Annotated in this window: 110 protein-coding genes, 1 tRNA gene and 3 pseudogenes (1 of these 114 only partly in view); 62 read left to right on the top strand and 52 right to left on the bottom strand. The window is 48.0% G+C overall.

The window, feature by feature from the left end; translation table 11 throughout:
• The first annotated feature begins 13 nt into the window (after nucleotides 1-13).
• From P3339_RS13425 to P3339_RS13410, 4 genes are all read left to right on the top strand, one after another.
• Nucleotides 14-889, top strand: coding sequence for a patatin-like phospholipase family protein (locus P3339_RS13425; RefSeq protein ID WP_282950802.1), 876 nt, complete (start codon nucleotides 14-16; stop codon nucleotides 887-889).
• Nucleotides 890-891: 2 nt separating this feature from the next.
• On the top strand, nucleotides 892-1,842 hold the full coding sequence (locus tag P3339_RS13420) for a patatin-like phospholipase family protein (protein WP_282950801.1): 951 nt from the start codon (nucleotides 892-894) through the stop codon (nucleotides 1,840-1,842).
• A 146-nt stretch (nucleotides 1,843-1,988) separates the two neighbouring features.
• Nucleotides 1,989-2,864 (top strand): patatin-like phospholipase family protein, encoded by an 876-nt coding sequence (locus P3339_RS13415; RefSeq protein ID WP_282950800.1) that lies wholly within the window; start codon nucleotides 1,989-1,991, stop codon nucleotides 2,862-2,864.
• Nucleotides 2,848-3,282, top strand: coding sequence for a nuclear transport factor 2 family protein (locus P3339_RS13410; protein WP_282950799.1), 435 nt, complete (start codon nucleotides 2,848-2,850; stop codon nucleotides 3,280-3,282). Before P3339_RS13415 ends, P3339_RS13410 begins: the two co-directional genes overlap by 17 nt.
• 78 nt (nucleotides 3,283-3,360) lie before the next feature.
• On the opposite strand, the gene P3339_RS13405 is transcribed toward P3339_RS13410, so the two are convergent.
• The 5 genes from P3339_RS13405 to P3339_RS13385 all read right to left on the bottom strand — a co-directional run bounded on the left by P3339_RS13405 (nucleotide 3,361) and on the right by P3339_RS13385 (nucleotide 8,816).
• The gene (locus tag P3339_RS13405) at nucleotides 3,361-4,371 is read right to left on the bottom strand and encodes an endo alpha-1,4 polygalactosaminidase (protein ID WP_282950798.1); all 1,011 of its coding nucleotides are present in this window, start codon (nucleotides 4,369-4,371) and stop codon (nucleotides 3,361-3,363) included.
• 213 nt (nucleotides 4,372-4,584) lie between these two features.
• The gene (locus tag P3339_RS13400) at nucleotides 4,585-5,796 is read right to left on the bottom strand and encodes an ATP-dependent helicase C-terminal domain-containing protein (RefSeq protein ID WP_353056930.1); all 1,212 of its coding nucleotides are present in this window, start codon (nucleotides 5,794-5,796) and stop codon (nucleotides 4,585-4,587) included.
• Between the two features lie 44 nt (nucleotides 5,797-5,840).
• Nucleotides 5,841-6,851: a helicase-related protein gene (locus P3339_RS13395; protein WP_282950797.1), complete on the bottom strand. Its 1,011-nt coding sequence runs from the start codon at nucleotides 6,849-6,851 to the stop codon at nucleotides 5,841-5,843.
• Nucleotides 6,800-7,144 carry a DEAD/DEAH box helicase gene (locus tag P3339_RS13390; RefSeq protein WP_282950796.1) on the bottom strand — a complete coding sequence of 115 codons (345 nt, stop codon included), beginning with the start codon at nucleotides 7,142-7,144 and terminating at the stop codon, nucleotides 6,800-6,802. Before P3339_RS13390 ends, P3339_RS13395 begins: the two co-directional genes overlap by 52 nt.
• 424 nt (nucleotides 7,145-7,568) lie before the next feature.
• A complete protein-coding gene (locus tag P3339_RS13385) occupies nucleotides 7,569-8,816 on the bottom strand; it encodes an MFS transporter (protein WP_282950795.1) in 1,248 nt (415 codons plus the stop codon).
• Nucleotides 8,817-9,174: 358 nt separating this feature from the next.
• Between P3339_RS13385 and P3339_RS13380 the strand changes: the two genes are divergently transcribed.
• Complete coding sequence (locus P3339_RS13380; RefSeq protein WP_282950794.1) at nucleotides 9,175-9,636, top strand: cupin domain-containing protein; 462 nt, start codon at nucleotides 9,175-9,177, stop codon at nucleotides 9,634-9,636.
• Between the two features lie 140 nt (nucleotides 9,637-9,776).
• Here P3339_RS13380 and pcp read toward each other — a convergent pair whose 3' ends face one another.
• The 6 genes from pcp to P3339_RS13350 form a co-directional block, all read right to left on the bottom strand.
• On the bottom strand, nucleotides 9,777-10,445 hold the full coding sequence (gene pcp / locus P3339_RS13375; RefSeq protein ID WP_282950793.1) for a pyroglutamyl-peptidase I: 669 nt from the start codon (nucleotides 10,443-10,445) through the stop codon (nucleotides 9,777-9,779).
• 106 nt (nucleotides 10,446-10,551) lie between these two features.
• A complete protein-coding gene (locus tag P3339_RS13370) occupies nucleotides 10,552-10,971 on the bottom strand; it encodes an ester cyclase (protein WP_020415144.1) in 420 nt (139 codons plus the stop codon).
• Nucleotides 10,972-12,367: 1,396 nt separating this feature from the next.
• A complete protein-coding gene (locus P3339_RS13365; protein ID WP_020415145.1) occupies nucleotides 12,368-12,832 on the bottom strand; it encodes a hypothetical protein in 465 nt (154 codons plus the stop codon).
• A gap of 1,462 nt (nucleotides 12,833-14,294) precedes the next feature.
• Nucleotides 14,295-14,903, bottom strand: coding sequence for an OsmC family protein (locus tag P3339_RS13360; protein ID WP_020415147.1), 609 nt, complete (start codon nucleotides 14,901-14,903; stop codon nucleotides 14,295-14,297).
• Between the two features lie 226 nt (nucleotides 14,904-15,129).
• On the bottom strand, nucleotides 15,130-15,585 hold the full coding sequence (locus P3339_RS13355; protein ID WP_282950792.1) for a hypothetical protein: 456 nt from the start codon (nucleotides 15,583-15,585) through the stop codon (nucleotides 15,130-15,132).
• 228 nt (nucleotides 15,586-15,813) lie between these two features.
• Nucleotides 15,814-16,887, bottom strand: coding sequence for a 3-deoxy-7-phosphoheptulonate synthase (locus P3339_RS13350; protein ID WP_020415149.1), 1,074 nt, complete (start codon nucleotides 16,885-16,887; stop codon nucleotides 15,814-15,816).
• Between the two features lie 973 nt (nucleotides 16,888-17,860).
• On the opposite strand from P3339_RS13350, the gene P3339_RS13345 reads away from it, so the two are divergent.
• A complete protein-coding gene (locus P3339_RS13345; RefSeq protein ID WP_020415150.1) occupies nucleotides 17,861-18,244 on the top strand; it encodes a hypothetical protein in 384 nt (127 codons plus the stop codon).
• A 212-nt stretch (nucleotides 18,245-18,456) separates the two neighbouring features.
• On the opposite strand, the gene P3339_RS13340 is transcribed toward P3339_RS13345, so the two are convergent.
• The 3 genes from P3339_RS13340 to P3339_RS13330 are packed head-to-tail and all read right to left on the bottom strand — an operon-like array spanning nucleotide 18,457 to nucleotide 20,619.
• Nucleotides 18,457-19,161, bottom strand: coding sequence for a hypothetical protein (locus tag P3339_RS13340; RefSeq protein ID WP_282950791.1), 705 nt, complete (start codon nucleotides 19,159-19,161; stop codon nucleotides 18,457-18,459).
• Nucleotides 19,162-19,178: 17 nt separating this feature from the next.
• Entirely contained in the window at nucleotides 19,179-19,709 is a 531-nt protein-coding gene (locus P3339_RS13335; RefSeq protein ID WP_282950790.1) for a divalent metal cation transporter, read from the bottom strand.
• 4 nt (nucleotides 19,710-19,713) lie between these two features.
• Entirely contained in the window at nucleotides 19,714-20,619 is a 906-nt protein-coding gene (locus P3339_RS13330) for a LysR family transcriptional regulator (RefSeq protein ID WP_282950789.1), read from the bottom strand.
• A gap of 185 nt (nucleotides 20,620-20,804) precedes the next feature.
• On the opposite strand from P3339_RS13330, the gene P3339_RS13325 reads away from it, so the two are divergent.
• The 6 genes from P3339_RS13325 to pyrF all read left to right on the top strand — a co-directional run bounded on the left by P3339_RS13325 (nucleotide 20,805) and on the right by pyrF (nucleotide 28,770).
• Nucleotides 20,805-22,472, top strand: coding sequence for an amidohydrolase family protein (locus P3339_RS13325; RefSeq protein ID WP_020415153.1), 1,668 nt, complete (start codon nucleotides 20,805-20,807; stop codon nucleotides 22,470-22,472).
• 18 nt (nucleotides 22,473-22,490) lie between these two features.
• Nucleotides 22,491-23,627 carry a dipeptidase gene (locus P3339_RS13320; protein WP_282950788.1) on the top strand — a complete coding sequence of 379 codons (1,137 nt, stop codon included), beginning with the start codon at nucleotides 22,491-22,493 and terminating at the stop codon, nucleotides 23,625-23,627.
• Between the two features lie 16 nt (nucleotides 23,628-23,643).
• A complete protein-coding gene (locus P3339_RS13315) occupies nucleotides 23,644-24,228 on the top strand; it encodes a hypothetical protein (RefSeq protein WP_020415155.1) in 585 nt (194 codons plus the stop codon).
• Nucleotides 24,229-25,695: 1,467 nt separating this feature from the next.
• Complete coding sequence (locus P3339_RS13310; protein ID WP_282950787.1) at nucleotides 25,696-26,862, top strand: iron-containing alcohol dehydrogenase; 1,167 nt, start codon at nucleotides 25,696-25,698, stop codon at nucleotides 26,860-26,862.
• The gene (locus tag P3339_RS13305) at nucleotides 26,859-27,296 is read left to right on the top strand and encodes an acyl-CoA thioesterase (RefSeq protein ID WP_020415158.1); all 438 of its coding nucleotides are present in this window, start codon (nucleotides 26,859-26,861) and stop codon (nucleotides 27,294-27,296) included. Before P3339_RS13310 ends, P3339_RS13305 begins: the two co-directional genes overlap by 4 nt.
• A 781-nt stretch (nucleotides 27,297-28,077) precedes the next feature.
• Nucleotides 28,078-28,770, top strand: coding sequence for an orotidine-5'-phosphate decarboxylase (pyrF, locus tag P3339_RS13300; RefSeq protein ID WP_282953594.1), 693 nt, complete (start codon nucleotides 28,078-28,080; stop codon nucleotides 28,768-28,770).
• 259 nt (nucleotides 28,771-29,029) lie between these two features.
• On the opposite strand, the gene P3339_RS13295 is transcribed toward pyrF, so the two are convergent.
• Together P3339_RS13295 and P3339_RS13290 are read right to left on the bottom strand one after the other, a co-directional pair.
• Complete coding sequence (locus P3339_RS13295; protein ID WP_282950786.1) at nucleotides 29,030-29,521, bottom strand: SGNH/GDSL hydrolase family protein; 492 nt, start codon at nucleotides 29,519-29,521, stop codon at nucleotides 29,030-29,032.
• A gap of 110 nt (nucleotides 29,522-29,631) precedes the next feature.
• Nucleotides 29,632-29,883 (bottom strand): hypothetical protein, encoded by a 252-nt coding sequence (locus P3339_RS13290; RefSeq protein ID WP_282950785.1) that lies wholly within the window; start codon nucleotides 29,881-29,883, stop codon nucleotides 29,632-29,634.
• 540 nt (nucleotides 29,884-30,423) lie between these two features.
• On the opposite strand from P3339_RS13290, the gene P3339_RS13285 reads away from it, so the two are divergent.
• Nucleotides 30,424-30,678 (top strand): hypothetical protein, encoded by a 255-nt coding sequence (locus P3339_RS13285; RefSeq protein ID WP_282950784.1) that lies wholly within the window; start codon nucleotides 30,424-30,426, stop codon nucleotides 30,676-30,678.
• Between the two features lie 175 nt (nucleotides 30,679-30,853).
• Nucleotides 30,854-31,216 (top strand): hypothetical protein, encoded by a 363-nt coding sequence (locus P3339_RS13280; RefSeq protein WP_282950783.1) that lies wholly within the window; start codon nucleotides 30,854-30,856, stop codon nucleotides 31,214-31,216.
• A gap of 832 nt (nucleotides 31,217-32,048) precedes the next feature.
• Here P3339_RS13280 and P3339_RS13275 read toward each other — a convergent pair.
• Nucleotides 32,049-33,101 (bottom strand): DMT family transporter, encoded by a 1,053-nt coding sequence (locus P3339_RS13275; RefSeq protein WP_282950782.1) that lies wholly within the window; start codon nucleotides 33,099-33,101, stop codon nucleotides 32,049-32,051.
• Nucleotides 33,102-34,883: 1,782 nt separating this feature from the next.
• On the bottom strand, nucleotides 34,884-35,972 hold the full coding sequence (gene trmA, locus P3339_RS13270) for a tRNA (uridine(54)-C5)-methyltransferase TrmA (RefSeq protein ID WP_282950781.1): 1,089 nt from the start codon (nucleotides 35,970-35,972) through the stop codon (nucleotides 34,884-34,886).
• 54 nt (nucleotides 35,973-36,026) lie between these two features.
• Between trmA and P3339_RS13265 the strand changes: the two genes are divergently transcribed.
• Entirely contained in the window at nucleotides 36,027-36,431 is a 405-nt protein-coding gene (locus P3339_RS13265; RefSeq protein WP_282950780.1) for a secondary thiamine-phosphate synthase enzyme YjbQ, read from the top strand.
• A gap of 74 nt (nucleotides 36,432-36,505) precedes the next feature.
• On the opposite strand, the gene P3339_RS13260 is transcribed toward P3339_RS13265, so the two are convergent.
• The 11 genes and pseudogenes from P3339_RS13260 to P3339_RS13210 form a co-directional block, all read right to left on the bottom strand.
• Nucleotides 36,506-37,546 (bottom strand): Gfo/Idh/MocA family protein, encoded by a 1,041-nt coding sequence (locus P3339_RS13260; RefSeq protein WP_282950779.1) that lies wholly within the window; start codon nucleotides 37,544-37,546, stop codon nucleotides 36,506-36,508.
• A 184-nt stretch (nucleotides 37,547-37,730) separates the two neighbouring features.
• A complete protein-coding gene (locus tag P3339_RS13255; protein ID WP_020415167.1) occupies nucleotides 37,731-38,066 on the bottom strand; it encodes a TusE/DsrC/DsvC family sulfur relay protein in 336 nt (111 codons plus the stop codon).
• 8 nt (nucleotides 38,067-38,074) lie between these two features.
• Entirely contained in the window at nucleotides 38,075-38,368 is a 294-nt protein-coding gene (gene tusB, locus P3339_RS13250) for a sulfurtransferase complex subunit TusB (RefSeq protein ID WP_020415168.1), read from the bottom strand.
• Between the two features lie 84 nt (nucleotides 38,369-38,452).
• Entirely contained in the window at nucleotides 38,453-38,731 is a 279-nt protein-coding gene (tusC, locus tag P3339_RS13245) for a sulfurtransferase complex subunit TusC (RefSeq protein WP_282950778.1), read from the bottom strand.
• 2 nt (nucleotides 38,732-38,733) lie between these two features.
• Nucleotides 38,734-38,913 (bottom strand): annotated as a pseudogene (locus P3339_RS13240) (DsrE family protein); the annotation flags it as partial.
• A 32-nt stretch (nucleotides 38,914-38,945) separates the two neighbouring features.
• On the bottom strand, nucleotides 38,946-39,125 hold the full coding sequence (locus P3339_RS13235) for a DsrE family protein (protein ID WP_282953593.1): 180 nt from the start codon (nucleotides 39,123-39,125) through the stop codon (nucleotides 38,946-38,948).
• 65 nt (nucleotides 39,126-39,190) lie between these two features.
• Entirely contained in the window at nucleotides 39,191-39,874 is a 684-nt protein-coding gene (locus P3339_RS13230) for a Bax inhibitor-1/YccA family protein (RefSeq protein ID WP_020415171.1), read from the bottom strand.
• A gap of 193 nt (nucleotides 39,875-40,067) precedes the next feature.
• Nucleotides 40,068-41,767 (bottom strand): annotated as a pseudogene (locus P3339_RS23510) (endonuclease/exonuclease/phosphatase family protein).
• Between the two features lie 732 nt (nucleotides 41,768-42,499).
• On the bottom strand, nucleotides 42,500-43,774 hold the full coding sequence (locus tag P3339_RS13220; RefSeq protein ID WP_020415173.1) for a glycosyltransferase: 1,275 nt from the start codon (nucleotides 43,772-43,774) through the stop codon (nucleotides 42,500-42,502).
• On the bottom strand, nucleotides 43,771-46,014 hold the full coding sequence (locus tag P3339_RS13215) for a hypothetical protein (protein ID WP_282950776.1): 2,244 nt from the start codon (nucleotides 46,012-46,014) through the stop codon (nucleotides 43,771-43,773). Before P3339_RS13215 ends, P3339_RS13220 begins: the two co-directional genes overlap by 4 nt.
• Entirely contained in the window at nucleotides 46,014-46,586 is a 573-nt protein-coding gene (locus tag P3339_RS13210; RefSeq protein ID WP_282950775.1) for a TVP38/TMEM64 family protein, read from the bottom strand. Before P3339_RS13210 ends, P3339_RS13215 begins: the two co-directional genes overlap by 1 nt.
• A 502-nt stretch (nucleotides 46,587-47,088) precedes the next feature.
• Between P3339_RS13210 and P3339_RS13205 the strand changes: the two genes are divergently transcribed.
• The 8 genes and pseudogenes from P3339_RS13205 (at nucleotide 47,089) to P3339_RS13170 (ending at nucleotide 55,211) form a co-directional block, all read left to right on the top strand.
• Entirely contained in the window at nucleotides 47,089-48,411 is a 1,323-nt protein-coding gene (locus P3339_RS13205) for a TolC family protein (RefSeq protein ID WP_020415176.1), read from the top strand.
• A 77-nt stretch (nucleotides 48,412-48,488) separates the two neighbouring features.
• Nucleotides 48,489-49,517, top strand: coding sequence for an efflux RND transporter periplasmic adaptor subunit (locus P3339_RS13200; protein ID WP_157533703.1), 1,029 nt, complete (start codon nucleotides 48,489-48,491; stop codon nucleotides 49,515-49,517).
• Nucleotides 49,518-49,533: 16 nt separating this feature from the next.
• The gene (locus P3339_RS13195; protein ID WP_282950774.1) at nucleotides 49,534-50,421 is read left to right on the top strand and encodes an efflux RND transporter permease subunit; all 888 of its coding nucleotides are present in this window, start codon (nucleotides 49,534-49,536) and stop codon (nucleotides 50,419-50,421) included.
• A 32-nt stretch (nucleotides 50,422-50,453) separates the two neighbouring features.
• Nucleotides 50,454-50,921, top strand: a complete 468-nt coding sequence (locus tag P3339_RS13190; RefSeq protein WP_282953592.1) for an efflux RND transporter permease subunit — start codon at nucleotides 50,454-50,456, stop codon at nucleotides 50,919-50,921.
• Nucleotides 50,915-53,227: an efflux RND transporter permease subunit gene (locus P3339_RS13185; protein ID WP_282950773.1), complete on the top strand. Its 2,313-nt coding sequence runs from the start codon at nucleotides 50,915-50,917 to the stop codon at nucleotides 53,225-53,227. Before P3339_RS13190 ends, P3339_RS13185 begins: the two co-directional genes overlap by 7 nt.
• Before the next feature lie 132 nt (nucleotides 53,228-53,359).
• Complete coding sequence (locus P3339_RS13180; RefSeq protein WP_020415179.1) at nucleotides 53,360-53,626, top strand: hypothetical protein; 267 nt, start codon at nucleotides 53,360-53,362, stop codon at nucleotides 53,624-53,626.
• 317 nt (nucleotides 53,627-53,943) lie between these two features.
• Nucleotides 53,944-54,432 (top strand): hypothetical protein, encoded by a 489-nt coding sequence (locus P3339_RS13175; RefSeq protein WP_282950772.1) that lies wholly within the window; start codon nucleotides 53,944-53,946, stop codon nucleotides 54,430-54,432.
• Between the two features lie 140 nt (nucleotides 54,433-54,572).
• Nucleotides 54,573-55,211: pseudogene (locus P3339_RS13170) on the top strand (NAD-dependent epimerase/dehydratase family protein).
• A gap of 366 nt (nucleotides 55,212-55,577) precedes the next feature.
• Here P3339_RS13170 and P3339_RS13165 read toward each other — a convergent pair.
• Both P3339_RS13165 and P3339_RS13160 read right to left on the bottom strand, forming a co-directional pair.
• A complete protein-coding gene (locus P3339_RS13165) occupies nucleotides 55,578-56,132 on the bottom strand; it encodes a hypothetical protein (RefSeq protein WP_282950771.1) in 555 nt (184 codons plus the stop codon).
• A gap of 469 nt (nucleotides 56,133-56,601) precedes the next feature.
• On the bottom strand, nucleotides 56,602-56,970 hold the full coding sequence (locus P3339_RS13160) for a putative quinol monooxygenase (protein ID WP_282950770.1): 369 nt from the start codon (nucleotides 56,968-56,970) through the stop codon (nucleotides 56,602-56,604).
• A gap of 386 nt (nucleotides 56,971-57,356) precedes the next feature.
• On the opposite strand from P3339_RS13160, the gene P3339_RS13155 reads away from it, so the two are divergent.
• Complete coding sequence (locus P3339_RS13155) at nucleotides 57,357-58,271, top strand: FAD-dependent oxidoreductase (protein WP_282950769.1); 915 nt, start codon at nucleotides 57,357-57,359, stop codon at nucleotides 58,269-58,271.
• Between the two features lie 275 nt (nucleotides 58,272-58,546).
• On the opposite strand, the gene P3339_RS13150 is transcribed toward P3339_RS13155, so the two are convergent.
• Entirely contained in the window at nucleotides 58,547-59,347 is an 801-nt protein-coding gene (locus P3339_RS13150) for a potassium channel family protein (protein WP_282950768.1), read from the bottom strand.
• A 165-nt stretch (nucleotides 59,348-59,512) separates the two neighbouring features.
• Here P3339_RS13150 and P3339_RS13145 point away from each other — a divergent pair, with 165 nt between their 5' ends.
• The 5 genes from P3339_RS13145 to P3339_RS13125 all read left to right on the top strand — a co-directional run bounded on the left by P3339_RS13145 (nucleotide 59,513) and on the right by P3339_RS13125 (nucleotide 63,665).
• Nucleotides 59,513-59,815 carry a hypothetical protein gene (locus P3339_RS13145; RefSeq protein WP_282950767.1) on the top strand — a complete coding sequence of 101 codons (303 nt, stop codon included), beginning with the start codon at nucleotides 59,513-59,515 and terminating at the stop codon, nucleotides 59,813-59,815.
• A 960-nt stretch (nucleotides 59,816-60,775) separates the two neighbouring features.
• A complete protein-coding gene (locus tag P3339_RS13140) occupies nucleotides 60,776-61,303 on the top strand; it encodes an SMI1/KNR4 family protein (protein WP_282950766.1) in 528 nt (175 codons plus the stop codon).
• 387 nt (nucleotides 61,304-61,690) lie between these two features.
• Nucleotides 61,691-62,428: a hypothetical protein gene (locus tag P3339_RS13135; RefSeq protein WP_282950765.1), complete on the top strand. Its 738-nt coding sequence runs from the start codon at nucleotides 61,691-61,693 to the stop codon at nucleotides 62,426-62,428.
• A 259-nt stretch (nucleotides 62,429-62,687) separates the two neighbouring features.
• Entirely contained in the window at nucleotides 62,688-63,371 is a 684-nt protein-coding gene (locus P3339_RS13130) for a hypothetical protein (RefSeq protein ID WP_282950764.1), read from the top strand.
• 30 nt (nucleotides 63,372-63,401) lie between these two features.
• The gene (locus P3339_RS13125; protein WP_282950763.1) at nucleotides 63,402-63,665 is read left to right on the top strand and encodes a hypothetical protein; all 264 of its coding nucleotides are present in this window, start codon (nucleotides 63,402-63,404) and stop codon (nucleotides 63,663-63,665) included.
• Between the two features lie 145 nt (nucleotides 63,666-63,810).
• On the opposite strand, the gene P3339_RS13120 is transcribed toward P3339_RS13125, so the two are convergent.
• The 10 genes from P3339_RS13120 to P3339_RS13075 form a co-directional block, all read right to left on the bottom strand.
• On the bottom strand, nucleotides 63,811-64,464 hold the full coding sequence (locus P3339_RS13120; RefSeq protein WP_282950762.1) for a hypothetical protein: 654 nt from the start codon (nucleotides 64,462-64,464) through the stop codon (nucleotides 63,811-63,813).
• Between the two features lie 47 nt (nucleotides 64,465-64,511).
• Nucleotides 64,512-64,961: a hypothetical protein gene (locus P3339_RS13115; RefSeq protein WP_282950761.1), complete on the bottom strand. Its 450-nt coding sequence runs from the start codon at nucleotides 64,959-64,961 to the stop codon at nucleotides 64,512-64,514.
• Between the two features lie 102 nt (nucleotides 64,962-65,063).
• Nucleotides 65,064-65,552, bottom strand: coding sequence for a hypothetical protein (locus P3339_RS13110; protein ID WP_282950760.1), 489 nt, complete (start codon nucleotides 65,550-65,552; stop codon nucleotides 65,064-65,066).
• Complete coding sequence (locus P3339_RS13105) at nucleotides 65,507-65,914, bottom strand: DUF2971 domain-containing protein (RefSeq protein WP_282950759.1); 408 nt, start codon at nucleotides 65,912-65,914, stop codon at nucleotides 65,507-65,509. The genes P3339_RS13110 and P3339_RS13105 overlap by 46 nt, the downstream gene beginning before the upstream one ends.
• Nucleotide 65,915: 1 nt before the next feature.
• Nucleotides 65,916-66,389, bottom strand: coding sequence for a hypothetical protein (locus tag P3339_RS13100; protein ID WP_282950758.1), 474 nt, complete (start codon nucleotides 66,387-66,389; stop codon nucleotides 65,916-65,918).
• Between the two features lie 458 nt (nucleotides 66,390-66,847).
• Nucleotides 66,848-67,063, bottom strand: coding sequence for a hypothetical protein (locus tag P3339_RS13095; RefSeq protein WP_282950757.1), 216 nt, complete (start codon nucleotides 67,061-67,063; stop codon nucleotides 66,848-66,850).
• Nucleotides 67,063-67,581: a hypothetical protein gene (locus tag P3339_RS13090; RefSeq protein WP_282950756.1), complete on the bottom strand. Its 519-nt coding sequence runs from the start codon at nucleotides 67,579-67,581 to the stop codon at nucleotides 67,063-67,065. The genes P3339_RS13095 and P3339_RS13090 overlap by 1 nt, the downstream gene beginning before the upstream one ends.
• A 209-nt stretch (nucleotides 67,582-67,790) precedes the next feature.
• Nucleotides 67,791-67,878, bottom strand: a tRNA-Ser gene (locus P3339_RS13085).
• A 165-nt stretch (nucleotides 67,879-68,043) separates the two neighbouring features.
• The gene (gene rne, locus P3339_RS13080; RefSeq protein WP_282950755.1) at nucleotides 68,044-71,061 is read right to left on the bottom strand and encodes a ribonuclease E; all 3,018 of its coding nucleotides are present in this window, start codon (nucleotides 71,059-71,061) and stop codon (nucleotides 68,044-68,046) included.
• A gap of 625 nt (nucleotides 71,062-71,686) precedes the next feature.
• Complete coding sequence (locus tag P3339_RS13075) at nucleotides 71,687-71,866, bottom strand: hypothetical protein (RefSeq protein WP_157533707.1); 180 nt, start codon at nucleotides 71,864-71,866, stop codon at nucleotides 71,687-71,689.
• Here P3339_RS13075 and rluC point away from each other — a divergent pair.
• Together rluC and P3339_RS13065 are read left to right on the top strand one after the other, a co-directional pair.
• Nucleotides 71,865-72,860 carry a 23S rRNA pseudouridine(955/2504/2580) synthase RluC gene (gene rluC, locus P3339_RS13070; protein ID WP_282950754.1) on the top strand — a complete coding sequence of 332 codons (996 nt, stop codon included), beginning with the start codon at nucleotides 71,865-71,867 and terminating at the stop codon, nucleotides 72,858-72,860. The two genes, P3339_RS13075 and rluC, sit on opposite strands and share 2 nt — an antisense overlap.
• Before the next feature lie 13 nt (nucleotides 72,861-72,873).
• Nucleotides 72,874-73,518 (top strand): HAD-IA family hydrolase, encoded by a 645-nt coding sequence (locus P3339_RS13065; protein WP_282950753.1) that lies wholly within the window; start codon nucleotides 72,874-72,876, stop codon nucleotides 73,516-73,518.
• Here P3339_RS13065 and P3339_RS13060 read toward each other — a convergent pair.
• Nucleotides 73,493-74,107 carry a Maf family protein gene (locus P3339_RS13060; protein ID WP_020415199.1) on the bottom strand — a complete coding sequence of 205 codons (615 nt, stop codon included), beginning with the start codon at nucleotides 74,105-74,107 and terminating at the stop codon, nucleotides 73,493-73,495. The genes P3339_RS13065 and P3339_RS13060 overlap by 26 nt on opposite strands.
• A gap of 108 nt (nucleotides 74,108-74,215) precedes the next feature.
• On the opposite strand from P3339_RS13060, the gene P3339_RS13055 reads away from it, so the two are divergent.
• The 22 genes from P3339_RS13055 to P3339_RS12950 all read left to right on the top strand — a co-directional run bounded on the left by P3339_RS13055 (nucleotide 74,216) and on the right by P3339_RS12950 (nucleotide 92,095).
• Entirely contained in the window at nucleotides 74,216-74,758 is a 543-nt protein-coding gene (locus tag P3339_RS13055; RefSeq protein ID WP_282950752.1) for a YceD family protein, read from the top strand.
• 74 nt (nucleotides 74,759-74,832) lie between these two features.
• Nucleotides 74,833-75,027, top strand: coding sequence for a 50S ribosomal protein L32 (rpmF, locus tag P3339_RS13050; protein ID WP_020415201.1), 195 nt, complete (start codon nucleotides 74,833-74,835; stop codon nucleotides 75,025-75,027).
• Between the two features lie 3 nt (nucleotides 75,028-75,030).
• Nucleotides 75,031-76,077, top strand: coding sequence for a phosphate acyltransferase PlsX (plsX, locus tag P3339_RS13045; protein WP_282950751.1), 1,047 nt, complete (start codon nucleotides 75,031-75,033; stop codon nucleotides 76,075-76,077).
• A 53-nt stretch (nucleotides 76,078-76,130) separates the two neighbouring features.
• Nucleotides 76,131-77,075 carry an ACP S-malonyltransferase gene (gene fabD / locus P3339_RS13040; protein WP_282950750.1) on the top strand — a complete coding sequence of 315 codons (945 nt, stop codon included), beginning with the start codon at nucleotides 76,131-76,133 and terminating at the stop codon, nucleotides 77,073-77,075.
• Between the two features lie 46 nt (nucleotides 77,076-77,121).
• Nucleotides 77,122-77,877 carry a 3-oxoacyl-ACP reductase FabG gene (gene fabG / locus P3339_RS13035; protein WP_282950749.1) on the top strand — a complete coding sequence of 252 codons (756 nt, stop codon included), beginning with the start codon at nucleotides 77,122-77,124 and terminating at the stop codon, nucleotides 77,875-77,877.
• A 223-nt stretch (nucleotides 77,878-78,100) separates the two neighbouring features.
• Complete coding sequence (gene acpP / locus P3339_RS13030; protein ID WP_020415205.1) at nucleotides 78,101-78,337, top strand: acyl carrier protein; 237 nt, start codon at nucleotides 78,101-78,103, stop codon at nucleotides 78,335-78,337.
• A gap of 190 nt (nucleotides 78,338-78,527) precedes the next feature.
• On the top strand, nucleotides 78,528-79,769 hold the full coding sequence (fabF, locus tag P3339_RS13025; protein ID WP_282950748.1) for a beta-ketoacyl-ACP synthase II: 1,242 nt from the start codon (nucleotides 78,528-78,530) through the stop codon (nucleotides 79,767-79,769).
• A 47-nt stretch (nucleotides 79,770-79,816) separates the two neighbouring features.
• Nucleotides 79,817-80,587: an aminotransferase class IV gene (locus P3339_RS13020; protein ID WP_282950747.1), complete on the top strand. Its 771-nt coding sequence runs from the start codon at nucleotides 79,817-79,819 to the stop codon at nucleotides 80,585-80,587.
• Complete coding sequence (gene mltG, locus P3339_RS13015) at nucleotides 80,584-81,645, top strand: endolytic transglycosylase MltG (protein WP_282950746.1); 1,062 nt, start codon at nucleotides 80,584-80,586, stop codon at nucleotides 81,643-81,645. The genes P3339_RS13020 and mltG overlap by 4 nt, the downstream gene beginning before the upstream one ends.
• 5 nt (nucleotides 81,646-81,650) lie before the next feature.
• Entirely contained in the window at nucleotides 81,651-82,274 is a 624-nt protein-coding gene (gene tmk / locus P3339_RS13010) for a dTMP kinase (protein WP_020415209.1), read from the top strand.
• Between the two features lie 77 nt (nucleotides 82,275-82,351).
• Complete coding sequence (locus tag P3339_RS13005) at nucleotides 82,352-83,374, top strand: DNA polymerase III subunit delta' (protein WP_282950745.1); 1,023 nt, start codon at nucleotides 82,352-82,354, stop codon at nucleotides 83,372-83,374.
• 126 nt (nucleotides 83,375-83,500) lie between these two features.
• Complete coding sequence (locus tag P3339_RS13000) at nucleotides 83,501-83,854, top strand: PilZ domain-containing protein (RefSeq protein WP_020415211.1); 354 nt, start codon at nucleotides 83,501-83,503, stop codon at nucleotides 83,852-83,854.
• Between the two features lie 7 nt (nucleotides 83,855-83,861).
• Nucleotides 83,862-84,638, top strand: a complete 777-nt coding sequence (locus P3339_RS12995; RefSeq protein WP_282950744.1) for a TatD family hydrolase — start codon at nucleotides 83,862-83,864, stop codon at nucleotides 84,636-84,638.
• Nucleotides 84,639-84,666: 28 nt separating this feature from the next.
• Nucleotides 84,667-85,293 carry a dUTP diphosphatase gene (locus tag P3339_RS12990; RefSeq protein WP_020415213.1) on the top strand — a complete coding sequence of 209 codons (627 nt, stop codon included), beginning with the start codon at nucleotides 84,667-84,669 and terminating at the stop codon, nucleotides 85,291-85,293.
• 131 nt (nucleotides 85,294-85,424) lie between these two features.
• A complete protein-coding gene (locus P3339_RS12985; RefSeq protein ID WP_282950743.1) occupies nucleotides 85,425-86,405 on the top strand; it encodes a malate dehydrogenase in 981 nt (326 codons plus the stop codon).
• 173 nt (nucleotides 86,406-86,578) lie between these two features.
• The gene (locus P3339_RS12980) at nucleotides 86,579-87,100 is read left to right on the top strand and encodes a DUF2244 domain-containing protein (RefSeq protein WP_040629442.1); all 522 of its coding nucleotides are present in this window, start codon (nucleotides 86,579-86,581) and stop codon (nucleotides 87,098-87,100) included.
• An 85-nt stretch (nucleotides 87,101-87,185) separates the two neighbouring features.
• The gene (gene bcp / locus P3339_RS12975; RefSeq protein WP_020415216.1) at nucleotides 87,186-87,662 is read left to right on the top strand and encodes a thioredoxin-dependent thiol peroxidase; all 477 of its coding nucleotides are present in this window, start codon (nucleotides 87,186-87,188) and stop codon (nucleotides 87,660-87,662) included.
• Nucleotides 87,663-88,075: 413 nt separating this feature from the next.
• Nucleotides 88,076-88,522 carry a helix-turn-helix domain-containing protein gene (locus P3339_RS12970; RefSeq protein ID WP_020415217.1) on the top strand — a complete coding sequence of 149 codons (447 nt, stop codon included), beginning with the start codon at nucleotides 88,076-88,078 and terminating at the stop codon, nucleotides 88,520-88,522.
• A gap of 134 nt (nucleotides 88,523-88,656) precedes the next feature.
• Nucleotides 88,657-88,965: a preprotein translocase subunit YajC gene (yajC, locus tag P3339_RS12965; RefSeq protein ID WP_282953591.1), complete on the top strand. Its 309-nt coding sequence runs from the start codon at nucleotides 88,657-88,659 to the stop codon at nucleotides 88,963-88,965.
• Between the two features lie 338 nt (nucleotides 88,966-89,303).
• Nucleotides 89,304-90,329: a D-cysteine desulfhydrase family protein gene (locus P3339_RS12960; protein ID WP_020415220.1), complete on the top strand. Its 1,026-nt coding sequence runs from the start codon at nucleotides 89,304-89,306 to the stop codon at nucleotides 90,327-90,329.
• A 108-nt stretch (nucleotides 90,330-90,437) separates the two neighbouring features.
• Nucleotides 90,438-91,805: an alanine/glycine:cation symporter family protein gene (locus tag P3339_RS12955; protein ID WP_282950742.1), complete on the top strand. Its 1,368-nt coding sequence runs from the start codon at nucleotides 90,438-90,440 to the stop codon at nucleotides 91,803-91,805.
• On the top strand, nucleotides 91,748-92,095 hold the full coding sequence (locus tag P3339_RS12950; RefSeq protein WP_282950741.1) for an alanine:cation symporter family protein: 348 nt from the start codon (nucleotides 91,748-91,750) through the stop codon (nucleotides 92,093-92,095). Before P3339_RS12955 ends, P3339_RS12950 begins: the two co-directional genes overlap by 58 nt.
• Nucleotides 92,096-92,208: 113 nt before the next feature.
• Here P3339_RS12950 and P3339_RS12945 read toward each other — a convergent pair whose 3' ends face one another.
• Nucleotides 92,209-94,338 (bottom strand): M4 family metallopeptidase, encoded by a 2,130-nt coding sequence (locus tag P3339_RS12945; RefSeq protein ID WP_282950740.1) that lies wholly within the window; start codon nucleotides 94,336-94,338, stop codon nucleotides 92,209-92,211.
• Nucleotides 94,339-94,762: 424 nt separating this feature from the next.
• Entirely contained in the window at nucleotides 94,763-96,097 is a 1,335-nt protein-coding gene (locus P3339_RS12940) for a glutamine synthetase family protein (RefSeq protein ID WP_020415223.1), read from the bottom strand.
• A gap of 228 nt (nucleotides 96,098-96,325) precedes the next feature.
• Between P3339_RS12940 and P3339_RS12935 the strand changes: the two genes are divergently transcribed.
• The 3 genes from P3339_RS12935 to cysB all read left to right on the top strand — a co-directional run bounded on the left by P3339_RS12935 (nucleotide 96,326) and on the right by cysB (nucleotide 100,225).
• On the top strand, nucleotides 96,326-97,615 hold the full coding sequence (locus tag P3339_RS12935; RefSeq protein WP_020415224.1) for an NAD(P)/FAD-dependent oxidoreductase: 1,290 nt from the start codon (nucleotides 96,326-96,328) through the stop codon (nucleotides 97,613-97,615).
• A gap of 527 nt (nucleotides 97,616-98,142) precedes the next feature.
• Nucleotides 98,143-99,045 carry a 5'-nucleotidase gene (locus tag P3339_RS12930; RefSeq protein ID WP_282950739.1) on the top strand — a complete coding sequence of 301 codons (903 nt, stop codon included), beginning with the start codon at nucleotides 98,143-98,145 and terminating at the stop codon, nucleotides 99,043-99,045.
• 208 nt (nucleotides 99,046-99,253) lie between these two features.
• Nucleotides 99,254-100,225, top strand: coding sequence for an HTH-type transcriptional regulator CysB (gene cysB / locus P3339_RS12925; RefSeq protein ID WP_020415227.1), 972 nt, complete (start codon nucleotides 99,254-99,256; stop codon nucleotides 100,223-100,225).
• A gap of 37 nt (nucleotides 100,226-100,262) precedes the next feature.
• Here the strand turns inward: cysB and P3339_RS12920 are convergent, their stop codons facing one another.
• The 3 genes from P3339_RS12920 to ppsR form a co-directional block, all read right to left on the bottom strand.
• On the bottom strand, nucleotides 100,263-100,556 hold the full coding sequence (locus P3339_RS12920; RefSeq protein WP_020415228.1) for a hypothetical protein: 294 nt from the start codon (nucleotides 100,554-100,556) through the stop codon (nucleotides 100,263-100,265).
• Between the two features lie 172 nt (nucleotides 100,557-100,728).
• The gene (gene pabB, locus P3339_RS12915; protein WP_020415229.1) at nucleotides 100,729-102,057 is read right to left on the bottom strand and encodes an aminodeoxychorismate synthase component I; all 1,329 of its coding nucleotides are present in this window, start codon (nucleotides 102,055-102,057) and stop codon (nucleotides 100,729-100,731) included.
• Between the two features lie 73 nt (nucleotides 102,058-102,130).
• On the bottom strand, nucleotides 102,131-102,958 hold the full coding sequence (gene ppsR / locus P3339_RS12910) for a posphoenolpyruvate synthetase regulatory kinase/phosphorylase PpsR (protein WP_020415230.1): 828 nt from the start codon (nucleotides 102,956-102,958) through the stop codon (nucleotides 102,131-102,133).
• A gap of 204 nt (nucleotides 102,959-103,162) precedes the next feature.
• Here ppsR and ppsA point away from each other — a divergent pair, with 204 nt between their 5' ends.
• From ppsA to rraA, 3 genes are all read left to right on the top strand, one after another.
• On the top strand, nucleotides 103,163-105,526 hold the full coding sequence (gene ppsA, locus P3339_RS12905; protein WP_282950738.1) for a phosphoenolpyruvate synthase: 2,364 nt from the start codon (nucleotides 103,163-103,165) through the stop codon (nucleotides 105,524-105,526).
• 430 nt (nucleotides 105,527-105,956) lie between these two features.
• Entirely contained in the window at nucleotides 105,957-106,526 is a 570-nt protein-coding gene (locus P3339_RS12900; RefSeq protein WP_245556727.1) for a L,D-transpeptidase family protein, read from the top strand.
• Nucleotides 106,527-106,658: 132 nt separating this feature from the next.
• The gene (gene rraA / locus P3339_RS12895; RefSeq protein WP_282950737.1) at nucleotides 106,659-107,138 is read left to right on the top strand and encodes a ribonuclease E activity regulator RraA; all 480 of its coding nucleotides are present in this window, start codon (nucleotides 106,659-106,661) and stop codon (nucleotides 107,136-107,138) included.
• 24 nt (nucleotides 107,139-107,162) lie between these two features.
• Here rraA and P3339_RS12890 read toward each other — a convergent pair whose 3' ends face one another.
• Nucleotides 107,163-107,336 carry a hypothetical protein gene (locus P3339_RS12890; RefSeq protein WP_282950736.1) on the bottom strand — a complete coding sequence of 58 codons (174 nt, stop codon included), beginning with the start codon at nucleotides 107,334-107,336 and terminating at the stop codon, nucleotides 107,163-107,165.
• Nucleotides 107,337-107,618: 282 nt separating this feature from the next.
• Between P3339_RS12890 and P3339_RS12885 the strand changes: the two genes are divergently transcribed.
• The 3 genes from P3339_RS12885 to P3339_RS12875 are packed head-to-tail and all read left to right on the top strand — an operon-like array spanning nucleotide 107,619 to nucleotide 112,141.
• Nucleotides 107,619-109,910 (top strand): acyl-CoA dehydrogenase, encoded by a 2,292-nt coding sequence (locus P3339_RS12885; RefSeq protein WP_353056929.1) that lies wholly within the window; start codon nucleotides 107,619-107,621, stop codon nucleotides 109,908-109,910.
• Between the two features lie 6 nt (nucleotides 109,911-109,916).
• Nucleotides 109,917-110,438 (top strand): hypothetical protein, encoded by a 522-nt coding sequence (locus P3339_RS12880; protein ID WP_282950735.1) that lies wholly within the window; start codon nucleotides 109,917-109,919, stop codon nucleotides 110,436-110,438.
• On the top strand, nucleotides 110,435-112,141 hold the full coding sequence (locus P3339_RS12875) for an acetyl-CoA hydrolase/transferase C-terminal domain-containing protein (RefSeq protein ID WP_282950734.1): 1,707 nt from the start codon (nucleotides 110,435-110,437) through the stop codon (nucleotides 112,139-112,141). The genes P3339_RS12880 and P3339_RS12875 overlap by 4 nt, the downstream gene beginning before the upstream one ends.
• Nucleotides 112,142-112,165: 24 nt before the next feature.
• Here P3339_RS12875 and pta read toward each other — a convergent pair whose 3' ends face one another.
• The 3 genes in view from pta to P3339_RS12860 are tightly spaced (at most 25 nt apart) and all read right to left on the bottom strand, a layout consistent with a single transcriptional unit that may run on beyond the window.
• A complete protein-coding gene (gene pta, locus P3339_RS12870) occupies nucleotides 112,166-113,056 on the bottom strand; it encodes a phosphate acetyltransferase (protein ID WP_282950733.1) in 891 nt (296 codons plus the stop codon).
• Between the two features lie 25 nt (nucleotides 113,057-113,081).
• A complete protein-coding gene (locus P3339_RS12865; protein WP_282950732.1) occupies nucleotides 113,082-114,329 on the bottom strand; it encodes an AAA family ATPase in 1,248 nt (415 codons plus the stop codon).
• Between the two features lie 2 nt (nucleotides 114,330-114,331).
• On the bottom strand, nucleotides 114,332-115,343 hold the 3' portion of the coding sequence (locus tag P3339_RS12860; protein WP_282950731.1) for an acetate kinase. The gene runs 197 nt beyond the window's last position; 1,012 of the gene's 1,209 nt are visible here — the last part of the coding sequence; the start codon falls outside the window, past its right edge; its stop codon occupies nucleotides 114,332-114,334.

Here is a 115,343-nt window from a genome sequence, read left to right as displayed (position 1 = left end):
AAGGACGTACTCCATGTTTGATCAAGTGGTTTTTGCCGGTGGCGGTGGTCGTTGCATCTGGCAGATTGGCTTTTGGGAGTCGATCGTTGATGAAGTCCAGTTATCACCGAGAGTAGTGAGTGCAGTATCAGCAGGGGGACTTGTTGCCGGGCTGCTACTGATCAACCGTGGGCAGGATGCGGTGCAATACGTTCGCTCTGTATTCAGTGACAATCGTAAAAACGCTTACTGGAAAAATTTATTTCGTGATGAAGCGGTATTTCCCCAATACGCTATCTGTCGCAATGGGATTCGAGAGCTGTTTGATAATGGCCTGGAAGACTTGAGAACGGTAGCGGAATTGCGTCTCGCAGTTACCCGTCCACCGGCGTGGATGGTTGGTCCATTGGCACTGACCCTTGGCGCCGTAATTTATTACACAGATAAAGGTTTCCCGCGCAGCCTGCATTCCACTTCCGCCACGCGCCTGGGATTTAGGCAGACGTTTTATCGCGCCCAGGATTGCTCTGATATGGATGAGTTTGAGCACTTGATTCTCAGCTCATCCTGTACCCCTCCGTTTACGCCGCGTCTGCAGTTGAATGGGGCTGAAATACTGGATGGTGGCGTAGTGGACAATGTGCCAGTTGCCGGATTGGATGCTGGGCAGGGCAGGGTTCTGATACTCCTGACAAATAGATTTCCAGGTTATCCAGACAGCTTTACCCAACGCCAGGGTGTGCAGCTGTGGACCTATGTGCAACCTTCCAGGGTTTTACCGATCAAGGTCTGGGACTTCACCAACCCTGAGGCCGTTACCGCGACTCTGAATATTGGACGCGCCGATGGTAGGGCGTTGCTGACTCAGCTCAAATCGATTGCCCCTGAAACGAGAGTGCAGGCTTTGTAAGCGTGTTCAACCAGGTAGTCTTTGGTGGGGGTGGCGGACGCTGCTGTTGGCAGGTTGGTTTTTGGCAGGCTATCGAGGATGAGATTAACCTGGCACCACAAGTAGTCAGTGCAGTATCTGCCGGCGCACTTATGGCTAGCTTGGTATTAATGGGGCGTGGTCAGGAAGCGGAAGATTACTTCCTATCTGTAACCCAACAGAATCAGAGGAATGTGTACTGGAGTAACCTGCTGCGTAAGCCACCAGTTTTTCCCCATTATGAGATATACCGGCGTGGTGTCCGCGAGCTATTTGACGGAGGTTTCGACAAGTTATGCGCTGCTACCGACTTAAGGGTGGCAGTGACGTTACGGCCTCGCTGGATGCCCCCAGTCTGTGCCCTGGCGGCGGGCGGCACCCTCTACTACATCAACAAATACCTGCTGCGCAGCTTGCACCCCAAGCTGCCATCCAGGCTTGGCTTTCGACAGGTGTTCTACCGGGTGAGGGACTGTGCGAATGAGGCAGAACTTGAACACCTCATTCTCAGTTCCTCGTGTACTCCGCCGATTACCCCAAGGCTACGGATGGATGGTGCGCAAGTGCTGGACGGGGGCGTGGTGGACAATGCTCCAATTGATGGCTTGGAAGCTTATAAAGGGTTGGTGCTGATACTACCGACCCGCCGCTACCCACGTTTGCCCCACTGGTTCAGCCGGCGTGTCCAAGGGCAAACATGGGTTTATGTGCAGCCCTCTCGCCGGCTTCCCATTAAGTCCTGGGATTTCACCAACCCTGAGGCATTGACAGAAATATTTGAGATTGGCCGGGTCGATGGCAGGGCATTTCTTGCCGAAATAGTGGCCAAGGGGGGCGATTTGGATTTGGCAATTAATGGACTTGCCACAGGAATACCATTGTCATTTATGCCCAGCATGATTGAGCGTATTGGGCAGGCCCATTGGTTGCGCTAAGCTGCTGATTCTATTAGCTTATGCAATTAGTTGCATATGGGTATGTGTGGCGGTTGCCTGCTGTAGTTACTCGATTATTGCAGGCAGGCTAAAAGGAATATGGGCTTGGAGTTGATCAAAAGCCCAGTGCAGAAGGTAAAGGATTTATGTTTGATCAGGTGGTTTTTGCTGGCGGTGGCGGGCGCTGTACATGGCAGATTGGTTTCTGGGAGTCAGTTGCCGGTGAAATAGGTCTTGTCCCGAAGACTGTGACTGCGGTGTCCGCCGGAGGCCTTATGGCGAGCCTAATCTTGATGGGGCGCACAGAAGAAGCCCGGGAGCACTTCTGGTCGGCATTTGCTGCCAATGATAAGAATGCTTATTGGGGCAACTTATTTAAAAAGGAATCAGTATTTCCCCAGTATGGAATCTATCGCAATGCCATGTGGGAGCTATTCCGCGAGGGCATGAGCACACTTAAAACTACAGCGGAGCTACGTATTGCAGTAACCCATCCGCCACGGTTGCTCTCAGGGGGAATGGCATTGGGTGTTGGAGCCCTGGCTTACTATGCCGACAAGCACTTGTTGCGGAGCTTGCACCCTAAGGTTGCTCTGGGGCTTGGGTTTAAGCAGGGATTTTATAAGGCGCAGGACTGCACAAGTGTGGAAGAGCTGGCGGAGTTGATCCTTTGTTCCTCTTGTACACCGCCTTTTACTCCACAAATGCGATTGCGCGGTGCGACGGTGCTTGATGGCGGAGTGGTAGACAATATACCGGTAGCGGGACTGGATCAGGAAGAGGGTCGAGTATTGATTCTGCTGAGTCGCCGTTATTCCCGTTACCCGGACAGATTTACCCGGCGACAGGGAGATCAACTGTGGACCTACGTGCAGCCCTCACAACCACCTTTTATCAGAGTTTGGGATTACACGAATCCCGAGCTGGCGCAAAAGACTTACGAGCTCGGCTTTGCCGATGGCCGGGATTTTTTACACAAGCACAAGCTTGAACGGGAGATAGTTGATGAACAATTCCAATAATTCGATAACGGAGTCAATCGCCTTGTGGCATGAGATGGTAGAAGCGCGAGACTTCACCAGGCTCCCTACTATTGTTGCAGATGATGCGATTTTTCGCTCTCCGGCTTTCTTCAAGCCCTACCACAGCTCAGCGGCGGTTTGCCTTATTCTCAATACTGTGATGCAAGTGTTTGAGAGCTTTGAATACGACCGCAGCTTTACCACTGAGTCCGGCCGTGACCTGGCCCTGGAATTCAAGGCTTCTATTGGTGAAAAAAGCCTCAAAGGCTTGGATATCATTCGCTTTGATGAGAGCGGTAAGATTGTAGAGTTTGAGGTGATGATTCGCCCACTCAACGCCCTGCAAAAGCTGGCGGAGGAGATGTCAGGGCGCCTTTCCCAATATGTGACACAGTACAAAGATAGCCAGCTGGCTTAATACTCGTCCTTATGGCACAAGCACCTGGCAATCAATCTGGGCTCTGTGCCCAGTTGCCTGCCAGGAGTGAGCGATGATTTAATTTCCTTCCTCGGTATCTAGGGAGTCGAAATAATCATATACGTCGATACCATCCATATAGGCGCCGTCGAAACCTGCATCCACAATTTTGTAAATATAGGAGTCATTGTTACCGTAAATGATATTCTGCCAGCCCTCCTTCCAGTACTCTACATAGTAGTTTCCTGATTCCCCTGGTACTTCTTCCAGTAGCCAGCTGGGTGGGTTGGTGGGCCATGAGGGGTCCCAGTAATAACGGCTATCCTGGGCTTCACCAATATTTATATAGGCAATTAGCAGCCTGCGCCCCCCATTATTTTTAACCTTGAGCTGCTCAATTTGCTCTTCAGTGTATTCTTCGCCATTAAAGAAAAAGTCGATAACTAGCAGGTCGTAATCGGTTTCGGATAACTTGTCGACGAATTCCTGGCGTGTGGAAGAGATCCGTGGATTGGTGATATTAAGGAAATTTTTGACATTCTCCAGCTCATCAATGTTGTTACTGTTTACATTGAAGGGCTCTTCAGGGTAGGGCGGAATATCGTCCAGGTCCGTATCGTCAGCGACGAAGGAGACGTAGCCGGCTTCTTCATTCTCTTGATTGGATTCGTCAATATTGCGCTCGGTATAGGCGAAATCGGTCACAAGGATTTCGCGGCCTTTATCCTTGGCTAAGTTGAGATAGTCCTGCAAGCGAGCGCTTTCGGCGCTGCTGGTGGGTTGGTCTACATCACCATTTTGCCCAAAGAAGACCGCTTCCTGGGCGATGCCATCGGTAGAGTTTACATAGGCGTTATCTACTGGGCCATTGGTCTTGGTATTGGTGGTGATCAGTTCAATACCATTTTGCGGGACAATAATAAAGTCGTCCCGGTTAATACCCTTGGCATAGTCACTAATATCTTCTACCAGATATCGCATCTCTTGATCGTAATCCACGTAGACAGGGATTACGAAGTCGGGAAGGTCGTCAAAGCTACAACCGAGAAGAAGAAATGGGCTAAGAAGGAAGGGAAGCGTCCGGTGCAAAATTCATCTCCGAAGACGTTTATTAGTGAGGTAAGGTTGTCTTGCTAATTTTTACCTATTGGCAGGGAAATGAAGACTAAGTTCCATTGAGTTTAACATTTTCCACTGACCAATCACATGCAGGCACAGATTGACAATGGGCGACTCTGCTGCTGTGTGGAAGTGCTGGATCTAAAATCCTAGCTGATCAAGCCTGAATATTGGCTTAATGGCTCACTGCGCATCCATTCTTTTCTTGGTTTTGCTAGTTGCTATTGCTGTGAGGGGATCGTCTGGCCAATAGTGCTTTTGGTACTTGATACGTAACTCTTTCTTTACCTCTTGATAGGTGTTGGCCCAGAAGTTGGCGAGATCGCGGGTTATTTGGACCGGACGTTTTGCCGGTGACAGCAGGTGGATCATCAAGGGGAATCGGCCGTCCAAAATAGTAGGCGTTTGTGCCATGCCAAATAATTCCTGCAAGCGCACAGCCAATACCGGGGGTGATCCTTCATAGTTGATTTGAATGCGCGACCCGCTGGGCACCGTGAAATGGCTGGGTGCCAATTCTTCCAGCCGCTTTTGGTGTGGCCAGGTTAGTTGACCGAGTAAAATGGTAAACAGGTTCAGTTGTTTGAGTTGCTCTAACTTATTAAAGCCCTGGAGATGGGGTAGTAACCAGTCTTCAAGGTGAGCTAAAAGCGCTGCATCGCTCCAGTCGGGTAGGGGAGTGTCGCTCAGAAGATCTGGCCCCAGCTCACACTGGCGTAGAAACTCCACCCGACTGCGTAATTGAGAAGCATCTTTGCCCCAAGGAAGTAGTGCCAAGCCTTTCTTTCTAATGGCACCCAGAAGAGCGCAACTCAGCAAGCCTTCGGGAACATCCCTGGCCGTTTGTTGCTTTAGTACCAAGCTTCCTAAAGTGATACGAGTCACTGCCTCCGCACGTCCGGAAGACTCATTCCAGTCAACACTTGTCTGCTGTTTTATCAGATCGTCAAAGCAACCTCTAAGAGAGGTTTCCGAAATAGGTGCGGCCAACTGGATTCGGGCATCACGTCCTTTCCCATCGAGTTCCGCAATTACAAGATAATCGCAAAGGGCCAGTGCATCATCAGTGAAATGTGCCCCCCTGCCATTGGCGAGCAGGAAGCGCCTACTGCCATCTCGGCGGCTTATGGCGATTCTATCTGGATAGGAGAGCCCCAAGAGGACGCCAGCGTGGTCGACACTATCAATTGATAGTGTGCTCACCGGTTGGTTGGACGTGAGTTTATCCAGCTGAGTGCGCCAGGCCCGTGACTGCTGCCGAATTCTCTGGATAGCCCCTTGATCCACTTCTCGACCTTTGGACCGTTCCTGTAGGACCTCAATGCGCTTGCTTATATCCCTGTCCCAGCGGGCCTCACCGCGGAAGATATCCCGTTCGGATAGAAGAGCTGCCATCAGGCAGGCCTGCTGTCGCAATCCCCATTTAAAACTGTGGATCATCATATGGGCAAGACGGGGATGGCAGCCGAGGGATAGCAGGGTGCTGCCGTGGCGAGTAATGCGCAGTTTACTGTCGAGTGCTCCCAACTGCTGGAGTAACTCTTGAGCCTGTGCCATAGGTCCAGGAGGAGGGGGTCCAGCCATAGGAGCTCTTCAGCATCAGTAACTCCCCACTGGGCCAGCTCCAAAGCAACTGGAGCCAAATCACTGCGAAGTATCTCTGGAGTATTCTTCGTACTCAGGGCGTTCTGACGCTCTTTGCTCCATAAGCGCAGGCAGTGACCTGCACTGAGGCGGCCGGCACGACCACTACGTTGAATAGCCGATGCCTGAGATATACGGCTGGTGATCAAGCGATTCATCCCGGTGTTGGGGTCAAAGCGCGATTCACGCATTAATCCCGAATCCACCACGCTATGAACCCCCTCGATTGTCAGGCTTGTCTCGGCAACATTAGTGGCCAATACAATTTTACGCATGCCGGGTTTTGCTGGTGCAATGGCTTGATCTTGTTGTTCCCTGGTCAGGTCACCATATAGCGGAACTATTATGATATCGCTGAACTTGTGGGGTTCCTCAGCGAAGCGCTCTCCCAGCGTTGCTTCGATCTGTCGTATTTCCCCCACACCGGGCAGGAACGCTAGCAGGCTGCCAGTATCATTACTGATGCATTCCAGAATTTTGCGGGTCATCAGCTGGGGAAGTTGACGTTCATCTTCCAGTTCTTCACGCCTATCGAGGTATTCAACACTGACGGGGTAGCTTCTTCCCTCACTGGCCACCACTGGTGCCTGACCCAGAATTTCAGCGACAGCATCGGTCTCTAGGGTTGCGGACATTACGAGCAACTTAAGGTCTTCCCGCAGATACTCCTGGGATTGTAGGCACAGTGCCAGTGACAGATCCGCTTGTAAGCTTCGCTCGTGAAACTCATCAAAGATCACCAAGGCAGTTTTGCTTAGCTCAGGATCAGATTGCAGAAGACGGGTAAGAATGCCTTCGGTAACCACCAGAATACGGGTTCGCCCGCTGGTTCTGCGCTCCCCCGTACCTGGTATCCCACTGTTTCACCGGCCTTTTCACCAAGCTGGGAAGCCATTCGGGCAGCTGCTGTGCGTGCAGCAAGTCTGCGGGGCTCCAACATGATGATGTTCTTACCCCTCAGCCAGACACTATCCAGTAGAGCCAAAGGGACAACGGTAGTTTTACCTGCACCTGGTGGCGCTTGCAGCACCACATTGCTGTGTGTTTCCAGTGCTTCAAGTAACTCTGGTAGGACGGAATGTATAGGTAACTCTGGCATAGCAGAGAATTATAGTGGATTCAGGATTAAGAAGGTATGGGGTTTCTTCGCTTGTGCAAAGGGCTAGTTTTCTACGATAGAGTGTTAATTGCTGCTGAAGGCTACAAATAGGGTTCATCTTTATACAGAAATTGGGTTGTATTTTTAAAAAGTAAGCTTGCAAGGATTCCGATAAAGGATAGGCAAAGAAAAGCAATCATTACCGCGTGAAACCCGGAATGAAAAGATGTTTGACCCCATTCCAACACTTGAGAGTGTACCGAAGGATCAGGAAAGAGCTTTGTTATTTTTTTCAGAGGTTGTGCACCCGTTATAAAAGGAAGTATTTCCAGAGTGCTTACTTTGTGCTCGTTGGAGAGAGCTTCTTTTGAGATTTTCGAGAAAGTTCTAACACTTGCAGCGCTTAGTATTGCTCCTGTAAATGCTATTCCTGCAGCATACCAAAGGTATGTATTAGAGATGAACAATCCGTAGGCCGCACCCTTCTCTTTTTTGGTGCGCATTGAACCGCTGCAAGGTTAGTTGAAGAATACATTATTCCGGTAGTAATTCCCATAAAAACCATTCCGAGTATTAAGTAATACCAGGATAGTTTGTCGGGCATCAAAGTTAGTGATAGGACACCAGTTAAGCAGGTAAATTGTGCGATAACAATAGGGGGGATAGGGTTGAATCTATTGTTAAATATCCCTGTTAAGATTGAAGAGAAGCATAAGAAAATTGTCATTGTCAAAATAATAAGCCCTACTTTGGCGGCGTCGTACCCAAGTATGTTTTCCAGGTATAAAGGTAAAATAAACAAGAAAGATCCAAATATCATTTGGAAGCATGCTCGAGTTATAAGTAACCCCAGGAATAGCTTGTTGTGTAGCAGTTCTAAGTTGATCAATGGTTGAGGAATAGTTCGCTGCCAAAGAAGTACAGAAGTTAGAATTCCTATAGATGTTACGATGGGTAGAATAAATTGAAGACTTCTGATTCCTGTGTGAGGCACGATATTGAGTGAAAATAATATCAAAAGATACGCAATCAGAATTAGAAACCCCGACTGATAGTGGACATTGACCTCCTTATTTTGAGTGTCTCTTATTGCAAATAAATGAATGATGATAAGGCACAATAAGCAAACAGGAATGTTTATTAAGAAAGCCCATCGCCAACCCAGATGGGTAACAATAAATCCACCTAAAATAGGGCCTATTGATTGAGCGGCAGCGGTGAATATTACCAGTAGTCCTACGACTAAACCCCGTTCAGATTTGGGGAAATGGCTTTCAGCTAGAACAAAGATCATGCCGAAGGAGGCCGCCATGCCTGATCCCTGTATGAATCTTCCTATTATTATGGTTCCTAGGTTTGGGGCTGAACTTGCAATCAATGATCCGACGAGGAAAATGGTTATGCCAAGCATGAGCGTAATTTTATGCCCAAATCGATCTCCAAATTTTCCGGTGGTGATAATTAATCCCCCCATGGCTATTAGATAGATATTATTGATCCATTGCAGTTGATATATTTTTGCAGAGAAATTACGCCCTATTGTAGGGATGGCGAGGTTGATCACGGTGACATCGATATTAACGATCATTAGAGCCAGACCGAGGCCTCCGAGCACCCACCATCGATGTGGATATGGAGCGTTTTTTGAGGGATGTTCCTTTTCGTTGCTCATGTTGTCCGATCAACCATATTTATTGAAAGTTTTTTTGGGAAGGTCTTCGCTGAATAGAAGAAGTAAGATAAGTAGTTCAATAAAGGTCTAGATACTATTATGCCTTCTATATAAGTTAGTGATTTAATCTATTGTCTAAAGGTGGAGATACACAAGATTTAGGTATAGAGAGTCAAAATATAGCATTGCTGTAGTGCAAAGTTATCAGCTAGTGCTTAAGTTATCTATAGTGATACGTGACAGTTATCAATGGTATATACGCTAGTCTATTTTTCCTCTTGCCAACTTGAGAGTGTGGCATATAGGGGAAAATAGCCCCTATCATTAAGTTGGGTCAGGACTCTTAATGGAAAAGGATATGGGGCTAAATATACGACGCGTAGTGACAGGACACGATAGTGCCGGCAAGCCTGTCGTGGTTCTGGATGATAGGGGTGAACATACTGCCAGTTGGCGTCCTCATATGGAGCAGCAACAGTTCTGGACAACAGCCGATCTGCCCGTTGAGATTGACTCGACAAATAGCGATAAAGGGGCTCGTAGGGCTGGTACTACTATTGCGGGTGGCTCCATCTTCAAAGTGGTTGAATTTGGCCCAGGTGTAACGCCTCGTATTCATCGTACAGATAGTATTGACTATGCCGTAGTCCTCTCTGGGGAGATTGACATGGCTCTGGGAGAGGATAGAGAAGTTCATCTGGTTGCTGGAGATATACTGATACAGCGCGCGACCATCCATAATTGGATTAATCGAGGGACTGAGCCTTGCCGTATTGCGTTTGTGTTAATCAGTGCTAATGGGAACTCGGCAATTGGTTAATATGAATTATTTGGTTGGTCTGTAAATCTCGAATTTCATAAAATGTTTACAGGCCGATATTGTACGTCTGTAAATGTACTGGAAGGTAAAGAGCCTAATTTACCGGCGTAACCAGTGATAAATAGTCGATATAATGGACTCTATATCTGGAACCTGGATGGAATAGGCTCATTGATATCATTAGGGTGAATGAGCGCTGCTTCTATCCCCGCATGTACGCCGAGTGCGGCTGTCTCCCTGGACATACTTGGAGTGCCAAGATTTTCAGGTAATGCCGCCACGTGAGGTAATTGTGGGAGGTGAATCCAACCGGCACGTATATCTAACTGATTTATGGCAATATAATGTAGTACACCGTACATTAAATGGTTACAACAAAAGGTGGCTGCAGTATCTGAGATATCTGCGGGGACGCCCACGCCACGCATAGCCTTAACCATGGCCCTTAAAGGTAGGGTGCTGCGGTAGGCTACGGGACCGTCGGGTATGGTTGGCTCACCCTGCATTTCTACACCGCGGTTATCCTTTAGGTTATATCGGGTAGAATCATTAAAATTTTGTGCGATTCGTTCCACTGTTATTTCTGCACGACCGCCATACTCACCCAGCATCACCACTAACTGAGGTTGTAACTCTTTTATTGCAACAGTAACAATCTCAATACTTTCAAAAAAATTATTGGGCACTAAGATTCCAGAAATTTCAGCTTCCCCTACATAGGTTCCATCTAAAACACGCATGACTGATTCTGCTGGATTTATGGGGGTGTGCCCAAAAGCTTCGAAGCCGGAAACAATAATTTTTTTCATATTTGGTAGTTCCGCCGAAATTTGCTTTCGGGCAATTGGTTGCTGACAAAGATAAAATTTATAGGCTTAAATTTACATTGGGAATTGTTTGCCCAGACCACGAAATTTAGTCTGTGAGGCCCAGTTGTTCCAGGAAGGAATACTTATCCCAGTCAACCCAACTTTCCACCATTTTGTCTTTTTCGTATAGATCAGTGTGAATACCAGTCCAGGTGGTAGTTTTTCCTGTCGGTTCGTACTGCATAAATTTACCAGTATGCTTTGCTGTCATTCGCCAACGTGTGCAAACATAGTCGCCCTCGGCCACTTGAAGTAGGATTTCCATCTTTACATCTGAAAATCCTTTATGGAATTCGGTGACAAGTTCCTGCCATTCTTTAAGTGACTTGCATGAGGTTGCACTTCCTGCATCAGGCATCTGGTGGTTCTTGTAGTTGGGCGAGAGATAGCTAGTGGCTTTATGAGGTGTGTTATCTCCCCACTGCTGGAGAAGACTCTTTGACGTTTCTTTATGATTGGCAGTCATATAATCCTCGGATGATTTGTTAGTCGGTACTGTGCCATGGCAGAAATCCAAGCATAGTGTAGGGCGTGAAATTTTATAGAAAGTAGTAGCGCACTATGCCTTTTATTAAGAGACTTTTGTGACAAGTCAGGATGAGGCGTTCAACTGTTACTTAAGGTCTCTAATTTTGTTCAACAATTTTTGATATTTGGTGGAAGGCATAGTAATTCTTGTGCCATTAGATATGAAATTTGATTAATACCATGGATTTAAGTTGTGCCAATCATTGATATGTTTGTCAAAGACTGGAATGATTAAATTGGATCTTTAAGCTCCTAAGTGGATATATTTTTTAATTCTTGTAAAAGCTATCGAAATCATGATGTGTGGTTGATTTCTCCATAACCCTCTATATAAAGACTACATAAAGCCTGGGTGAGAGACGAATTTATTGGGGTTGTTATTTGAATCAATCCCTGGGAAAAATTCCTTGTAAAAATTTCCATAGTACGCCCAGCTTGCGTGAAGTAGCCTTCCTTTTGCTGATATACACCAAATAATGGCCGGCTCGCTTGTATCCATTGTGGCAGGATTTCAACTAGAAGACATCGATGTGATGTCATTGTTTTCCAGGTAATCGCATAAGCTAGCGATGCCTGATTCGGCCAGGGTAGCTTGGTATAGGGGGAAATAGTTATTGGCTATGTAATAGTGGGCATATTGATTGTTATTTCCTGATTATTGCTCGATAAATTCCAATGAGCAGGGCTTTTATCAAAGCTAAAGGCAAGCAAAACCGTTTAGTTCTTTCGGACTCCGGGATATACCCGATTGATGTATATTTTCTAGTGATGCAACTAAGCGCCGGTGATGCTTACCCAACTTTTGTGCATATAGAGAAGAGTTAACGGATGTTGCTTTGATGCGTATTGCCAGGTTAAAGCCTTCTCCAATGATATCTCTTAACTGGTTATCGAGAAACAGCTCCAATCGATTAAGGGGGTGAGCTATAAGTTTTGGAAACTGTGGAGCGTGCCAAAATTGTCCGAGTGTTGTAGGTGCGCTTAAGGGAATAAGCCCAGCTGGTCCACTGTCACGATTGGCGATACGATCTTCAATTTCTTGGAAATCAGTCAATAGTTGACTAAGGCTAGATTCGAAAATTTACCGGATTTGGAGATAGTACTGGTAGAGGTACGGGAGACAGCACGGGCTTCTTACTATAACTGGGTAGCTCTAGAGGCTGAATACTGATAGTCGTTGGCACTAGTGATAAAACATGAAATCTATTAACGACACTGCCATAGTCCATCGATTATTAATCCTGCAGGAACAAAGATACCCTAGTTAGAAAGTAAAATAAGAAAGGGGCCCGAGGGCCCCTTAAGGGTTTGTTCTTTGTGCATATAGCACTTTGCTAATAGCGCAGATTGCTAATGCACTGGTTATATTCGCGGATATACACTTTACCACCGATACGAGGATTGGCATTTGCTTTGTCCGCTGCCGCGTTCATACAACCTTCTACTTGATCGCGAGTCAGGCCATAGTAACGAGGCGTAGAGTCGCGCCAATAGTAGCTAGGCTGAGAACCACGCCAGTAGTAGCGAGGCTGAGAACCACGCCAGTAGTAGCGAGGCTGGGAACCGCGCCAATACATATTTCTAGGTTGCTCATATTGACGGATACGAGTCGGAGGTTGTACTGGGTAAAAATAACGACCCTGTTCATTAAAGGCATAGAAAGTATTGCCGCTTTGATAGTAAGTTTTACCAAGTATTTGCACCGGTGATGCGCCTGCTGGCAGCTGTGCCAGACGCTCTTGCGCATAACTGAAACCGGCAAGAGAGAGTAGTAATATCATTGAAAGTACATAACGCATAACGTTTTCTCCTTCTCCCAACTTGGCAACAAGTCTACTCGAACATGTGTGCAGTCCCAACGTGCTGTTTGAGAAGTTTCATTTTTTTGTAGATTTTTTTTGTTATTTCAGGCAAAGCTTTTTTGAGTTCCCTTGTGCTGTTTATTTCGATAACTGGCAGCAGCCTCAAATAATATTCCAGACCATGAATCGACTATAGAACTTGAGTCTCGATTTATGTCAGTTTGTACGGTTGACCATGACTTTATACGTAATGCTTTTGCTTTAAAATGGGGCTAAATTGAATGATATTTGCGATGACTGGTTCGTCATATTATTTATAAATATTTTGGAGCCATTCCGGATACCTTGATAGAGAGTAAGTGCCAAAAATGCGTAAAGCTAGGGGATTAAGAGGCCTTTTAATTCGAGTAGATGTGGTTGGGGCTGCAGTTCCAAGCTTTGGGTTGCATTGGCTAGGATGGATCCTTCACTGAATGAGCCTAGTAGAAGGCTCTTTTGTTGCAGGCTCATCAGGTGATTTTTTTAATTGATATGAAATTATCTCGATGCGTTATTTTTTCAAAAATAATAAGCGTCTAGCGTGACAGCGTGCAAAATGATTTTTTTCTCGAAAAGCTGTGTTCATGATTGCAAGACCAGATAGCACATTTTTTTTAGATCTAAGAAGTTTTCAGTGAACTATAAATATGTATAGAAAAAGGAAGTAAAACTATTTTCAATAGTATTGATGTTTGTGACTCCTTGGGTTTCTCAATCGATACGGCTCTATTTCTGCTGATTTGTACAGGGTGATAGTAATCTAGTCGAGTTGGAATTGATTTTTTGTATTGGTGCCCCTTATAAGTTCTTTTTATTGTGTTTTGTATAAACGCTGGAATCCAATTGAGTTATAGGTTACCCGTCAGTTTCCAAGTTCTTTGGTCTGACATTGATTGTCATAAAGTTTGGTACATATTATCTATGTTGGTGGGGGTAACTTTGTTATTAATTGTTGTCTTATTTGGCAGGCTAGGCGTGCAGCTGATGGCTTTTGCTGTTCACAAAAAATGGCTTAATTCTTACGTAGGATTGGAGTTTATACGGTAATATTATTGGGGCTTTCTGTCCTGTCTATGGTGGAAATTCTTCTCAGCTCTGATCTTTTTTTCTTTGGGGTGGCTGATTTCTGATTTTGTTTGGCTGTGTTGATGGGGCCTGTCTGATTGACAATTTTAACTGTAGTGATGTCATTATTCTTGATGGCTTCCACTATCAGATTACATGAATCGGTAGGTCACTTACCAATGCTGGTAGCTGGTTTTTTAGTGATTTTTTTTGTAAGAGGAAAATCAAAGTTAATTGAATTTATGAAGTTATTTGCTTCGAGCCTGTTAACTTAAGGATTACCTTGGATACCTCGTTAGTTATCAATCAATATAATATATCCCGCTGAGATCAATTAGGGCTTTGTAGAATAGGCCTACTCGAAGGAGCGTTCACTATTATTTAGATATAGTTTGGTCGAAACCGGCGTTGCGCAAGCTACAGTTTGAAGTGACATGCAAGCTTGTCGACAGCAGTGGGCGAATTCCAGCAGTTTTTCTTCTGATTCGTCACTCTCGATGATCAAATGCATTTCCACTCGATCACCTGTGCCAAAAACTTCCTCAGGTTTGATCCCCCCAAAATTCATTGTTGTAGAAAACTCAGTTTTTTGCTCGAGCCTCACACTGTTCAGTTTAATATCTGCTAGTTTTGCTAGCATCTCTACGTGGGACATCATGCAAAGTGCCAGTCCTGCAGAGAAATACATAATTGGTGATGGGGCACTGCCTCGACCGCCAACCGCGGTACCTTCATCACAAATCAGTTCCCAGGTGCCACCATTGGGAACATTGGAAAATATCGTAGCTTTTTTAAGATGATGCCCCTGAGGCAATTGTTCTACGTTGATATGTGCATGGAACTTCAGTAGCTCCCCTTGTTTCACCTTGTCCAGGTGAGGTGCGGCAAACGTTAATTGTTCAGCTTCTTCCGAAAGTTTGCGAACAATTGTTGAAGAAGACATGTCCCACTTGATGGAGTCCATATTTGCCTCTCCTCAATAAATTTAAGTCCAGACCTGTGGGTCACAATGAAGGCAAGTTATTGACCTTAGAACTCGGGGCTAGGAATCATACAGATAGGGCGGAATATTAGGGTGCCTTTGATCTACTTCACAGAGTCTATAGAGAAAAGCAGTTATAGGTATAGAGAATAACTTAGGATTATCTTCCTGAGTCAGCTTAAAGCATCCTATAAAACTCAAAGATTTTTCAGTCCAGGACTGGTAATGCGGTTAGCTCTGAAAGCTTATCAGCAAATTCCAGGGCATCCTCTTTTCTGGTGAAAACCCTGGCCAATACGCCCTCGTTGGCGCTGGCATGTCGAAATACCAGATTGATATGCCAGCTGGTGTAGCTTTTTTTACTGCTTGCCGAGTAGCTTGAATAGGGAATTACTTTTATTCCTTGAAAGATGCTAAGGGGGTGCTTCTCTGTCCAGCTATGCCAAAGGATTCGGTTTTCAGAAATAAACAACTTCTTTGTGCCGTCGACATAACGTGTTTTTTCGAATGAGAAGGTGATGCAAGCAAGTAGTGCAAGCAGGGTAGTGGCAATCCAGGGGAACATCGCATTGCCTTCCAGAGCGAAGCTAAGGCTCACTAGCAGCCAAACTAGGATAAATCCGCCGAATATATAGGTTAAGACTTTGTTGGACTGCAGTTCCATTATTGTGGCCCGATTTAAACCGACTAATTACATGCCTCGTTGACAGAATTAAATAGATAAAATGTAGACTTTGGCGTCACAAAATGGTAACTCCTGCTGCAGCATACTCCTGTAAATGAAGAATGTCAGCGATTGTTAGGTGGAGGACTAGGGAAGGGAGGTAGTGGGAGTTGATAGAGCGAAGGTATCAGGACCTCTAGAAGGCCCTGATACCATCAAAGGGTTTGATCAAGCGTTACGCCGCTTTAGCGGGTCATGCAGTTGCTCTGCCATTCCCAGCAGTAACGACTCGGTAGTTTCCCAATCGATGCATTTGTCGGTAACGGAAACGCCGTATTCCATATCATCCAGCTTCGGCAGGATTTTCTGGTTGCCGGCTTTCAGGTTGCTTTCCACCATGATACCGATGATTGACTGGTTGCCGTCGAGGATTTGATGGGTCACATTGTCCACAACAAGGGGCTGTAATTCGTGGTTCTTGTTGGAGTTCGCATGGCTGCAATCCACCATAATATTTGGCACGATATTAGACTTGCGTAACTCCTGCTCACACATTGCAACACTTACCGAGTCATAATTTGGCTTGTCATTACCACCGCGCAGTACCACATGGCCGTATGGGTTGCCGGACGTGTGAATGATCGCAACTTGACCGCGCTTGTTGATACCGAGGAATCGGTGGGGATTAGCGACAGACTGCAAGGCGTTAATCGCCACTTCCAAGCCGCCGTCGGTACCGTTCTTAAAGCCCACAGCGGAGGATAGGCCGCTGGCCATTTCTCGGTGAGTTTGGGATTCGGTAGTACGCGCGCCAATAGCTGACCAGGAAATAAGGTCTTGCAGGTACTGGGGTGAGATTGGGTCCAGCGCTTCTGTAGCGGTGGGTAACCCCAGCTCGGCGACATCCAGGAGCAGTTTGCGGCCGATGTGCAGACCTTCCTCAATCTTAAAAGAATCATTAAGATGAGGGTCGTTGATCAGCCCCTTCCAGCCAACTGTGGTACGCGGTTTCTCAAAATAGACACGCATCACTATCAGCAGAGTATCTGAAACCTTATCAGCTACCGCCTTAAGGCGCTTGGCATACTCCATCGCAGCGCCCACATCGTGAACGGAGCAGGGTCCGATTACCACCATTAGGCGGTGGTCTTTGCGATCCAGGATGTCACGCACGGCGGAACGCCCTTTGGCGACAGTTGCTTCGGCGGCATCACTGATGGGGAGTTCTGATTTCAGCATCTCCGGGCTGATCAGAACTTCCTGGGAGACGACATTCAAGTCGTCGAACTGCTGTGTGGTCATAGCGTCTTCTGATTACTCTGTTCCATAGTACCGCGCTGCACTTGCAGGCGGATGACTTATCCTACTGTGCCACAAAGAATAGGGCGAGGGTTTCATTTGCAACCAAATATTTGGCCCGATTTTGGGATATTCATTTACCTTTATCCTGTGACAGTTTGGCACTTTGACAGAATTTAGGGAGCTCAGTTGAGTCCGTTGTGGCGAATAGGGCCTGCGAACTGAGAAGATAATCACGTGCAGCTTGGGAATGCTGCCACTGAGGAAAGGAGACCTTGAGGGAGTGAACTACTCGTTCACCGGTAGGGTTGGTTGGAAGGGCTGCAGTAGAAGGGCCTCTGGCTTGGTAGATTAAAAGTCACAAATTTGAACCCCTTTGAGCAATCAGGAATGAAATTGAAGTCGATGGTGTGGATGCTCTCATATGAATCTTTGCAGTTGCTTTAGGTATTAGGCTTGAATCAGCACTCAGAATCGTAGTTGGGCTCTACCTTTCCGAACATGCGCCATTCTGACTGTTTTCAAGAATGTGCTCTACTTTCGTGGCTGGATTGAGGGGAGGATACTCTGCACATGAAACGATGTTTGCGAATAATCGCTTGCCTAAAGATTGCGGAATTCTGAAGTTTCTGCCCATGGGCTTGGTGACCCATTCGGAAAGGTTAAGATGCTAATGGTCAATTGGTCAGTTTATGAAAAATAGCTTCAGGGATGATGTGGAATCAGAAATCAAACGGAATCAAGAGCCAAACGGACTGCTGAAGATCTAAGAAGGCTCGTGAGGCGTGACCTTCGCGGGAATATTTGTACTGCTTTTAACCCGCCCTTAATAAGACATTAAGTTAGTCTTGTTCTATAATTTTACTGATCTATGCTAACGCATCAATTTGCTTGCATATCTTGCTAAATTCAAATGTGGCAATCCTAGTGAATCACTGCTACCCCTTTGCTTGAATAAAACTTTGAGTAAAAAACTATGAGGCTACCGATACTTTTAATGCTAGTTATTTACTCCAGTGGCCTTATTGCCGAAACATTCAAGGAAAAAGCAGTTAGTAAAATATCCGCATATTACTGCAGTGGAAATCAAAATTTTCTTTACTGTATCAAGCCTGAGATACTATCAGACTTACAAGATTGCGTTACATATTTTGTAAAAAATACAACTGAATGTTCTTCGAAATACCTGGATTTAGGTATGAGTCTATCTGATGAAGAGCAGATGAATATTACGATGGAGTTTGGGCAGTGCTCATTGAGAGAGTTAATGAAGGCAGAAGATATAAAGGAATCGGATTTTGATGAGTGTTTTAGTAGAAACTATGATGAATCTAAACGAAGTCCAGTCCTTGATAGATAGCAAAAAGGGTGTATTAGCTAGCATGAGTGCATTTAAATTTTTCATGTAAAATATGCTTAGGGAAAAGTTAATATGTGGGTGTTATAAGAATAATTATTTTTCTTAGAAGTCTTAATGAGACTTCTAAGAAAAAAGTAGAGACATTAATGGTGTGTGGTATGGCGATGTTATCCATTAGTGAGGAATACTGATGGAGATTCCATGATTAGTAATCAGTCACTCAGAAAGCGCCAATAAACAAAATATAAACTAAAGCAGATCAGCAAGCCCAAGCAGGCAAAAGTATAAGCCAAATACCAGCCTTTTAAGTGATACTCTCTTGGTACCCATTTACCATTCATGACCAAAATATTGAGTAGTGCAAAGATTGGTGCGCAAACGAAAGATAAAGTGGTGACAAAGTCGATAAGGCTTTTTAGCTGATTGGCAAATAGGGAAATAATAAACCAGCTTATAAGGCTTAGCGTAACTAGGCTTATTATGTAGACCCTATGCTCAGAAATCTGGTTGCCACCTGAGCCTTTTAGGGCGCTTCGCCAAACTTGAGGGAATCCATCAGAGACCGCAAATGTTGTTGAAAAAAGTGCGAAAAAACAAATAATACTGATTATTAAGTGGCTCCAATCACCTAGAGATTCGGTATAAATATTGATTAGTTGTCCGGCAAAAATGCCAGCAGACTGGGATAGTTCTATACCTTTCCCAAACATTATTAATGCGCCTAACCACACAAATACTATTGCTAATAGCAAGCTGGTGAAATAACCAACTTTAAAGTCAAATACTAAAGACTTCTTAGCATACTCTCTTTCCGGAAGTTCTTTTATTTTTCGTTCTGACCAAATAGAGTGCCAAACAGAAACTTCAATAGATGTGGGCATCCAGCCGACTAAGGCAACGACAAATGCGATACTCATAGCTGGGCCTAAATCAGTCAATAAATATGTTTTAGGGGGAGAAGGCCGTACTGACTTATTGCAGCAATGAGCGTGATTAAGCTGGCGATAGCTAGTATAAGTACCATCCATTTTAAGGATTCATTTAGCCACTTAAATTGGCCAGCAATCAGTATTCCGCATGTGATGATCAGAATGACGGCGGACCACTCCGAAACATTTAAGACATCACCAAATAGATTCAGAGCCAAGGCTGCAGTGACAATCGTAACCGCCGCCTGTACAAAGAACATTGTTAAAAATGTGAGTACCAGATAACTATAAAAGCCCAATCGACTGTGTTTTTTGTAGCCTTCTAATAGACTCTCGCCAGTTACAGCAGCATATTCTGGACCGATTTTGAAAAAAGGATACTTGATTAAATGAGCCAGAAAGATAAATCCAATTAAAGCAAAAGCGTAATCCGCTCCTGCCCGGGTAGACTGTACGATATGAGATACGCCAATACTGCTTGCAGCCCAAATGATTCCAGGGCCCAGATTTGAGAAAGTGCGTTTAAATACATCCATTAAATTAGAACTGCTCAGAATGGTGTTTTGCAAAATAACTTTTTGCCATGTCGATAAAAGTTTTAACTTTCAAAGATAGTTCACAACGATGAGGGTAGAGCGCAAAGACTGTTAGTGGTTTTATTGTGAATTCAGGCAAAATTTCAATTAGTTGCCCAGATTCGACATAAGATTTGACTGAATAAAATGGGGCTTGAATAATCCCTTGTCCTTCTGCGGCGGCTTCATTTAATAGTCTTCCATTATTGGATTGCCATGCCCAGGGAAGTTTTATTTTCTTGACTTCTTCTTTATCTAGAAATAGCCAATGGTCGCCGCGGATACTGTGGTTAAAGAACAGTAATTGGTGCTTCTTTAGTGATTCCAAGCTTTCAGGCAGTCCATTTTCTTCAACGTACGAGTCACTCGCCCAGAGTGCTAACTTGGTCTTTGCGACAGATTGGACGATATAGCTAGAATCGGGTAACTCTGGTGCGATCCTAAAAACAAGATCGATTTTATTGTCAAGTAAATCGAGAGGATCATTGCTAAGGTGAAAATCCAGAAACACTTGAGGATAAAGCTCGCGATAATTTGCGATCAATCCGGAGAAGTATTGACTGCCCAGTTCTACGCTAGTGGATATCGAAAGTCTACCCTTGGGCTCTTGATTATATTCTGACATCGCCTGATTGACGGTATGGAGTTTTTTTAGTATTGGTGAAATCTGTTTATAGTAGTTCTCGCCTGCTTCGGTTATCGATACTTTGCGCGTATTGCGCATCACCAATAGGCAGCCCAGCTCTTCCTCTAATTGCTTTATGTACCTGCCAACCATCGCTGCGGAGATTCCGAGCTCACGAGCAGCAGCTGCGAAGCTCTGCTTTTCGCAGGCCAAGCAGTAGGCTTCAAGTGCGTGTAATTTATTCATTGACTTTCCTCGCGGCCAGTCAGCTTCATCTCTTATCGTCGTGGACCGGAATTGAGTATACCGATACACCAAATAAACTTATAGTTTATACACTATAAAATAATATGGCATTTCAAATATGACTTTAGTGGCGCAAAATAGCGCGATTAGATTAAAATCCTGCAAGCTTCCCTTTAGATAACTCCATGAATATAAAGAAAATATTGACTCTGGTAGTTCTATTTATCACCACCAATAGCTACGCCTTAGCTTCCGAAGATACTCTAGAGCCAGTTTTGCTCATTAACGCCAATATAGTGGATGTTAAATCACTTAAAATCGCCAAAGATCAATCGATCCTCATCGAAGGCGACAAGATTAAGAGAATCGCTTCTACGAAGAAGCTGTCCAAAGTGAAGGGGGCGAGCGTTGTTGATTTAAAAGGTAAGTTCGTTATACCAGGTCTAATAGACGCTCATGTTCATCACGCTACAGATCCGGATGACTGGGATAAGCTTTCGATTACTACTGAGCGACTTAGATATCTGCTTCGCGGCGGCGTCACGTCTGTGAGAGATATGGGAGGCGATGCGAGAGCACTGGCGTACTTAAAACGTCAAGCTGAGGTGGATTCGATCGCGTCGCCGGATATCTACTTTTCAGTCATAATTGGTGGAGAATCCTTTTTCTCAGATCCTAGAACCATTGCGTCAGCCAAAGGGCGCGAACCTGGGCACACCGTCTGGATGAGAGCGGTAGGCGAGCATTCCGATATGGATTCAATAATGCTCCAGGCTAAAGGTGCTGGTGCAACAGGCATCAAGATATATGCAGACGTTGAAGCTGAGACGGTTCCATTACTCGCTAGCGCGGCCAAAAAACACGGCTTAAAAGTCTGGTCGCATGCTTATATTGGCCCTTCCAAACCCCTACAAACCGTTAATGCTGGCGTTGAGACTATTTCACATGCCTCTGATATATCCGCACAGTTAGTTGACAACTTCAAGGAATGGCGAAGAAAAACTGCTGAACTGGATGGCTCAAAGTGGGAAGAAATCCTACAAAAAGATAGCTATTTAGATCTTTTTGACGCAATGAATGAGAATGGAACAATTCTAGATGCAACACTCACCGTTTTTGAACAAAGGAATGAATTAAACGAAAAATATAGGCTGCTTGATCAGCTTAGTACAAAAATGACACAATTTGCCTATCAAAGCGGCATTACTATTGCCGCGGGCACAGATGCATTTAGTGACCTGGAAAATGACACAACACCGATGATTCACCATGAGTTGAAGCTACTCGTAGGTGAGATAGGTATGAAGCCTCTCGAAGCAATTCAAGCAGCTACTTTAAATGCCGCAAAGGTGATAGGAATCGAAGACTCTGTCGGTAGTGTTGAAGAAGGTAAGAAAGCAAATTTGGTGGTGCTTTCAGAAAGTCCCGAGAAGAATATTGAAAATAGTAAATCGATAGTTCATGTTGTAAAGAATGGTCGTTTTATCTTTATCGGCGACGACCCACAGTTGCCGTTCTCTTCTTCACGTGAAATGAATGGAACTATTTGGCTATCCGGACAGATCGGCAATCATCCTTCAACTTTAACCTTGGCAGGTGAAAGCCTAGAAGTTCAGATGCATCAAACAATGAAGAATATTGGCCAAGTTCTTGAGAGCAAAAATCTGGGTTTTGATGATGTGGTTAAATGTACTTTGATGCTTGCTGATATTGATGACTGGCCAGAGGCGAATAAAGTTTATATTCAGTACTTCAATGGAAAAAAGCCTGCAAGGAGTGCTTTTGCAGCAAGCGGACTTGCACTTGATGCAAAAGCGGAAGTTGAGTGTATTGCTTCACGAAGTACTGATTAATTCTGGCGAGGGGGTTTTATGAGCGATATAAATAGAAGAGCATTAATTAAATCTCTGATGTCAGGTAGTCTTGGTTCTTATCTGGCTATTAATTCGGGCATATTAAATGCTTTTTCAGGGGTTGATGCAGGAAAATCAGTGTGGAATCAATACGATTCATCGATTGTAATTGATGGGCTCAGTGTAGCATTCTCGCTCAAGGAGCCTGTTTCCCAGAAGTCGCTGGGGATATTCAAAAGCTCAGGGATTAGTGCCTTGAATATGACTGTTCCCTACCCAGGTGATGACTATGGAGAGACTTTAAAAAAGGTCGAAAAAACTAAAGCTATCATTGAGCATAATTCGAACTACTTAAGCTTGATTCTATCCGCATCAGATATTCTAAAAGCTAAAGAGGAAAAAAAGCTTGGTATCATAATGGGATTTCAGTCAACTGAAATGCTTGATGAAACACTTTCAGGTATTTCAGAGTTTGCCAAGATGGGTGTTAAGATCATGCAGGTCTCTTACAATGGCCCTTCAATTCTTGGTAGCGGTGGTCTTGTCAAGGAGGATTCAGGAATTACCTCGCTCGGCAAGAAAGCCATAGAGATAATGGAATCAGAGAGGGTGCTGGTCGATCTATCACACTCAGGAAAGAGAACTGTTGCCAGTGCCATCAGGCAGTCAAAAAGACCGATTGTGATCTCCCATACTGGCTGTAATACGATTTATAAGCATCCTCGAAATAATGACGATACAGAGTTGAAAGCAGCAGCAGACACCGGCGGCTTGGTTGGTATCTATTTAATGCCATTTTTGGAAGGCGGTGAGCATGAAATTAAGGCTGATATGGTAATTAAACATCTATTGCATGCCTATAATATATGCGGTGAAGATCATGTTGCTATCGGTAGTGATCAAGGCGTAGTGCCAGTCAACGACGGCCCTGAGTATCGGGAGAGTATTCGCAAAGAAGTTGAGCGTCGTATTGCGGCAGGAATTTCAGCGCCAGGAGAAACCCCACATCGTCCTCCATTTATTCCCGAACTGAATTCTGAGAGACGAATGGAGCTTATTGCTTATAAGCTAAGTCAAAAAGGGATCTCTGATCGAGTAGTAGAAAAAATAGTTGGTAAAAACTGGTTGCGTGTTTTTTCTAATGTATGGAATTAAAGGAAGATAAGCTTAAATGGATAAATATCTAAAATTTGATAATATTTTAACTCGGCTGGTTGCTTGTGTTACGCTTCTCTTTTCACCTTTGCTCTCTGCTGAAGAGCTTAGCACTTACTCTGAATTCCCAAAAGGTTCAAAGACTGAAGTAATTCCTTTCCCGATCGAATTTGCTTCAGATATCACCTTGAATGGTATTGAAGAGCTTGTGTTTTTACCTGGCATGTATAAACAAGAAAAAGAAGATTTTTTTAGTTATGCTTTTTCATGGACCCATAAGCCTGAGAAGAATCAAGTTATTGGAAAGACCAAAATTGAGAATTTTATAGCCTCCTACTATAGGGGGTTGTACAAAGCCGTCACTGAAGGCAAAGAATATGAGCCTGCTATTACAATTGAGCAGGTTGATGGCAAATATACTGGTCAGATAAGCTGGATTGAGCCATTTGTAACCAAAAAGGAACAGACCCTCCACTTTAAAGGGGACCAAATCCATTGTGAAAAAATTAATGAGCTTCGCTGGTTTTTCCTTGTCTCTCCACAAGATTCTTCTCATCCCGTTTGGAAAGAACTTCAGTCGATAAAACCCTCTGATTGTTAGTGGTAGAACCCTAGATTTAATCACCTCTTTGACAAATACGTCACTAAAGAGGTGATAGCGGATAGAGAGTTTGGTTTTTATAGTGAGATGCTAGTTCGTTTGTTACTGGGTCCCACAGGTAGGTAGGCCCTTGGCGCTCCCACACCTTGAGTCAGACCAGGTTATCTGCATGAGGGACTAGGACGGCTAAGCCAAAAACTCGACCCAAAAAATAGTGGACTTGGCTGTTGGTAAACTCATTTCTGTGTAAATTAGTACTTAATTTTACCGGTAATCTACCTTATTTCTATCCTTTTAAGCTCGGATAATGGCCAGCTGGGTTGCTATGTGAGGTATGCTTGTCTTGTCTTGTCTTGTCTTGTCTTGTCTTGTCTTGTCTTGTCTTACTCTGTATTTTGTATATCCCAATTGTGTGTATTTAGCACAATTCAGTTACAGTCCTCTATAGGAAAGCTAAAGTAACTGTCAATGGCAGTCCGGTATGGAAAAAAGTACATTCGATTCCATAGGGCCAAAGAAAGTAATGAGAGCTATCGCTATGGGTACCGGAGCCCTAGACAGTTACTGCGGGGGGTACTTATTGCGGGCTGGGCACAAAGTGCTTTTTGTCGCCCGTGGAAGCAACTGCGTACTTCTAGGAAGCGTGGTTTAATGGTGCTGCTTTTTAAGGCGGGAGCCCTTTACAATTCAGATTGATGCTTCGGAGAAGGTTACTTTATTTGGGGTAGGAGATCTGATCCTATTTTGCAATAAGGTCTACGATACTGGAAGTGTCGTGAAACTTCCCCTCGACGCTGTAGATGAAAGTGCAAAGGTCCTTACTCCCGAATGGGCGCACCTCAAGGGTTAATAGAGTAGTTTAAGAGCCAGGCTTAGTAGGGCAGGGCCTCTCGTCTTTATCAATGTAAATGCAGCAGATTTTTCAATCGAGGTCACATTTTCCCTATCTGGAATAGTTGATCGTTGGTAATACCGTCGAGCTTCCACTCCAGCATATGAAGGCTGGGTTGCCTGCTGGAGTGCTTCATAAGATACTCGGCTCTATGTACATCAATATATCGTTTTAAAGGCGTCTTTACCCCGCGTGCCTCAATGGTGGAGTAGCGCGAAGGGGAAGAAAACTAGGTATTAACCTCGGTTAACAGTCCAGTCTATACGGCATTGAAACCTTGGGTCTATCGCTGGCCCGTACCCAATCTCGTGGGGCAAGTGAAGAAGCCTTATCTCCAGATACGCTGGACGCGGGCTCACGTTGGGAAAGAAGGCTGGAGAGGGAGGTTTAGCTGCCAGATAATCTAGATACGTCAGCGTATCTACACTGGTGACTTGGTGATTAATTTATCGTAGTCTTTACTGATAACTGATTAGTACCAAATTTACTCTGAACTAATCAGAAGTTCCCTAGGGTTTGAAATGGAACTATTGCCAAACGAATCAGCACATAATAATTAAGGCGGTGACAATCCTATGTTAAGTTTTCAATTTAATACTACAAAATCGATTATAAATGGCCCTGGTAGGTTAAATAGAATTAGTGAGATATGTGACCAACTAAATATAACTAAGTTGTTAGTGGTCACTGATCAAGGTATTGTAAATTGTGGCTTGGTTGAGAAACTGAAGGAGCAATTACATAGTAAATTTGCGACCATTGTCTTTGATGAAGTTAGTGCTGATCCTAGAGAGCAGATAGTATTGTCGGCAGTAGCCTTAGCAAAGCAGCATAATGTTGATGGTGTAATTGGATTTGGTGGTGGCAGTTCAATGGATACCGCCAAAGTTGTTGCTGTTATGATGGATTCTCAGCAATCTCTAGAACAGCTATATGGGCTTGAACGAGTTCAAGGAGGTCGCGTACCCTTGGTTTTAATACCTACCACTGCTGGCACCGGTTCAGAAGTAACACCCATCGCGGTTTTAACAACGGGAGAAACCACCAAAGATGGCATCGTCTCCAAACAATTATTGCCAGATGTTGCCTTATTAGATGCACAATTAACTCTAGGGTTGCCAGCTCATGTTACTGCTGCAACGGGCATTGATGCTATGGTGCATGCCATAGAGGCATATACGTCTAAGCACAAGAAAAATGCCTACTCAGATATGCTAGCCAAGCAGGCGTTGCTATTGCTTTCAAAAAATATAGAACAGGCCACACATCATGGAGAGGACATAGAAGCAAGACAAAATATGTTATTGGGTGCCTGCCTTGCAGGTCAGGCTTTTGCCAATGCACCAGTTGCCGCTGTACATGCGCTAGCATACCCATTAGGGGGGCATTTTCATGTACCTCATGGATTAGGCAACTCGTTAGTATTGCCACATGTGATGCGCTTTAATCAGAGTGATACAGCCAAGCTCTATAGTGAATTGGCGCCATATATTTGTGAACACATAAATACGTCTCAATCAGATCAAAAAGTGTGTTCTGATCTCATTATCTTTATTGAGCGGCTAATTGAACGATTAAAATTACCCCGGACCTTAAAACAGTTAGATATTGGCGAGCATCATTTAGAGATGCTCGCCACCGATGCAATGCTACAAACTCGCTTACTAATCAATAATCCGAAACCGCTGTCTCATGATGATGCACTCCTGATTTATCAGGCTGCTTATGAGGAGGCTTTGTGAGTAAGCAGGCTGTGTTACGTACAGATTATTTTTGTTTTGAAGAGTTAACTACCAGATGGATGGATAATGATGTGTATGGGCATGTAAACAATGTCGTTTACTACTCATATTTTGACACTATTGTGAATAGCTTTTTGATTAATAAAGCTGGATTGGATATTAAATCCAGTGAGAACATTGGTTATATAGTAAAATCTGAATGTAATTATTTGGCTGGTATTTCATATCCTGAAAAAATACTTGGTGCTTTTAGGGTTAATCGAATAGGCAATTCTTCAGTAGAATATGGTGTCGCAATTTTTAAAGAAAAACAAGAAAATGCATGTGCGCATGGCTCTATGACGCATGTCTTTGTTAATCGGAGTACCGAACAGCCGAGTAAAATTTCTGGTCAATTGCTAAAGGCATTACAAAGTGCATGTATTAAGAATTGAAAATTAAATATATGTATTAAGCTGGGCCATATACAATACAGAACAAACGGTTTTGATAAAAGACTGCTGATTGCCTGGGGCTTTTATATGACATTTGTCTTGCCCATGTGAAAGTTTATCAGCCTATCGCCAACTAGTTTCTGGCGTTCTTTCAAGGTACGTCGGTAACTACATAAAATGTTGAAATGAGCTTTAAGAGGCCACCAGGAGAGGGCAATTAGGATTGAAGCGAAGTATCCGTGGTTGGTACATTTCTTGAGTAAATTTGGGCTGTAAACGGTACCCTTTGTATGGACTGATCCATGTTGCATGCTGGTTTTATCTTGAGAATATGCTAAGAGCCACTTACTGTGCATTTAGCCAGGCTAATTCTAGCTGCAATTTGATATACATTATCTCTCAAACCTTGATATGTTAATGGTGATAATTACAGCTTGGATGACCAAGTCATATTTATCGCTAGCGATTGGGCGAAGTTAATTGGGCTATCTGACTATGGATGATTTCAGCAAACCCTGGAGCAAATCCTTAAATACCTTGTGCATGAAGGTTTGCCTGGCGGAGTGGAAAATATTACGCTTAATCAGGTGATGAATATGCTTTCCATATTTAGAGTAAGTGGCGATCATCTTGAGCTCATTTGGGGTAATAGCTCAAAACTTGAGGTGATAATATTGCTCAAGTTTTTTTACAATTTAGTGAGGCTATTTCCGCTAGGAAGTACGTTCTATGTTTTTATTAAATTTCATAGAGTTACAAAGAGGAATTGAAGTTGTTAATAGTGGCCCTGGATGTATTTACTCTGAATGAAATGAAGGATATCGTTGAATCAATAAAATCAGAAGTTAATATTTATAAAATTGGCCTACAGCTGCTTACTTCAGAAGGCCCTGAAGCTATCCGATACCTCAAGAGTCATGGAAAAACAGTATTTTTAGATCTTAAGTTGCATGAAATATCTAGCTCTGTTTCATCCGCAATCAAATCTGCAGGCAGACATGGAGTAGATATGATTACCGTCCATGCTTCTGGTGGTCAAAAAATGATGGAGTCAGCAGTAGAGGCCGCATCAGAGTTTCCCTGTATGAAAGTGCTAGCTTTAACCGTTGTAACGGGGCTAAATGATCAGGATCTGATCGATATTGGTTTTAGCCGTAAAAGCCAGGATCAAGTTATAAGGCTAGCTCAGATTGCGCAGCGTAGCGGCTGTCATGGAGTTGTCGCTTCCCCACAAGAAACGGAAGCCCTTCGAGCGCTGCTGGGTAAGGATATGATTATGGTTACCCCAGGAATTCGCCCAGAAGGCGGCGATATACAGGACCAATATAGAATTGGTACACCTGCCCATGCAATCAATAGTGGAGCTTCATATATTATTGTTGGGCGGCCTATAGTTCAGGCAGACAATCCTGAAAAAGCGGCTAAGGAAATTAACCGGCAAATATATCTGGTGGTAACAGATATATACAAATAAATGAGCATCTTGATCCGCTTGCTGAAAGGCTGTAGTGTTCTCATGTAACTCACCGGAGTTCTTGGTGGAGGTTATGACATATTAAATATTACAACCGACCCGATTAAGCACTGTCAACTTCGGTAAAACTCATGACAAACCGCTGAATGTAAAATCATGTTGAGGTAGTGAAAGAAGAATCGTCTTATCATTACTATCAAGAAGGTACTATAAAGGCAGTCACTTGGCTGCCTTTATATTCCGCATTAATATCAAGGAGCTATTCAGAAACTCCTGAATTGTGAAAGAGAATATAGTTGGCGATTCGGCGGGCTGCTTTCTGTGTAGTTTTGTCTGTTGGGTGCAGTCCATCAGGTAAAGGGTGAAAGCCCTCCCATATATTCAATACCTCCGCCCCAGGGAGCTCACTGCTTAAACGGTTATAATGAAGATCCCGCAATTCGTTATACTGCTGTTCATTCATAATCCAATGCAAACCGAATAATGCTGCGGTTGTTGACAGGTCAATATCCTCCCAAGCTGGCATTATGTCATAGATAGGCGTGATACCTTTATTGAGGGCAGTCTGCCCAACAGCTATTAATCTATCGATATAGGCATTCAGTTGACTTGTATCACATGGTTGAGCCTGGTCTTGAGGAATACCAAAGGCATCCGAGTGTAGGCAGTCATTTGCTATGGTGATAACAACATAACTCGCATTGTATTTTACGCCAGATGGTTGGGAGGGGTCAGGTACAGCGACTCTCATTAGCGCTCGGTTAAGTTGGTTTTCATAACCAAACCAAAAACCTGGACCACAATCCGGTCCAGGGTTACAGCCTAGGCGGTTGAAGGTTGTCGCCCCGGCCTGGGCTTCATTTATGACATAGCCGGATAGACTTTTCTGCCGAATAAGTGCTTGATGTAATGATAGATATTTACCGGCACTAATCGCGATTCCACCAAGGGGGAATTGAAATCATCATTAATTGGTATTCTGCCATCGGTGAAAGATGCTCCAATAGTTAGGATAACGGTATCATCTCTCATCTCCGCCAAGAGACTTTCACTTAGAATGATACTGCCAATGAAAGCAAGAAATAAAAATTCTTTATTCAATTTTAATTTCATAATAAATCCTTTTTCGTAAAAGTCGGTAGTGAAGCGTCTGGACAACTTAAGCTCGATAGAGTGTGATATTTCATTTGTCTAGCTTATCTTTAAAAGTATATTAAGTCATTATTTTAAATGTAAATAGCACATAAATTGACGGCTAACTCACCAATATGAGTATTCTATTAAATTGAATGTGCTTCTATTTCGAAGTTTTTTGTTTGTCAGTAACGAGTAATCCTATCTGAAGGTTGATGAGCTAAACAGCTTTGTCCGTCTGACATTGTGTTATGTATGTTCTACCAACAGCTTGCTTGAAGAAAACCAATAATTTCATTGATTCTTAATGGCTTCTCGATAAGGTATGTGGCAATGAAAGTACGGAATTATAATATCCTTCTTTCTTAATATGTGTAATAGTTAAAGGTAGCTATTGAACTTCGGTACCTTTTTGGATGGTTAGGCTGAAGAGCTTTGGAATTAAAGAAAAGGATGATATATTGATACTGCTTTGAATTAGCTATTATGTTTCAATTAATATCAGTTAGTTGTTAGAAAATGAGTAGTATAAAAAAGAGCCTTGATGAAATAAAGGCAAATAATGAGGAGTGGCGAAAGATAGCGTTTGCATTCTATTCAGTTGCTCATAATGATCTAAGAGAATGGCAAGAGCTACCTGATGATTTAAAGGCAAGTGAAGTCGGTGATATCTGTCAAAAATACATCGAATCTAAAGACATTAAGTATCTTGAGGAAGCAGGTCAAATGATTGCTGGTAAAGACTGGTTTATAGCGCTCGGTAGATCATTTTGATACTTTAGACTATTTTACAAACATAAACATAAACATAAGAAGTCGCAGCAACGGACCGACAAAAGGCGTCACTCAAATTCCTACGCAATTACGAACCCCTTTTTTGGCGGCTGTATGTGACATTATGCAATTTAATTTTTAATTCTGATTTTGCTAGATATACACGAGAAGAACTATGGCCAAATACCCGGAAGCTCTTGACCACATGCTGGCAGCATGGAACGAACCTGACTCTTCTAAAGTACGCCTCCACCTTGAAAATGCCCTGAGCAGCGATGTTCGGTTTGTTGATCCGTCTATTGATGTCTCTGGCATTGATGGATTTGAGAAAAATGTCCATGAAGTAAAGTCTAAGCTCCCAGGAGCTATTTACTCTCGAACTAGTGGTGTAGACTCCCAACATGGGTTTCATCGGTACCATTGGGCAATTCATCAAAACGATAAGTTGCTCCTAGCCGGGTTTGATGTAACAGAAATAGATGAGAACGGTAAAGTTTGCTGTGTAATTGGTTTTTTCGGCGAAATTCCCGAAATCTAAGGGCGATGGCGTTAGCTGTGACAACGATTTGGTGCATAAAAAACGCTGTTGTCAAAAAGCTTTATGCTGCGCTCCTAATTTGTCACAGCGTTTGACGTTAGTGCGATAATCGGAGCTTGATGTTTCTTACTGTCTAATAAGGTTTGAGTTCTATAACTGAGGTCCGGGTGGAGTCTCCTTATTAATCGTACCGCACTCTCTGGCCCTGCTAAACTTTTAAAGCAGCCTCCGAAGTCTCATTGGAGGTGAAGCCAGTATTTTGATGATATCTTCCAGCTGCTTGAGGATAGAGGAGAGTTTAAGTAACAGCATACAGCCTTTTAGGGGCTAGATAGCGACCACAAAAATTTATTATCTATTCATATGAACAGGTAAACTTTTAGCATATTCGGGCGCTCATCTTGCACAAGAGGCAGTGGACTTCTGGTCTGCTCACCTATGATTGCTGTATGAATACGTTTTTGAATAGAAGGGTAATCAGAATTATTAGGAGTCTCGGCATACAGGCACGGTTAGGATTGAAATCTCAATTGGCCAAGTAGTTCCAAGGACCTTTTCATTCAGTAAAAATAGCCGTCCTAGAAGCGGCTGGCACAGGCGCCTTCAATAAAGACCCGGCGAGTGATTGATTTATTTAAACAGCGCATGAATCGGCTAGTATCAATCAAGCGTTCTAGTCATAAATAGTCTGAAAGCAATAGCTTTACGTTTAAATTATGCACATTGTTTCTTACCCTGCTTTGCCACTGTTTACTGATCAGCTGCACTGTTCTGCTTAACGAGGCTTCCTAAGATACTAAGTTACCTAATAAGGCGCTGCTGCTTGAAAGCGCTATACCCCCTTAAATGAGCACGGTTTTTCATACTTAATTTCGACGACTTTTTGTTCTCGATATTGGCCGAGTAGTGAGATTCCTATTCCTGCCATGATGATGATTCCTCCAACGATTTGAGCAAAGTTGGGAATCTCTTGAAGAATCAGAAAGGCGAAGAAAGTGCCTGCTACGGGAGTGATGGCTGTAGCGATAGAGATATCGGCAGAGCTGGCCCCTCCTTGGAGTCCTTTAAACCAGGTGATCTGCCCAAAGACTATAATGATCGCGCCGTATACCAGCATCCACACCCAGAGGAATGGAGAAAAGAGGTCGTCAAAGTGATGGGGGCCAAATACAGAGAGGACAATGATCGAAAAGAGTATCACTCCTGCAAGCATGCGGAAAACTGAAAAGACGCCAATAGGGATGCGATCAAGCAGCTTCCGACTTACCTGAACGGCAATGACTCCTAAGAGTGTTGCTACAGCGGTTAAAATTTCTCCTGCTTTGGGAAGGGTTTCTAGGAATTGGTTCATTGCTGGATTTCCAAGGTTCAGCATTTTCATGCTCATTGGATCTTCCATCGGAGGTTGATGTAGCACAAAAATTGCAATAACACCAACTGTTACCACAAGAGCACCCACTATTGAGAACCCGGTGGGCTTTTCCCTGAACATTAAAAAAGCTAACAAGAGTCCTAAGGGAGCATCTAGAGTTGCAATTAAAACGACATTAGTCACCTCTGTGATCATTAGAGCAATAAAGAAGAAAGCAGGGGCAAGAACACCAGACATCAAGATAAGCACAAACATGTAAAACCAGTCTTTGAAAGGGTACTGTTTTAAGATGCTGAGGCGCCAATCTTTCCTATAGATTATTAAAAGGGTGATACCCGCCAAGAGATTTCCTGCAAACAAGAGGTTGCAAAATGATATGGGATTATTTCCATTAATGGGGTGATAGGCACCGAGCTCCCCGATTTTCGCAACAACAGAGTTGGAGGCAGCAAATATAAGAATCGAAATCCATAGCCAAAATCGGGTACTTTTTACGGTGTGTTGATTTTCCATCTGGTATCCCCTGAGTGCTACAGTAAGCTTTAGCGGATGTACCTTGCCCCTGGCTAAGTACGCCTTATCTGATAGTGGAAGTAGGTCATTCTGATCTGGATTAGTTTAGACTAAATCTCATAATCGGCTGCCTACAAGCAGTTAAAATATATCTATGTATCAACGTCGGAGTGGTTATTCTTGTCAATGTTCGAGGCAATGTTACGCGTATTCCCTCGACGTCCAGTAAAATATTCGAATTTAGTTCGGAAAATTTGATTGGGGTATCTGACTGAGCGATGGGTTCATGGACGTAATTTCATCTCTTATGCTGCTGAACGTGGAACTTATGTTGATGGTATACCATCTGTACAGTTAGGAGTTGATATCCAAGGATTTGCTGCAAGGGAGCGGGATTGCCAACCAAAGAACTATTTCTTAGTCAACTGAAAGGACTTCCAATTAAGCCAAACTGATAAAAAACAAAGGCAGCCAATGTCAAAATCTGAGCTTTGCCTGGATTTTTAGGCAAGTATTTTAGGAATTGCACAGGTAAAGAATGAGCTTTGAAGATAGACCTTACTTGAGGCAAATACAGTTCAAGAGGAATGATATTGGAAGCTTCGGCCCATATCCTTTTTGTATTCCAACCATAAATGAACTTGTTTTTTGGGTTTTCATCCAGATGTAACCATTGATACACAAGGCGCAAAGTGGAAAAAATAGTAACTGCTTTTTATTGATCTGGTGGTATAAAGAATAATTGTGAAGTGCTATTCAAGTTTGCTGCTTGCTGCTTGCTGAGCCTGATTTGTTATCCTGGATAAATTATCCATGCAATCACGTAGGGACGAAGCTAGCCTGGTTATATTCAAAAGAATCCAAAGTTAAAGTGGCCGTTTTCAGCTTGATATAAGGCATTAAAGTTAAGGAAGTGATTGATACTCTCGATAATCATTCCTTCATGCTGTCACGATGTTGAAAAAGAGTGTCAGGAAGTGAAGATTTTGGTAGATGAACGCAGGGATTTCACTAAGGCATTCGCTAGAGTAAAAAATGAACTTTCTGAAGTGCAGCGTTTAGGGATAGAGAATCCTAAGTTGAAACAGGAGGTTGATATACTAGGAAAGTGGCAATGGTTTTTGCGGAGGAACATTAGCAAGATATCGATTTGTCCAGTGGTTCGATTCATAACTAGATATCAAACTATCTTACTGGTGACTCGGAGTAACACACAGTGGCCATTATGATTGGCTGAAGAGTTCGCGATCAGACCGAGAATACCAAGGTGATGATCTTAAGGTTCAAATCTCCCATTTTATTTATTTTTATATCGTTACTTTGCTCTGCCTAGTTTATTGGCTGCTTAAGAGGATTGTGCCTAAGAAAGCTAGATAACACCTAAGAAAGTAAATTGCTTTTTTCACGGTCACCTGGTGTCTTAAGTTATTCTGTGTTTAAACCGGCGTAAAAATTAATTTTTATCTGTAGCTAATGAGTTTATTTTTCTTTTTCAATCAATTTTTAGAGGTTATGAGTGTGACTTATGAATGGTTTTTCCAAGTTTTGGAGCAGGTGGTTTCGTAAAATGTTATTAACGTAGGATAGGGTTAATCAAGATAGTCTATGTGATACGAGTATATGTGACGCCGAGGGGGAGTCACATTTTGTCGGGTTTATTGATTAGGAAAGTAAGTGTTAAATTATGAGAAATAGTGAGTAAAATTTTAAAAGCGAGCTGTGGCTAGCCCGCTAAAAGGTAAGCTTACTTATTGAGACGAATAATTTTGGGGTATTCGCTTTTTACTTGCGTACAAGTAGTAATCCAGTTTCAGTGTGGTCCGTATAGGGAAATTGATCGAATAGAGCAAAGCGTTCAATGTGATGTGTTTGACTTAACAACTTGAGGTTTTCCAGCTGTGTCTCTGGATTACAGGAGATGTATAGTATTCGTGGGAAACGAGCAACCATTTTGCAGGTTTCCTGGTCCAGGCCTGCACGAGGTGGGTCAACCAGTACGGTATCGAAATTGTAGTTGTCCAGGTCTATGTCGGCGAGCCGGCGGAAAGGGCGGACCTTATCGATAGCCTGTGTGAACTCTTCGCTGGACAGCCGCACAATATCCAGATTATTAATACGATTTGCGCGGATGTTTTCCTGCGCGGAGTTAACAGAGACTTTGGATATTTCTGTGGCTAGTACTTTCTGGAAATTCTCACTGAGCGGAATGGTAAAGTTGCCGTTCCCACAGTATAGCTCTAGCAGATCATTGGCGCTTTCTCCGCAAGCACTTTTGGCCCAATGGATCATAGAGCGGCAGATCTCACCATTGGGTTGGGTAAAGCTACCTTCCACCTGCTTGTATTGGTATTGCTTGCCACCTATCTCCAACTGTTCGGTGACATAGTCCCGCTCCAAAACCACCTTTTGCTTTCGAGAGCGGCCGAGGATTGGGAAGCCGAGTTTATCTTGCAGTGCACGGGCTTCCTGCTCCCATATTTCATCCAGCTTTTTATGGTAGATCAGGGTAATCAGGGCATCACCACTTAGAGTGGTGAGAAATTCAGCGGAGAACAGGCGCTTGCGTAGAGTCTCACTGCTGTTTACGGCCGCCAGGACCCTTGGCATCAGTTTATTCATGAGTTCTGAGCCGACAGTAAACTCGTCAATAATAAATGGCTTCTTGTACTCGCCCTGACGATACATGGCGTAGTTGGCTACACCGCCTTCATGCCAGACTTTGAATTCTGCACGCTGCCTGTAGTGGATGGGTGGTGAGGGAAATAGCTCTGGCTCCAGATTAGTGAATTCCCGGTAAGCTTCACTCAGGCGCAGGGCCTTCTTGTTCAGCTGCTCTTGATAGTCGTTGGTGTTAACGCGGTACAGTGCCATATAGAATACGGTAGTCTCAATAATGGAGCGGGCGCGAATTATATAGGAATCTGTATGGCAATAGGTGAGATAGCAATCAGGGTACAAGGGCAGGGGTTGCATGAGTTTACTGATCAGGTGACTGACTGGGTCTCTTGTCAAGGGGCAAGGGAAGGACTCTGTACGTTGTTTATTCAGCATACTTCCGCGAGTCTGTTGATTCAGGAGAATGCTGATCCAAGTGCGTGTAGGGACTTGGAACAATGGCTGAATCGCTTGGTACCTGAGGATGATCGCCTTTACACCCATACCATGGAGGGGCCGGATGATATGCCGGCCCATATCAAGTGCGCTTTGACTGCAACCAGCCTCTCAATCCCGGTGCAGGGTGATCGCCTGATGTTGGGAACCTGGCAGGGTATCTATCTGTGGGAGCATCGCCACCATCACGGAGATCGGCGAGTAATCTTGCATATTTGATTGGAGACTAAGAGCAGTCCTGCTTGGCTAGTGGCTTAATGGTCATAGTTTCACAGTCTGCATTCCCTTTTCCTTTAAAAGTTGGATGTTTCGAGAGTCACTCCAACCGAGCTGCAGTAGTGGTCGAGCAGTTCCTGGGTGTGAATTGCGCGTGCAGCAGCGGCGTTGCGAAGCTCAATATCTTCAGTTGTAGCCATATGACAAAAATGTTCAATCATGTAAACGACTTGGGATTTTTGGGTGTCAACAGCAAAGTGTTCAAATTCTCTGGGAGTTGCCATTCCTTGTCGTAGCGTAAAGTCTGCTGAGTAGTTGGGGTTGCCAAATACAAAGCTATCCTTCCAGTCCAAGACAAAGTCATTGAGCTGAATCAGACCGTTGTCTCCCAGGATATTGAGGTCCATATCGCAAACACCAGCGTCGTAGCCAAAGTCGAAAGTTGAGGTTTGAGCACTGGAAAATTCGATCATGCCGGTGCCACTAATAACGGCACCAGTTTTTTGGTCGCGTTTTACCGCTCCGGCAATAGATTGGATTGTTCCTGCCGGGCGCAAGAACTCTACGATAGCTCGCATGTTGTACCAGCCGATATCTGCAATTGCGCCAGTTGGTTCCAACTTTGGATTAAAGCGTATGTTGTCGCGTTCTACGACGGGGAAGAGGAAAGCGGAGTATATGCGCTGAACATCCCCGATAGACTTCTGTTGCTGCTTGATGATCTGTTTTGTCCTCGGGTGGTGGGTGAAGTGAGTGGCATCCATAAAGGCAAGCCCTCTCGACTGGGCCTGATTGGCAATTCTGCGTGTTGAAAGTCCATTGAGGAATGGTTTTTCGCTAATCAGGTGATTGCCATTTTTGAGGGCTGCCAGACAAATCTCTTCCCTGCAGATAGTTGGGGTTGCTACATAGACAGCATCGATATCCCTTGCCTCTACAAGCTGTTGCCAGCTTTTAAACACTTTGGCAATTTTGTGTTCACTGGCGAATTTTTTGGCCCTGTCAAAGTGTTTACTTGAGACCGCGACAGCTCTGGCTCCGGTGGCTTGGTCTATCGCCTTGGCTGTTACACCGGCGATCATACCACTGCCGACGATTCCGAATCGGATATCTGGCATAACATAGATTCCTGGGTGTCTTGCTAAAAATTGCGGAGTAATTTCAGGATGTGGCTGTGAAGCGCAGTGTAGAACAAGGTTGTGCGAGGTGTTGTATGAGAGGGCTATGATCAGCCTGGCTAGATAGCCAGGCCGTTGGAGATAGTTGGCCTGGTCTGAATTCTTAGAAGTTGAATAGTAGGAGTTACAGGCAGTTGGTGGGTTTGGGTAGGCCAGCGATTTTACTGGCTACCTTGGCTGGGCTTGGTGGAAAAAGCTGCATCAGGTAGATGCTACGACCTTTGTCTGCACCCAGGTGCTGGCCGATAAATTTCACCAGGGGACGCATGGCGGGAGACAGGTCGAACTGGCGATAGAAGTCCTGTAACAGCTCGATAACTTCCCAATGGGCATCTGTCAGCTTTATGCCTTCGGCTGCCGCCAGCTGTTCTGCTACATCGGGGCTCCAATCTTTGAGGTCCCGCAGATAGCCCTCTTTATCTAGGGGAATTTCTTTACCATTAGCTGATAAGTGATTCATTTCAACTTCTACCGGAACCAGCTGACGATGGGGTTATGCTGAGTACAGAGTTTTACCCAGCCAGCATCGTCAATCATTTTGATACCTGACACAATTGCCGCCAGCTCCCGCTGGCCGCGTGCTGCGGCATCGGCCTCCAGACAGTAAACGGCTGAATTCTGTAGTGTTTGCAAAGCATCATGGCGCAGGGCATAAACGCCATCCTCGATTAGAAGTAACGCATCTCCTTCGGCAAAGCTTTGCAAGCAGTCCCGCAAGGCGCTGGAGCTGAATGGAGATTTACTGACTAAATGTAATGTCATATCAAAAGCTCAATACACATTGGTAAGAGGCAATTAAAGCGCCCGGCTGCTCAATTGTCTTGATCTCTACTCCAGGAATTTCTATCAGTTTGGGCTTAACCCCCTTTCTGCGAGACTGCTTGCGCAAACATAGAATTGTTCCAGTCCAAACATAGGGAGTGCCAGCAGGTTTCGGCGTTGACTCTTTTGTTGGATTTTTTCCGGCGATTGGTTGCCCAGCAACTGGAATATCCCGTCACCGATAAATAGCAGGTCTACTTCCTGCTCCATAGCGGCTGATGCAAGCACTGCTTCGAGACCTTCGCGAGCCAAAGCACTCCCGTAGGGAGCCGTGCGGCATAGGGCGAGAGTTTTGTTACCCATGATTAGCCTCCAAAAGTTACAAGCCGCTCAGAACTGGCTACAGCGTCAGTTAGTTGGCCTAGGCCTGCCAACTCGAATCCTTCTGCGAGGTTTCCTGATAGCTTCTCCTGTCGCTCCGCTTCCCGTTGGCTTAACACGCCGCGCCTCTGCGCTGCTGCGATGCAAATAACAAGGTCAAGATTGTATTGCCGCTGTAAATCTTGCCACTCGCCGGTTAAGTCGGCTTCATCCTGGGGGGCGCGGCGATGCTATTGCCATTTTGTATTCCATCGCAATAGAAAAAAATCCGGTAGATTTCGTGCCCTTCAGAAAGCAGGGTTTTGGCAAAGCGCAATGCGCTTGCGGCGGACTGGGTTGAGTGGGGCGCAGAGTAGACTGCCAAGGAAAACTTCATAGCGGGCCAAATAGTAAAATGCCCCGCACTGCGGGGCATAGTATTGACTCAACAGCAGCTGCTGATTAGTCGTCGGAAGAAGCGAATCCGATGATGTGCAGCAAAGCAGTGAACAGATTCAGGATGTCCAGGTACAGGGAAGTAGTGGCCATCAAGTAGTTGGTTTCACCACCGTTGATGATACGACTGGTGTCATACAGAATGAAGCCGGACATCAGCAGGGCAATAACCCCACTCAGAGCAACACTGGCCAGCGGCATGTAGATGCCAAAGAAGCTGGCAATCACCATGCCCAGGCCACAAACTACGGCGGCAATCAGCCCTACAAACAGGAAGCCACCCATAAAACTGAAATCTTTGCGGGTTGTCAGCACATAGGCGGAAAGGGCAAAGAAGATCAGTGCGGTGGTGCCAAGGGCTTGCATAACAATCTGGCTACCCCCGGCTAGGCCCAGGTAGTGGTTCAACATTGGGCCAATGGAAGCGCCTAACAGGCCGGTGAAAGCGAAAACAACGCCGATACCGGCGCTGGAATTTGCGGTGCGCGGCAGTACAAACCAGATCAGGGCCAGGGCTCCTAGAGAGCAGATCAAGCCCATGCCACGGCCCATGCCAACGGCCATGGCGATTCCTGCAGTGACGGCACTGAAAAGTACAGTCATTGCCAAAAGGGCGTAGGTATTGCGCAACACCTTCGCCGATTCCGAGCGGTCCAGTGCGCGGGTATTTGTATAAGCTTGTGGTTGCATTTAGCGACTCCTGCTATTTAATCGATACCGGAATCATATAGCTCGCGGTGGGGACCATCAAGTCGGGAAATCCCTTTTAAGCGCTGGCTATAATTCTTGTTAAATTCGAAAAACCTCAATTTTTACAGGGTTTTAGTCGAATCTTCTCCTGCAATTAATAGGGGCATAGCGGGCCTTTTCAAGGGGATTTACGTTACGAGGGTCGAAAAGGCAGCTCAATATCCACGATTAACGGTAGATGATCAGAGGCCTGACGGGTGAGGGCAGTACGGGGAACACGCACCCTTTTTACTGCAAAGCCGGCGCTCAGGAAAATATGATCAATTCGCACTTTTAAGAAGGTACCTTTAGGTGTATGCCGGGGGGCCTGCTCTTGAGCATCACGCAGGTAACCTCCGAGGCGCTTACACTCCGCCGAGGCCGGTAGGGCGTTAAAGTCACCCAGTAAGATGCGTTCGCCTTTGCAGCGTGGGTTGCTAAGCCATTCAGGCCCCAGCAGTGCATCCACCTGACGCAATCGCTCGGCTCTGGAGAGGCCAAGGTGAGTGTTAATGATCTGGATCTTGCTGCCGTTGTGCTCAATCTCCACCCAGACTGCGCCGCGGGGTTCATCAGCAGCTGGATTAAACAAGCGCCCCTTACCTTTAGGGGGCCTGGCAGTATCCCTTTCTTGACCAGTTTCACCGGGAGGTGGGTGAGGATGGCATCGCCGTAGCGCTCTTCGTTGAGGTTGATTGCCGGCTGGAAGTGCACATCCATCGCCAGCAGTCGCGCCAACCGTTCCGCCTGGTCCAGGCCGCCACTGCGCTTACGCTTTACATCCAGTTCCTGCAATGCCACCACGTCTGGGCGGTAGCGGGCGATTACCCTGGCTATACGTTGCGGGGAGAGGGTGCCATCCACACCCCGGCAACTGTGTACGTTATAGGTCATGATTCTTAGGGTACTTTCTGGCGATCTGTGTTCGTCCAGCTTCATCGGACGTGCGCCACGCAGATAGGCCCGGGCGGCAGAGCGTAGATCCTGCGGGCGCCAGTAGCCCAGCCCCGGATCTGGTGGCTGGATATCCTCTGGCATCAGCGCGAAAGCATGGGTTTCGTTGGGGCCAGCGGCGCCATGGCTGCCATTTTCCATAGCGAATGTCAGCGGCTGTTTTTCACTGGAACACCAGCCATACATCATGAAATCGCCGGAATCCGGATGACTGCAAAGGCTGATCATGTCGTCGATAGCCTGTTCGGGGTAGGGGTGCTCGTCCCCCATCAGCTCGCGGCCATCCTTTGGCAGACTCACCGGGCCATGTTTCCACCAGCCGTGGACAGGGGATGAGGGAGAACTTGGGTCCACCCGGTAGAGCACCAATGGCACGTGGGCCTTCTCTACAATCATGCGTGCCACATCTGCGCGGCTGTTACCATCCAGGTCCAGGTTGTAGAGCATTGCCAGGGGCCCCAAGGCGGTCAGTGCCAGCGGGGTTTTACTGGCATCTTGTTCCGGAGCCCGCTCAAGTTCAACCTTATCCATCCATTCGCTGCCAAACAGTCGCGCCCGCTCCAGCTGGACTCCACGTCTACTCTGGCCTGGCTCGATTCGTGGTGGTTTTGGCAGTCCGGAAAGGATTTCTGAAAGGGCATCGCCAAGGCTGCGGCCATACAGCTCCTCATAGGGTTGGGTTTGTTCCTGGCCATGGTCGGAGAAGATCCATACATCGTAGTGGCGGCGGTCTGAGGCATGGGCAGCGCGCCAGATACGCGCTATGGCATCGTCTATACCCTTCAGTACCCAATGGGCGAAAGCCGAGCGAGGACCGCGGCGGTGCGATTGCTCATCGTAACCCAGTAGATTGACATAAATAATGGGCAGGCCGCGGGTAATATCGACTTTGGCGCCCATAGTACAAAACTCTCGTGTGAGGATTGTGATGCCGACCCGCGTTGGGATAAACATCAATTCCTTTATGAAGTTTTGCCCCTGCATTAAACCGCGTACGCAATCTATGAGGGAAAGAACCAGTTCCACCACGATCAAAGCGCCGGTGCGAATCAGGCTCCATAGATTACTGAGCACCAGTATGCAGATAGTTAGTGGGCTGGCACTGCGCAGTGCGGGTCCCCAGCCCTGGTCGGCGGGGCAAAAATGGGCTTCACCGGTTTTGGTTCCGGCACGGAACAGACTGAGATAACAGCTGCCACCGCTTAAAAGTGGGTCGCGCTGCTGGGTATTGATCCTTTTTTCGACTAATGCAGCCACTTCCGGATCGTACATGCGGCCAAGCTTTTGGGTCTCGTGTACCAGAAAGCCGAAGGCGGGCACCGCCTGGCGCACTCCATAGAAGAGTTCCGCTTGAACAGCGGGCGTGGTGGAGGGAACTCCAGGGTACATATGTTCTAGACGGTAATGTTCCTTCCGGATCAACCGTTTTAGGAAGGGCATGCGGCCTCTGGCCAGAGCTTTGAGTAACTCGGGGTAAGCCAGTCCATCAATCTGGATCAGGATCAGCCCCGGTGCATGGGGTTGGCGTCCGCTGGTGGAGAGACCCAGTAGAGAGGCAATCCACTCACTGCGACTGAAGCGACGGCGCCAACGCCTGACGGAGAGTCCAATACGGCTTAACATTGCTCGGGATTACTGCTCCGGTGCCTGCCTCAGTGCTGCCCCAGCGGCTCCGGTTAGGCCTTCGATAATTTCCCACTGTGCCCCCATTAACTTGCATATCCTTCCCCATTGATTTGGGTGGATCCGACTTGGCTGGGTATTGTTTTTTACCAGGGGTTGGTAAAGGTCAAGCGCGCGCTGGGCGCAGCTTCTCATGGAGAAATCCCTGGCGGTGTTTACCGCCTGGTAAATTAACTCTCTGCGGCCTCCCGGAGGTAGGTCATGTAGCCAGTGAATGGCAGAGACAAAATGTTCAAGGTCGGTGTTGTTGAGTAGCCGTCCATTGATTCTGTCTTTGACCATTTCCCGGGTTCCATTGGCCTCCAGAGCTATGACTGGAACCCCGCTGGCCATTGCTTCAGACAGGACAAGGCCCTGAGTCTCTGTTGTTGAGGAAAAGACAAAGGTGTCCATGGCGGCGTACATATCTCGCCGTGATGTACCGAGAACCTTGCCTGGCATGTGTACACGTTGTAACAGGCCTTGCTGGGTGAAAAAGTCACGCAGGTCATCTTCCAGTGGCCCACTTCCCGCCAATAGGAAGTGGGTATTTTCCCGGTCGTGCATAAAGCGGGCTACTGCTTCACAGAGGAAAGGCAGATTCTTCTCCTGGCCAAATCTGCCGAGGTGTCCCACTACAAATGCTGAGTCGGGAATATGCAATTGGTTTCGGATACCCCTACCATCACCGCCGCAATATTCTTCCACGTGAACTCCAGTAGGCACCTCTGCAATAGGCGTCCGTACGCCGCGTTCATGCAGTAGCCGCACAACACTGAGACTTGGAGCGAGTACCAGGTTGGCAAGGTTAGCGTAGCGTGTAGCGATTTCTATGGCGAAACGCTTAACAACCGGGGAGCTGGCCATCACATTATGGGTGTAGTGTTCATATAGTGTGTGGTGAGTGAAAACCAGCGGTAATTCTCGTTCGCGGGCAATTCGCAGTGCCGTCAGGCCCAATAGGAAGGGGTGGTGGGAGTGGATAATATCCGGTTTGAAGTCATCGAGCCTTTCATTTAGGGCGAGAGAAAAAGGTAGAGCGATAGAGAAGTCGCTACCGTTAAAGTTTTGTATCGCATGGATCCGTAATACATGTTCCTCGCGGGCTACCTGCTCGGCGAATTCCGGGGCAATAACCAGCACTTTGTGACCGCGCTTGCGGTATTCTTCGCTGAATGCTGCGACCGAGTGCGCCACGCCACCGACGTGGGGCAGGTAGGTATTGGTTAACATCACGATGTTCATGGACTTTTCAACTCTACGGAATTCAGGCCCTCGCCAACCAGGGTGGGTGAAAAGCCGAGGGGTTTGATGGCGATAGCCGGTGCCTTTCCGTACCATTCTCCTTTCCAGGATACTTTCGGGATGACGCCAGGAGTAATTTCCAGGGAGATGACGCCAAACCGGGTTGGTGCTGGGCCGAACAGAATAGGCTTCCTGGCAGAAGTATCCTTGAGCCATTCAGGCGGTAGCCCGGATATCAGGATTAGGGCATCCTGCTCCTCGCGAACAAAACAGTTCCGTTGCATTGCTATCCATTCAGCTGCGGCCCAGGCGTGTTGACCATCCCCCATGCAGCCTCCTAGGGAATGGGGGTGGATGGCTTCCGGCCATTGGCCTGTGGGGGAGGCCAGCTGTGCCACACTACGCATTAGGTCCAGGCAGCGCCGGTCGCCGGCACGCAGCAAGACCTGGGCGATATGCAGGGTCAGGTAGGCGTTGATCCCCGAGTGGATCATGTCCTGGAAGAAACCTCCGCTGACAAAGCAGTTATTGATTAGGAAGTCCGCTAGATCAGTGAGTCTGGCATCATCCGCTGGATAGAGTTGCAGGGGGTAACCGGCAACAACAGAGCCAATGGCACCGGCATCCAGGCGGCGATTGGGAGAGGCGGGCATTGCTGCGCGGCCAATTCTCTTCTGCGCCTCGGCAAGGCTGCGGTCAATGGTGTTTTGAAAGTCACCGGCTGCGGTATTAAAACGGTGGGCGTTATCGTCGATGCCCTCCCTGGTGCAGATTGAAGCTGCGGCATGCAGACCAGCCACTCCCCAGAAGTCATCCCAGTAATAGCAGTCGTTGGGGCCCAAGTGCTCTGCGCTGAATCCGGCGGGAAGCAGACCGGCGCAGAGACTTCCGTCCTTGGGTAGGCGCTTATTGATAATCCAGCGCGCCCCCTTGAGTATTGGTTCACACCAGGCCTGTTTTAGTGGCCTGTTACTCAGCTGGCAATAGAGATCGAAAATCCATAGAGCTTCGCCATTGGAGTCCCATTCGCCATCCTGGGAGTGGAAAAAACCATCGCGTTTTTGTCTCTGGGGAAATTGATCCAGGGCTCGCTCGGCTCTACTGGTGAGCCCAGCGAACAATAGGGATTGAATCATAAAGGCCGCATCACGGAACCAGAAACGCTTGTAGGTATAGGGCCCTGGGTAGACATCACAGGGAGAGTGCAGGATCAATGTGCGGATTGCCGAATCATATAAGAACTGGAAGTCCCTATCCGGGACCTGCAGGGTACAATGCCCTTTTAGGCTTTTTTTCCAAGTTTTCGACGGCTGGCCTGTATGAGATTCCTCTCCTAGGGGAATGGATACATCCAGTTTGAGTGGCTTATGTCGTTCAATCCGGAACATGGCCGCTGCCGTGGCCATTCCAACGTCGCACTCACCAGACATACATCCATGTTCATCCTTCAGGTGCAAATAGATATCGCCTCCGCGATAGTTGGATGCCAAGTGTTTGTCCACTGCTTGCCCGAATTCAACAGCGGGCTGGTCCTCAATTAGCCAGCGCCTTCCGCTCTCTTCCAAGCTTACCTTGTGCACGAAGCTGACTCCTTCGGGATTGCAAGGCCGCAGTGCCACCAATAACCATCCGCTATCACGGCAGCTGGCAGTGAGATCCATCACGCAGTGGGGTTTTCCATGTCGGGTCTCAACCCGGATACAGTTGCGCAATTTCAGGCTTTTTAGGGCTGATTCTGTCACCACCGAAATATCGTCACCTAGCTCCTGGTGTTGCTCGCAGTAGGTGAGGCTGGCGGGAGTCAGCACATCGCCTGTATCACTGATTACCCAAGCATCGATGGACCAGCCATCGTAATGGGGAGTGAGTAGGCCGCGAGGATCGATAACCGGCAACTCATCGCAGTCTGGTAGTCCTACTGCCGTCCAGTTGCGGTGGCTGAGGTTGCAGTGAGTAATGGAAAAAGCGCGGGGGATGAATGACTTGTCCCTTGGATCGAATTGGCGCTGGATCCAGTATGGCCAGACCCAATCCAGGTTGTGTTGGATAACCTTACTGTTGATTAGGGCGCGGGCATGAAAGACTGCCCCAGCACGCAACAGCTCAATTGGTTCGCTGACCTCAGAGGGCTCGGCAAAGCGCTGCAGGTGTGCCATTAATGTAAGCGGGTCAAGGAAACCGTGGGCAGTTGCGAATCTGCGAACGAAGAAACGCCACGGTAACCATTTCATCCAGGGCATCACAGGTCCTCTTCTTTTACGATTCGTTTTAATGCGCGCCGCGCCATGCGAGTCAGGCCGATCAGGGCGATCACTGCGAGAACAAACCCCATGATGTAGAGCGTCCACTGGACTGCGGTGCGTTCCTCCACTTTGCCAAGTGAGGCTAGATCGGCGGCGATAGAGCCCACATAGACGTTGTGTAGGGTGAGGGGAATCACTCCAAGAGTGTTGCCTAGGATAAAATCCCTCAGCCGCACCGGAGTCAGGCCGAAAAAGTAATTGGACAGCTTGAATGGAAACAGCGGCACCAGGCGAGTCAGCATAATCATCTGCCAGCCCTCCCGCCGGATGACCTCGCCAATGGTGGCGGGCTTGATGTGCGACATCACCCAGCGTGATGGCCTTTCACCAAACAGGTAGCGGGCAATAAGGAAAGCAATAGTGGCGCCGAGAACTGTGCCGGCCACCACCAGGATAGTGCCTTTAATAACCCCAAAACAAATCCAGCCCCCATGGTGAAGATCACGCCGGGTAGCAGTAAAACGATTGCTGCGGCCACGATGAGGATATAGAGAAGGCTGGTTTGCCAACCCCGTTCATTGAGCCATTGCAGTAGTTCTATCAGCCGTTCATCCAAATCAAAATAAAAAATCAGGCTCAGTGCCCCAGCCACGGCGATCAGGCAGATGAAAAAAACGACTATTGGAAGAAACTTCGCCGCCATAGAACTGCTCGGGGAACCAACAACGGGCGGTTTTGATTGCCGCCAGTTATTAGCCTAGCCAATGGATAACGGCAGGTGAAACTTCCTTGTGGCGTGACAGTGATGGAATTGACCTCTTAGCGATTACCCATCTATTTTTTGGCCTATTCCCGTTAGAAAAGAACTGGCGTCGCCATGAGATATTAAATAAGCCAGCCTAATAAAAGCTAAGTCCATAATTGCGAAAAGAAATTTAAAAAGGGCGACAACAGGATGGCGTTGGGATGGACCCCACAGCTTAGCGCAAGGCGATCAGCACATATACTTATTCGATCTTAATTATTTGCGCATTGACCAGTTTTGTGCCGTTGCCGGAATAGGGGTGATCGTTGTTCAAGGGCGGGTTCGCAATATGGATATTCTTCGGCGCTGCCTGGAGCTCTGCCCCCGAGCCTGTGCTTCCTTTAAATGAAGCTGTGCAAACAGCAATTAGGACCAACTTGCGAGTGCAGGGCGCTGCGCTGGAAGTTGATGAGGCTGGAGATATGGTCGAAGCGCTCAAAACCCGTCGTTACCCACGCCTTCAACTGGATGCAGCTGTGGAGCATAACCTTACTACTCAAAACTATACATTTCCTCAGGGCAGTTTGGTTCCCGATTCAGAAATTGGGCCTATTCCACCGGTAAATGTCGAAATTACCTCTGAAGAGGGAACGACCGAGTTGGTTTCACTCGGGGTCCGCCAACCCTTAACCCGCTTGTACACCATTGCTTTGGAAATCTGTGAAGGTTACGTGAGTACCGAAATGGCGGCACAAAAAGTGCGGTGGACTCAACAGGATGTGGCCTATTTAGTGAAATTGCAGTACTTCGAGGTGGGGAAAATACTCGGAGACTTACAGGCCATAGATGAGTCCATACTTTTTCTTAGTTCCTTGAGTGATTTGGTTAAGAATTATGTCGACCAGCAAGTGGCTTTGGAATATGAATTGCTGGATGTGCGAGCCCGGCTTGCTCAGCGAGAGCTAGAGCGTCAACGGCGTGTTGATGAGATGATCACCGCCAAGGAGAGGTTAAATGCGTTACTTGGCAGAAATGTAGAAACACCGTTTAGTATTGAGCACCTTTCGGTACCCCCTCCGGCTCTCTTTGATATGGGGGAGTCACTTCAGTTGGCTTTTGAACAGCGGGCTGACTTTATTGAGTCACAGCTGGCAATTGAAAAAGCCGAATACAGTTATGACATCAAGAAATCGGAATATATACCGGATATAGATATTCAATTTCGCTATCTCAAACTTTACAACGTACGCTTGATTCCAGATGCCGAAGCTTATGTATCCCTGGATATGCGTTGGGAATTTTATGACTGGGGGAGGAAGAGGGACGAGTTGGCAAGTCGCGCGAGCAAAATTGCGGGCGCTGAGGTGCAAATGGCAGAGGTACGTAATCGTATTGAGATAGAGGTGCGGGAGAGTCTCCGTAAACTGCGTACTGCGCAGGAATCTGTAAAAGTTGCACGTGATCTTCAAGCGGCTTACCGGGAAAAAGTCCGGGTAATGATTAATCGCTATCGGGAGCAAACCGCATTGTTGACCGATGTGCTGGAGGCGGAAACCCAGCTTGATCGAGCCAATAGCGATTACAACGGCGCTGTACTTTCAGTTTGGGGTGCCCTTGCAGAGTATGAAAAGGCATTGGGGGAAGTTTAAGTGCTTAAACCTTTAGCCTTATTTTTTTTACATTTTTGCTTATAAGTTGCCATGGAGAACCGCCTGCAAAGCAGCCCATGCCTGTTCAGGTAGCTGTAGCGCGCACTGAGCGCGGTGCTGAAGGGTATCCCTATTCAGCTGTAGTCAATCCTTACACTCAAGTGGATGTGGCATTTAGGACAGAGGGTTATATAGAAGATATTCCAACCCGCAAGGCACAGGGAGAAATTCGGATTTTACAGGCCGGGGACCACATAACAAAGGGGGAGATACTTGCGGAAGTTAATGATGAGCAGTACCGGGATCGGGTAATTGAAGCTGCAGCCAATGTAAGTAAGGCTGAGGCGGAGCGCCGAAAGGCGGACTTAGATTACAAACGCGCTTCAGCATTATTTGCCACAGCCAGTATAACTGCACCAGATTACGATACCGCGCGTGAAGAGTTCGAAGTAGCTCAGGCAGCGGTGGTTGGAACTAAAGCACACTTGGATAAAGCGAAGGAGGATCTGAACGATACTGTATTACGCTCACCATTAACGGGAATAATTCTACAGCGCAAGATAGAAGTGGGCAGTTTAGTACATGCACAAGCAGTGGGGTTTGTTGTTGCTGATACTTCAAGAGTGAAAGTGGTTTTTACTGTGCCAGATGTAGTGCTTAGCTATACTAAACTAGGCAGCATTCTTTCAATGCGCACACAATCCCTACCTGAGAAAATCTTTACCGGTATAGTAACTGAAGTTTCTCCAGCGGCGGAAGTCCGTACTAGGGTTTTTGCTGTCACCGTAACTGTTGCTAACTCAAATGCAGAGCTAAAAACTGGCATGGTGATGTCTCTTGCGTTGGCAAAACGAAAAAGCCCACCAAATCGGGTGGTTGTACCACTTTCCTGCTTGTTAACGAATCCAGTCAAAGGAAAAGGATTCTTTGTGTATGTTCTTGAATTAGAGAAAGAGATACTTAGGGCGCGAATTAGAAGGGTGACTCCTGGTCCCGTTCTTGGCAATAGTATCGTTATTTTAGATGGCTTGTCGATGGGGGAGCGCGTTGTTTCTAATGGGGCTGCACAGCTGCGGGATGGTGAAAAGGTAAGAGTAGTGCCTTGATAAGGAGTTGAGAAACTTGTATCAGGATAAAAAAACAAGAGAGGAAGTACTTGAAGCGGAGAGTGAGCATAGATTTAATACTGCTCGCTTCTTTGTTGATAACCCCTCTATTTCCTGGGCACTTTTAGTAGGCGTCATGCTTTGGGGGATTTTCGCTTATTTTTTTATGCCGAAGAGCAAAGATCCAGATATTCCTGTTCGTATTGCAATGGCAACAACCACGTGGCCCGGACAAAGTGCGGTCAAGGTAGAGGAACTAGTTACCAAACAAATTGAAGATGCTATTGCTCAAAGTGAATATTTGTATCAGCCTGATGCTCGCTCTTTTGGAGTTAAGTCCTTAACTTTAAATGGTATTTCCATGGTGCAAGCCCAGCTTGCTCCTCATACGGATGTCACAAAAGCTTTTAACGACCTCAACTTGAAACTAATTGATGCGCAAAATACTTTGCCTGCTGGGGTAGAGTCTACCCAGCTGAATACTGAATTTGGTGATACTGCTGCAGTTTTGTTGGCTGTTGCTAGCCCGCCAGCAGGAGCGGATGAAATAGCTTTGCGTGCTAAGACTATTCGCGAAGCCCTATCTAAAATTCGCGCTAAAAATGCCAGTAATAACAGGGATAAAGAGAAACAAAAAGTAGGTCAGCGTGTTAGTATGGTAGTCGCGTTACCACTTTCTGTTGCGGGTATTAATGCAGAGGCAGCACTTCAAGTTTTTTCTAACTGGATGGAGTTAGAGGGCTACGGGGCCGATTTCAAAATACTCCATGGCCCAGGTTTTGTAGGTGTGGATTTTTTCTCTGATAAAAGCGATAAGCAACTTGCAGAAGCCAGGAAATTATTTCTAATTCAGCGATTGAGCGCACAAACTTTTTTCCTGACGCATGGCAGCCAATTATTGTAAGGGATTTAGCTAGCACTCGCGCTCGTTTGTCTATGGTAGCTGGAGCTAAGTATAGCTATCGGCAGCTGGATGATTTTTCGGAGCTTGTTGCGGCGAATATTCGCACACTTCCTCAGGTGAAGCGTGTCTTGCGTTCAGGTGTATTACATCAACAGGTTAATTTGATTTATTCCCAGGAGCGGCTGGCTTCTTATGATTTGCGTCCAGATATGATTGCTCCAATCTTGAATGCCAGGAATAATATAATACCCGGGGGTACTCTAACTGTAGAGAATATGGACATCCCTATATTTCCCAGTGGAGACTTTAATAATTATAAGGAAATTGGCGATGTCCCTGTTGCATTAAGTGAGGATGGAACCCCGGTATATTTGAGGGGATTCTTGATGTTACGCTGGGTTATGAATCACCGCCGACTTTACTCAATTATTATATCTATAAAAATAAGCAGGGTAATTGGCACCGTCACCGCAGTATTAACTTGTCTGTGCAGATGTTAGATGGTGAGCAGATAGGTGAACTTGGCAAAGCTCTGGATAAAGTCCTTGCGCGGGTTAAAGTCGACTTGCCTCCAGATTTAATCATTGAGAGAGTGTCCGATCAGCCTCGCCAGGTTAAAGAGAGTGTGGGTCTATTTATTGAGGCATTAATTGAAGCAATTATCCTCGTGGTAATTGTTGCTTTCATCGGATTTTCAGATTGGCGCTCAGCAGTATTATTAATGATTTCAATTCCTATAACCTTGGCCATGACCTTTGGTTTTATTCAGTTTATGGGCGTGGACATCCAGCAGGTATCAATTGCCGCGCTTATTATCGCACTTGGCCTGTTGGTTGATGACCCCGTAGTGGCCGGGGATGCAATCAAACGACAAATGGCGGCAGGAAAACCTTCATTTTTAGCCGCTTGGTTGGGGCCAACATTGCTTGCAAAAGCGATATTCTTTGCAACATTGACCAATGTGGTGGCCTATTTGCCATTCCTGCTGCTCACCGGTAATCAGGGAGATTTTTTACATAGTCTGCCAGTTGTAATGGCTTGCGCTTTGATAGCGTCGAGAATTGTCTCCATGACCTTTTTGCCATTTATTGCCAACATTATATTGCGACCACCAAAAGTCAAGGAGCTGAGTCTTGATCTGAAGCGTAAGCAAGGCCTTACAGGTCACTATTATCGTTTGGCTGGTTGGGCAATAGATCATCGAAAACTAGTTCTACTGACCACCACGGTTATTCTAGTTTGTGGATTTGCATTAAAAAGCCAGCTTAAAAATGCGTTTTTTCCAGATGATGTTCAATATCTTTCCTATGTGGATATCTGGTTGCAAAATGATGCCAGCATTGATGCTACAGATAGTGTGGCAAATAAGGCGGAGCAGATTATTCGTGAGACAATTGCCCAATATCAGAAAGAGATAGGGAGAGATGACTCAATTTTGGAAGCCCTAAGTACCACTGTTGGTGGAGGGGCGCCGAGATTCTGGTATACAATTAACCCGCAGCAACAGCAGCCTAATTACGGACAAATTATCATCAGGCTGAGTAACAAAGATTTGACTCCGGTGCTGGCCCCTAAGATTCAGCAGGCGCTAACTGAAAATATTCCAGGTGCCTATTTAGATGTGCGCCAGTTGCAAACTACTCCAGTGACTTATCCATTTGCAATTAGGGTTTCCGGGCGTGTTACAACTGGTTCAGTGCAGGAAGAGCAAGATATTCTCTTGCTTCGCCAGACAGCTGAAAAAGTAAAAGAAATAGTGCAGCAGTCGCCTTATGCGAGAACAGTTCGCCAGGACTGGTCAGGTGAAAGCCTGACTTTACTTCTGAATGTAATGGAGGATCGTGCAGCAATGTCTGGTGTGACCAATGCAGATATAGCACTCGCATCCTCAACCGGAATTAATGGCACAGAAGTGGCTACCTTGCGACAGGGAGATAAAGAAATACCTATTGTCGCTCGCTTACGGTTGGATCAGAGAGGTCAGCTTGAAGATATTAATAACCTCTATGTCTTCTCTGCAGATAGCGATGTTCGGGTGCCACTAGAGCAAGTAGCACAAACAAGTATCCGATTTAGAACTGAGAGAATTCATCGCCTTGAGAAATTCCGAACAATAACGGTCTTTGCTTTTCCATATGCCGGTTTTATTTCCTCTGATATTATGGCAGATGTAAAAGATGAACTAGATGAACTGGAAAATACTTTACCGAGCGGATACCAGTTGCAAGTCTCTGGAGACGCGGCAAATGCGAAACATGGATTTCTGCAACTGCTGATGATTCTCTGTGTATCTTCCAGTGCAATATTTTTGGCTCTAGTGTTTCAGTTCAGTAATTTGCTTAAACCATTAGTTGTTTTTGCTACGGTGCCACTTGGAATGGTGGGCGCACTACTGGCTCTTTATGTAACTGGTCAGCCATTTGGTTTTATGGCCTTTTTGGGCATTGTCAGTCTTGTGGGAGTAATCGTCAGCCATATCATAGTGTTATTTGATTTTATTGAAATTCGTCATGCCGCAGGTGACCCCTTCCGCGAAGCCTTGCTGGATGCCGGCATTATGCGTTTGCGTCCAATTCTGATCACTATTTCAGCTACTACTTTTGCTCTGGTACCTCTGGCTGTCCATGGTGGTCCTCTGTGGCAGCCATTGTGCTTTGCTCAGATTGGCGGCTTGATCCTGGCCACTTGCGGTACGCTGCTGTTGGTGCCAGTTTTGTATACGATCATGGTCGTGGACTTGAAGTGGATCCGTTGGGAGGAGCGCGGTGTAAAGGAAGGAGATGGCGACATCCCTGTGACAGCTTAATCTTCTCATTTTTTCCGTAAAGTATAAATATAGGGAATTGTCGTCGATTGCAGCTTGACGCTATCGGCATTAGCTATGTTTGGACCCAGTTCTCTCTACACAAAAATGTGAGGATTCTCCATGCGCCTTCTAATGAAAATTCTGATACCGGTAAAACCAGGTAACAATTCTATAGCTGACAAATCCATGTCTGCTGTTTTCAATGAATTTGTCGCTTCAGCAGATCCGGAGTCGTCATTCTTCTTTCTAGAGGATGGTAAGCGGGCAGCAATTTTTATCTTTGAGGAAAAACGCCAAGATAAATTAATGGCCTACAATGAAAATTTTTTTGCGGTGTTGGGAGCAGAGATCTGGGTAACCCCGGTACTAACCCATAAGGAACTGAAGAAGCATATGTAGTGGAGAACCGGATAGAACTAAATTACTTTGGAAACGTTATCCCTAGACACTAGAATTTTCGCTTGAAATTCTAATATGGATAGCTCCGGAGGGTTTTCCTATTGCTGGCTCGTCCACGGCCATCGCAAACCAGCTATCAGCCCCGGATAACCAGGGGCCTAGGGCTTTTCAAATCAGCAATTGGATTGGGCACAAAGCTAGTTCTGAGTGCCCATATCGCTGTTTTTATTGTATTTCTAACCGTATTATTTACTCCTGTACTTTTTGCCAGTACTGCAAGTCTTGAGGATTGTAGAAAGGTAGAAGGGAGAGGGCCATTGATCAGTTGCCTGGAAGCTCACGCCGGCCTGTTAGACCTGGAAACTGTTGTGATAGCCCCGTCACTTCTCACTTATCATGGCCTTGATAGAAGTTGCTCCCGATATGCCTCGGCGGAATTATTGGGAGCTGTAGTAATTCGCTCCTCTGGGAATGTAGCTAAACAACGCAGCCAGAGAGCGCCGGCAATCAGGCATTTCGATGCTGTGACTGAGAAGGACTTTAAGGCACAAATGGCCCATAAGCGTTATCATCATATCTGTGATCGCAAGTCGCCAAAGGGGCTCTCTTCTTGCAATAAGGCAAAATGGCACTACCACCAAGCTATCTCCTGCTTACGCGCTCGTGAAGCCTGGGAAAAGCGCTGGGGTACTTGGGAAACAGCCGAACCCCACGAACGGGCGTTGGAAAATGTAAGGGCCCGGTTGAAGAATGCGGAAAGGAACCGACGACGTAGTTGTGACACAGACTTTTCCGATATTCACTGATCTGTGTTTTAAATGAATCTTATTCTATAGCTCCTTCTATTAATTACATTCCTCGCATGAGTTGTTATGGCAAATTCCGATTAGTCCCACACGATGACTTGTTCTCAGCCCAAAGGTAAACTAACAAACAAATACTATTTTTGGGGCGCGAGTGGTCTTTTGGAAAATATCTACTATTAACTGGGGCCAGTGGCTTTGTGGGGAGTGCTTTATTACCGACTTTAAGGAGGAAGGGCTATACCGTAACCTCGGTATATCGTCAGGCAGTAGAAGGTGGCTTCCAGATAGACAGTTTGAGTGCTGAAACTAACTGGTGTAGGGCTCTGGAGAATATTAATGTGGTGATTTACTCTGCCGCCAGGGTGCATGTGATACAGGAAGTTTCTGCGGACCCCCTTCAAGAGTTTCGAAAAGTTGATGTTGAGGTCACCTTAAAGCTGGCCAGTGATGCAGCCTCTGTTGGAGTAAGATGTTTTATCTAACTGAGTTCGATCAAGGTTAATGGGGAATCTGCTGAGGGCCGGGCTTCCTTTAATGCAGATGAAGGGCATCACCCTTTCGATCCCTATGGAATTTCCAAGAAAGAAGCAGAAGATGCCCTATTGGCGTTGGCCGAGGAGACTGGAATGGAGGTAGTGCTTATCCGACCTCCGTTAGTGTATGGGCCTGAAGTGAAAGCGAACTTTCAATCGATGATGTCCTGGCTCAAGTGGGGTTTACCTCTATCACTAGGTGCAATAGATAACCGTCATAGTTTGTGGTTTCTGTTTATAACCTGATCACTACTTGTTTTGCGCTCCAAAAGGCTGCAAACCAGGTCTTCCTGGTTTCTGATGATATGGACATGTCACTCTCCGACTTGTTAACCCGGCTTTCAAACGCTTTGGGGTACCGTTCCCGACTGGTACCAGTGACAAAGTCCCTGTTGATTATGGGGCTTTCTCTGCTTGGAAAAAGAGCTATGGCTGAGCGATTATGCGGTTCCCTACGGGTGAATATAAAGAAAAGCAAAGAGGTTGTTAGGTTGGAGGCCACCAGAAACGGTAGAGAAGGGGTTAAAGAAGACTGTGCGGGCGAGATAGCCAGGTCGTGCCCAGAGGGGGGAGAATAGGCCGCGAATAGGGTTTGCGCGGCCCCAGTTGCGCTTACCCCTGCCGATTTACAATAGCAGCGTAAAAGCCCATTAGGTAGGATGTTGGGACCTCAACTACGGAGCGGTGACCCGACTTTGCCCTGAGCTTCACCCTGAGGGACTCTCTGCGCTTGAGCGCGCTGACTATTTGCTCTTCCTCTACAGGAACCTCTAATGTCTCTTCGAGCATGCAAGTGGTAACACCTGTGCAGTTAAGGACGCTTTTCTCTAATTGGGTCACATTGACTTTTGTTCTACCACTAAAGGTTGCGGATACGTAGTTACGCCAACTTGCCCTATAAGTTATATCGATGACCAAGCGGTAACGGATGGAACCGCCAGTTTCAGGCTCAAAAGCACGGAGTTCGTAGTAGACCAAATTGAGGTCTGAACCGTCAGTGGTCGCCTGCATTGGAGGGCCACTGTAGGCGATTCCAGGGTTCCCAATAGTACTGTGTATTGTTGTCACGCCCTGCCGGACCTCGGCAGAGCTTTTCTGTGTAAGGCTTGTTGTCGCACTGCAGCCGGCTAACAAGAGAGCCGTCAGAGTGATTGCGAGCTTGGTCATATACCTTCCCTGATGCGATGGATATTTCATGGCAAGGGATTATCTCATATTTGGTGTCGCATGCAGGAATTAAGCCTCTTTTTTGGTCGTCTAGTTGTGGAACTCTAATTGCTCAAGATTTGTACTTTCAGGCTTGGGAGGGGGTGGGCTCCTAGTGGAGTTGCCATATTACTGGTTCTGAAGCATAGCCGCATAGCCCACTTTTCCGTCCTCTGTTAACGGCATCAAGTACCACAACTACTAAGTGCTCAGTGGTGATGAATGACAAATTACCGGTGATATATAGGGCAGAAAATCATGGGTCGGGAATGATAAAGCCAACAATTCTAACAAGAGCTGGAACGCCTTCAACAAAGATAGCAAAGGCTAATTTTTGTTGTAATGGTTATGTTCACCAGCTGGTTGTGCTTAATAAAGCAACCGACCAGACTGGTGAAACTTTGTCAGGTAAAATTAGGTTGTGTTGAACTCAGTGGAGTTTTCCCTCGGAACGATCAAAGCCTGCATAGGGATGATACAGGATCGATTTCAAGCCTGAGTGGCGTTCTCTTAGCTCCTTGGGCATATCTCCCAAGTGAACAAGGCGTGTTGGCTCAGCAGCCGCCATCCACCGTTCGGCGAAGGCATCCCAGGAATCTATGTGCTTATGAGCGGACTCCGAGTCCTTGAAATGTTCATAAATAAGCACTTTCCCATCATCAGTCACATAGTACTGATAGTTCAATGTCCCACCTTCTTTTTTAGTTGCATCTACCATCTCATCGACGATAGCTTTAAATTCGGCTTCACGTCCTTTCTTGATCTTCCCTTCGATAATCCAACCAACATTGTTAAACATGCCCGCTACCTCATTACCGAAAGACATTACTACTTACACATTTGCCAAGAGAGTGAGAAATAGTGCTCTTGGTATCCTAAAAACTGTGTTAACACAGCTGTATTCTAGATGGGACTTTTGGATACATGGCTCTTGTCCTTTAAAAATCTCCTTGTCGGTCTCACCCCTTTTGCGGGACAGGTGCTAGGCAATTAATCACTGCGGTCAAGAGAAGTTACAAAACTCATTGGTAATAAACAGGACACTCTCTAGAGCTGGCCAATAAGGATGACGAGTAAGTCAGGTAATATATTTTGAGCTTTTATTAGATATGAGCTATTAGTGGTTCGTAAGGTTAATTGCAGAATGTCCCCCCGCTGATCGTGCTATCTTTTTGAAGAGGTAATTTGCCGGAACTTTATGAAGGTATTAATTGTAGGTGCAGGTCTAACGGTCTTACGCTTGCGGTGGAACTAGCCCTTAGGCACATTCTCGCAAGGATCATTGATAAACGTGATAGCTCGTCAACGTTAAGCCGTGCCGTGGGTATTACCTCTCGCAGCCTTGAGCTGCTTTCTCCGTTAGGCGTTTCCAGGCAGCTTATTGAGGAGGGTATTGCTATCCAAGAAGCCCGCATTTATCAGGGAACACGCCTGGTTATGAGAATGCCTCTCCATTCCTGCTCCTCTTATTTTCCTACAATTCTGGGGTTGCCCAAGGATAGGATAGAGATGGTCCCCTCAGCAACCTTATCGGCCATGGGGGTTCAAGTCGAATATCAGCTTGAACTTTTACAGTTCAATAAAGAGGGTAATCAGGTAGTGGCGGAACTTTCCAATGGAGAGAATGAAACGTTCGACTATATTGTAGGGGCTGGTGGTATTCACAGCGCAGTCAGGGAATGTGCCAATATTGCCTATCCGGGTTTTGACTTGAAAGAGAAATGGTCAATAGCTGATGTTGAAGTTGAAAACTGGCCATACTCAAAAACATTTACCTTAACTCAGATGAAACCGGGTTTAGTCGCGGTATCTGTGCCGATCGGAGAGAACCGCTTTCGTTTTGTATCCAGTTGTGAGAATGCTTTGGAAGCATTTCCGCTGCCTCTGAAGATACACAAAGTTCGAAGCGAGGGTGTTTTTAAAGTCTCAGTTCGCCAAGCTGAGAGCTATTCAAAGGGCAGGATACATTTGGTTGGGGATGCCGCTCATTGCTGCATCCCAGTAGGTGGACGGGGGATGAACCTGGGGATTGCAGATGCAGTTGAGCTGGCTAAGCGTATGGCTGGAAATCAGATGGATGGATATTCAGAGGTTCGGTAGAGGGAAGATAAAAAAGTTATAGCGATCACTGAGTGCGGTAGAAAAATCGTCACTGCGAAAACATTGGTTGCAAGAATGGAGTTCAATACAGTATTGGCGGCAGCCAAGTACTTACCATTTGTTAAGAGAAGGCTCAGCCGGTTTGTTGTAGAGTGTTAATCATTTGAACTGAAGTTTGATTCACTAATATGGCCATTATAGGATTTTCGTTGCTGGTTGGTCTTATCTATCTGGTGGAAGATATTTAAAGTTTGTATAGCGACACTATTAATGGTCTAAAGCTCCTTTCTGACATGAGATTCTAGGGAATTGATATAGTCCATATATACATCATGATCGCGCCTGACTCCATCTGGGCTTATGCCCGCCATAATGTCGTTGATTAAATTTAATATAATTTCAGATAGTGTTTCCGTGGCGCTACTCAGTCCTTCAAGCCGTACAGATTGGCTTATATGACTGTAAAAGAAATCTAATAGCTTTGTATCGTGAAGGTTTATGCTTAAGCAAGCCAGCTCTATTTGCCTGGCATATATTTTATACTCAGTCATTATCATTAGTCGGAATCTGGAATTTCTTGGTAGTATTTGCTTGATAATATTGATATTTACTTTGTTATTTGCCTCAAGATATTCCCTAAAGCCCATCATGTCATGCGGTGCTGGAGTTTTTTCTTTGTGTGTTGCCGATTTTATTTCGGTGGTGCAGTAGTCAGCTATGTGAACCCTAAAATAGTGGTATGCATTTTTCAGTTGTCCAATTCTTTTAATTTGTCTTAGTTTTTCCTGACGAGCAGACTGATATTTGGTGAATTCATTGAGAAGTAAGCCGAAGGTTGCAATTCCAAGTAGTGTTTCCATGGAGGTCAGCAGAAAGCCAAATTTGCTGACCGGATAAATCTCTCCATATCCCAATGTCGTAATTGTTACGATGCTGAAGTAGATACTCTTTGAAAAGCCGAGTTGCTCATTGAGGCAGGAGTTGCAGCTACTATAGATGGCAGCAAAAATAAAAATGACTGAGAAGTAACCTAGAAGTATTTTCTTCCAGGTCAGGAAGGAAAGAAAACGAGTCATTTATCCATTCCATGATCTCTAGTTTAAGGCCCTTATTTCTATTCTAGACTCTCCATGTGTAAGTAAAACATGCTTTTCCCTTAGTCATGCCCATGCGGATCAGGATTGCCGCGAGCATACCTTAGAAGACCGTTGGTGGCACCCACTGGTGGAGGTTTACTTATCATGGGAAACCTGGTTTTCGGCACCTTCACTATTCAGGGGGCAGATTCTACAATATCAAAATGCAGGCCAGCAAAGCTGGTGTGCCGTGTCTTACCCAGCGGTGAAAACAGCAAGCCGGGCTATTGCATCGCACTCGCCGGCAGCAATAGCCCCTGGTACAGCATCACAATGGCACTGTCGCTCGACAGTGGGCAGAAATTTGTCGAATCCAGCAGCACTAATGTGCAAGCGGTTGTGGGCGAGCTGGTAACCACTCTGGTCAAGCACAAACCAGAAATCCCCGACACATACAACTGCGTATAGGTGTAGTTGTATGATAGAGGCCGGACCTTGGAAAACTGCATCCTCGGCGAGTTGGTAAACCACCAGAGTGGGGCGCTGATCGGCAATTAAATTGTCATCTTTGGCGAGGCGAATAAATCAGCTCAGGCATTTGGTAATTGGGCTATTTCCTGCGCGGACGTCTCGGCCCCACTATTGCAGAGCACCCAGCGGCGGCCGCTTTGTATTGATCGAAATTACATCAGTACAGAGCGATGCAACCTTAGCTAGACGCTAAGCTCTCGCGCTACCAGTTCAGGCTTGGCCAAGGAAACTACAACCAACAGCCAGTTTACTGGTGCCAGCCAAGGGTATATTTAGGGAAATTGATGTTCCTTCTATATCTAAAGAAAGTGTATTCATTTGAGAAAGAAGGATTTCCTTAAGGTTAGTGGAGGATAAACAGTTACCGAAGATCAAACAGAAGCATATGAAAAAAATTGTTTAATCACGGAAAGAGCCAAATTTCTATTAGGTATTGGTGTGACGGCAGAGCCCGACCTCGAAGTAGGTAATTCTGTTTTCCGTGCATGTGTGGGAAGTTTGCATTTGCTTGTCCATGGTGATTCAAAACTAACAGCTATAAAAAGTGCTAAAGCCTGGTTGGAGAAAATAGCAACAAAAGTTGAAGAGAATAAACAGCGAAGTTCTTGATGTATCCAATTGGCGTAGCCGCCCTAATATTTTGTTCTGCCTCAGTAGTTTTTATCATAGGCTTATAGGTATCCATTTTTTCTGCTGAGGGCGTGCCCAGTTCTGCGAATTCTCAAGGATAAATTTAAAGGGGAAACAATTTTGTTAGCCCCGTTTTCGAGTATTTTTGCTGAAAGGAGAGATCTAGTGAAAAGAGATAGTCTTATCTTAGCTTCTTATTGATTTAGGTAATGATAAAATTTGCCTTTAAGATTCTTCTTAATGCAGAATGTGACCTTGGTGTTACAATTGAAGGGTTTTAATATGGGACTTTCGGCAAAGTTATCTGAATATGCAGCAGCACTTGCAAGCTCTAGATATAGATTCGACCCAAATGAATTTGGGTCGGATTTACAAGCTATTTGTGAGGTCGAAAAAAGTATAGGGTTAAAATTTCCGGCAGCCTACGTTGATTTCCTCAGTGTTTTTGGAAGGGGCCCAAAGTGGTTAGATGAACTACGCGGGTTTCAGCTTATTGATGAGCTGGTAAAGTTTCAAGAGGAGGTTAGGGAAGAGTTAGAAGAGGAGGGTGATAGTGATAAATTACCAGGTAGTAGTTTCGTTTTTAGGTGTATAGATGGTGCTGAACTACTTTTCTTCGAGTGTGGTGGCGACGCTAATCCAATAGTACATGAAATAAGTTATGGAAGAGATGGAGCGGAAGTTAACCCCACGGGGGAAACATTGGAAGAGTACATAGAAATCGCAATTAGAGATCTAGTACGGGAAGCTAACGTAGATCCTAAGAAGTACATCCATCTATTTCCATACCTGTAGCGGTTCAAAGTTGATCTGACATTATCAATTTTTTCTATTGGTAGTAGTCAGGTCAGGTTTAATATACTATTACTCCCCTCTAGGCCTTTTTATCGTGATGAGTTCGTGCACTAGAATTTAGCGCATGATTCAACTTGCAGTTTGAATAACCATGTCAAAGACAGAATTCCGCTTTGAGGGTGAAATAAATATTTTATTCGACCCTCGTTACTATATCGTATTATTTTTGATTATATGCGAAAGTATTTAGATGTATAAATCGCTAATGTAAGCAGAAGTATGGCTTCCTTTAATTGTTGACCGACTATGTATGATACTTTAATATTTTTTAATCGAATTATATTCTGAAGGTTCCATTCCACAAGGATCTCCCCAAGGAGGGCGGAAGTGTCATTTATAAACGAATTGAAATCAATTGGCGATGAATTGGTTGGATATGGTGTTGCCCGTGAAACCGTCAAAGTCTTAATGACGGGTGTTGCTGCTAGGATATCTACCGATTGGAATTCTACCTTGAGAGATTTGCCTGGTCATTTGTACGAAATCACAAAGCTTAGGAAGCTTTACAGGACGGGTAGAGATGCATTGGAAAATGACAGCTATGGTGACCAATATTACGGGTCTGGACAAGGTGTTACTGTTACCCAGCAGAAGTGGTCCACGGCGACTTCTCAAAGAGGAGCCTTGAAAAATGTTGGTCTTGCATTGACACAACTTAGTGGTGCGAATGGTGAGTTGCCGCCTCCAGCCTCAAACAGGTTGATTGCGGATATAGTTATTGGAAATATCTCCGAGGAAAACTTTGAAGGGAAATTGAATAGTTATTTGGATACAGGTATCAAGAGTTTTGTAAAAAATGATATGCCAGAACAATATAAGAATAAAAACTGGGGAATTCGAGTTACTCACATAACTGATAGCGAGCAGGGTTTAAGTAGAAAGAAATTTTATTCATTTGATGCAGATGGCAATGTAACTCTAACAAAAAGTCAGGAAAAACAAAGAGAAGATATCAACGATGTTATTGGCATAATGATACTAGCTACTGATGAATATAATGAAAAGGGCAAGGACATACTTAAGAGGGAGGTTCAAGAGTTGGCCCAAAGTTTCCTGGTGGTTTAGACTTGACTTTGATAGGACACCTTCTGAATAACTACACACTAGTAAATTGTTAACGTGGACTGCTGTGCAGTCCCTTCTTTTACCCTCTCTCTTTTTTCCATGCTTATAAACTATTTCCAGATGATTAAGAGCTAGTGTCTGATGATCTTGGTTTAACTCCGATAGGGTTCTCGTATAAATCAGGGTTTCTTCTTCACGGGCTCTGCTTGTCCCCATTCTGCACTATGCGGGGGCCTTTGGTTTTCCTCAACCGGGCACAGTGGTTGAAATAGATTTCGCCTATGGCCGGGCGGATAAACCATTTATTCGCACGGTGTTATCGCATGGGGTAGGGCTCCCAGCGCTCGACCGTGAAGATTTAATTTGGCAGCAATGCGACTCTGTACGGCAAAAGGTGGACGCCAGCGCAGAATGGAGCCGGGAAACGCACGGTGACATACGCGAGAAATCATTACGCAGAATTACAGAGGCTGCTGAAGTTAAAGCGAGCTGCGATAGCGAACATCGACAAGTGCGGGAACATTCCGTAGAAGAGGTGGCCGGCGTAAAAATAATTGAAGCCCTTGGAGCTTTACGTTTCTTATCTGCTGGCGGTCTGAACTTATCCGCTCTCGACAATCTAAATATTACAACAGCCAGTGATATTAATATTTCAGCGGGCCGTGACATAAAGGAGCAAATCGGAAATATTCGCGAATCAGTGGCCAAAGTCCGCCAAACTATCAAAGTAAAAGATGGCGGCAAGGTTTGGTTGGGCAGTGAATCTTTAAACGTGCTGAAAGTGCTAGAGGATTTAATAGGCGTAGTGTCTGCCCTGGCCGCCACCCTTGCGACTCACTCGCACCCTGGGAATGGGCAGAAGCCAACCCAAGAGGCGGCAATTAATGGGCACAAGAGCAGTGCAGATAGTTTGAAATCCCAGCTTAGCGCGGTGCGGGCTTAAGCTGGTTATACACTTAAAAGGAGAGAAGTTATGAATAATAGAGTAAACAGGTATGCCATTTTTGCCGAACGAGTCCACCTGATGAATGGTGGAGCGAAAAGCTATAGAGACTCTGCGCCAACTCAAGAGGCGGCAAAGGAGCTGGCGGAGGAGATTGCGAAATCAAAGAAGGCGGAGTTTTATTCCTGGCTGCAAATTCTGGATATTGTGACAGGCAAGTTTACTGAGTACTCGATTGAGCGGGGCGGGGTACTGGTGGAGAGGGAATACCCATGCTTAGGTGTGGGCTTGTGAATTTATAACTAAGTAAAGCACCACAGTGATCCGTGGTGCTTATCAAAATTATCACCCCGGAATCAGGAAAAGCCCCCGCATGGGATAAACGCTGTACCAGCATCGTATGTGGGTTAGAAGTTGCGAGCTAATACTGATTTTATTTTCATTGGGTGGCTTGTTCCCATTCATCCTCATCTATGATGTTGATCTCAACACATTCGTCTAAACTGCCTTCCGCTATTTCTTCACGGGTTTCAAATGAAGGATATAAATACTTCTCTGTTTTTGGACAAGAAAAAAATCTAAGGTGGTAGTCTATTTCTTGGTTAGAGTATGTATATCCTATAGCTGGCCCATCTAGCGCTTCATACCATTCACCAAATATACATATTAAAACTCGGTCATTTGGTGTTTTTTGGCGTCTATTGATTTGCCTAAACAAAGATCCAGAACGTTCATATATTTCTGCCATAGTAGATAAAAAGCTATGCATTGTAATATCGTTGGAGGATATTTCTAGTATCCCCTGAGTTATTTCTAGCAATTTTTCAAAGCTACCGAGTGTAAAAGTATCATCCTGAATGGATTTTGATATGTGGGAGTTTTGAGGAATTCTTAAGTCGTTTAAAGCTTTAATTAAAGTGTATCTTTGGTGTGCTAGCTGGATTTCTGAAAATGCATATGTGATCGAGCATTTACTAGCTTCCTTTGCAAATGAAATTAGATGTGTTGATGCAGATATTGGCCCTCCAGAATAATCGTATAGTCGTGTGTCAAAAGTGGTTACAGTACTCCCGGAAAACCAATCTTTATACATCGTTGGCTTGTTGTGAAAGGTGATCTGAAATTTTTCTTCATAAAAATTTATAAGAGAAAAAATGTTTCTTTGTGTTGAAAAAACTGACTAAAGGCTGTCTTAGCTTGTTCGTGCTCCCAGAGTTCACGATTTCTTGATAATTCGTAATTATGTGTCTTATTGGCATTTGAGATTTGAGTGGCTGTTTGCTCACTACGAAATACAAGGGCAATAACACCAAGGACTGCAAGAAAGCCTGTACATATTTTTATTGCGGGTGAAAAATATATAAAGAAATTGTTGATGCAGTTCATAGATATGCAAGCTTCATATCTCGCACCCTCTCCGGTTGTTTGAATTCCCAGTAATATAGAAATCGTCACTATTGAAGTGAGTGTGACAATTATTCCTATATACAATGTGTATGTAAATAAGGGGTATTCCCAGAGTGAGGCGTCTTCTTTTACTTCAGATTTGGTTAGTATGCTGACCATTTTTTCGTGAAGACTTCTGTGCATATCAAGACCCTTCTTTAACATCCTTTATGTTTATCTAGAAACGGTTGCTTTAATTCTTTGTTTTCTGTGAGTGGGGGGCTTTGAGGTTCTTGTTCCCTTTTCTTATCGAAGTGGTGTGTTTGACTTTTCTATATCGAATTTCAGTTTTTTATTATGATTCTTAAATTCTTCAAGTGCCAACATGTTTAGGTCTGTATCACCCTGTGGCCCGATGTGTACTTTCTTTACGAGGGTGTCGATACCCTGAAGTTTGATGTAAGGCACTAAGCCTCCTTTCGACTTCCTGAAGTGAACTTCTGGATCTTCTTCTAGTCTTGCTCTAAATTCACTGTTCTTGCTTTCTGTTTTTGGTTTTGCGAATTTAAATATCCTTGTTTCCCTTTCATCTATGTAGTCAGGGTGTTTGTTAGTCATCTTAATTTTATTTATTTCTGCTGAATAGCGAATTCCCGGAATTATACGGTATGCTTTTTCCCAAGCAGATTCATGAATTATATATTTCTGTGGTCCGGCACCTTTTTCATAGTCTGCATTGATGCGATTTGCTAAATTTTTCCATTGGTTGATAGTCTTTTTTTGTTGTAATTGCATTTTTCAAGTTGAAAGCCAGATATATCGTTGAGTTGAGCCATGTCAAAACCTATGCAGTATCCACCTTCTTTCGGGCAGTAACCACGCCACTGACTTAAAATGTTTTCTTCAGAGAAAGATCCAACATATATTCTACCGCCCCCATCTATATGATTTTCTTGCATTAGCTCTGAAAGAATATCTATGCTGTGATCTTTGTTACATTCACTTAGTATTTCGCTACTAAATTCACTTAGTATAGCTTCTGCGTATTTTCCTTCAGTGTGATCATTGAGGAAACGATTGTCAGTCAGCCAAAATTCACCTTCACCGATAATTCCGTGAAGTCCATTGATATCAGTGTAGTGATAGATTAATCCCACTTTACATCTGTCCTTTCGTTTTTAACTGGTTTGATAATGAGGTTTCAAAGAGTGTGAAAGCTAAAAAATGATTGTTGCCTGGATCAGCTAGTTGAAGGTCAATAGTAATTGAATCCTCTTCAAGCCTTAGAGCAAGGGAGGTGAAGTGCTTGCGAGACTGCTTGAAGTGTTTACCGTTCCATTGGCAGCTGGCTTTAACTCCTCCGGGTTGATCCTCTAAGGAGTTGTACATAATTTTTGACCCTAATTTTTTATTTTGGATTTGAATATTACAGCGGTTGCTAGATGATTCACCTAGCGTAATCTGGATGCCGTCATCAGCGCTCCTGGCTTCTATGATTTTGAGTCGATCTGATTCAATTTCTACTAGGTTATCTATCGTTGGATAGATTTCAATTTTCTTCATTGCGTCTTGGCAACCCGATAAAGCGACCAAATACGCACTTACCTTTAAAAACCCCGTAAAAATACGCATTACCAGTTCCCTCTGATTATCTGTGATCAATAATTGTGCAGCAAAAAGGGGCGTCGGTCACTCCTCCCCACGCCTGCCGATTTTGGGCACTCTTTTAGTTGATGAAATGGCACAAGAGGCTAGGGCCTGAGCTGGTGCGGGGCCTGCAGCCAATGGGGATTTCACAAAATGAAAGGTTTTGAAGAGCTTTGAACAGATTTTTCACTGATCAGAACCTCAGAATACTGGTACGGGCTACAAGGGAAGAGGGCGACAGGAGCATCTTTGTAGCTAGGGCTGGCGCGCTCTGGCTTGATTCGTAATGGCAGCGTTGGACAGGCGGTTATCTTGTGCCTTTACCTTTCTTGATCTCAGCTAACGCCTTTGAGATTGCTTTCTTTGCCTTTGTGTACGAACTTTTGGGATCTGCTTCATTGGGCAGAACAGTGAACTGTTTTTCTTTGTCGGTTAGCGCCTTGTTACTCATCGTCATGGTCCTTATCGAGATCAATGATCATTTTTCCGTCTTTGTCACTTTTGCCGGATGCCAAGCCTTCAGGCTCTTTGATCTTGCCTTTCTCTGCTCTCATTTGTTGAGCCAGCTTCTTTAGCCCAGCTTTTGCTCGCTCTTCTTTGGAAAGCCCTTTGAGCTTTTCATCATGAGCAGTATTGAAGTCTTTGATTTTGTCATTCATCAAATAATTCTCCGGGTACAGCTGTCGCTTTTGGGGTCGTACTGGAACCCTTTGTTTTCATAGTAATCTCGGACATCACTATTTATGGGGTGCATGATTTTCACATGCGTAGCGCCGAGAAGAGTGGCATAGGCGTATAGGGCCAAATAGGTTAGGTCTAAATGTGGTTCCCCAGCTTCTGGTGATTTCTCGATGTAGTCCAGCCTTAGCCCTGTAGCATGATAGGTTGGGCGCCCCATAGCGAAGCCTACTAGACGGTTCCCAGCCCAAGTAGCAGATTCAAATCGTTTAGGGAACTTGAGTTTCCAGCTTATCCAGGAAGAAGGCCAGTCCCAATCAACCTTCCGGTTGGGATGATTCTCCCAATGCCGGAAAGCCGCGTAGGAGGCGCTATCGACAAGTGCAAGGCGGGTATCCGGTAGATCCAGTGCCTCATTGGCCATTTGGATCGATTGCCGTCTGAGTTCGGTATACCTGCGCTCTAGTTCCTCGCGCATGCTTAGCTTATAGGCTGCCATATAAACTCCTTTTCAAATGGCTTTCTGCTTTTTTCTTTCAGCTTGGAGATGGGTACCGGCGCCATGAAGGCATGCACTTCCCGCCTCCCTGGCAGTAAGAGATATTTTTGCGTTGAGACTTTGTTGAGACGTAAACGAAAAAGGGCGGTACCAAGGAAATTGGTACCGCCCTTCGATGCTTGTAAGTCTATGATTTACAAGACTTTATATGGCGGTGGGGCAGGGATTCGAACCCTGGGACCTGTTACAGTCAACGGTTTTCAAGACCGCCGCTTTCGACCACTCAGCCACCCCACCAAATTGTGCTGCGCATTATACATAGCTTCGTGCTACATACAAGCGCCATTGTGATTTTTTTTAATTAGTTCAATAGGTTAGGTGGTTTATTGACCAGTCCCGACAAACACGTCGGGCATAAATAGCCGCCAATCCCAGGGGGGCTGGCGGCTCTAGTGGCTTTATTTAGCCAGCTTCTGCCGAATTGCGGTCGCTACCATCCTCGGTGGTTACCCGTGTCGTCTGGCGGGCCAGGCGCGGATCATTGGCCGGGCGGGACAGTGAGCGCGGGCTGTGAGAGATCGCTGCAGGTTGGGCGGTATCCAGTGGTTGCTGGGAGCCTACCTGGCGGTGCTCAGTCACAATGGCAAGTTCAAGCAGGGGCTTGGGGTTGATGCGAGGGTCATTGCTGGCACGGCCTTGAGCGGCGGGAGTGGTAACTTTTTCAGAAGCTTCAGCTTCTGCGGCCACAACTTCTACCTGGTCCGTAACTTCGCTGGTTTCGCTGTGCTGCTCCAGTATTTCTGCTACCTCATTGGCTTCGGACAATGCGATTTCCTCGGCATCTTCCGGTTCAGCCTGGGTTGCTTCTGCTGCAGTCAGAGTTTCTGCGGTTGGTGTTGCCTCAACTGCCAGTTCTTCTCTGGCTGGAGCTGTGCTTTCTGTTTCTCCTTGAGTCGCAGCAGGTCCTTCAGCTGGAACTTTTACTGCAGGTTCTGGCTTGGCAGCGAGAGTTGTTTGTTCTTTTTCCTTTGTGGGTGCCGGAGTCGCTTCCGTAGCAGGGGTAGAAGCCCTTTCAACTTTTGCAGTAAATGCAGCGTAGGGTTCAGCTCGCTTGGGCTCGATAGGGGCTTCCGCTGCGACCTCAGTTTTCACAGGCGCAGGTGAACGCTCAGGGATCTCTACTGCTGGCTTGGGTTGCGCTTGGGTAGATTTTGGCTTTTGTTCCCGGCGCTCGCTCTTGCGCATGGGTGTTTCGCCATGGTTTTCTGCAGTAAATTCCTTGGACTTCCTGGCTTCGCTTTCCGCTTCATCAATGGCTTCATTGACTTCGCGATTCAGCTCTTCCTGGCTCTGGGCTACGGCAGCTGCAGCAGTATTTTCTGTGCGGCGGCCGCGGCGGCGGGCCTGTGGGCGACCGCGTACATTGCTTGGGCGGCGCGCAGGGCGCTGTTCGCCGCTATCACCTGTCTGCTCAAAGGATTCGCTAGTGCTCTCGTTCTCAGCCACTACACTGCGGCTTTCATCCCGGCGGCGATTGTCATTGCTGCGACGACGACGACGGCGGCGCTGACTCTCGCCACGCTCGGCGCCGGTTTCGCGATCTTCAAATTGCTTGGTCTGTTGTTTCTCTTCCCGCTGATCTTCACGTTTGGAATCATCACGGCGATCGTCTTTACGGCGCGTAGGGCGGCCATTGCGGTTACCGCGACCACTGCGTTGGTTGCGATTACGGTTGCGGTCGCGCTGGTAATCCTTGCCGCGGTTTTTAGATTTTTGGTGCTTTTTAGGCTCTGCCTCTTCGCTCTTGAAGAGAGAGGCAATTGCAGTCATCAGGCGGCTGAACAGGCCCGGCTCTGGCTTTTTCTCCGGAGTGGGGGCAGGTGCGGTGTGGGCAATCTGCTGTACGGCCGGCTGGGCTGGAGTGCGCTGCGGCTTCTCATCTTTTTTGGTGATGGTTTCTTCCACAGTACCGGAAATCTTGTAAGAGGTTTCCAGGGTGGCGGTGTCGTCATCACGCAGACGCTGCACTTCAAAGTGCGGGGTCTCGATATCCGCATTGGGTACTACAACTACACGGGTTTTATTGCGGGACTCGATTTGGGAAATAGCCTTGCGTTTTTCGTTGAGCAGGTAGGTGGCGACATTCACAGGGGTGATGGCGCGAATTTCTGCGCTACGCTCCTTTTTGGCTTCTTCTTCCACCAGGCGGAGGATAGAGAGAGCCAGGGATTTGGTGCCACGAATAGTGCCCTGGCCGCTACAGCGGGGGCAGACGCGGAAGGTCGTTTCCCCAAGGGAGGGGCGCAGGCGCTGGCGCGACATTTCCAGGAGACCAAAGCGGGAGATGCGTCCAACCTGTACTCGGGCGCGATCCATGCTGAGCGCTTTTTCCATGCGCTTTTCAACTTCGCGCTGGTTGGATTTGCTCTGCATATCGATAAAGTCGATAACAACCAAGCCGCCCATATCGCGCAGACGCAGTTGTCGGGCGATTTCGTCTGCTGCTTCCAGGTTAATGCTGCGGGCCGTTTCCTCGATGTCTCCACCTTTGGTGGCACGGGAGGAGTTGATGTCGATGGAAACCAGTGCCTCGGTAACATCGATTACGATAGAGCCGCCGGAAGGTAGTTTCACTTCCCGCTCGAAGGCTGTCTCTATCTGGCTTTCAATCTGATAACGGTTAAAGAGGGGAATGGCATCTTCGTAGTACTTTACTTTATTTGCGTAGTGAGGCATTACCTGACGGGCAAATTCTGCTGCCAGTTCGAAGGCGCCTTTGTCGTCAACAATCACTTCGCCAATATCGTCACGCATATAGTCGCGAATAGCGCGGATGATGACATTGCTTTCCTGGAAAAGAAAATGCGGTGCTTTGGAAGTGTCCGCCTCTTCTTTTATGGCTACCCACAGTTTCAGTAGGTAGTTGAGGTCCCATTGCAGCTCTTCACCGCTACGACCCACACCTGCGGTGCGCACAATTATGCCCATGCCTGAGGGTACCTCAACGCTGGCCAGAGCATCGCGCAGTTCCGAGCGCTCGTCACCTTCAATGCGGCGGGAGATACCGCCAGCGCGAGGATTGTTTGGCATCAGTACCAGGTAGCGCCCGGCAAGGCTAACGAAGGTAGTAAGGGCGGCGCCTTTGTTGCCGCGCTCTTCCTTGTCTACCTGTACGATAACTTCCATGCCTTCTTTGACGACATCTTTAATCTTGATGCGGCCTTCAATGTCTTTGGGCTGCTTGAGGAAGTATTCGCGGGAAATTTCTTTCAGAGGGAGGAAGCCGTGACGCTCTTCGCCATAATCAACGAATGCGGCTTCGAGAGAAGGTTCTACGCGGGTAATCTTGCCTTTGTAGATATTGGCTTTTTTCTGCTGACGTGTTCGGTTCTCAATATCCAAGTCATACAGCCACTGGCCGTCCACCAGGGCTACACGCAACTCCTCAGGCTGGGTTGCGTTGATTAGCATTCTTTTCATGCGTGTCGTTTTCCTTGCGTTGCGCAAAGGTTTGACACCGCTGTTCGCAGACTTGCTTGTTGGCCGCCTACCGGAGAGGACCGGAAAGCGGGGCAGGGAATTGGGTGGCACTGGCTCTGCCGCAAATTCGATCTACGCGGCTTTTTGAGACGAGTGTTCGCCCATTGTTCTCACTGCAAAAACTCTGGATAAGCCTCACGATGCTGCTATCCGTTGGCGCTATTGGTTAGCACCGTTCTTCCTTAAGTACCTTTTGCTAGTACTGCCCTGTACCTGTGCCATAGGCTTCCATGGCCGGGTTGGGCGCCACCCTTCGGTCAGTTTCTAGCTGGGTGGCAAGGTTTGCGTCATCAATACGGGCTCTGTAGCTCGGCTTTTGGCCGATCTGTGTGTTCTATATTTTGTTCACCGGGCACGTGGAAGCTGGAACACCCGGGTAGCCAGTGCGGTCGCTGGCATTATTTTCTACAAAGCGGGACGCAAGTTTATGAGTCGTCCTTTCAAGCGCTGCGGGTCACGGCCCGTCTTACCTTCGCGATATTTACCCACCTAACAGTGGGCTGTTTTGCTGCTGAGGCCCCCATAGGGTTCTCGTTTTGGGAGGCACTCATCAGCTAAGTTTCTATCAATGACGCGGCATTCCCGCGCACCGGCCGAACAGCGGTATTTTCTCTGAAGCCATGGCTGTCTCTTCATGTGGGAAGTTGCCAGTGGCCGAAAACCAGCGGAATTCAGGCCGGCCGAATATAGCACGGGCAGGAGGGTGCTTCAATTGTCCCTGCTGCGGCGCTATGATGCGCGTCATGCGAAGTATACCTCCCCAAAAACCGGCTGAGGCCGATAGCCCCTCTGATACCTGGAACCCTTCTGGCGGCGTGCAGTTTTTAACTGTGCCGGATGAGTTGGCAGGGCAAAGGATTGACAACTTTTTACAGGCGCGCCTTAAAGGTGTGCCCCGTTCAAGAATCTATCGAATCCTGCGCAAGGGTGAGGTAAGAGTAAATAAAGGACGGGTTAAGGCGGAATACAAGTTGGTGGCGGGGGATGTGGTACGTGTGCCGCCAATCCGTGCAGCCGAGCAAACTCCGGCCCCTGTTGCAGGAGAGCAGCTGCGCCAGCTGGTGAAAGAATCCATACTATATGATGATAATGGGTTAATGGTGATCAATAAGCCTGCAGGCCTTGCGGTGCATGGCGGCAGTGGCGTGCGCCTCGGCTTGATTGAGGTGTTGCGGCAGATGTATCCGCAGAGTCGCTTTATAGAGTTGGTACACCGTCTCGACCGTGATACTAGTGGTGCCATTATGGTGGCGCGCAAGCGTGCCGTTTTGCAGCATGTGCAGTCAGAATTGCGTAACGGCCAGATAGGCAAGTCTTATCTGGCGCTGGCCGTGGGCAAATGGCCTCGAGGTCGGCGGTTGGTTGAGGCTCCCCTGCGTAAAAACACCCTAAAGAGTGGGGAGCGTATGGTGTCAGTACACCCTGAGGGTAAGCCCTCAGAGACACGCTTTCAGTTGCTTGAACGTTTCAAGGCGGCCACTTTGGTTTCGGCGGTGCCAGTGACCGGGCGTACTCACCAGATCCGGGTTCACGCACAGTTTGTGGGTTGCCCTTTAGCTGGGGATGCTAAATATACCCCAGATGTCACAAACCGGGAGTTTCGCTCCCGCGGGCTAAAGCGTCTGTTTCTCCACTCCGCTTCGGTCCGTTGTTCGCTCCCCAGCGGTGAGAGGGTGCATGTTGAAGCGCCCCTGCCTGGCGAGTTAGAGGCGTTGTTGAAGAAATTGCGGGAAGAATAGGTCTGCTGGTTGTATGTTGGTTATTCTCGATTGGGATGGCACAGTTTGTAATTCTGAGTCGCGTATTGTCGCTTGCATGTTGCGAGCGGCTGAGCGGGTAGGGTTGCCGGTCCTGGCACCTGAGGCGGTAAGCAATATTATCGGACTCGGCCTGCCGGAGGCTGTGGCAACACTTTTCCCTGAAGCTGTAAGTGAGGATAAGCTGGCTTTGCGGCAGTTTTATTCAGAGGAGTGGATGGCTGCGAGGGTGGAACCCTTGCCGCTTTTCAATGGGGTGTTGGATACCCTCGATAAGCTGCTTTGTGCCGGACATCAGCTGGCAGTGGCGACAGGTAAAAGTCGCCGGGGCCTCAATCGCGAGTTCAAAGAGCATGGACTGGGGCATTTGTTTGTCGCTAGTCGCTGTGCCGATGAGACTGCCTCCAAGCCTGATCCACTGATGCTAAGCGAGTTGCTGTCTGAAACCGGCCATAAGGCTGAGGAAGCTGTCATGGTTGGTGATACGGTTTACGATTTGGACATGGCAGCGGCTATTGAGATGCCGTCCATCGGTGTTAGTTATGGCGCCCACTGTCCTACCAGGCTGCGGGAATGTCGGCCCAAGGCCATAATTGATGAGTTCTCAGGCCTGCTTAGCTGGCCGCCTTTGGTTCCCTAGTTGCTGGTGCTAGTGGGCTGATGCCGAATTCACCAAGGAAATCTACCAGGCGAATCAGGGGGAGGCCCACCAGAGTGTTGATATCTGAGCCCTCTAGTTTTTCAAAGAGCGTGATACCTAGCCCTTCAACTTTGAATGAGCCCGCGCAATCGTAGGGCTCTTCCAGATCTATATAGCGCTCTATCTGCTCCATACCGAGCTGACGGAAGTAAACGGTGTAGATTTCTACTGAGCTCAGTTGTCTCTTGGTCGTACTGTTAAGTACGGATAACCCGGTAAAGAAGGTAACTTTGTTGCCGGAGCAGGCGCGGAGTTGGGTGATTGCCCGTTCGCGGTTACCTGGCTTGCTCAGGATGCGGCCATTGCACTCTGCTACCTGATCGGAGCCAATAATCAGCGATTGAGGGTTCTTTGGCGCCAGTGCGTGAGCTTTTTCCTCAGCGAGCCTCAGGGCTAGAGCGTTGGCACTCTCCCCGGGTTTTGCCTCCTCATTTATCTGGGGTGCAATATGTTCAAAGGAGAGGTGCAATTGCCCTAGTAATGCTCTGCGGTAGGGGGAGCTTGAGGCCAGTATCAGTGAAAGAGACATTCCAGGGGGTGTTTCCGTAATTGATTGGTCGAAGTTTGTGACCGCGCGATACTGCAGCGCCTTAATTGTTTTGACAAGGGTAGAGTGAGTCCATAGAATTGCGCGCTTATGTCGATAGCCCCCTCAAAATCAGTATTACCAAAGAGCATTGATGCTCGGAAATTGGTGCAGCGTGAACAGTATTTAGACGGTATTTTGCCGTGGGAACCACTGGATCGACTGCGTACAGCCGTGGAATCTGTGGATGGGGAGGTCGTGTCTGAATTGCAATTTGGGCGCGATCTGCAAGGTCATCTCACTGTAAACGGCAAAGTGTCGTGTACTGTTGAGCTGCTGTGCCAGCGCTGCCTGCACCCAGTGCGTGAGCAGATTGAGGCACAGTTTTGCTGGGGTATCGTTTGGTCTGAGGAGCAGGGTAAAGCCCTCCCCAAGGATCTGGATCCGGTGATCCAGGAAAGCGAGGAGCTAAACCTGCACCAGATCCTTGAAGATGAAATTTTGCTCAATCTGCCGATGGTGGCTTATCACGATGAGGAATGCGTCTCCAGGGACAGTTTTCATGTCGGTGAGGAGAAAGCGGAGGCGGGTGAGCAACGAGAAAACCCCTTTAAAGTGCTGGAGCAGTTGAAGGGTTCTTCGGGTAAGTCCTAGATTTATCCGAGGAGTTTGGGCTCGCCGGTAGGCGCCCCGGTTCCAGTGAAATTTGTTTATTTTAGGAGCTAGCAATGGCTGTTCAACAAAACAAGAAGACTCGTTCCCGTCGCGGCATGCGCCGTTCTCACGACGCCCTGGGTGCTGGTGCAACTCTCTCTGTGGACCCTACCACCGGTGAGAAGCATCGTCGCCACCACGTGACCAAAGACGGTTTCTACCGCGGTCGCAAGGTGATTGAAATCGGCGGCGGCTCCGAAGAAGAGTAAGCCTTGTCCAGCCAATTGCGATTGGCCGTGGATGCAATGGGCGGGGACTTAGGTCCCCGCTCTGTCGTTCCGGCCTGTATTAGATTTCTTCAAAATTTCCCCAATGCGCAGCTGAAGTTATTTGGCCCTCGCGCGCAGCTTGAGACTCTGATCCTTGAGTTTCACAAAACCCGATTTTCTAACCGTCTTGAAATAGTCGATTGCGCCCAGGTTGTTACGCAAGAGTGTAATCCGCTGCAGGCCGTGCGACGCAAGCGTGGCTCCACTATGGCAGAGGCCTTGAAGGCGGTTGCCAGTGGTGATGCCCAGGCTATGGTTACCTCGGGAAATACCGGCGCGCTGTTGGCCCTGAGTCGTAGCATACTGGGTAATATTGATGGCGTTCGAAAGCCCGCGCTGGGCAAATCGGTCCCTTCCGGCCACGGCTCCTGCTATCTTTTGGACCTCGGTGCGAATGTTGGTTGTAGCGCGGAAGATTTGTTGCAGTTTGCGCGTATGGGTATTGAAGCTCAGCACATTCATACGGCTATCCCCCGCGAGAGTATTGAGGTCGCTTTACTGAATATTGGCTCGGAGGCACACAAAGGGACTGCTGAGATTCGTCGCGCTTCAGAGCTGCTTGAGGCGGATCCAGAGGTCAACTATGTGGGCTTTGTGGAAGGGCACGACATATTTACCGGTTCTGTCGATGTGGTTGTCTGCGATGGGTTGATGGGAAATGTGGCGATGAAGTCCGCTGAGGGTGTGATTCGACTAATGGGTCAAAAAGCGTTCACTATCGAGAAAAAGGGGTGTTTCAAGCGTTTTTTTGGCCAATTAGCCATAAAGCTGTTGCGAAAATGGCGTACACAGGTGGAACCCGCTCGCTATAATGGCGCCAGCTTTGTAGGGGTGAAGGGCAACGTGATCAAAAGTCACGGAGGAGCCAGTAGCGAGGCTTTTTACCGGGCAATGGTGACGGCGAAGGAATGTGCTGATGCCAACCTGGCCGCCAAGGTTGGTGCCGCTATGGCCCAGGCTGGCGAGCGAAACTCAAAGGAAATGGGGTAGGAAGTACGTTCCCCCTCCTACTGAAATTTGCCAAATAGGTTTAAGGATATCTTATGACCAATGCTGCGCTTGCATTTGTCTTTCCGGGGCAGGGATCTCAGAAGATCGGTATGCTTTCTGAGATTGCTCAAGAGGCTCCCGAAATCCAGGCCACTTTCGCCGAAGCTTCAGAGGTTCTTGGTTATGATCTGTGGGATCTCTGCCAGAACGGTGAGCAAGAGGCGATCAATCTCACTCAGCGCACCCAGCCTCTTCTTTTGACTTCCAGTGTAGCCCTGTATCGCCTGTGGCGTGCCCGTGGGGGAGCCCAGCCTGCTCGTATGGCGGGGCATAGCCTGGGGGAGTGGTCTGCCCTGGTTTGTGCTGGAGTGCTGGTCTTTAAAGATGCAGTGCATCTTGTTCGGGAGCGCGGTCGTTTGATGCAGGAAGCGGTTCCTGTGGGTACAGGTGCTATGGCTGCAGTGATAGGTCTCGAAGATGAGGCTGTGGAAGCTGCTTGTGCCAGTGCTGCAGAAGGTGAGGTGGTTTCCGCTGTAAATTACAACTCTCCTGGGCAAATAGTGATTGCCGGCAATAGCGCAGCGGTTGATCGTGCTATAGAGGCCTGCAAGGCTGCCGGCGCTAAGAAAGCAATGTCCCTGCCGGTAAGTGCCCCGTTCCACACAGAGTTGATGCGCCCAGCGGCGGAGAAGCTTGCTCCCCAGATTGAAGCGGCGGAATTTAACACGCCTGAAATTCCGGTTGTGCACAATGTGCATGCGGGAGTTGAATCGGATCCTGCCGCAATTAAGGCTCTAATGATTGAGCAAATCTATCGCCCGGTACGCTGGACTGCATGTACCCGCAAGATTATCGCCGATGGCGCTGCGCAGTTGGTTGAGTGTGGGCCAGGCAAGGTGCTGGCTGGATTGACAAAGCGTATTGATCGCAGTGTTGCTTGCCACAACATCGACAGCCCCAGTAATTTCAATGAGGCACTGAGAGCTACAGCGGTCTGAGTAGTGTTTTGGCGACTGCCATTGGTTGAATAAGGATAAAGCGAGTATGAGCCTAATGATTTCCCTGGAGGGCAAAGTAGCCCTGGTTACCGGTGCCAGCCGCGGTATTGGTGCGGCAATTGCAGATATGTTGGGTAGCCTGGGGGCAACAGTGGTCGGCACTGCCACCAGTGAAGGCGGTGCTGAAAAAATTAGCACGCGCTTTGCTGAAAAGGGCATCAAGGGAGCTGGTATGGTGCTTGATGTTACCAGTGCGGAGAGTATTGCCGGACTTCATGCTGCCATAAAGAATGACTTTGAGGTGCCAACGATTTTGGTAAATAACGCAGGTATCACTAAAGATAACCTGCTGATGCGCATGAAGGACGATGAGTGGGATTCTGTTGTTGAAACTAACTTATCTGCAGTTTTTCGTATGACCAAAACCTGCTTGCGGGATATGACCAGGGCTCGCTGGGGGCGAATTATTAATATCAGCTCTGTAGTCGGTAGCATGGGTAATGCCGGACAAAGCAATTATGCGGCTACTAAAGCGGGTGTTGCTGGTTTTGCGCGGTCCCTTGCAGCCGAGATTGGTTCTCGTGGAATTACCGTAAATACTGTGGCTCCGGGTTTTATTGATACAGATATGACCAAGGTGTTGCCAGAAGCTCAGCGCGAAGCGCTACTTGGTAAAATCCCCTTGGGCCGTCTTGGTCAGCCCGAAGAAATCGCATCTGTGGTAGCCTTCCTGGCAAGCGATGCGGGAGGATATGTCACTGGTGAGACAATTCATGTCAATGGCGGCATGTACATGACCTGATGTTTGTTTAAAAATACTTCTTTAACTCATTGATTTTAGGAGTATTTTGTTATTTGCTGATGGTGGTGCAGGGCCGTACATTACATCCCTAAAAACTTGGGGTACAATGGCCTCTGAATTATCCAAAAGCTGTGTGAGCCGGTCGTTATCACCGTCAATTAAGTTGGTGAAATAACAATAACGACTAAAACAGATTTTTACCCACTAGGAGTTAAATTGAATCATGAGCAGCATTGAAGAGCGCGTTAAAAAGATCGTTGCTGAACAACTGGGCGTGAAGGAAGAAGACGTAAAGCCTGAAGCCTCTTTTGTTGAAGATCTGGGCGCGGACTCACTCGACACAGTTGAGCTGGTTATGGCTTTGGAAGAGGAATTCGAAACTGAAATCCCTGACGAAGAAGCCGAAAAAATCACTACTGTTCAGCTGGCAATGGATTATATCAAGGACAACCTTGGTTAATTCCTGCTGGGTAGTTTAGGCGCGAACAGCATAGTGTCTGTACGTAGCCAAGCGATTCTGAGAGCCGTTCTATGTTACATAGCGCGGCTCTCTTTTTATGAGCACTATGGAATTGTGACTGCTGGCCGAATGTTGTTTCCCTCACCGTACGGGGGAGTGCAGCGGCCGCAAGAGTTTCGGGGGGACCGCAGTGTCGCACAGAAGAGTTGTTGTAACCGGAATGGGCGTAGTCAGCCCGTTGGGTAACACCGTAGGAGAAACTTGGTCTGGCATTCTGAAGGGGGCCATTGGCGCAGCTCCGATAGAAACCTTTGATGTTTCAGCTTTCTCAACCCGCTTTGCAGCTACGGTAAAAGATTTCGATCCCACTCCTTATATGCCCGCGAAAGATGCGCGCAAGATGGATACTTTTCTGCAATACGGTTTGATTGCAGGTATCCAGGCTATGCAGGATAGTGGTCTGGAGGTGAGTGGCGAGGGTGCCCAGCGCATGGGGACCTGCATTGGCTCCGGAATGGGTGGCATTATGGCCATCGAAGACAATGCGATGTTAATTGCGGAGAAGGGACCTCGCCGCGTATCGCCTTTCTTTGTGCCTGGTGCCATTATTAATATGGTCGCTGGTAATCTGTCTATTAAGTACGGCCTGCGTGGGCCGAACCTTGCGGTGACCACGGCGTGTACAACAGGCACTCATGCGTTGGGCCTTGGCATGCGTACGATTCAGTATGGTGATGCCGATGTGATGGTGTGTGGTGGTGCAGAAATGGTGACCACTCCTGTCGGGCTCGGTGGATTCTGTGCAGCTAGGGCGCTCTCGACACGTAACGATGATCCCCAAACTGCCAGCCGTCCTTGGGACAAAGGCCGGGATGGTTTTGTTCTGGGTGAGGGGGCTGCAGTACTTGTGCTGGAAGAGTATGAGCATGCCAAAGCACGTGGTGCGAATATCTATGCGGAATTGAGCGGTTTTGGTATGAGTGGTGATGCCCACCACATGACGTCGCCACCGGAAGATGGTGCGGGTGCGGCGCTATCTATGCAGAATGCGCTCAAGGATGCAGGCATGAATGCTGATGAGATCCAGTATATCAATGCCCATGGCACCTCCACTCCTCTGGGGGATAAAGCGGAAATCGAGGCTGTTCAGAAGGTTTTTGCAGGTAACACTGAAAAACTAGCTGTTAGCTCCACTAAGTCTATGACAGGTCACCTTTTGGGCGCTGCCGGTGCGATCGAAGCGGTATTCTCTGTGTTGGCGCTACGTGACCAAATAGCCCCGCCCACGATGAACCTCTATGAACCAGATGAGGCGTGCGCCGATATTAATTTAGTGCCCCAAGAGGCGCAGCCAACAGCCATTGAGTCTGTGTTATCCAACTCCTTCGGGTTTGGTGGCACTAATGGCTCGCTGATTTTTAAGCGAGTCTGACCCTGCCTGCCCGCCGTAGGGCGGGCAACTCTCACCCCGAGGAGAGTATGTCCAAGTTGCCGCAGTTCTACCGAAAAGGGCGCCGGGCTAGCGAACTGGTGCCCGATAGTGACTATGCAAATGGAATCCTCGAAACCATGCGTTGTCACAACGGAAGTCTGCCGCTGTGGTCTCTACACCGATCTCGGCTGGTACGCAGCTCTGCCCTCAGCGCACTGCTTCTTTCTGATATTGACCGCTTTATTAAAAAATTGGCTGCTAAATGTAGTCAAAATGCAGCAGTTGCACGACTTCGTGTAGGGTTTGTCGATGGGCGTGAGTGCTGGGACTTAGCTTTCCTGCCCCTGATGCGAGGTCTTGAAGAGGAGCTTGGTGCTCGCCTGTATCCTTGCCGCACTAGGCTGCTCAGCTCGGAAAGTAAGAACTTGGGCTGCAAATTTTTGGATCGCAGTCGATATAATGCTGCGAGAGCCGAGCTGCCTGATGGTGAACGCCTCGACGGTTTGATATTTGATGATTCGGGCCGAGTAATTGAGAGCCTGCGCTGTAATCTCTTGGCGAGATTTGGAAATACTTGGGTAACTCCAAATTTGACCAGGTGTGGTGTTCATGGGGTTATGCTGGATTGGCTTTCCGGTCATATCCGGTGGCAGGAGCAGGATATGAACATCGAGACATTTTGTGAGGCAGATGAAGTGGTCCTGTGCAACAGTGTTCGCGGAGTAATACCTGTTGTCGAGATTATTGGCTATAAAAGTTGGTCGATAGGACCTGGTGCGCGGAGGTTACAGCAGTTGATCGTGGAAGCATTGTGGTGAAGAAAAAGCGGGCCGGCGCCCTCGGTAAGTTATGGAAGGCCTTTTTTGCCAGCGTTCTCCTGGCGTGCGTGCTGGTGGCAGCTTCTGCATGGGTGCTGCAGGCAGCCTTGGCGACACCGCTTCAGCTGCAGGAAAGCGGTTTACAGTTGCAGGTAGAAAAGGGCGGTAGTCTTTCGAAAACCCTCCGGGAATTGAAGATCAAAGGTGTAATCAACTGGCCGCGCCTGGTTCTCGCCTACGCCTACTGGGAAGGTAAAACCGATATTCACTCCGGGGAATATCTGGTGCCCCACGGTAGCACTGCTATGGATCTGATTGCGCGCCTGAATAGAGGAGAGGTCACCAGTTACCGGGTGACTCTGGTTGAGGGCTGGACGTTTCGACAAGCCCTGGAAAAAATCAGGTCCGGGCGGAATATTGTAAAATCTGAAGCGGGCAGAACTGTCAGCGCTGCAGCTAAAGCACTGGGGCTTGACGAAGGCGCTGTGGAAGGGTGGATCTTCCCGGATACTTATGTTTACCGATCCGGTACTACCGATATCGAACTCTTGCGAGAAGCTTATGAGCGAATGCGGCAGGTTCTTGAGGAAGAGTGGCAGGCTAAAGGGGATGACCTTCCTTACAAGTCCCCCTACGAGGCACTGATTATGGCTTCGCTGATAGAGAAGGAAACCGGGCAGCCTTCCGAGCGCAGCGAGATTGCGGGGGTTTTTGTTCGCCGGTTGCACAAGGGAATGAGGTTGCAGACAGACCCCACCGTGATTTATGGGCTGGGAGAGGATTATGATGGTAATCTTACCCGCGCCCATTTGCGCCAATCGACTCCTTACAATACTTATGTAATCGATGGGCTTCCACCTACACCGATTGCTTTGCCTGGACGTGCAGCTATTAGGGCTGCATTAAACCCGAAGCCGGGCAGGAGTCTTTACTTTGTGGGGAAGGGGGATGGCTCCCATCATTTTTCGACAACTCTGACAGAGCACAACCGTGCAGTGCGAGAGTATCAGCTGAAGCGACGAGCGGATTACCGCTCCAGTCCAGCAAAAGGAAATTAGTTACAGTGTCGCGCGGAAAATTTATAACCCTGGAAGGGGGTGAAGGTGTTGGTAAATCTACCAACCTGAAATTTATTACCCAATGGTTAACAGACCGTAATATTCCGTTTATTCAAACCCGTGAGCCTGGCGGTACGCCTTTGGCAGAACAGTTGAGAGAATTGCTCCTGGCGAAGCGTGAAGAGCCTGTGAATCCGACCGCTGAGCTGCTGATGGTGTTCGCAGCACGTGCCCAACATCTGGCCCAGGTGATCCTACCTGCGCTGGAGCGTGGTGAGTGGGTAATCTGTGATCGCTTTACAGATGCCACTTATGCGTACCAGGGTGGTGGTCGCCAACTGGACCGGCCACTGATTGAACAACTGGAAAATACTGTACAGGGTACATTGCGTCCCGACAAAGTATTGCTTTTGGACCTCGATCCGGAGATTGGCTTGCAACGAGCAGCGAATACCGGTGCTGCCGATCGTTTTGAAAGTGAGCATTTGGGCTTCTTTCAACGAGTGCGTCACGCCTATCGCAAACGTGCCGAGGCTTCACCTTCCCGCTACGCCATCATTGACGCCGGACAGCCCCTGCAGCAGGTCCAGCGGGATCTTGGTCAGGAGCTGGAGCGCCTGCTGATTTGATTCGGATATCCGCTTTCTTTGGCAAAGTGGGCGTGTTCATTTAAAAAATTTCCTGGATCTAAACTTGGCAATTGTCAGTGTCTGAAACATTTCAACATATACCTATCCCCGAGCTGTTGCCCTGGCAGGCCTTGCAGTGGCAGCGCATTGGAGCCCAGTGGCGGGCAGGGCGCTGCCCACATGCTTTACTGCTAACAGGGCAGGCTGGCCTGGGTAAACGCGCATTTGCTGAAGCTTTTTCTGCGTTGGTGTTGTGTGAACAACCGCAGGGTGGCCAGGCTTGCGGAGGCTGTAAAGATTGCCGCTTGTGGCAGGCTGGTTCCCACCCAGACTTCCTGAGAATAGAACCGGAAAAAGCCGGTTCTCCACTTAAGGTGGAGCAGGTTCGCCAATTGGGTGATTTTGTCTCGCGAACTAGTGGCCGCGGTGGGGCGCGGTTGGTCTGGCTGGCACCGGCGGAAGCGATGAATATCAATGCTGCTAATGCCCTGCTAAAAAATCTTGAAGAACCGGCGGCATCGGTTATTTTTTTGCTGATTAGTGATTCTCCTTCTGGGCTGTTGCCAACGATCCGCAGCCGTTGTCAGTCGATTACTTTTCCCTCTCCAGCAGAGGAAGTGGCTTTGCAGTGGCTGCACAATCAAGGCCTGGAAGAACAGCTGGCACGGCGTGCGCTGGCTCTGTCTGGTGGTGCGCCCCTGTTGGCGGCTGAGTTGGCAGAGCCCCAAGCCCGTGAAGTACGTGAAAAGTTCCTGCGGGAGCTCACGAGTATTGCTGAAGGGCGCGCCAGTGCTGTTGCAGTTGCCGGGCGTTGGGAGGCTCCTCCGGAGTGCACAGAAATAGAGCAGCTTCTGCAGTTTTGGCAGCAGTGGATCTCGCAAATGGCCCAGGTACGCAGTTGTGATTTGACCGGTGATGCCCAATTAATGGCGCTTTTACAGCGTTTACCTGGTGGTGGGGAGGAGGGTTTGCGTCCTCTCTTTGGGTTCTATGATCACCTACTGCAAGCGCGCAAAGGGTTAAAGAGCGGGGCTAACCCCAATCGTCGCCTGCTGCTTGAGGAGTTGATGATTCGCTGGGCAAGGCTCTTTACTGTCTAGTGCCGCTTTTCAGTAGGTTGCAAATTTATAATTACAGGTGCGAAAAAGATGAAAAAGCGCTGTTTCTGGACAGAATCAGTACGCTCAGATAAGTTAGCGCATCATTGAAGAACATTGAGGTTGAGCATGAAAGCCATGGGAGGCGGTGCCCGCAACGGCATCCTATCGCTGAAGATTCAAGACAAGTCAGTTCTCTACGCGGCTTATATGCCCTTTGTGAAGAATGGTGGCTTATTTATCAGTACCGATAAATCTTACAGTCTTGGCGATGAAGTGTTCCTGCTGCTGAGCCTAATGGATGAGCCGGAAAAGATCCCGGTGGCAGGTAAGGTGATTTGGATTACTCCGAATGGAGCCCAGGGTAACAGAACTCCCGGGATTGGGGTTCAGTTTGGCGATAAAGATAATATTGCGCAAAACAAGATAGAAACCTATTTGGCCGGTACGCTTGAGTCCAGCCGACCCACTCATACGTTGTAACTTACACATGCTCGTAGATTCTCACTGTCACTTGGACAGGTTAAAGCTCGATAAATTTGATGGTGACCTCGATGCGGTGCTTGAATTGGCGCGCGATCGTGGTGTTGGTAAGTTCCTTTGTGTTGGCATCAGCCTCGATAATGTCGACGCAGTTGTTGAAATCGCTTCTCGCTACCGCGATGTTGTCTGTTCGGTAGGTATCCATCCGCTCGATGTGGAATCTGGTTTGGCCGGTGTTGACAAGTTGATAGCAATGGCCGAACGTCCCAATGTGGTAGCGTTGGGAGAGACCGGCCTTGACTACTATTACAGTACAGAAACCAAAGATGTTCAGCAGCAGAGTTTTATCGCCCATTTACAGGCTGCAGGGAGTGCGCAATTACCGGTAATTGTGCATACCCGCGATGCACGTGAAGATACTATCGATTTGATCCGTACACATGGAAACCTGGAAACAGCTGGTGTACTGCACTGTTTCACTGAAAACTGGGAGATGGCAAGATCCGCCTTGGATCTTAACTACTACATCTCTCTGTCTGGTATTGTCACCTTCAAGAATGCTGGGGAGCTGCGCGATGTTGCGCGTAAGCTACCACTGGACCGCTTGCTGGTGGAGACTGATTCTCCTTACTTAGCGCCGGTTCCCTACCGGGGCAAAGCCAATATTCCAGCTTATGTGCGTGAGGTGGCAGAATTTATTGCCGAATTGCGTGGCATCCCCTACGAACAGCTGGCTGAAATAACTACAGAAAACTTTTTCAGATTATTCCCGCGGGCAGCCTAGCCTGATCCCGACTATAGGAAGTACCCGAATGATGAAGCAGCAGTTGCAGGTCATGCTGACCCTGCAAGATGAAATTAATACCGTGGTCAATGAAAATTGGCGGGCCCAGAATTTTGCCTGGTACCGGGCGATCTGGGTAGAGAGTGCAGAGTTACTTGATCACTATGGCTGGAAGTGGTGGAAAAAACAACAGCCGGAAATCGACCAAGTAAAGCTTGAGCTGGTAGATATTTGGCACTTTGGTCTTAGCCTGGAGTTGCAGCAGGGGTCACCTGAGAAAGTGGCTGAAACTATGCTGGGTGAAATAGAAAAGGGATTGCGGGCCCCAGGTGATTTTCGCGAGAACCTGGAATCTTTCACGCTCAATACTTTGGCCAGTAAGCAGTTCGATCTGGGTGGTTTTGCACAATTACTTGCAGATGTGGCAATGCCCTTTGCTGAACTGTACCAGCGATATGTTGGTAAAAATGTACTCAACCGTTTTCGTCAGGATAACGGTTATAAAGAAGGCACTTATATAAAGAACTGGGCTGGTCGAGAAGACAATGAACACCTGGCAGAAATTGCCGGGCAGCTCGATCCTTCTGCGGCGGATTACAGTGACCAGGTCTATTGCTCTCTACAAGAGCGTTATCGAGAAATTGCACTGGCATAATCGTTCTTTTAATGCGTTGGTTGGACGATAAAGAAATTCACCAAGAAATTGAGCCAGTAATTCTATCGCTTGAGGTGAAATTTGCACACGAGGCCCTATAATGCGGCCGCTTACAAACGAGGAGAACTATCGTGAAAGCACCTGTTCGTGTTGCTGTTACCGGCGCCGCCGGTCAGATCAGCTATTCGCTGCTGTTCCGTATTGCTTCCGGCGAGATGCTGGGTAAAGATCAACCAGTTATTTTGCAGCTGTTGGAAATCACTCCGGCATTGGAAGCGCTAAAAGGCGTTGCCATGGAGCTCGAAGACTGTGCTTTCCCGCTGCTCGCGGGTATTGTACAGAGCGATGACGCTACTGTTGCGTTCAAAGACGCTGACTACGCTCTGCTCGTAGGTGCGCGCCCCCGTGGACCGGGTATGGAGCGTAAGGACTTATTGGAAGCCAACGCTGCAATTTTTTCCGCGCAGGGCAAGGCCCTGAACGATGTTGCCTCTCGCAACGTAAAAGTTCTGGTTGTTGGCAACCCGGCTAATACCAATGCCTTGATTGCCCAGCGCAATGCGCCGGACCTGGATCCACGCAATTTTACCGCTATGACCCGTCTGGACCATAATCGCGCATTGTCGCAACTGGCCAATAAGACTGAGTCCAGTGTTAATGACATTACCCACATGACCATCTGGGGCAACCATTCCTCCACTCAGTATCCAGACCTTCACCAGGTTAAAGTATCTGGCACCCCGGCAATGGATAAAGTGGAGCAAGACTGGTACGAGAACGACTTTATCCCAACCGTGCAGCAGCGCGGTGCCGCTATCATCAAGGCACGCGGTGCATCTTCTGCCGCTTCCGCGGCTAACGCCGCTATTGACCATATGCGCGATTGGGCGTTGGGTACTGCTGAAGGTGATTGGACCAGCATGGCTGTTTACAGCGATGGTTCCTATGATATTCAAGAAGGTTTGATTTACTCCTTCCCTTGCACCTGTAAAGGCGGCGACTGGGAAATCGTGCAAGGCGTAGAAATCAACGAATTCTCCCGCGAGAAAATGGCTGCTACAGAGCAGGAGCTGGCGGAAGAGCGTGATGCAGTAGCTCACCTGCTGCCATAATCGCAATGAATTGACAGCCTGTCGTTAGACAGGGTGGCATTAAAAACCCGCACAGCTAGTGCGGGTTTTTTTATGGTGTGACTTAAAGGTTGAACCAATGAGTCGCCCGCCGGATGTGGGCTTGGGATGCTGGCACTACACTGATTGTTAAGTGTTTGTCGGAAGCGTTTGCTATGGTCACAGAAGTCGGCCGCCACTCCTCCCGCTGTGCCTGTATTCTCTTACAGCCGAATCAATCCCTGTCGGTTTCTGGCAACTTATGGGTGTTTTTCTCTCTTGTTGCAGTCTCCTTGGGCATTAGCTTTGCCTTTGCCTTTGCTGGAGCCTGGATGATCCTGCCATTTGCCGGCCTTGAGATCCTGCTGTTGGGGGTTTTGTTTGCCTACGTGTGCATGGAGGGAACACGTCGTGAGGTTATACGAATTAATAATGAGCAGGTGGTTTTTGATTGCTGTAAGGGCTTTAGGCAGCAGAGTGTTTACCACCGCGAGTTTTCCCGAGATAAGCTGGCCCTTCTTGTTCGTATGGGGGCGAGCTCCGCTGAACCGGCCAAAGTGAGCTTCAGTGGGCCTGAGGGCTGCCTGGAAGTGGGGGAGTTCCTCACTGATGCGGAGAAGGCTGAGCTGGTACAGAAGCTGGGTCGGATCGGTATCATTGCTCGCAAGGAGCAGGAGTTTCATTTACGTCAATTCTGATTTCTCAGCAGTACTGGCGTCCTCCTTATCCACTTTTCGATATAATCCCCGACAATATTTGTAACTACTCCCCAGGGGATTTCTTATGGCTTTTCCCAAAATCGGCAATTTAGCACCGGCTTTTACTCTTACCAACCAAAGTGGTGAGAAGGTTTCTCTTAAAGACTTTCGTGACAAAAGTAATGTTGTGCTTTATTTCTACCCGAAAGCTCTGACGCCAGGTTGTACCACCCAAGCCTGTGGTATCCGCGATAGTAGTAGTGACTTTGAAAAACTTAATACCGTGGTTCTCGGAGTCAGCCCGGATCCAGAAGCCAAGCTGCAACGTTTTATCGACAAGCACGAACTCAATTTTGATCTCCTGTCTGATGAAGATCACAAGATCGCGGACAAGTATGGCTGTTGGGGCTTGAAGAAATTTATGGGTAAGGAATATATGGGGTTGATCAGAACTACCTTTATTATTGATCAGACCGGCCGCTTGCGTCATATCATTGATAAAGTCAAAACCAAGACTCACAGCGAGGATGTCCTTAACTGGATTGGGGAGAACCTTGATTAGTTAATTCGGCGTAAGTGATAGTTTAGCGGGTGCTCTGGGTGCCTCTGGGCCCTGCTTTTTGGTGTTTGGCATGGAAAACGAGCACTGCAGCCATGTATTTCTGCCCTATACAGCACAATAAGATGAAAAAAACCGCTGTCGTCCCTTGCATTCTCAATTCTTGGTCTATACTGGTCGTTGTAAAGGAAAGGTGCGCCGGCGAGAGAGTGTGTCTCTGTGGGGTATTGCCGGAGCGGTTAGTTTAAAAATTGTACATCTCTGTGAAGGATTCGATGTCTGTTTTTGGTGCATCCCGCATCGAGTGGTAGCCCGCTGAAGAAGTTGGTGTTGGAGTGGGCAGGGGCAATCGGGATTCGCTTGATGCGGACATAGAAAAATAACTGCGGCTCACGGAACTCAAAAGGAGCAGCTCGATGAACCATACTCAGCCCGACCAGACTTCGCTCTCTGAAGATAAATCCCTTCAGCAGGCTAGGATATCCGGTGATCCGAATATCCTCGACCAGCTGCTGGCTCCCCCCGAGGCTACCAGCTTTGGCATTGCTGCCAGAGTGATCGATGTGCTTGAGCAGCGCATCGGTAAGGCCTCTCTCGCAATTCGCCCCGTTGCTTCCGACTTAAGCATGTCTACCCGGACACTGCAGCGTCGTTTACAAGAGCACAATCTGAGCTTCGCCTCACTGCGCGATCATGTGCGTTTTCGCCATGCAGTGCACTTCCTGAAGGATACTGCGCTCAGTGTTGATGGAATTTCAAGGATTCTGGATTTCTCCGACAGAACCAGCTTTACCAGCGCTTTTAAACGTTGGACCGGTATGTCGCCTACTGGCTATCGACGCCAGGTTCGCCAGCGCTTTTAAGTGGAAATTGGTTTGGCCGATCTTGCTCTGGTCGGCCCGATCCGTTGCCTCGACGGGGTAAACCCGTTAGAGTTGGCGGCAATTTTATAGGCTGACTCTTTGAGGTTTTGCATGAGCTTTTTATTCCCTCTGCGATGGCACAGCAGGCAGCGCCGGCACCACAAGGTAATCCAATGATTACCTTGCTGATGTTTGCAGGCCTGTTCGCGTTCATGTGGTTTTTTATTATTCGCCCTCAACGCAAGCGTCAAAAGGAGCACCAGGAGCTGGTTGGTGCCCTGAAAAAAGGTGATGAAGTGGTGATGAGCAGTGGTATGCTCGGTCGTGTTGATAAGGTGGATGAGGACTACATTGTTCTGGAAGTTGCGGACAACATGTCCTTGAAATTCCAGAAAGTGGCAGTTCACGCTGTTTTGCCAAAAGGCACAATTAAAAAGATCTGATAGCCTTTTGGCTTGATCTTACAATTGTCCAGTTGAGAAAGCCCGGCGATTGCCGGGCTTTCTCGTTTCTGTGAGATTGATTCTTTGCACTCTATGTTATCCCTTATAGAAAAAATCTTTTGGAAGAGCAGTGCAAGCTAATAGTCAGCGTGAATCGAAGCCCGCGATAATCCAAAAAATAATGGGCTTTTCAGAATTATACAAAATTCAGGTGGGTACTCGAATTATGACGAAGGCTGTTTTCGTCTTTAAGTAACCCTTTCTACGACCGCAATTTTGTAAAAACAGACAGAGCAACGACGCCAATATTAGCCCTGTCCATAGAAAAGGAGTCTCTTGTGCCCAAAAGCCTGCCTGTCGAGTTGCCTGAGCGCCTTTGTCTTGGCAACCTGCCAACACCACTGCAGCCTCTTGATCGAATCAGTGAGCGTTACTCCCTTCCTTTTGGTGGCCCCAGAATCTGGGTAAAAAGGGACGATCTGACTGAATTTGGGATGTCTGGTAACAAGCTGCGAAAGCTGGAGTTTGTAGCGGCAGAGGCACTCAGCCGGGGTTGTGACACTTTGATTACCTGTGGGGGGATTCAATCCAACCACTGTCGAACAACGGCACTTGTCGGTGCGCGCCTAGGGCTTGGAGTACACCTTATTTTGCGGGGAGAGCCTGATACTTTAGTGGATGGGAACTTGCTTCTGGACCATCTCGCTGGTGCAAAAGTATCTATCTATCCGCCCAAAGAATATACAGCTGAACTTGGAAGGAACTTTGCTTATTGGCAAGAGGAATATCTGGGCCTGGGGCATCGCTCCCTTTGTATTCCCACTGGCGCTAGTGACGGGCTGGGGATTTGGGGGTACCTGTCTGCTTCGCAGGAGCTAATAGAGGATTGTCACAGCCAAGGCTTTGAGCCAGAGTATATTGTAAGTGCCACCGGCAGTGGTGGAACTCAGGCAGGTTTGACCCTGGGTTGCCAGTTGCTTCAAGTTAAAACGAAGGTCACCGGGTACGCAGTATGTGATAGTGCAGCCTACTTCGAGGACAAAGTTCGCGAGGATATCTTTCACTGGAGCCGCTTGACGGGAAACGAGATCAATCTTTCATCTCTCGAGGTTGATGTAAATGCGAATTTTATCGGGCCTGGGTATGGAGCAGCCGGTCCTGAGGTCTACCAGACAATCAATGAGGTGGCCAGCCTCGAGGGAATTTTGCTTGACCCCGTCTACACCGGCAAAGCCTTTCACGGGCTTTTACATCAGTTGCGCAATGGTAGCTATGAAGGTTGCAGCAATATAGTTTTTGTTCACACTGGCGGACAATTTGCTTTGTTTCCCTACCGGCAAAACTTTTCATTTCAAACGGTTTAACGCCCCTTTACTGTTCTAGTGCTGCGTAAGCTGCTAACCTGCGCAACAAATTACGGCTGTTGCTGTATATAAAACAATCAGAATTAATTCAGAGGAGTGGGGGTTAGCTTGGATTCCTTTAATCAACTGCTGCTGTCATTGGACGGCATGCTCGGTTCGGCACCTTGGTTTCCCTGGGTGTTGCTCGGGGTAGGTTTCTTTTTCACCATTTATCTTGGGTTCCCGCAAATTCGCTATTTCGGGCACGCAATCAAGATCGTCCAGGGTAAATACGATAAACCTGGTGATCCGGGTGATACCTCGCACTTCCAGGCTCTGGCTACCGCGCTTTCCGGTACCGTGGGTACCGGTAATATTGGTGGTGTAGGTCTTGCTATTTTCCTGGGTGGTCCGGCCGCACTGTTCTGGATGTGGATGACCGCCTTCCTGGGTATGACAACCAAGTTTGTCGAAGTAACGCTCTCCCATAAGTATCGTATTAAAGCCGCAGATGGCTACTACGCTGGTGGCCCCATGTTCTATATGGAGCGCCGCCTCAATATGAAGTGGCTGGCAGTCTTGTTTGCCATTGCTACAGTGATCTGCTCTTTCGGTACTGGAAGCCTGCCTCAGGTGAATAATATTGCTCAGGCAATGCATGACTCCTTTGGTATTGAAAAAGCCCTGACCGGTGGTGTACTCGCCATCCTGTTGGGTATGGTGATTATTGGCGGCATTACCCGAATCGCCAAGGTGACTTCCACTATTGTTCCTGCAATGGCGCTGATCTATGTGATTGGTGCACTGGGTGTGATTTTCTACAACATAGAAAATATCGTTCCCTCCTTTGTGGCCGTTTTCCGCGATGCCTTTACTGGCAGCGCTGCAGTAGGGGGCTTCTTGGGAGCCAGCTTCGCCTATGCCTTTAACCGTGGTGTAAACCGTGGCCTCTTTTCCAACGAAGCGGGGCAGGGCTCTGCGCCGATTGCTCACGCCGCTGCGCGTGCCGATGAGCCTGTTTCCGAGGGCATGGTCTCCCTGCTCGAGCCATTTATCGATACCATCATTATCTGTACCTTGACCGGCCTGGTAATCTTGTCTTCCGGTGTCTGGAGCGAAAAACATGAAAACCTGTTTGAGGGTGCGGATACTTATGTAGTGGAAGGGCGTTATGATGAAGGTAACCCCGAGGAGGTGAAGCAGTTATTTAACTACCTCAGTAGCCAGCCCAGCGATGTGAAACCCTATAATGGCTCGGTGGTTGTAACCGATGGTCGCCCGCTAAACGCTCAGGATTTTACCTTGATCCATGCGCGCTCTATCGCTGAAGACTTGGATTTCCGGGTGGGTGAAGATGAATTCAGCGGTGTACTTAATGTGGTGGATGGTAAGTTCGCCAATGAAGATGTGGATATTTGGGGAAATCCCTGGTGCACTCAGTGGCGCTTACCAATAAGGCTTTCCAGCGCGGTTTCTTCGGCGAGTATGGTGGCTTGATTGTTACCCTGGGAATTTTGCTGTTCGCTTTCTCTACCGCAATCGCATGGTCTTACTATGGTGATCGTTCCATGATCTACCTATTTGGCCCCAAAGCGGTTATGCCATACAGAATTGTGTATGTTATCGCCTTCTTCTGGGCGGCAATTGAGGATACGACTGTTATTTGGAATCTATCCGCTGTAGCCATTGTCATTATGACTCTGCCCAACTTGTTCGGTATTACCGTATTGGCGAAAGAGATGAAGAATACGGTGAAGGATTACTGGAAGGATCCCAGCCACAAATAGTGTGGTTCTTAGGGACTCTAACCTGAAGCGAAAAAAGGCAGCCTGATGGCTGCCTTTTTTATTGTTCGGTTCCGCTGGTATGGCAAGGGAATCGAACTCCTCAGCAGATATATTTACTCTGCTTGAGCACTCAGGGTGACACCGGAGTATGACTGATAGCCACGAATGCTGATATGCCAGGTACCGCTTTGCGGGTTGCTGATGCTGCAGCTTTCATCATTGCCCCACTTGTATGGACGGCAATCCCAGGTATTGCGAGTTGGTGCTGAACCATGGCGAACATAGAGATCTGCGTCACCACTACCGCCTGACATCGTTGCATTCAAGGTTGATGCACCACTGCCTACCTCCAGGGTGAAGTGCTGCCATGCATTCGCAGAGCCGGAAAGGTTAGTTTCCTCCCAGCCGTCTGAGTTGCCACCTCCGTCGTCACCTGTGAAGCTGCCTACCAGGCTGACACCGGAGAAGGAACTATAACCGCGCACCATGACGTAATAGGTACCTGCTTGCACGTCTGCATCGTCTATATTACAAGTCTCATTATTGCCCCCGCTGAAAGGACGACAGTCGTAACTGGAAGTAGTTGGAGCAGCGCCGAAGCGTACATAGAGATCTGCATCTCCACTTCCGCCAGACATAGCAAAGCTCAGGCCAGTAGCTCCTGCTGGAACTTCTAGAGTGTAATGAAGTTCATCACCAGAGCTGCCGGATAGGCCATCCACAGACTGACCATTTTCTAATTCACCGGGAGGGGGAGGAGTATCGTCACAGGTAACACCGACAGTATTGAAGGCTGCAGTAACGTCAGCCTTGGTGTATCCCAAGTCAACAGCCGCTTGCTCAACGCCACAGGCAGCTTCGTCATAGTCAGAGTTGGTTCCCCAGTACATCTGATTGGCAAGGACGAACACATCAAACGCCGTGCGGGTATTCCAGCCAGAGGTATTGGCTATCAGGTAGAATGCGCGGTTGTAAACCCCGGAGCTGTAATGCACATCCATGCCGTTATAGTAGTCATCGGCATGGCCGATGGAGCTTCCATCCTGGGTGGGGTCTTCAAAATAACGCAAGGCTCCACTGGACTTGAAAATCTGGGCTCCAACCAGCCAGTCGTTGCTACCGGTCATGAAGTACTCGGCGGCTTCACCTGAAATATCAGAGAAGGCTTCGTTGATACCGCCCGGCTGACCACTGTAAACAAGATTCGAGTTCTGCTCGGTGAAACCGTGGCTGACCTCGTGTGCTGTTACATCCAGGCTGACTAATGGGTAGAAGGTGTTACGGCCATCCCCAAATGTCATTTGGCTGCCATCCCAGAAAGCGTTTTCGTAATTGTTGCCATAGTGCACACGTAAACGCAGCTTCTGGGTCAACGGTGAGGTGTTATACCAATCGTTGAACATATTGAAGACCACACCTCCAAAGAAGTGGGCATCGTTCAGCGGTGAGTAGGCGCCGTTGATTTCCTTGTAATCATTATAAGGGCAGGTGAACTGGTGAACGCTGCCGCCGCTGGTACCGTGGTTCAAATCCACAGTTTCCACGTTAGTGGTATCCATGCGGCAGTTGGCATCCACTTCCATAGAGGGGAAGTCAGTGCCGTATTCATAGCGGCCAGTCTTTTGGTTGCCACCAGGGCCCTGAGCATCCTGGAACGTAAGGCCGTCCCAGTGCTTGATTACTTCGCCAGTCATGGCGTCAATGAAGTAGAAGGGGCGCCTGGGTTCTTCGCCGTATTCAACCCAGTTCACCAGATAAGCGAGACGAGCCTCATCTTGCTCATTAATGTAAACAAACAGCTCTTTTTTCTGGTTCTTGGCTTCCAGCTTCAGAACTGGCAGGGATAACGCTCCCTGCATAATTCCTTGTTGGGCTCGTTGAGTAATCTGGTGGTTCATTGCGCGATCGAGGGCGTTATCACCGTCAATAGATGCGCGGACAGTCGGTACTTCGATTTCCAGTCCTGTCAGAACGTCGCCGTGAACTTCAGTAATTAAACCCTGGCCTGAACTGGTTACGGTCTGTCCCCAAACCGGTATGCCTTTATGTGTCTGCTGATAGCGGGCAACAGTTTTTCCGCTTCCGAGGGTCCGCTCACGGACTTTTACCAGAGCCATATCGGACCCTGCGGCAGCGGTTAGCGTCTGCGGCGAGAGCATATCCGGTGTAGCGGGGATGCGATCGGCAGCCTGGGCACTTATAGCCAAAGCTAAAGTGCAGGTAACTCCTATTAGATGTTTCATTGCTAGCTTTCCCTTTATAACTTTTTATATGAAACCGGACGTCCGGGCCGGGAGATACCCTTATGGGTTACTACAAAAAAATGGCTGGTCGGTACGGGCCGGTCTTTTAGTGCGGTAAGACAGCAGAAGATAACCAGACGTCAGAGGTGGGACCGCACATGCGGTAATGACGTACGCTTTCTCAAACCTGTTACCCGATTTTAACGGGCAACCTGAGATTACCTTGCGTACGCATAGTGGCAACAAAAAGGTGATGATAAACCTATATATTTGAATTGTTTTCGATATTTTTGCTCAGGTAGTCACAAATCAGCAATTAATATCCTGCCGGAGAAATCCGAAAGATACGCCTAATTATTCCTGCTGAATGAGTGGGGTGCCAGTTAAATATTATTTTTAAAAAATAATGTGATCATTTTTAAGGTTAAACATTTAGAAGGAGGTACTCCCTCTCCCATGAGCTAATTACCCTGTTGAACTCCTCGTATTCATCGCGCTTAATTGCACTCCATGCTTTTACGAATTTCCTGCCAAACATTTCTGCTGCTTCTTCACACTCCAATAAAAGATTTAGGGCATGTTCTTGCGTGCGGGGTAGGGTGATGGGCTCCATGGAGCAGTCGCCCTGGTAAGGTGCGCTGGGTGCCACTTTATTGATCATCCCTAAATAGCCACAGGCGAGAGAGGCGGCAATGGCTAAATATGGATTGCAGTCAGCTCCTGGAAAGCGATTTTCCAGTCTTTTTCCTTGAGGGGAGCTGTCGGGAACTCGCAATCCAGTTGTGCGGTTGTCATAGCCCCAGTGCAGGCTGGTCGGTGCAGCCATTTCCGGAGTAAAACGTCTATAGGAGTTTACATTCGGGGCAAAAAAGCTGATAAATCCAGGTGTATATTTCTGCATGCCGCCAATAAAGTTTAAGAATGTTTCATTTTCTTTTTCATTTTTGTCAGTGAAAATATTTTTTCCGGTTTTTTCATTAATGACGCTTTGATGTAAGTGTAGTGCGCTGCCAGGCTCATCCTCCATCGGTTTCGCCATAAAGGTTGCATAAATTCCATGGCGCAGTGCAGTTTCCCTTACTGTCCGTTTAAAAGTGAAAACCTGGTCAGCGAGTCGTAAAGGGTCTCCATGCAGAAAATTTATCTCCATTTGCGCGGTGCCAGACTCATGGATAAGCGTGTCCACATCCAGGCCTTGTGCCTCACAGAAATCATACATATCCTCAATGATAGGTTCGTATTCGTTGGCCGCATCGATGCTATAAGATTGCCGGGTTTTTTCTGTGCGGCCAGAGCGACCAACGGGTGCGGAAAGTTTTTCATCCGGGTCTAAATTTCGTTTCACCAGGTAGAATTCCACTTCAGGGGCAACAATCGGCTTCCACCCTTTAGCTGAATATTTTTCTAGAACAAATTTGAGAATATTGCGTGTACTAATCGGATGGGGTCGACCATCGCGTGTATAGCAATCATGAATAATTTGAGCAGTGGGATCATTGGCCCAGGGGTTTAGGCGAACTGAATCGGGATCGGGTACCAAAAGCATATCCGTATCGGCCGGGTCTACCAGTTCGTTATGTTCATCGACGTAGTCGCCGGTCACAGTCTGAACCAGAATGCTTTCCGGAAGGCGGCTGTCCTGGGTGAGGAATTTGTCGGTTGGGGTGAACTTTCCTCTGGCATTGCCCGACATATCAGGTACCAGGCACTCCACCTCGGCGATTTGGTGCTCTGCAAGCCAGTTTGTAATCTTCCGCATCTTAGCCCCTTAGGTAAAATGACCTCTCCCTGTGGTGACTTCAGTATACGCTTGGGCGCCTGCTTGCGTTGTTGTGAGCGAGGGCTGGGGAAAGGGCGCTGCAGATTAATGTGTAGGGTTGACTATGATTGTGACAAAAAGCCTGAGTTAGTATTCAGGAGTGTGTTGTTGCTAATCTTATAAGTTAGTGCTTTTCGGGCGCTCTTATCAGCTCAGGGAATTATTTTAATGAAAGTGCTGAGTGGACATACAGAATCGTACTACGCTGCGAGTGCCAATATGGCTCTCGAATACCCCTTGCTAAATGGGGATATAGAGGCGGATGTCTGTGTGATTGGCGCTGGATACACCGGTCTATCTACGGCACTGCACTTGGCTGAGAGAGGCTATAAGGTTGCGGTGCTTGAAGCTGAGCGAATATCCTGGGGCGCTTCTGGGAGAAATGGTGGTCATGTTGGGGTGGGCCAACGCCGCTGCCAAAGTGATCTGGAGGAAATGTTTGGCGCCGATATTGCGGCCCGGCTCTGGAAGTTCAGTATCGAGGCGGTGCAACTAGTTGAGCGGTTAATTGTTAAGCATAATATCCCCTGTGATCTCAAACGCGGCATTATGCACCTGGCAGCCAAGCCCAGTCATGATAACTATCTGCGTAAGGAAGCGGAGCTGTTGCGGGATCGCTATGGCTACCAGGGGGTGCGATACGCGGATGAGCAGGAAGTACAGGAGCTGGTTGGCTCCACGCGTTATCTCGGAGCTCAAATTGATAGCGATTCGTTGCACCTGCACCCACTAAACTATGCACTGGGGTTGGCAGCGGCCTGTGTTGGGATGGGGGTAAAACTTTTTGAACACAGCAGAGTGCTGCGTTATCGAGGTGGAAGTCCCTGTGAGATCGTAACTGCCAAGGGGCGAGTCAGGTCACGCAATGTGGTGCTGGCTTGTAATGCTTACTTAGGTAAACTCGAACCGCGCATGGCAGGCAAGATAATGCCTATCAATAACTTTGTAATCGCCACCGAGCCTTTGCCCGATTCACAGGCACAAGAGTTGATTGCCAACGATCACGCGGTACAGGACACGCTTTTTGTTATCAATTACTGGAAGCTCTCAGGCGATAACCGCTTGATCTTTGGCGGTGGTGAGAATTACACGACTCGCTTCCCAGCTGATATTCGCAAGTTTGTGCGTAAAAACATGTTGAAGGTATATCCGCAGCTGGAGAGGACTCACATTGAGTATGGCTGGGGAGGGGCTTTGGCAATTACTTTGAACCGCATGCCACACATGGGCAGGCTGGAACCCCATATTTATTACAGTCAGGGGTATTCCGGGCATGGGGTCCCCACGGCTACGTTTGCAGGTAAGGTCCTTGCTGAGGCAATTGCTGGGATCGAAGAGCGCTTCGATATTATGGCCAGGATACCAACAGATACCTTTCCTGGCGGCACCCTGTTACGTTGGCCGGGGCTTGTGTTGGGTATGTTCTATCACAGTATGATGGATAGGTTTGGGCGGTAGTTGCTACCTCGGCATTTCGGAGCCTTGTCTTGCCACCAGCGAGGATGACCAGGACAATTATCTTCTTGGTGGATATCTCTATAGTCTTCTGCTCGTGAAAGGCCCCTGTATACCACTCGACTCCCGAAGAGATCGGTCTATGTCTCTAACTCTGGCTGTGCTTGTAATGGGGGTTTCCGTAGGCTCTCCCTAGCATTGTTTTTTTCAATAATCATGAGACACTCCATTGCAGGCTTAAGTTATGCGGGATGGAGCTCAATCCTATGAGTTGGATTGGCGGCGCGGCGGGCTGCTTATCGGTCATTTGGTGGAAATTTATCAGCGTATAGAGGTTGCATGCCCACCGAATGAGTTGAACGGCCTTCTAAAGTTTGTTTTAGAAGTTAGCGATGCCCAATTGCTGGTGGCGAGCCAAGAGGTATGTCTAAGTGTACTCTGGAAGATTTACGGCGGGTGCTGGGTGCCCTGCTGGAAAAGTGGTATGGCAACAAAAGGCCCGCTGGGCATGAGTATGTGGAGGGGCCTTGATGGATGCTCGACCCGATAAGTTGGTAATTGCAATTTCTTCGCGTGCATTGTTTAACCTGGGTGAGAGCCACCAGGTATTTGAGGAGCAGGGGTTACAAGCCTTTTCCCGTTACCAGATTGACCGGGAGAACGATGTGCTGGATAAGGGAGACGCTTTTCCTCTTGTTGAGAAGTTATTAAAGATTAATGAGCTGCTAGAGGGAGAGCCCCGGGTTGAAGTGATATTACTTTCCCGCAACAGTGCTGATACCGGCTTGAGGGTGTTTAACTCCATCGAGCACTATGGTTTGGATATTACCCGTGCAGCTTTTTGTAATGGCGAGAGCCCTTACCGCTATATCGGCCCCTTTGGCTGTAATCTGTTTCTGTCTACAGATGGGCTGGATGTCCAGCGTGCACTGGAGCAGGGGGTGGCTGCGGCTACCTTGGTGGCAGGTGGGAGTCGCGAGTATCGGGATGACGTGCTGCGTTTTGCATTTGATGGCGACGCCGTTATTTTTTCTGATGAGGCTGAGAGAATTTATAAGCGCGATGGCCTTGCCGCTTTTGCGAAGGCGGAGCGGGCTTCAGCCCAGGAACCACTTGGCGGGGGTCCATTTAAAGGGTTCCTTGAGGCCCTGCAAAAGCTCCAGTCGGAATTCGGCCTGGATTCCTGTCCTATTCGTACTGCCTTGGTTACTGCGCGATCTGCGCCGGCTCATGAGCGAGTGATTCGCACCCTGCGGGCCTGGAATATTCGTGTAGATGAGTCGGTGTTTCTGGGTGGGTTGCCAAAAGGCGAGTTCCTGCGTGCTTTTGGGGCCGATGTCTTTTTTGATGATCAGCCGACACATTGTGCCTCAGCCGCGGAGCATGTTGCCACGGGACATGTGCCCCACGGTATTGCCAATGCTGAAGCCTGATCAAAGAATCCCGCCAGAATGGGATTTATCTCTCAAAGTCGATTGACACTAGCTCCTCTTCACCGGATATTCATCTGTCTGTTGGCCCGGGCTCTAATTCGCTGCTATTCTTTTCGCGCATAACTCAATGTGTTTTTTATAACAAACAATTTATCTGTCAGGGTTGCGCTCGTTCTGGGGCGGGGTGATTGATAGTAAGGGAGGACCTATGAAGCTGCAGCAGTTGCGATATATCTGGGAAGTGGCGCATCACGATCTCAACGTTTCTGCTACTGCGCAGAGTCTCTACACTTCTCAGCCGGGTATCAGTAAACAGATCCGCTTGCTTGAAGATGAGTTAGGTGTCGAAATCTTCGCTCGCAGCGGCAAGCACCTTACAAGGGTCACCCCTGCTGGTGAGGCAATTCTTAAGACGGCCGGCGAAATCATGCGCAAGGTTGAGAATATCAAGCAGGTTGCGCAAGAGTTTAGTAATGACAAGAAGGGCAGTCTGTCTGTTGCCACCACTCACACCCAGGCTCGCTATGCATTGCCCCCGGTTATCAAGCTGTTTATTTCCCGTTATCCGGAAGTGTCCCTCCATATGCATCAGGGCACTCCAATGCAAATTTCAGAAATGGCAGCGGATGGCACTGCGGATTTTGCAATTGCCACTGAAGCGTTGGAATTGTTCAGTGATTTAGTGATGATGCCGGTTTATCGCTGGAATCGCTGTGTACTGGTGCCGAAAGACCACCCCCTGTGCCAGGCCAGCAAACTGGATCTTGAGGAGGTTGCAAAGTACCCAATAGTGACTTATGTATTCGGCTTCACTGGTCGTTCAAAACTAGATGAGGCCTTTCTGGAAAAAGGACTGTCACCGAAAGTGGTATTTACTGCTGCTGATGCGGATGTGATCAAGACCTATGTGCGCCTTGGCTTGGGGATTGGTATTGTGGCGGATATGGCAGTGGATGGAGAGGATGAGGATCTGGTAGCGCTGGATGCCAGCAATTTGTTTGAACCCAGCGTGACAAAGATTGGTTTCCGAAAAGGAATTTTTCTACGCGGTTTTATGTATGAATTTATCCAGCAATTTGCCCCGCATCTAACCCGTGAGCTGGTTGATCAAGCGGCACATGCTGGGAGTCGTGCAGAGGTTGATGCGCTGTTTTCTGGCATGGAACTGCCAGTTTACTAGTCCAGCTATTTAAGAGGCCATGCTTTAAAGGTAGAGGCTAGGAGGCCTCTACCTGAATCATTGGTTGCAGTACTTCTTTGGCGAACTTGAAATAAACGGTATAAATCACCGCTTCCTGGCCTTCCCGCTCAACGACAAAAAAGGGTGCGCGCTCTACTTTGTATTGCTGGGCGATTTTTATTCCGGCGCTCTGTGGGTCGCGCACATCGGCTATCAGCGTCTGGTCGATAAACTTGAGCTGATCATTTCCCTCCAGCTTTTCCTGCACGTCGCGGCACTTGGCGCAGGGAGAGCCATCGGCGAGTACTTTTTTGACCAGTGTGATCTTCACAATAAATTCCTTGATCCGTTATAAGCACCGAAATTGGAGCTATTAACCACGAATTTATCAGAAGGTCTAATAACATTGAAATATCGATCCAGGATAGGGCTATAACCAAAAACTGTAGTCTCACTACAGGAATTGGTGCCAAACGCGGAATTGTCAGCTTCCCATAATCCTATTAGCGTAAAAACTGCTCAGTGGTATCTAAAAGCAGGCGCACCTTGGCTAAGCATTCGCGATGTTCTGCCGCAGGATCCGAGTCTGCGACAATGCCACCGCCCGCTGCGCAGGTTATGCGCCCATTGCTAGCACTGAAAGTGCGGATAGCAATATTGGTGTCAGCTCGGCCACAGCTACTGACGTAGCCGATGCTACCGCAATAAATGCCACGGGGACTGGACTCAAGCTCGCGGATGACTTCCATCGAGCGCCTTTTAGGTGCTCCGGTAATCGAGCCTCCAGGGAAGCAAGCTGCGAGGAGGTCACTGTAAGCAGAGTCCTCTGACATCTCGCCGGTAACAACACTAACGAGGTGGTGAACATTCGCGAAGCTGGCTAGCTGAAACAACTCTGGTACACGCACACTGCCTTTACGACACAACTTACTAAAATCATTGCGGAGTAGATCTACGATCATTAGGTTCTCGGCGCGATCCTTGGGGCTCCTCTGCAGGGTGAAGGCTGCTCTCTGGTCCGCTAGCGGGTCGGCAACCCGGGCAGCAGTGCCTTTGATTGGTTCTGTGCGCAAGCTGTCGCCATCTGCGCGGATAAAACGCTCCGGCGACATGCTCAGTAGGCTTCCCTGAGCTAATTCCATATAGGCAGAAAAGGGACCCGCGACCCGTGTGCGCAGGGCCAGGTAGGCACTGAAGGGGTCGCCTTCATAGGGGGCGCAAAACCTTTGCGTGAAGTTTGCCTGGTAGACATCTCCTGCGGCGATATATTCGAGAATGCGTTCAATCCGAGCGCGATATTCCTCAGCGCTGAACTCATGTTCAAATGGGGCCAGCAGGCGGAACTCCGCCGTGTTCAAAGGCTTTTCCCAGGTTATCGAGTTAAAACGCTCGGTCAATTCTTGCACTTGTCGAGGTGGGCAGGCTGGGTGGAATACCAGGTGGCAGCTGCCTAATTGGTGGTCTGCGATATAAGCCCAGCCATAGAGACCAAAAAAGCCTGCCGGTAAATCGGTAGGGCGGGTGTCCGATGGAAGATAGTTGCCCTCTACCCCAAGTTCATATCCCGCATAGCCGATCACTCCGCCGCAAAAAGGCAATTGCGAGTCCCGCTCCTGTGGGCACAGCTCGCAGGTCAAGTCATCCAGCTGTGAAAAGGGGGCTGGGCTATTTGCATGCAACTCGAGGGTGCTGAGGGGGTCGGCGCTGATGATGTCATAGCGGCCTCCACCAATGGGTCGGCCACTGTCGAGCCATACCGGTGCGGGTAGGTCGGCCACTGCGGCAAAGGCCGCTGCTGTGTTCAGGGAATAGGGCAGGGAGACAATTTGCATATCAAAACATGGCTGTCCGGAAGACGGCGCACACTACACATTTTGTGGCGGCGTGAAAAGTCCGCGTGGTTCTTTAGTCAATTCTGCGTTCGATACCGGCTTGTGACATTAAGCGCGTCGCAAGCTCCTCCACTGAAAGCTGTGTGGCATTGAGAAAAGGCACTTGTGCCCTTCGCAACATCTGCTCCACTTGGCGCACTTCGAATTCACATTGCTCCTTAGAAGCGTAGCGGCTATTGGCGCGTCTTTCCTGCCTAATTTGCATCAGGCGCTTGGGATCTATGGTCAGACCAAATAACTTGCGGCGATAAGGGCGCAAAATCTTTGGCAGTGTGGTGGAGTCCATGTCCTCCTCGGTAATGGGGTAGTTGGCAGCACGTAGCCCAAACTGCAGTGCCAGGTACAAGCAGGTGGGCGTTTTGCCGGACCGGGATACGCCGAGCAGTATCACGTCAGCCTGCTCAAACTCACTAACCCTGCGTCCATCATCGTTGTCGATAGCAAAGTGCACCGCATCAATGCGCTCACTATAGCGGCGGTTGTCGGCAATGCCGTGGGAGACATTGACGGTCTGTGCCGGGTCTCTACCGAACAGGTTGGCTAATGGTGTCAGGTAGTTTTCGAAAACATCCAGCATCAAGGCGGGACTTTGGTGTAACTGATCGCGGATCTGGTCAGAAACGATACTGGTAATAATGATCGGTTGGAGGCCCGATTCTTTAGCAGCTTTTTCAATCCGCTGAAGTGCTAGCTGTACCTTCTCGTTAGAGTCGATATAAGGCAGGGTTACCTGTTCCACATGCTGGTCCTGGAACTGGGCCAGAAGGCTGTGACCGATAGCTTCCACAGTGAGACCGGTTCCGTCGGAAATGAAAAAAGCGGTGCGCTTGTCTTTTGCCATAATTCTTCTCTATCTGTTGGCAGGTTGCCGGGCGGCGAAAAGGCGCCCAGTATAAAAGGGGTGGGACAAAAGGTCTTTTATTCCGTGATACTGAAATTTTTGTAGAAAATTTACAACATTTTCAACGTATTTTACGGGCTATTTTTTACAAGACTCATCCTTATAATCAGCGCCCACTAATACCTGATTTCAGAGGGGCTTCACTTGACGAACTTCACCATCGACTTCGCAAAACTGGGTATGGACGATGTCGACAAGGTCGGCGGTAAAAACGCATCACTCGGTGAGATAATCTCTTCACTTGCCGGTGCCGGCGTGAGTGTACCGGGCGGCTTTGCAACTACCGCGGAGGCCTTCCAGGCTTTCCTCGCCCACGAACAGTTAGAGCAGCGAATCGCCGAGCGTTTGAAAGGGCTGGACGTTGGTGATGTTGTGGAACTGGCGAAGGCCGGCGACGAAATTCGGAACTGGATTCTGCAAACGCCATTCCCCGCTCAGCTTGAAAAAGAGATTCGTGATGGATACGAGGCTTTGGGCGGTGGTGAGACGGCTGTCGCTGTGCGCTCCTCCGCAACAGCAGAAGACTTGCCGGATGCCTCTTTCGCAGGCCAGCAGGAGACTTTCCTAAACATCCGCGGAGTTGATGCGGTTTTGCAGGCGGTTAAGGAAGTTTTTGCTTCTCTCTATAACGATCGCGCTATTGCTTACCGGGTACATACGGGTTATGCGGATGTGGGGGTAGCCCTGTCTGCTGGTATTCAGCACATGGTGCGCAGTGAAACTGGTGCTGCCGGTGTAATGTTTACCCTGGATACAGAGAGCGGTTTCCGCGATGTAATCTTTATCACTGCTGCCTTCGGTTTGGGCGAGACAGTGGTGCAGGGTGCGGTAAACCCTGATGAATTTTATCTGTACAAGCCTGCCTTGGATACTGGTCGCCCTGCGATTTTGCGCCGCAACCGCGGTAGTAAAGCAATCAAGATGGTATACGACCAAAGTGGTGAGTGCGGCCGTTCTGTTAAAACTGTTGAGGTGGCAGAAGAAGATCGCCAGCGTTTTGCTCTAAATGATGAAGAGTTGACCAGCCTGGCTGTGCAAGCTCGCAAGATTGAAGAGCACTATGGTCGGCCGATGGATATCGAGTGGGCCAAAGACGGTGACACCGGTGAGTTGTTTATTGTTCAGGCTCGTCCAGAGACAGTTCGTTCTCGCGATCAGGGTACCAGTATTGAGCGTTACAGCCTGCAGGAGCGTGGAGAGGTATTGTGTGAGGGCCGCGCGATTGGCCAGCGCATTGGCGCCGGCCGGGTGCGTAAGCTGAAGTCTGTTGAAGATATGGCGGCGATGCAGGATGGTGAAGTCCTGGTGACGGATATGACCGATCCAGACTGGGAGCCAGTACTGAAGAAGGCCAGTGCGATCGTTACCAATCGTGGCGGCCGTACCTGTCACGCGGCCATTATTGCTCGTGAGCTGGGTATTCCCGCGGTGGTCGGCTGTGGCAATGCTACCGAGCTGCTGGAAAGCGGCACTCCGGTGACCGTATCCTGTGCTGAGGGGGATACTGGTTTCGTTATGTCTGGAGAGCTGGATTTCCAGCGTGAGGAAACTGAAGTTTCCGAAATGCCGGATCTGCCATTTAAGATTATGCTCAATGTAGGCAACCCGGATCGCGCATTTGCTTTCAGCCACCTGCCCAATCAGGGCGTAGGCCTTGCACGCTTAGAGTTCATCCTCAACCGCATGATCGGTATTCACCCAAAAGCTCTGCTGGAGCTGGACAGCCTGCCGGAGGACCTGCAACAGAATATCCGTGAGCGCATTGGTGGCTATGCTTCTCCTGAAGACTTTATTGTTGAGAAGCTGGTTGAAGGTATCGCCACCTTGGCCGCTGCTTTCGCGCCTAACCGTGTCATTGTGCGTTTGTCAGATTTTAAATCCAATGAATACGCACACCTGGTTGGCGGCCAGTTGTATGAGCCTAGTGAAGAAAATCCGATGCTTGGCTTCCGCGGCGCTGCCCGTTATCGCTCTGAAGATTTCCGCCAATGCTTCGCTCTCGAATGTCGCGCATTGAAAAAAGTACGCGATGAGATGGGGCTGACCAATGTTGAAATTATGGTGCCCTTCGTACGTACACCGGAAGAGGCTGAGGAAGTTGTTGGCCTGCTTGCAGAGAATGGCCTGCGCCGCGGGGAAGGTGGACTCAAAGTCATTATGATGTGTGAGCTGCCTTCAAATGCCCTGCTGGCTGAGGAGTTCCTGCAGCATTTCGATGGTTTCTCTATCGGTTCAAATGACCTGACTCAGCTCACCTTGGGACTGGACCGAGACTCCGGCCTGGTGGCTGATCTATTCGATGAGCGCAATCCGGCAGTAAAGGCTCTGCTGTCCCGCGCTATCCAGGCTTGTAAGAAAGCCGGCAAATATGTGGGCATTTGCGGTCAGGGCCCTTCTGACCACAAAGACTTTGCCCGCTGGTTGATGGATGAAGGGATAGACAGTGTTTCCCTCAACCCGGATACCGCTGTAGATACCTGGCTATTCCTGGCGAACGAGGAAGCCTAATTTCCTCGCCGATGCGGCCCTTATTGGGCCGCTTTTCTATTTTTCAGTCTAAAACCTGGCTAAAATTTTTTTGCACAAACGCAAAGCGCCCCTGGCCAAAAATTAGGCTTCTGTTGCTGCTTCTCTCGATATCCTCGAAATTTGTCCTGCATTCTTTGTGTGAGACTTGCAGATCACACGCTACCTAAAAAATTCAAACCTCTATGCTTTTTCACCCAGAGAATTATTCATTCTAAGGCTTTGTATTTACCTCAATAGAATCGGAAGAGTCCTGAGGCAGCGCGTTAACCGGAAAAATTCGCGTATTTTGCTTTAGCACTGATTCACCAAATTGGGGATTATCCCCGGGTTGAGCTTGAAAGTGGATTTGGTTGGGCTGTTTCCCTTTCCATCCACTTCAGCAAAGCAGATAAAGTTGTTGAGGTGAGCTATGCAGTTAAGCAGACAATTAAAGATCCCCATTTTGCACATCTTCCTGATGTTATGTCTTTTGACATTGTTGGCGGTGCCCCCTGCAATAGCGAAGCCACGTGGTGGTAACTGGTTTGATGACCGAGCTGCCGCGAGGGGAGGAAGCCCGTCAATCAGGATTGATTTAAGTGAACAGCGAGCTTACTTGTACAAAGGTGGCAAGTTAGTAGGGGTATCCAGGATATCCTCAGGTAAACGCGGTTATAGCACACGCCCTGGACACTTCCGCGTTCTTTCCAAGCACCCCTATCACCGATCTTCGATTTACGGTAGTTATGTCGACAGGCGCTCGGGCCGCGTAGTGCGGTCTAATGTTAATACCCGCAAGCATCGTCGTCCTGCAGGTACTGTGTATCGTGGGGCCAGAATGAATAATTATATTCGTTTTAATGGTGGAATCGGCTTGCACGCCTCAGGCAGTGTACCCAGATACCCGGCATCCCATGGCTGTGTGCGTATGCCCCCGCATATGGCGAGAAAGTTTTATCGGCATGTGCGTGTTGGTACTCCGGTTAGGGTAACCCACTAGATGAATTTGTAACAGCGAAGGCTTGGCCGGGTATTATCAACAGTGGTGATACCCGGTATTTTTTTGTTTCCCTGCCAGCATTGCCCCAGTATCGCTATCATTCCTCTTTTCCCAATAACTGTGAGATAGCTGATGCCAATTTCTACTCCTGATCTGTGCGATGCCCATGGCGACGAGGTGCGAGTGGTTGAGCCGATGTTTGTAAATTACGGAGGCCGAGAGCGTTTCGGTGGAAAAATTGTAACCATTAAGTGTTTCGAGGATAACTCATTGGTGCGTGAACTGGTGACGGAGCCGGGCCAGGGAAAAGTATTGGTGGTGGATGCGGGAGGTTCTATGCGTAGAGCCTGTTTGGGGGATATGTTGGCAGAGAAGGCCGTGGCAAATGGCTGGGAAGGGATAGTGATGTTTGGGTGTATCCGAGATGTCGATGAAATATCTGCGTTGGACCTGGGTGTTCAGGCCCTGGGAACCCACCCGATGAAAACTGAAAAGAAAGGTGTTGGCGAAAGAGATCTTGCAGTTACTTTTGGCGGCGCTACCTTCCACCCTGGAGAATATCTCTATGCTGATAATAACGGCATTATCATTGCCGATAAGCCACTAACCTGAAGTCAGATTCTCTGACTGAGCAAGTTACACAGCGGCGTTATAGGCAACGATTGGCGATATGTGTAGCCCTTTTTCTGTGGGAAAGGCAATTGCCTGCACTGGAGAGCGTGTCCTAGCGACTATCGGCCTGGTCTGCATGGAGTTTTGGGGGAATACGAGCCCTACACTGATAGGTGTTGTTGTCACAATAACTTCCATAAGAACTTCCTAAATCTACTTTTTGTTATCGGTCTTTGGCGCACAAATATATATCCTTTTGGTGAACTTTTTTTCGCGGAACTTGTTGAATTGTTTGTTTGCCAGGGTTGCTCACCCCGTTTAAAGCGACTGAAGGATAGGTAGACTTTCCTGAACAATGGTGTCAGCTGGCGCATCTCTTTACCTCCCTGCTTTCAACGTTCTCCGGCGGGTCATCCATTTCCTCAGGGCGTGGCTCCCCAGCGGAAAACGTCACCTATCATTGTGCTTTGGTAATCCTCGATATCCCGTTGGAAATGGCAGGGTATTTCGCCGTTACTGCCAGTATGGAAGGTAAAAATGAGTGAATGGCGTAAGAAGTTCTTTACCAGGCCTCTTCTCAAAGTCATTAAGCGGGTTCTTCCGCCAATTTCCGAGACTGAGCGCGAGGCGATGGAAGCCGGTGAGGTTTGGTGGGATGCCGAACTTTTATCGGGAAAGCCTGATTGGAAGCAGCTGCTGGACATGGGGCCGCCAGAGCTGAGTGAGGAAGAGAAGGCATTCCTGGATGGCCCCACAGAAGAACTCTGCCAAATGGTAAATGACTGGCAGATCAGCTTTGTCGATCACAATATCCCGGAGCATGTTTGGGACTTCCTGAGAAAAAATCGCTTTTTTGGCATTATCATTCCCAAGAAATACGGTGGTCTTGGGTTCTCCCCCACAGCACATGCCGAGATAGTCACCAAAATTTCCACCCGCAGCAATTGTGTGGGCGTGACGGTGATGGTGCCAAATTCCCTGGGCCCGGGAGAATTACTGTTATCCCATGGTACTCAGGAACAGAAAGACTATTATCTGCCTCGACTTGCGGACGGGACAGATATCCCATGTTTCGCCTTGACCAGCCCCCAGGCAGGCTCAGATGCTGCAGCCATGGTTGACCGGGGTGAGGTTTGTTATGGGGAGTATAAGGGCGAGAAAGTCCTCGGCATGCGTGTGAACTGGCACAAGCGGTATATTACCTTGGGACCGGTAGCCACGGTATTGGGACTAGCTTTCAAACTCTACGATCCAGAGCACATTTTGGGAGACAAGGAAGCGCTGGGAATTACCGTTGCACTAGTACCCACCGATACTCCCGGAATCACAATTGGCCAGCGTCATTTACCAGCCATGCAATCTTTCCAGAACGGACCTAATTGGGGAAAGGATGTTTTTATTCCCATGGATTGGATTATTGGTGGCGAGGAAAATGTCGGGAAGGGCTGGGAAATGCTGATGAGTGCCCTGGCTGCAGGGCGCGGTATTTCTTTACCCTCACTGTCTACTGGCGGGGCCAAGATGGCGGCGCGTACCACAGGTGCCTATGCGCGTATTAGAGAACAGTTCAATGTGCCAGTTGGGCGTTTTGAAGGAGTACAGCGACGCCTGGCAGAGATTGCTTCTATCGCCTTCGTGCTCGATAGTGCCCATAAAACCACAACCCGAGCCCTTGACCATGGACGAAAGCCAGCGGTAATTACAGCCATAATGAAGGCTAATGCCACCTCTGGATTGCGTCATGCAGTTAATGATGCAATGGATATCCATGCTGGCAAGGCGATAATGGATGGCCCCCTGAATTACCTGGGGAATGCCTACCGTGCCGTACCGGTAGCGATCACTGTAGAGGGTGCAAATCTACTGACCCGCAGCCTGATGATTTTTGGTCAGGGTGCAGTTCGTTGTCACCCCTACTTACTGGATGAAATGTTAGCGGCGGAGAATCCAGATGAAGAAGAGGGCTTGGACCAGCTGGATAAGTTATTGCCCAAGCATATGTGGTTCCAGGTAAAGACTCTGTTACGAGGGTTTTTCCATGGCTGGACAGTAGGGCTTTTCGCCAGCAGTCCTCGCAATGTCGGCGGGGCAGCAAAATACTATCGACAATTGAATCGCTATTCGGCAGTGCTCACTTTAGTAACAGAAATTTCTTTGATGAGCCTGGGTGGAGAGTTGAAAAGAAAAGAACTGATTTCCTCGCGCTTGGGAGATGTTCTCAGCCAGCTCTATTTACTCAGCTGCACTTTGAAGCGCTTCTACGACGACGGAAACCCCAAGGATGATTTACCCCTGTTGGAATACTCCATGCGTGATGGACTACACAAGATAGAGGTGAATCTTCTTGAAGTTTTTCAGAATTTTCCTCGACCATTCCTCGGCCAGGTTATGCATTTTCTAACCATGCCCTGGGGACACAGTGTACATACCGCATCAGATCGCCAGGCTCATGCTTGCGCGGAATTATTGCTGACTCCCTCTAAAACCCGGGATCGTCTCACTAGAGGTGTATTCCTGGGCAACCCTGGTGATGGGGTGGATATTGTCGAGCAGGCATTTATAAAAGTTTGCGCGTCAGAGAGAGCTAGGGAAAAGCTCAAGAAAGGGGGAGTGCGTACCCTGAGCCGTGAGAGTGTGGATGAGGGCTTGCAGCGTAATTTGATTAGTGATGAAGAGGCTGATGCTTTGCGTGATGCTGCTGATGCCGTGGATAAGGCAATCCAGGTCGACCACTTTGAGCATTTGGGGGAGGAGTCTGGAAAGATAGAATAACGCTACGTGGAACAAAAAAACTCCATGGAAGGCTCTTCCAAAGAAGCTCCAAGACGCTTTGCCAGTGTCGAGGAGTGTATTGATGCTCTGTTGGCAAAAGTTGGCAAGAAGGTTGTACTGGGTTTACCCCTTGGACTTGGTAAGGCCAACCATTTTGCCAACGCTCTTTATGCCCGCGCTGTTGCCGATCCCTCAATTTCCCTGACCATATTTACGGCTCTCACACTGGAACGGCCTCAGGGGGACAGCGATATCAGTCGTCGTTTTATCCAGCCATTACTGGATCGTTTATACAGTAGTTACCAGGACCTGGGTTATGTCTCACCACGCAGAAAGGAACATCTACCAAAAAATATTAATGTTATTGAATTCTTTATGGAGCCAGGTGCACTGTTGGGAAATCACTATGCCCAGCGACATTATGTAAGTGCGAATTACACCCAGGTGCCTGAAGATCTTCTGCGCTTTGGAGTGAATGTTATTGCCCAGATGGTGGCACCGATGGAGGGGGAGGACGTTACAGCTTGAGCTGTAATCCCGATTTGACTTTACCTTTGTTGAAACTGACAGCCAATCGGAAAGATCATCGGTTGTTCTTAGTGGGGGAGGTCAATCCGCAGCTGCCTTATATGACCGGTAGCAGTGAATTGGAAGAGAGTGAGTTTGACCTGCTGCTAGAAGGGGAGGTTTTTGATACCCCTTTATTCGCGGCCCCGGCTATCCCGGTCAGCTTTACCGAATACAGTATCGCATTCCATATTGCTAGCATGGTCGCCGATGGAGGAACCTTGCAAGTGGGTATTGGGGCTTTGGGAGATGCGGTCTGCCATGCACTGCGTTTGCGGCATAAAGAAAATGCCCATTACAGAAGTATCATTGAAAAGCTGGTTGATCGTGAATCACTCCATTACCGGAAAGATCTTCCGCTGCTTTTGGAAAGTTTTAAGCAGGGTTTGTATGGCGCAAGTGAAATGGTGCCTCATGGTTTTCTGCACTTGCGCAGGGCGGGGGTTTTGTCCCGGGAGGTTTATCAGGATGCTGGGCTGCAACAGTTGTTGGATGGGGATGAAATCACCCATACCGTAAATGAGGAAACCCTGCTCGGATTGAAGAATGCAGGTCGTATCAGTTGTCCTCTCACTCCCGAAGATACAGAATTCTTACAACGCTTTGGTATAGTCGACCCCAGCTACAGTTGGCGCGGGCACAAGCTATTAACGCCTGACGGTGAGGAAGAAGAGTGTGACCTGCACAGCGAGCATGGCCGCAGACGCCTGATTGGCAGTTGCCTGAATAAGAAACTGCGCGGTGGGATCTGGCTGCATGGAGGTTTCTACTTGGGGCCGGAATTAATGTATCGGGAGCTGCGGGATCTTTCTCCTGATGAGCGCGCGGGAATTGATATGACCGCCATTGACTTCACCAATGATCTGCAGTCCCAGGGAGAACTGAAGCGGGCCCAACGTAAACAGGCTCGCTTTATCAATTCCGCCATGATGGTCACGCTGGGGGGCGCAGTGGTTTCAGATGCGCTGGTGGACAACCAGGTCGTCAGTGGCGTGGGTGGCCAGTACAATTTTGTTGCTCAGGCATTTGCGTTGCCGGGAGCACGCTCGGTGATTGCATTACCCAGCACTCGTGTGCGCGGTGGTATATGCGAGAGCAATATTGTATGGGAGTACCCCCATGCCACTATTCCCCGGCACCTTCGCGATGTAGTGGTTACTGAATATGGCGCAGTGGACCTGCGCGGAAAAACCGATCGGGACGTAATGGTTTCCATGCTGAGTATTTGTGATAGCCGTTTCCAGGCAGTATTGTTGGAGCAGGCAAAATTCGCCGGCAAAATCGAAAAGAGTTTTGTCATCCCGCAGTCTTTTAATAACAACACCCCGGAACATATCACTGAAATTTTCTCCGTCGAAAGCACACTGGCGATATTGCCTTATTATCCCCTGGGTACAGATTTTACTGATGAGGAGGCCCTGCTTGCAGTCTCATTGCAGCAGTTGCGTGCGGCGGATCGCAGCTGGTGGAGAATGCTGATGGCAGTGATCCAGGGGCGTAAAGTGTGGCATGACAAGTCGACAGGCACTGAGTGGTTACAGCGTTGTTTGGCGCGAATGGGTTACGATCATACCGAAACTTACGAGCACCGCCTGGAAGCTTACATTGTTGCCGCTGCATTACGGAATCACATCGACAGGCGCCGCCCACTGCGTTGGGAGTAAGCCGTTGCCTGCTTAGTATTGTTTTTAACCCTGATAATCACGTTGTTGCGCCTGAATTGCCGTGAGTGCGATAGTGTAGACAATATCGTCGACCAGGGCACCGCGGGATAAATCATTCACCGGTTTGCGCAACCCCTGCAGCATGGGGCCAATACTGACCAAGTCCGCACTGCGCTGCACAGCTTTATAGGTTGTGTTGCCTGTATTCAAGTCGGGAAAAATAAATACCGTTGCACGTCCAGCAACAGGGCTATGTGGTGCTTTCTGAGCGGCTACATTTTCGGTAACGGCCGCATCGTATTGTAGGGGGCCATCAATGATCAGCCTGGGCCTTTTGCGTTTGGCAATTTCGGTTGCTTCGCGAACCTTGTCTACATCTGAGCCACTGCCTGAAGTTCCTGTAGAGTAGCTGATCATGGCTACACGAGGCTCTACGCCAAATGCTTTCGCTGAATCGGCGGACTGAATAGCAATCGCTGCCAGTTGCTCTGCGTTTGGGTCAGGGTTAATAGCGCAGTCCCCATAAACCAAAACTTGTTCGGGCAGCAGCATAAAAAATATAGAGGAAACCAGCTCTTCACCCGGTGCGGCTTTTATTAGCTGCAGAGCGGGACGGATGGTATTGGCGGTGGTGTGAATAGCCCCGGATACCAGTCCATCGACCTCATCCAGAGCCAACATCATAGTGCCGAGTACTACATTGTCATGGAGCTGCTCCTTTGCGACCACTTCTGTCAGGCCCTTGCTCCTACGCAATTCCACCATGGGCTCAATATAATTGTCACGCACAGTTTCCGGGTCGGTAATGTGAATTTTGTCAGAGAGTGTTAGACCTTGCTGCTCTGCGACCCTGGCAATGGTTTTTGTATTGCCGAGCAGAATAGGTTCGGCAATATCGCGCTCGGTGCAAATCAATGCTGCCCTGATGGTGCGTGGCTCTTCACCTTCGGGAAGTACAATACGCTTTTTTTCGGCGGGCCAGTTCCGTCAGATGATATCGGAAGGCTGGAGGGGAAAGTCTTCGGGGGCGGTTGGAAACCTGGCTCAAAGAATTCACCCAGTTTTCATCCAGGTGACTGGCAAAAAAATCTTGCACCCGGTCCACCCGCTCACGGTCATCTGCCGGTGTACGCAGGTTGAAGGTCTGTAAGTCCACTACAGTGCGCCAAGTATTGCCACTTACCAGCATTACTGGCAGGCCGGTCTCCATTGCTGGTGTGCAGAGTTTATGGACTTCACGATCCAGCCGATAACCCCCAGTTAGCAGCAGGCATCCGATTTTTACCCCGTTCATAGCTGCCAAGCAGGCCGCGGTGACTACATCAGGTCTATCGGCAGAAGTAACTAACAAAGCCCCGGGCTGAAATCGCCTGAGCATATTGGGGAGTGAACGGGAGCAGAAAGTTACATTGTGTAATCTCCGGGTCTCCAATTCTCCCCGGTTGATAAGTTGAGCATCGAAATGCCGCACCAGATCTAATGCGCGGGGAGCCAGAAGATCTGCATTCCAGGGTATACAGCCGACAATACGTAGAGGGGTTTGCCGGTAGAGGGATTCCCTGGTGATTGTGACTTTGTCTTCTGCGGGATCTTCACGTCCGGCACGCATACCTGCCGGTTGAGCACCGGGAGTATCAGTTTGCTCTTCAGGGGCTCCAACCTTATTGATAATGCAGCCCACTACACGGTTGGATTTTTCTCCGCCGAAGGAGTGAACAGCGAACTGTAACCGCTCTCGCAATTGCCTGATATCTCCACCATGAGGGCAGGCTACCAGTACTACTTCCGCATCCAGTGTCTTGGCAATCTGGTAATTGAGTTGGTTGGCAAATTGATTTTCACTGCTGGGCAGTACGCCTTCGATGACGGTCACGTCTGCATGCTGGCCGCCGCTTTGATATCGGGCCAGTATTTCTTCTAACAGATCTGGCATTTTCCCTGTAGAGACCATGGACTCAACATGTTTGGCACTGAAGGAGCGTGGAATATCCAGGTTGGAAACCTGCCGCAATATTTCGTTGGTCCGTTCAATGGTACCGTCTGGAGGCGGCGGTTCGGCCACAGGCTTGTAGAATTTAACTTCCACCTGGATACGCTCCAATGCCCGGATCAAGCCCAGGCTTACGGAGGTAATTCCGACTCCAGCGGCAAGGGGAACGAGCATCAGTGTGCGAGTGCGATGAGACATTTCTAGCGCACCTCAGATGCGAGCCTTGCGGCATCCCTGGCGATTACCCAATCCTCCCTGGTTGGGATTACAAAGATATCCAGCGTACCCGCTTTGGATATGAGCCCCTCGGCACCGAAGCGGGTTGCCTCATTGCGCTCCTGATTCAGTTGATAGCCGAGTGCGCTAAGCCAGCTAATGGTCCTATGGCGTACCCAGGAGGAGTTTTCTCCAATGCCCCCGGTAAATGCCAGGGCGCTGACCCTGCGCAAGGGCACAGTGTAGGCAGCGATATATTTAGCCAATCTATAACAGAATACCTCCAGGGCCAGGCGGGCTCCCTCGTGGCCGTTTTCCATTGCCTCTTCCAGTTCGCGACAGTCATTACTCAAACCGGATAGGCCGAGCAGGCCGCTCTCTTTATTCAGCAGCTGCTCCAGCTCGGCCAGGGAATAGTCCAGGGATTCTCCAAGGTGCAATAGCAGGCCTGGGTCCAGGTCGCCACAGCGGCTACCCATTACCAGTCCTTCGAGGGGCGTGAGTCCCATACTGGTATCCACACTGTGCCCGCCTTTGATAGCGGCAATAGAAGCGCCGTTACCCAGGTGTGCGGAAATTACGTTGGCCTCAGTAGTTGGTTTTCCCAATAGCTCGGCACTGCGCTCGGCAATATAGCGGTGGCTGCTCCCATGCATGCCGTAACGTCGAATATGGTGATCCTGGTATAGCCGGTAGGGCAGTGCGTAGAGGTAGGCATAGTCCGGCATACCCTGGTGAAATGCTGTATCGAACACGGCAGCTTGGGGTACTTGGGGAAAAGCGATCAGGGCAGTCTGGATTCCTTGCAGAGCAGCCGGGTTGTGCAGTGGTGCCAATTCGCAGCAGGAGCGAATTGCGGTCAGGACCTGCTGGTCTATCAATACTGAATCTGCGAATAACTCGCCGCCGTGGACCACCCGGTGGCCAATGGCGAGCAGACGGGCTTTTAGTCCGAGCCAGGTCCCATCAAACCGCTCAACCAGCCAACCAATCACA

The sequence above is a fragment of the Microbulbifer sp. MLAF003 genome (assembly GCF_030012965.1).
Classification (GTDB): domain Bacteria; phylum Pseudomonadota; class Gammaproteobacteria; order Pseudomonadales; family Cellvibrionaceae; genus Microbulbifer; species Microbulbifer variabilis.
Note: the sequence above shows the minus strand (reverse complement) of the source record. Positions and strands in the feature narration are given on the sequence as shown.

Excerpts from the sequence above, each read along its gene's own strand:
- P3339_RS13425 (WP_282950802.1), top strand. The coding sequence starts at position 14 with ATGTTTGATCAAGTGGTTTTTGCCGGTGGCGGTGGTCGTTGCATCTGG.
- P3339_RS13415 (WP_282950800.1), top strand. The coding sequence starts at position 1,989 with ATGTTTGATCAGGTGGTTTTTGCTGGCGGTGGCGGGCGCTGTACATGG.
- P3339_RS13410 (WP_282950799.1), top strand. The coding sequence starts at position 2,848 with ATGAACAATTCCAATAATTCGATAACGGAGTCAATCGCCTTGTGGCAT.
- P3339_RS13400 (WP_353056930.1), bottom strand. The coding sequence starts at position 5,796 with ATGGCAGCTCTTCTATCCGAACGGGATATCTTCCGCGGTGAGGCCCGC.
- P3339_RS13390 (WP_282950796.1), bottom strand. The coding sequence starts at position 7,144 with ATGCCAGAGTTACCTATACATTCCGTCCTACCAGAGTTACTTGAAGCA.
- P3339_RS13385 (WP_282950795.1), bottom strand. The coding sequence starts at position 8,816 with ATGAGCAACGAAAAGGAACATCCCTCAAAAAACGCTCCATATCCACAT.
- P3339_RS13380 (WP_282950794.1), top strand. The coding sequence starts at position 9,175 with ATGGGGCTAAATATACGACGCGTAGTGACAGGACACGATAGTGCCGGC.
- pcp (WP_282950793.1), bottom strand. The coding sequence starts at position 10,445 with ATGAAAAAAATTATTGTTTCCGGCTTCGAAGCTTTTGGGCACACCCCC.
- P3339_RS13370 (WP_020415144.1), bottom strand. The coding sequence starts at position 10,971 with ATGACTGCCAATCATAAAGAAACGTCAAAGAGTCTTCTCCAGCAGTGG.
- P3339_RS13365 (WP_020415145.1), bottom strand. The coding sequence starts at position 12,832 with ATGCGTTATGTACTTTCAATGATATTACTACTCTCTCTTGCCGGTTTC.
- P3339_RS13360 (WP_020415147.1), bottom strand. The coding sequence starts at position 14,903 with ATGGACTCCATCAAGTGGGACATGTCTTCTTCAACAATTGTTCGCAAA.
- P3339_RS13355 (WP_282950792.1), bottom strand. The coding sequence starts at position 15,585 with ATGGAACTGCAGTCCAACAAAGTCTTAACCTATATATTCGGCGGATTT.
- P3339_RS13350 (WP_020415149.1), bottom strand. The coding sequence starts at position 16,887 with ATGACCACACAGCAGTTCGACGACTTGAATGTCGTCTCCCAGGAAGTT.
- P3339_RS13345 (WP_020415150.1), top strand. The coding sequence starts at position 17,861 with ATGAGGCTACCGATACTTTTAATGCTAGTTATTTACTCCAGTGGCCTT.
- P3339_RS13340 (WP_282950791.1), bottom strand. The coding sequence starts at position 19,161 with ATGAGTATCGCATTTGTCGTTGCCTTAGTCGGCTGGATGCCCACATCT.
- P3339_RS13335 (WP_282950790.1), bottom strand. The coding sequence starts at position 19,709 with ATGGATGTATTTAAACGCACTTTCTCAAATCTGGGCCCTGGAATCATT.
- P3339_RS13330 (WP_282950789.1), bottom strand. The coding sequence starts at position 20,619 with ATGAATAAATTACACGCACTTGAAGCCTACTGCTTGGCCTGCGAAAAG.
- P3339_RS13325 (WP_020415153.1), top strand. The coding sequence starts at position 20,805 with ATGAATATAAAGAAAATATTGACTCTGGTAGTTCTATTTATCACCACC.
- P3339_RS13320 (WP_282950788.1), top strand. The coding sequence starts at position 22,491 with ATGAGCGATATAAATAGAAGAGCATTAATTAAATCTCTGATGTCAGGT.
- P3339_RS13315 (WP_020415155.1), top strand. The coding sequence starts at position 23,644 with ATGGATAAATATCTAAAATTTGATAATATTTTAACTCGGCTGGTTGCT.
- P3339_RS13310 (WP_282950787.1), top strand. The coding sequence starts at position 25,696 with ATGTTAAGTTTTCAATTTAATACTACAAAATCGATTATAAATGGCCCT.
- P3339_RS13295 (WP_282950786.1), bottom strand. The coding sequence starts at position 29,521 with ATGAGAGTCGCTGTACCTGACCCCTCCCAACCATCTGGCGTAAAATAC.
- P3339_RS13290 (WP_282950785.1), bottom strand. The coding sequence starts at position 29,883 with ATGAAATTAAAATTGAATAAAGAATTTTTATTTCTTGCTTTCATTGGC.
- P3339_RS13285 (WP_282950784.1), top strand. The coding sequence starts at position 30,424 with ATGAGTAGTATAAAAAAGAGCCTTGATGAAATAAAGGCAAATAATGAG.
- P3339_RS13280 (WP_282950783.1), top strand. The coding sequence starts at position 30,854 with ATGGCCAAATACCCGGAAGCTCTTGACCACATGCTGGCAGCATGGAAC.
- P3339_RS13275 (WP_282950782.1), bottom strand. The coding sequence starts at position 33,101 with ATGGAAAATCAACACACCGTAAAAAGTACCCGATTTTGGCTATGGATT.
- trmA (WP_282950781.1), bottom strand. The coding sequence starts at position 35,972 with ATGGCACTGTACCGCGTTAACACCAACGACTATCAAGAGCAGCTGAAC.
- P3339_RS13265 (WP_282950780.1), top strand. The coding sequence starts at position 36,027 with ATGGCAATAGGTGAGATAGCAATCAGGGTACAAGGGCAGGGGTTGCAT.
- P3339_RS13260 (WP_282950779.1), bottom strand. The coding sequence starts at position 37,546 with ATGCCAGATATCCGATTCGGAATCGTCGGCAGTGGTATGATCGCCGGT.
- P3339_RS13255 (WP_020415167.1), bottom strand. The coding sequence starts at position 38,066 with ATGAATCACTTATCAGCTAATGGTAAAGAAATTCCCCTAGATAAAGAG.
- tusB (WP_020415168.1), bottom strand. The coding sequence starts at position 38,368 with ATGACATTACATTTAGTCAGTAAATCTCCATTCAGCTCCAGCGCCTTG.
- tusC (WP_282950778.1), bottom strand. The coding sequence starts at position 38,731 with ATGGGTAACAAAACTCTCGCCCTATGCCGCACGGCTCCCTACGGGAGT.
- P3339_RS13235 (WP_282953593.1), bottom strand. The coding sequence starts at position 39,125 with ATGAAGTTTTCCTTGGCAGTCTACTCTGCGCCCCACTCAACCCAGTCC.
- P3339_RS13230 (WP_020415171.1), bottom strand. The coding sequence starts at position 39,874 with ATGCAACCACAAGCTTATACAAATACCCGCGCACTGGACCGCTCGGAA.
- P3339_RS13220 (WP_020415173.1), bottom strand. The coding sequence starts at position 43,774 with ATGAACATCGTGATGTTAACCAATACCTACCTGCCCCACGTCGGTGGC.
- P3339_RS13215 (WP_282950776.1), bottom strand. The coding sequence starts at position 46,014 with ATGCCCTGGATGAAATGGTTACCGTGGCGTTTCTTCGTTCGCAGATTC.
- P3339_RS13200 (WP_157533703.1), top strand. The coding sequence starts at position 48,489 with ATGCCTGTTCAGGTAGCTGTAGCGCGCACTGAGCGCGGTGCTGAAGGG.
- P3339_RS13190 (WP_282953592.1), top strand. The coding sequence starts at position 50,454 with ATGGTAGCTGGAGCTAAGTATAGCTATCGGCAGCTGGATGATTTTTCG.
- P3339_RS13185 (WP_282950773.1), top strand. The coding sequence starts at position 50,915 with ATGTTAGATGGTGAGCAGATAGGTGAACTTGGCAAAGCTCTGGATAAA.
- P3339_RS13180 (WP_020415179.1), top strand. The coding sequence starts at position 53,360 with ATGAAAATTCTGATACCGGTAAAACCAGGTAACAATTCTATAGCTGAC.
- P3339_RS13165 (WP_282950771.1), bottom strand. The coding sequence starts at position 56,132 with ATGACCAAGCTCGCAATCACTCTGACGGCTCTCTTGTTAGCCGGCTGC.
- P3339_RS13160 (WP_282950770.1), bottom strand. The coding sequence starts at position 56,970 with ATGTTTAACAATGTTGGTTGGATTATCGAAGGGAAGATCAAGAAAGGA.
- P3339_RS13150 (WP_282950768.1), bottom strand. The coding sequence starts at position 59,347 with ATGACTCGTTTTCTTTCCTTCCTGACCTGGAAGAAAATACTTCTAGGT.
- P3339_RS13145 (WP_282950767.1), top strand. The coding sequence starts at position 59,513 with ATGGGAAACCTGGTTTTCGGCACCTTCACTATTCAGGGGGCAGATTCT.
- P3339_RS13125 (WP_282950763.1), top strand. The coding sequence starts at position 63,402 with ATGAATAATAGAGTAAACAGGTATGCCATTTTTGCCGAACGAGTCCAC.
- P3339_RS13120 (WP_282950762.1), bottom strand. The coding sequence starts at position 64,464 with ATGTATAAAGATTGGTTTTCCGGGAGTACTGTAACCACTTTTGACACA.
- P3339_RS13115 (WP_282950761.1), bottom strand. The coding sequence starts at position 64,961 with ATGCACAGAAGTCTTCACGAAAAAATGGTCAGCATACTAACCAAATCT.
- P3339_RS13110 (WP_282950760.1), bottom strand. The coding sequence starts at position 65,552 with ATGCAATTACAACAAAAAAAGACTATCAACCAATGGAAAAATTTAGCA.
- P3339_RS13100 (WP_282950758.1), bottom strand. The coding sequence starts at position 66,389 with ATGCGTATTTTTACGGGGTTTTTAAAGGTAAGTGCGTATTTGGTCGCT.
- P3339_RS13095 (WP_282950757.1), bottom strand. The coding sequence starts at position 67,063 with ATGAATGACAAAATCAAAGACTTCAATACTGCTCATGATGAAAAGCTC.
- P3339_RS13090 (WP_282950756.1), bottom strand. The coding sequence starts at position 67,581 with ATGGCAGCCTATAAGCTAAGCATGCGCGAGGAACTAGAGCGCAGGTAT.
- rne (WP_282950755.1), bottom strand. The coding sequence starts at position 71,061 with ATGAAAAGAATGCTAATCAACGCAACCCAGCCTGAGGAGTTGCGTGTA.
- rluC (WP_282950754.1), top strand. The coding sequence starts at position 71,865 with ATGCGAAGTATACCTCCCCAAAAACCGGCTGAGGCCGATAGCCCCTCT.
- P3339_RS13075 (WP_157533707.1), bottom strand. The coding sequence starts at position 71,866 with ATGACGCGCATCATAGCGCCGCAGCAGGGACAATTGAAGCACCCTCCT.
- P3339_RS13065 (WP_282950753.1), top strand. The coding sequence starts at position 72,874 with ATGTTGGTTATTCTCGATTGGGATGGCACAGTTTGTAATTCTGAGTCG.
- P3339_RS13060 (WP_020415199.1), bottom strand. The coding sequence starts at position 74,107 with ATGTCTCTTTCACTGATACTGGCCTCAAGCTCCCCCTACCGCAGAGCA.
- P3339_RS13055 (WP_282950752.1), top strand. The coding sequence starts at position 74,216 with ATGTCGATAGCCCCCTCAAAATCAGTATTACCAAAGAGCATTGATGCT.
- rpmF (WP_020415201.1), top strand. The coding sequence starts at position 74,833 with ATGGCTGTTCAACAAAACAAGAAGACTCGTTCCCGTCGCGGCATGCGC.
- fabD (WP_282950750.1), top strand. The coding sequence starts at position 76,131 with ATGACCAATGCTGCGCTTGCATTTGTCTTTCCGGGGCAGGGATCTCAG.
- fabG (WP_282950749.1), top strand. The coding sequence starts at position 77,122 with ATGAGCCTAATGATTTCCCTGGAGGGCAAAGTAGCCCTGGTTACCGGT.
- acpP (WP_020415205.1), top strand. The coding sequence starts at position 78,101 with ATGAGCAGCATTGAAGAGCGCGTTAAAAAGATCGTTGCTGAACAACTG.
- P3339_RS13020 (WP_282950747.1), top strand. The coding sequence starts at position 79,817 with ATGTCCAAGTTGCCGCAGTTCTACCGAAAAGGGCGCCGGGCTAGCGAA.
- P3339_RS13000 (WP_020415211.1), top strand. The coding sequence starts at position 83,501 with ATGAAAGCCATGGGAGGCGGTGCCCGCAACGGCATCCTATCGCTGAAG.
- P3339_RS12995 (WP_282950744.1), top strand. The coding sequence starts at position 83,862 with ATGCTCGTAGATTCTCACTGTCACTTGGACAGGTTAAAGCTCGATAAA.
- P3339_RS12990 (WP_020415213.1), top strand. The coding sequence starts at position 84,667 with ATGATGAAGCAGCAGTTGCAGGTCATGCTGACCCTGCAAGATGAAATT.
- P3339_RS12980 (WP_040629442.1), top strand. The coding sequence starts at position 86,579 with ATGGTCACAGAAGTCGGCCGCCACTCCTCCCGCTGTGCCTGTATTCTC.
- bcp (WP_020415216.1), top strand. The coding sequence starts at position 87,186 with ATGGCTTTTCCCAAAATCGGCAATTTAGCACCGGCTTTTACTCTTACC.
- P3339_RS12970 (WP_020415217.1), top strand. The coding sequence starts at position 88,076 with ATGAACCATACTCAGCCCGACCAGACTTCGCTCTCTGAAGATAAATCC.
- yajC (WP_282953591.1), top strand. The coding sequence starts at position 88,657 with ATGGCACAGCAGGCAGCGCCGGCACCACAAGGTAATCCAATGATTACC.
- P3339_RS12945 (WP_282950740.1), bottom strand. The coding sequence starts at position 94,338 with ATGAAACATCTAATAGGAGTTACCTGCACTTTAGCTTTGGCTATAAGT.
- P3339_RS12940 (WP_020415223.1), bottom strand. The coding sequence starts at position 96,097 with ATGCGGAAGATTACAAACTGGCTTGCAGAGCACCAAATCGCCGAGGTG.
- P3339_RS12935 (WP_020415224.1), top strand. The coding sequence starts at position 96,326 with ATGAAAGTGCTGAGTGGACATACAGAATCGTACTACGCTGCGAGTGCC.
- P3339_RS12930 (WP_282950739.1), top strand. The coding sequence starts at position 98,143 with ATGGATGCTCGACCCGATAAGTTGGTAATTGCAATTTCTTCGCGTGCA.
- cysB (WP_020415227.1), top strand. The coding sequence starts at position 99,254 with ATGAAGCTGCAGCAGTTGCGATATATCTGGGAAGTGGCGCATCACGAT.
- pabB (WP_020415229.1), bottom strand. The coding sequence starts at position 102,057 with ATGCAAATTGTCTCCCTGCCCTATTCCCTGAACACAGCAGCGGCCTTT.
- ppsR (WP_020415230.1), bottom strand. The coding sequence starts at position 102,958 with ATGGCAAAAGACAAGCGCACCGCTTTTTTCATTTCCGACGGAACCGGT.
- P3339_RS12900 (WP_245556727.1), top strand. The coding sequence starts at position 105,957 with ATGCAGTTAAGCAGACAATTAAAGATCCCCATTTTGCACATCTTCCTG.
- rraA (WP_282950737.1), top strand. The coding sequence starts at position 106,659 with ATGCCAATTTCTACTCCTGATCTGTGCGATGCCCATGGCGACGAGGTG.
- P3339_RS12890 (WP_282950736.1), bottom strand. The coding sequence starts at position 107,336 with ATGGAAGTTATTGTGACAACAACACCTATCAGTGTAGGGCTCGTATTC.
- P3339_RS12865 (WP_282950732.1), bottom strand. The coding sequence starts at position 114,329 with ATGTCTCATCGCACTCGCACACTGATGCTCGTTCCCCTTGCCGCTGGA.